The 115,343-nt window shown below is 36.4% G+C and carries 109 protein-coding genes (2 of these 109 running past the window's edge); 2 read left to right on the top strand and 107 right to left on the bottom strand.

Annotation, left to right across the window (positions count from 1 at the left end):
- The 87 genes from rimP to FSZ17_RS09650 all read right to left on the bottom strand — a co-directional run.
- Positions 1 to 180 carry the 5' end (the start) of a ribosome maturation factor RimP gene (gene rimP / locus FSZ17_RS10080; protein WP_185150716.1) on the bottom strand. The gene continues 294 nt to the left of window position 1, outside the view, so 180 of the gene's 474 nt are visible here — the first part of the coding sequence; it begins with the start codon at positions 178 to 180; its stop codon lies beyond the left edge, outside the window.
- 224 nt (positions 181 to 404) lie between these two features.
- Positions 405 to 4,727 (bottom strand): PolC-type DNA polymerase III, encoded by a 4,323-nt coding sequence (locus FSZ17_RS10075; RefSeq protein ID WP_057769902.1) that lies wholly within the window; start codon positions 4,725 to 4,727, stop codon positions 405 to 407.
- A 181-nt stretch (positions 4,728 to 4,908) separates the two neighbouring features.
- On the bottom strand, positions 4,909 to 6,612 hold the full coding sequence (locus FSZ17_RS10070) for a proline--tRNA ligase (RefSeq protein ID WP_057769901.1): 1,704 nt from the start codon (positions 6,610 to 6,612) through the stop codon (positions 4,909 to 4,911).
- 318 nt (positions 6,613 to 6,930) lie between these two features.
- Positions 6,931 to 8,193 (bottom strand): RIP metalloprotease RseP, encoded by a 1,263-nt coding sequence (gene rseP / locus FSZ17_RS10065; protein WP_057769899.1) that lies wholly within the window; start codon positions 8,191 to 8,193, stop codon positions 6,931 to 6,933.
- A 139-nt stretch (positions 8,194 to 8,332) separates the two neighbouring features.
- Positions 8,333 to 9,475, bottom strand: coding sequence for a 1-deoxy-D-xylulose-5-phosphate reductoisomerase (locus FSZ17_RS10060; protein ID WP_057769898.1), 1,143 nt, complete (start codon positions 9,473 to 9,475; stop codon positions 8,333 to 8,335).
- A 66-nt stretch (positions 9,476 to 9,541) separates the two neighbouring features.
- Positions 9,542 to 10,330: a phosphatidate cytidylyltransferase gene (locus FSZ17_RS10055; protein WP_057769897.1), complete on the bottom strand. Its 789-nt coding sequence runs from the start codon at positions 10,328 to 10,330 to the stop codon at positions 9,542 to 9,544.
- Positions 10,331 to 10,351: 21 nt separating this feature from the next.
- On the bottom strand, positions 10,352 to 11,128 hold the full coding sequence (locus FSZ17_RS10050) for an undecaprenyl pyrophosphate synthase (RefSeq protein WP_057769896.1): 777 nt from the start codon (positions 11,126 to 11,128) through the stop codon (positions 10,352 to 10,354).
- Positions 11,129 to 11,474: 346 nt separating this feature from the next.
- Positions 11,475 to 12,032 (bottom strand): ribosome recycling factor, encoded by a 558-nt coding sequence (gene frr, locus FSZ17_RS10045; RefSeq protein ID WP_057769895.1) that lies wholly within the window; start codon positions 12,030 to 12,032, stop codon positions 11,475 to 11,477.
- Entirely contained in the window at positions 12,032 to 12,757 is a 726-nt protein-coding gene (gene pyrH, locus FSZ17_RS10040) for a UMP kinase (RefSeq protein WP_057769894.1), read from the bottom strand. The genes frr and pyrH overlap by 1 nt, the downstream gene beginning before the upstream one ends.
- A 99-nt stretch (positions 12,758 to 12,856) precedes the next feature.
- Positions 12,857 to 13,738 (bottom strand): translation elongation factor Ts, encoded by an 882-nt coding sequence (gene tsf, locus FSZ17_RS10035; RefSeq protein WP_057769892.1) that lies wholly within the window; start codon positions 13,736 to 13,738, stop codon positions 12,857 to 12,859.
- 311 nt (positions 13,739 to 14,049) lie between these two features.
- Positions 14,050 to 14,751: a 30S ribosomal protein S2 gene (gene rpsB, locus FSZ17_RS10030; RefSeq protein WP_057769891.1), complete on the bottom strand. Its 702-nt coding sequence runs from the start codon at positions 14,749 to 14,751 to the stop codon at positions 14,050 to 14,052.
- A gap of 146 nt (positions 14,752 to 14,897) precedes the next feature.
- Complete coding sequence (locus FSZ17_RS10025; RefSeq protein WP_057769890.1) at positions 14,898 to 15,518, bottom strand: hypothetical protein; 621 nt, start codon at positions 15,516 to 15,518, stop codon at positions 14,898 to 14,900.
- A gap of 9 nt (positions 15,519 to 15,527) precedes the next feature.
- On the bottom strand, positions 15,528 to 15,824 hold the full coding sequence (locus FSZ17_RS10020; protein WP_228460312.1) for a hypothetical protein: 297 nt from the start codon (positions 15,822 to 15,824) through the stop codon (positions 15,528 to 15,530).
- A gap of 57 nt (positions 15,825 to 15,881) precedes the next feature.
- Positions 15,882 to 17,240 (bottom strand): flagellar assembly protein A, encoded by a 1,359-nt coding sequence (locus FSZ17_RS10015; protein WP_057769888.1) that lies wholly within the window; start codon positions 17,238 to 17,240, stop codon positions 15,882 to 15,884.
- A gap of 33 nt (positions 17,241 to 17,273) precedes the next feature.
- Positions 17,274 to 18,035 carry a FliA/WhiG family RNA polymerase sigma factor gene (locus FSZ17_RS10010; protein ID WP_057769887.1) on the bottom strand — a complete coding sequence of 254 codons (762 nt, stop codon included), beginning with the start codon at positions 18,033 to 18,035 and terminating at the stop codon, positions 17,274 to 17,276.
- A gap of 146 nt (positions 18,036 to 18,181) precedes the next feature.
- Complete coding sequence (locus tag FSZ17_RS10005; protein WP_057769885.1) at positions 18,182 to 18,679, bottom strand: chemotaxis protein CheD; 498 nt, start codon at positions 18,677 to 18,679, stop codon at positions 18,182 to 18,184.
- On the bottom strand, positions 18,672 to 19,313 hold the full coding sequence (locus FSZ17_RS10000) for a chemotaxis protein CheC (protein ID WP_057769884.1): 642 nt from the start codon (positions 19,311 to 19,313) through the stop codon (positions 18,672 to 18,674). Before FSZ17_RS10000 ends, FSZ17_RS10005 begins: the two co-directional genes overlap by 8 nt.
- A gap of 4 nt (positions 19,314 to 19,317) precedes the next feature.
- On the bottom strand, positions 19,318 to 19,788 hold the full coding sequence (locus FSZ17_RS09995; RefSeq protein WP_057769883.1) for a chemotaxis protein CheW: 471 nt from the start codon (positions 19,786 to 19,788) through the stop codon (positions 19,318 to 19,320).
- A gap of 42 nt (positions 19,789 to 19,830) precedes the next feature.
- Positions 19,831 to 21,891: a chemotaxis protein CheA gene (locus tag FSZ17_RS09990; RefSeq protein WP_057769881.1), complete on the bottom strand. Its 2,061-nt coding sequence runs from the start codon at positions 21,889 to 21,891 to the stop codon at positions 19,831 to 19,833.
- A 20-nt stretch (positions 21,892 to 21,911) separates the two neighbouring features.
- Positions 21,912 to 23,003: a protein-glutamate methylesterase/protein-glutamine glutaminase gene (locus tag FSZ17_RS09985; RefSeq protein WP_057769879.1), complete on the bottom strand. Its 1,092-nt coding sequence runs from the start codon at positions 23,001 to 23,003 to the stop codon at positions 21,912 to 21,914.
- A gap of 8 nt (positions 23,004 to 23,011) precedes the next feature.
- Positions 23,012 to 23,878, bottom strand: a complete 867-nt coding sequence (locus tag FSZ17_RS09980; RefSeq protein ID WP_057769878.1) for a MinD/ParA family protein — start codon at positions 23,876 to 23,878, stop codon at positions 23,012 to 23,014.
- Position 23,879: 1 nt separating this feature from the next.
- Entirely contained in the window at positions 23,880 to 25,025 is a 1,146-nt protein-coding gene (gene flhF / locus FSZ17_RS09975) for a flagellar biosynthesis GTPase FlhF (protein WP_057769877.1), read from the bottom strand.
- Positions 25,022 to 27,058: a flagellar biosynthesis protein FlhA gene (gene flhA, locus FSZ17_RS09970; RefSeq protein WP_057769876.1), complete on the bottom strand. Its 2,037-nt coding sequence runs from the start codon at positions 27,056 to 27,058 to the stop codon at positions 25,022 to 25,024. The genes flhF and flhA overlap by 4 nt, the downstream gene beginning before the upstream one ends.
- A gap of 270 nt (positions 27,059 to 27,328) precedes the next feature.
- A complete protein-coding gene (gene flhB / locus FSZ17_RS09965; RefSeq protein ID WP_057769874.1) occupies positions 27,329 to 28,414 on the bottom strand; it encodes a flagellar biosynthesis protein FlhB in 1,086 nt (361 codons plus the stop codon).
- A 3-nt stretch (positions 28,415 to 28,417) separates the two neighbouring features.
- Complete coding sequence (gene fliR / locus FSZ17_RS09960) at positions 28,418 to 29,194, bottom strand: flagellar biosynthetic protein FliR (RefSeq protein ID WP_057769873.1); 777 nt, start codon at positions 29,192 to 29,194, stop codon at positions 28,418 to 28,420.
- Positions 29,195 to 29,198: 4 nt separating this feature from the next.
- On the bottom strand, positions 29,199 to 29,468 hold the full coding sequence (gene fliQ, locus FSZ17_RS09955; protein ID WP_057769872.1) for a flagellar biosynthesis protein FliQ: 270 nt from the start codon (positions 29,466 to 29,468) through the stop codon (positions 29,199 to 29,201).
- A 17-nt stretch (positions 29,469 to 29,485) separates the two neighbouring features.
- The gene (gene fliP, locus FSZ17_RS09950; protein ID WP_057769871.1) at positions 29,486 to 30,151 is read right to left on the bottom strand and encodes a flagellar type III secretion system pore protein FliP; all 666 of its coding nucleotides are present in this window, start codon (positions 30,149 to 30,151) and stop codon (positions 29,486 to 29,488) included.
- On the bottom strand, positions 30,148 to 30,816 hold the full coding sequence (locus FSZ17_RS09945; RefSeq protein WP_228460311.1) for a flagellar biosynthetic protein FliO: 669 nt from the start codon (positions 30,814 to 30,816) through the stop codon (positions 30,148 to 30,150). The genes fliP and FSZ17_RS09945 overlap by 4 nt, the downstream gene beginning before the upstream one ends.
- Before the next feature lie 28 nt (positions 30,817 to 30,844).
- Positions 30,845 to 31,207, bottom strand: a complete 363-nt coding sequence (locus FSZ17_RS09940; protein WP_057769868.1) for a response regulator — start codon at positions 31,205 to 31,207, stop codon at positions 30,845 to 30,847.
- A gap of 21 nt (positions 31,208 to 31,228) precedes the next feature.
- The gene (gene fliY, locus FSZ17_RS09935; protein WP_057769867.1) at positions 31,229 to 32,479 is read right to left on the bottom strand and encodes a flagellar motor switch phosphatase FliY; all 1,251 of its coding nucleotides are present in this window, start codon (positions 32,477 to 32,479) and stop codon (positions 31,229 to 31,231) included.
- Positions 32,466 to 33,467, bottom strand: coding sequence for a flagellar motor switch protein FliM (gene fliM / locus FSZ17_RS09930; protein WP_057769866.1), 1,002 nt, complete (start codon positions 33,465 to 33,467; stop codon positions 32,466 to 32,468). The genes fliY and fliM overlap by 14 nt, the downstream gene beginning before the upstream one ends.
- Positions 33,468 to 33,513: 46 nt before the next feature.
- Positions 33,514 to 33,939 carry a flagellar basal body-associated protein FliL gene (gene fliL / locus FSZ17_RS09925; protein WP_057769864.1) on the bottom strand — a complete coding sequence of 142 codons (426 nt, stop codon included), beginning with the start codon at positions 33,937 to 33,939 and terminating at the stop codon, positions 33,514 to 33,516.
- Positions 33,929 to 34,147, bottom strand: coding sequence for a flagellar FlbD family protein (locus FSZ17_RS09920; RefSeq protein ID WP_057770664.1), 219 nt, complete (start codon positions 34,145 to 34,147; stop codon positions 33,929 to 33,931). The genes fliL and FSZ17_RS09920 overlap by 11 nt, the downstream gene beginning before the upstream one ends.
- Before the next feature lie 53 nt (positions 34,148 to 34,200).
- Positions 34,201 to 35,403: a flagellar hook protein FlgE gene (locus FSZ17_RS09915; RefSeq protein ID WP_057769863.1), complete on the bottom strand. Its 1,203-nt coding sequence runs from the start codon at positions 35,401 to 35,403 to the stop codon at positions 34,201 to 34,203.
- A 74-nt stretch (positions 35,404 to 35,477) separates the two neighbouring features.
- Positions 35,478 to 35,867, bottom strand: coding sequence for a TIGR02530 family flagellar biosynthesis protein (locus FSZ17_RS09910; RefSeq protein ID WP_057769862.1), 390 nt, complete (start codon positions 35,865 to 35,867; stop codon positions 35,478 to 35,480).
- 15 nt (positions 35,868 to 35,882) lie between these two features.
- Positions 35,883 to 36,518 (bottom strand): flagellar hook assembly protein FlgD, encoded by a 636-nt coding sequence (gene flgD, locus FSZ17_RS09905; RefSeq protein WP_057769861.1) that lies wholly within the window; start codon positions 36,516 to 36,518, stop codon positions 35,883 to 35,885.
- A 12-nt stretch (positions 36,519 to 36,530) separates the two neighbouring features.
- Positions 36,531 to 37,823 carry a flagellar hook-length control protein FliK gene (locus FSZ17_RS09900; protein ID WP_057769859.1) on the bottom strand — a complete coding sequence of 431 codons (1,293 nt, stop codon included), beginning with the start codon at positions 37,821 to 37,823 and terminating at the stop codon, positions 36,531 to 36,533.
- Positions 37,824 to 37,851: 28 nt separating this feature from the next.
- The gene (locus FSZ17_RS09895; RefSeq protein WP_057769858.1) at positions 37,852 to 38,463 is read right to left on the bottom strand and encodes a MotE family protein; all 612 of its coding nucleotides are present in this window, start codon (positions 38,461 to 38,463) and stop codon (positions 37,852 to 37,854) included.
- 8 nt (positions 38,464 to 38,471) lie between these two features.
- Entirely contained in the window at positions 38,472 to 38,915 is a 444-nt protein-coding gene (fliJ, locus tag FSZ17_RS09890; RefSeq protein ID WP_057769857.1) for a flagellar export protein FliJ, read from the bottom strand.
- A 5-nt stretch (positions 38,916 to 38,920) separates the two neighbouring features.
- Positions 38,921 to 40,240 (bottom strand): flagellar protein export ATPase FliI, encoded by a 1,320-nt coding sequence (gene fliI / locus FSZ17_RS09885; protein ID WP_057769856.1) that lies wholly within the window; start codon positions 40,238 to 40,240, stop codon positions 38,921 to 38,923.
- 2 nt (positions 40,241 to 40,242) lie between these two features.
- A complete protein-coding gene (gene fliH / locus FSZ17_RS09880; protein ID WP_146846434.1) occupies positions 40,243 to 41,025 on the bottom strand; it encodes a flagellar assembly protein FliH in 783 nt (260 codons plus the stop codon).
- Entirely contained in the window at positions 41,009 to 42,025 is a 1,017-nt protein-coding gene (gene fliG, locus FSZ17_RS09875) for a flagellar motor switch protein FliG (protein WP_057769854.1), read from the bottom strand. The genes fliH and fliG overlap by 17 nt, the downstream gene beginning before the upstream one ends.
- A 12-nt stretch (positions 42,026 to 42,037) precedes the next feature.
- Positions 42,038 to 43,630: a flagellar basal-body MS-ring/collar protein FliF gene (gene fliF, locus FSZ17_RS09870; protein WP_057769852.1), complete on the bottom strand. Its 1,593-nt coding sequence runs from the start codon at positions 43,628 to 43,630 to the stop codon at positions 42,038 to 42,040.
- A gap of 316 nt (positions 43,631 to 43,946) precedes the next feature.
- Positions 43,947 to 44,255 carry a flagellar hook-basal body complex protein FliE gene (gene fliE, locus FSZ17_RS09865; RefSeq protein ID WP_057769851.1) on the bottom strand — a complete coding sequence of 103 codons (309 nt, stop codon included), beginning with the start codon at positions 44,253 to 44,255 and terminating at the stop codon, positions 43,947 to 43,949.
- 13 nt (positions 44,256 to 44,268) lie between these two features.
- Positions 44,269 to 44,727: a flagellar basal body rod protein FlgC gene (flgC, locus tag FSZ17_RS09860; RefSeq protein ID WP_057769849.1), complete on the bottom strand. Its 459-nt coding sequence runs from the start codon at positions 44,725 to 44,727 to the stop codon at positions 44,269 to 44,271.
- Positions 44,728 to 44,729: 2 nt separating this feature from the next.
- A complete protein-coding gene (gene flgB, locus FSZ17_RS09855) occupies positions 44,730 to 45,125 on the bottom strand; it encodes a flagellar basal body rod protein FlgB (protein WP_057769848.1) in 396 nt (131 codons plus the stop codon).
- A 401-nt stretch (positions 45,126 to 45,526) separates the two neighbouring features.
- Positions 45,527 to 46,306 (bottom strand): GTP-sensing pleiotropic transcriptional regulator CodY, encoded by a 780-nt coding sequence (gene codY, locus FSZ17_RS09850; RefSeq protein ID WP_057769847.1) that lies wholly within the window; start codon positions 46,304 to 46,306, stop codon positions 45,527 to 45,529.
- A gap of 100 nt (positions 46,307 to 46,406) precedes the next feature.
- A complete protein-coding gene (gene hslU, locus FSZ17_RS09845; protein WP_057769845.1) occupies positions 46,407 to 47,813 on the bottom strand; it encodes an ATP-dependent protease ATPase subunit HslU in 1,407 nt (468 codons plus the stop codon).
- 18 nt (positions 47,814 to 47,831) lie between these two features.
- Positions 47,832 to 48,374, bottom strand: coding sequence for an ATP-dependent protease subunit HslV (gene hslV / locus FSZ17_RS09840; protein ID WP_057769843.1), 543 nt, complete (start codon positions 48,372 to 48,374; stop codon positions 47,832 to 47,834).
- Positions 48,375 to 48,451: 77 nt separating this feature from the next.
- Positions 48,452 to 49,354, bottom strand: a complete 903-nt coding sequence (gene xerC / locus FSZ17_RS09835; RefSeq protein ID WP_057769841.1) for a tyrosine recombinase XerC — start codon at positions 49,352 to 49,354, stop codon at positions 48,452 to 48,454.
- Between the two features lie 55 nt (positions 49,355 to 49,409).
- Positions 49,410 to 50,723, bottom strand: a complete 1,314-nt coding sequence (gene trmFO / locus FSZ17_RS09830) for an FADH(2)-oxidizing methylenetetrahydrofolate--tRNA-(uracil(54)-C(5))-methyltransferase TrmFO (RefSeq protein WP_057769839.1) — start codon at positions 50,721 to 50,723, stop codon at positions 49,410 to 49,412.
- 171 nt (positions 50,724 to 50,894) lie between these two features.
- Positions 50,895 to 52,970: a type I DNA topoisomerase gene (topA, locus tag FSZ17_RS09825; RefSeq protein WP_057769837.1), complete on the bottom strand. Its 2,076-nt coding sequence runs from the start codon at positions 52,968 to 52,970 to the stop codon at positions 50,895 to 50,897.
- Positions 52,971 to 53,630: 660 nt separating this feature from the next.
- Positions 53,631 to 54,500 carry a DNA-processing protein DprA gene (gene dprA, locus FSZ17_RS09820; RefSeq protein ID WP_057769835.1) on the bottom strand — a complete coding sequence of 290 codons (870 nt, stop codon included), beginning with the start codon at positions 54,498 to 54,500 and terminating at the stop codon, positions 53,631 to 53,633.
- A 94-nt stretch (positions 54,501 to 54,594) separates the two neighbouring features.
- A complete protein-coding gene (gene sucD, locus FSZ17_RS09815) occupies positions 54,595 to 55,497 on the bottom strand; it encodes a succinate--CoA ligase subunit alpha (protein WP_057769833.1) in 903 nt (300 codons plus the stop codon).
- Positions 55,498 to 55,520: 23 nt separating this feature from the next.
- Positions 55,521 to 56,681, bottom strand: coding sequence for an ADP-forming succinate--CoA ligase subunit beta (gene sucC / locus FSZ17_RS09810; protein ID WP_057769831.1), 1,161 nt, complete (start codon positions 56,679 to 56,681; stop codon positions 55,521 to 55,523).
- A gap of 183 nt (positions 56,682 to 56,864) precedes the next feature.
- On the bottom strand, positions 56,865 to 57,152 hold the full coding sequence (locus tag FSZ17_RS09805) for an EscU/YscU/HrcU family type III secretion system export apparatus switch protein (RefSeq protein WP_057769828.1): 288 nt from the start codon (positions 57,150 to 57,152) through the stop codon (positions 56,865 to 56,867).
- Positions 57,149 to 58,816 carry a hypothetical protein gene (locus FSZ17_RS09800; RefSeq protein WP_057769826.1) on the bottom strand — a complete coding sequence of 556 codons (1,668 nt, stop codon included), beginning with the start codon at positions 58,814 to 58,816 and terminating at the stop codon, positions 57,149 to 57,151. Before FSZ17_RS09800 ends, FSZ17_RS09805 begins: the two co-directional genes overlap by 4 nt.
- A 12-nt stretch (positions 58,817 to 58,828) precedes the next feature.
- Positions 58,829 to 59,608, bottom strand: a complete 780-nt coding sequence (locus tag FSZ17_RS09795; RefSeq protein WP_057769823.1) for a ribonuclease HII — start codon at positions 59,606 to 59,608, stop codon at positions 58,829 to 58,831.
- A gap of 189 nt (positions 59,609 to 59,797) precedes the next feature.
- Complete coding sequence (gene ylqF / locus FSZ17_RS09790; RefSeq protein WP_057769821.1) at positions 59,798 to 60,673, bottom strand: ribosome biogenesis GTPase YlqF; 876 nt, start codon at positions 60,671 to 60,673, stop codon at positions 59,798 to 59,800.
- Between the two features lie 48 nt (positions 60,674 to 60,721).
- Complete coding sequence (gene lepB, locus FSZ17_RS09785) at positions 60,722 to 61,273, bottom strand: signal peptidase I (protein ID WP_057769819.1); 552 nt, start codon at positions 61,271 to 61,273, stop codon at positions 60,722 to 60,724.
- Between the two features lie 234 nt (positions 61,274 to 61,507).
- Positions 61,508 to 61,852, bottom strand: a complete 345-nt coding sequence (gene rplS, locus FSZ17_RS09780) for a 50S ribosomal protein L19 (RefSeq protein WP_057769817.1) — start codon at positions 61,850 to 61,852, stop codon at positions 61,508 to 61,510.
- A gap of 140 nt (positions 61,853 to 61,992) precedes the next feature.
- Positions 61,993 to 62,733, bottom strand: a complete 741-nt coding sequence (gene trmD, locus FSZ17_RS09775) for a tRNA (guanosine(37)-N1)-methyltransferase TrmD (protein WP_057769815.1) — start codon at positions 62,731 to 62,733, stop codon at positions 61,993 to 61,995.
- Positions 62,730 to 63,248, bottom strand: coding sequence for a ribosome maturation factor RimM (gene rimM, locus FSZ17_RS09770; protein WP_057769814.1), 519 nt, complete (start codon positions 63,246 to 63,248; stop codon positions 62,730 to 62,732). Before rimM ends, trmD begins: the two co-directional genes overlap by 4 nt.
- A gap of 12 nt (positions 63,249 to 63,260) precedes the next feature.
- Positions 63,261 to 63,647: a YlqD family protein gene (locus tag FSZ17_RS09765; RefSeq protein WP_057769811.1), complete on the bottom strand. Its 387-nt coding sequence runs from the start codon at positions 63,645 to 63,647 to the stop codon at positions 63,261 to 63,263.
- A gap of 156 nt (positions 63,648 to 63,803) precedes the next feature.
- Entirely contained in the window at positions 63,804 to 64,034 is a 231-nt protein-coding gene (locus FSZ17_RS09760; protein WP_057769809.1) for a KH domain-containing protein, read from the bottom strand.
- A gap of 11 nt (positions 64,035 to 64,045) precedes the next feature.
- Complete coding sequence (rpsP, locus tag FSZ17_RS09755) at positions 64,046 to 64,318, bottom strand: 30S ribosomal protein S16 (protein ID WP_057769807.1); 273 nt, start codon at positions 64,316 to 64,318, stop codon at positions 64,046 to 64,048.
- 109 nt (positions 64,319 to 64,427) lie between these two features.
- Complete coding sequence (ffh, locus tag FSZ17_RS09750; RefSeq protein ID WP_057769805.1) at positions 64,428 to 65,780, bottom strand: signal recognition particle protein; 1,353 nt, start codon at positions 65,778 to 65,780, stop codon at positions 64,428 to 64,430.
- 11 nt (positions 65,781 to 65,791) lie between these two features.
- Positions 65,792 to 66,124 (bottom strand): putative DNA-binding protein, encoded by a 333-nt coding sequence (locus FSZ17_RS09745; protein ID WP_057769803.1) that lies wholly within the window; start codon positions 66,122 to 66,124, stop codon positions 65,792 to 65,794.
- Between the two features lie 131 nt (positions 66,125 to 66,255).
- Positions 66,256 to 69,042 carry a VWA domain-containing protein gene (locus FSZ17_RS09740; protein ID WP_057769801.1) on the bottom strand — a complete coding sequence of 929 codons (2,787 nt, stop codon included), beginning with the start codon at positions 69,040 to 69,042 and terminating at the stop codon, positions 66,256 to 66,258.
- A complete protein-coding gene (locus FSZ17_RS09735) occupies positions 69,026 to 70,792 on the bottom strand; it encodes a vWA domain-containing protein (RefSeq protein WP_057769799.1) in 1,767 nt (588 codons plus the stop codon). The genes FSZ17_RS09740 and FSZ17_RS09735 overlap by 17 nt, the downstream gene beginning before the upstream one ends.
- 9 nt (positions 70,793 to 70,801) lie before the next feature.
- Entirely contained in the window at positions 70,802 to 71,668 is an 867-nt protein-coding gene (locus FSZ17_RS09730) for a DUF58 domain-containing protein (RefSeq protein ID WP_057769797.1), read from the bottom strand.
- Positions 71,668 to 72,672 carry an AAA family ATPase gene (locus FSZ17_RS09725; RefSeq protein WP_057769795.1) on the bottom strand — a complete coding sequence of 335 codons (1,005 nt, stop codon included), beginning with the start codon at positions 72,670 to 72,672 and terminating at the stop codon, positions 71,668 to 71,670. The genes FSZ17_RS09730 and FSZ17_RS09725 overlap by 1 nt, the downstream gene beginning before the upstream one ends.
- A 5-nt stretch (positions 72,673 to 72,677) precedes the next feature.
- Positions 72,678 to 74,234, bottom strand: coding sequence for a DUF8809 domain-containing protein (locus tag FSZ17_RS09720; RefSeq protein ID WP_057769794.1), 1,557 nt, complete (start codon positions 74,232 to 74,234; stop codon positions 72,678 to 72,680).
- A gap of 4 nt (positions 74,235 to 74,238) precedes the next feature.
- On the bottom strand, positions 74,239 to 75,084 hold the full coding sequence (locus FSZ17_RS09715) for an ABC transporter permease (RefSeq protein WP_057769792.1): 846 nt from the start codon (positions 75,082 to 75,084) through the stop codon (positions 74,239 to 74,241).
- On the bottom strand, positions 75,081 to 76,016 hold the full coding sequence (locus tag FSZ17_RS09710; RefSeq protein WP_057769790.1) for an ABC transporter ATP-binding protein: 936 nt from the start codon (positions 76,014 to 76,016) through the stop codon (positions 75,081 to 75,083). Before FSZ17_RS09710 ends, FSZ17_RS09715 begins: the two co-directional genes overlap by 4 nt.
- Positions 76,013 to 78,400, bottom strand: coding sequence for a DUF8725 domain-containing protein (locus FSZ17_RS09705; RefSeq protein ID WP_057769788.1), 2,388 nt, complete (start codon positions 78,398 to 78,400; stop codon positions 76,013 to 76,015). The genes FSZ17_RS09710 and FSZ17_RS09705 overlap by 4 nt, the downstream gene beginning before the upstream one ends.
- Positions 78,401 to 78,590: 190 nt before the next feature.
- Positions 78,591 to 79,580: a signal recognition particle-docking protein FtsY gene (gene ftsY / locus FSZ17_RS09700; protein WP_057769786.1), complete on the bottom strand. Its 990-nt coding sequence runs from the start codon at positions 79,578 to 79,580 to the stop codon at positions 78,591 to 78,593.
- 118 nt (positions 79,581 to 79,698) lie between these two features.
- The gene (gene smc, locus FSZ17_RS09695) at positions 79,699 to 83,265 is read right to left on the bottom strand and encodes a chromosome segregation protein SMC (protein ID WP_057769783.1); all 3,567 of its coding nucleotides are present in this window, start codon (positions 83,263 to 83,265) and stop codon (positions 79,699 to 79,701) included.
- 53 nt (positions 83,266 to 83,318) lie between these two features.
- On the bottom strand, positions 83,319 to 84,059 hold the full coding sequence (gene rnc / locus FSZ17_RS09690; protein ID WP_057769781.1) for a ribonuclease III: 741 nt from the start codon (positions 84,057 to 84,059) through the stop codon (positions 83,319 to 83,321).
- A gap of 476 nt (positions 84,060 to 84,535) precedes the next feature.
- Positions 84,536 to 84,769: an acyl carrier protein gene (locus tag FSZ17_RS09685; protein ID WP_057769779.1), complete on the bottom strand. Its 234-nt coding sequence runs from the start codon at positions 84,767 to 84,769 to the stop codon at positions 84,536 to 84,538.
- Between the two features lie 158 nt (positions 84,770 to 84,927).
- Positions 84,928 to 85,671 (bottom strand): 3-oxoacyl-[acyl-carrier-protein] reductase, encoded by a 744-nt coding sequence (gene fabG / locus FSZ17_RS09680; RefSeq protein ID WP_057769777.1) that lies wholly within the window; start codon positions 85,669 to 85,671, stop codon positions 84,928 to 84,930.
- Positions 85,668 to 86,615, bottom strand: a complete 948-nt coding sequence (gene fabD, locus FSZ17_RS09675) for an ACP S-malonyltransferase (protein WP_057769775.1) — start codon at positions 86,613 to 86,615, stop codon at positions 85,668 to 85,670. The genes fabG and fabD overlap by 4 nt, the downstream gene beginning before the upstream one ends.
- A 36-nt stretch (positions 86,616 to 86,651) precedes the next feature.
- Positions 86,652 to 87,644 carry a phosphate acyltransferase PlsX gene (plsX, locus tag FSZ17_RS09670; protein WP_057769773.1) on the bottom strand — a complete coding sequence of 331 codons (993 nt, stop codon included), beginning with the start codon at positions 87,642 to 87,644 and terminating at the stop codon, positions 86,652 to 86,654.
- A complete protein-coding gene (fapR, locus tag FSZ17_RS09665) occupies positions 87,628 to 88,230 on the bottom strand; it encodes a transcription factor FapR (RefSeq protein ID WP_057769771.1) in 603 nt (200 codons plus the stop codon). The genes plsX and fapR overlap by 17 nt, the downstream gene beginning before the upstream one ends.
- Positions 88,231 to 88,520: 290 nt before the next feature.
- On the bottom strand, positions 88,521 to 90,581 hold the full coding sequence (gene recG / locus FSZ17_RS09660; RefSeq protein WP_407643428.1) for an ATP-dependent DNA helicase RecG: 2,061 nt from the start codon (positions 90,579 to 90,581) through the stop codon (positions 88,521 to 88,523).
- A 95-nt stretch (positions 90,582 to 90,676) separates the two neighbouring features.
- Positions 90,677 to 92,359: a DAK2 domain-containing protein gene (locus tag FSZ17_RS09655; RefSeq protein ID WP_057769769.1), complete on the bottom strand. Its 1,683-nt coding sequence runs from the start codon at positions 92,357 to 92,359 to the stop codon at positions 90,677 to 90,679.
- A 19-nt stretch (positions 92,360 to 92,378) separates the two neighbouring features.
- Positions 92,379 to 92,741, bottom strand: a complete 363-nt coding sequence (locus FSZ17_RS09650; RefSeq protein ID WP_057769767.1) for an Asp23/Gls24 family envelope stress response protein — start codon at positions 92,739 to 92,741, stop codon at positions 92,379 to 92,381.
- Between the two features lie 299 nt (positions 92,742 to 93,040).
- On the opposite strand from FSZ17_RS09650, the gene rpmB reads away from it, so the two are divergent.
- Positions 93,041 to 93,229: a 50S ribosomal protein L28 gene (gene rpmB, locus FSZ17_RS09645; protein WP_057769765.1), complete on the top strand. Its 189-nt coding sequence runs from the start codon at positions 93,041 to 93,043 to the stop codon at positions 93,227 to 93,229.
- A 96-nt stretch (positions 93,230 to 93,325) separates the two neighbouring features.
- Here rpmB and spoVM read toward each other — a convergent pair whose 3' ends face one another.
- The 17 genes from spoVM to FSZ17_RS09560 all read right to left on the bottom strand — a co-directional run bounded on the left by spoVM (position 93,326) and on the right by FSZ17_RS09560 (position 111,295).
- On the bottom strand, positions 93,326 to 93,406 hold the full coding sequence (spoVM, locus tag FSZ17_RS09640) for a stage V sporulation protein SpoVM (RefSeq protein WP_057769763.1): 81 nt from the start codon (positions 93,404 to 93,406) through the stop codon (positions 93,326 to 93,328).
- Between the two features lie 97 nt (positions 93,407 to 93,503).
- Positions 93,504 to 94,151 (bottom strand): thiamine diphosphokinase, encoded by a 648-nt coding sequence (locus FSZ17_RS09635; protein ID WP_057769761.1) that lies wholly within the window; start codon positions 94,149 to 94,151, stop codon positions 93,504 to 93,506.
- 115 nt (positions 94,152 to 94,266) lie between these two features.
- Positions 94,267 to 94,926, bottom strand: a complete 660-nt coding sequence (gene rpe, locus FSZ17_RS09630; protein WP_057769759.1) for a ribulose-phosphate 3-epimerase — start codon at positions 94,924 to 94,926, stop codon at positions 94,267 to 94,269.
- 2 nt (positions 94,927 to 94,928) lie between these two features.
- The gene (gene rsgA, locus FSZ17_RS09625) at positions 94,929 to 95,810 is read right to left on the bottom strand and encodes a ribosome small subunit-dependent GTPase A (RefSeq protein ID WP_057769757.1); all 882 of its coding nucleotides are present in this window, start codon (positions 95,808 to 95,810) and stop codon (positions 94,929 to 94,931) included.
- 42 nt (positions 95,811 to 95,852) lie between these two features.
- On the bottom strand, positions 95,853 to 97,802 hold the full coding sequence (gene pknB, locus FSZ17_RS09620; RefSeq protein ID WP_057769755.1) for a Stk1 family PASTA domain-containing Ser/Thr kinase: 1,950 nt from the start codon (positions 97,800 to 97,802) through the stop codon (positions 95,853 to 95,855).
- Complete coding sequence (locus FSZ17_RS09615; protein WP_057770659.1) at positions 97,799 to 98,554, bottom strand: Stp1/IreP family PP2C-type Ser/Thr phosphatase; 756 nt, start codon at positions 98,552 to 98,554, stop codon at positions 97,799 to 97,801. Before FSZ17_RS09615 ends, pknB begins: the two co-directional genes overlap by 4 nt.
- Positions 98,555 to 98,558: 4 nt before the next feature.
- Positions 98,559 to 99,644, bottom strand: a complete 1,086-nt coding sequence (gene rlmN, locus FSZ17_RS09610; RefSeq protein ID WP_057769753.1) for a dual-specificity RNA methyltransferase RlmN — start codon at positions 99,642 to 99,644, stop codon at positions 98,559 to 98,561.
- A 3-nt stretch (positions 99,645 to 99,647) separates the two neighbouring features.
- Complete coding sequence (gene rsmB, locus FSZ17_RS09605) at positions 99,648 to 100,994, bottom strand: 16S rRNA (cytosine(967)-C(5))-methyltransferase RsmB (protein WP_185150685.1); 1,347 nt, start codon at positions 100,992 to 100,994, stop codon at positions 99,648 to 99,650.
- 2 nt (positions 100,995 to 100,996) lie between these two features.
- On the bottom strand, positions 100,997 to 101,947 hold the full coding sequence (gene fmt / locus FSZ17_RS09600) for a methionyl-tRNA formyltransferase (RefSeq protein ID WP_057769749.1): 951 nt from the start codon (positions 101,945 to 101,947) through the stop codon (positions 100,997 to 100,999).
- Entirely contained in the window at positions 101,944 to 102,429 is a 486-nt protein-coding gene (gene def, locus FSZ17_RS09595) for a peptide deformylase (RefSeq protein ID WP_057769747.1), read from the bottom strand. The genes fmt and def overlap by 4 nt, the downstream gene beginning before the upstream one ends.
- Before the next feature lie 128 nt (positions 102,430 to 102,557).
- Complete coding sequence (priA, locus tag FSZ17_RS09590) at positions 102,558 to 104,972, bottom strand: primosomal protein N' (RefSeq protein ID WP_057769745.1); 2,415 nt, start codon at positions 104,970 to 104,972, stop codon at positions 102,558 to 102,560.
- Positions 104,969 to 106,177 carry a bifunctional phosphopantothenoylcysteine decarboxylase/phosphopantothenate--cysteine ligase CoaBC gene (coaBC, locus tag FSZ17_RS09585; RefSeq protein WP_057769743.1) on the bottom strand — a complete coding sequence of 403 codons (1,209 nt, stop codon included), beginning with the start codon at positions 106,175 to 106,177 and terminating at the stop codon, positions 104,969 to 104,971. The genes priA and coaBC overlap by 4 nt, the downstream gene beginning before the upstream one ends.
- Before the next feature lie 208 nt (positions 106,178 to 106,385).
- A complete protein-coding gene (gene rpoZ / locus FSZ17_RS09580; protein ID WP_057769741.1) occupies positions 106,386 to 106,607 on the bottom strand; it encodes a DNA-directed RNA polymerase subunit omega in 222 nt (73 codons plus the stop codon).
- A gap of 3 nt (positions 106,608 to 106,610) precedes the next feature.
- Positions 106,611 to 107,225, bottom strand: a complete 615-nt coding sequence (gene gmk / locus FSZ17_RS09575) for a guanylate kinase (RefSeq protein ID WP_057769739.1) — start codon at positions 107,223 to 107,225, stop codon at positions 106,611 to 106,613.
- Positions 107,226 to 107,234: 9 nt separating this feature from the next.
- Positions 107,235 to 107,498, bottom strand: coding sequence for an extracellular matrix/biofilm regulator RemA (gene remA / locus FSZ17_RS09570; RefSeq protein ID WP_057769737.1), 264 nt, complete (start codon positions 107,496 to 107,498; stop codon positions 107,235 to 107,237).
- A gap of 60 nt (positions 107,499 to 107,558) precedes the next feature.
- Positions 107,559 to 108,431, bottom strand: a complete 873-nt coding sequence (locus FSZ17_RS09565; protein ID WP_057769734.1) for a YicC/YloC family endoribonuclease — start codon at positions 108,429 to 108,431, stop codon at positions 107,559 to 107,561.
- A gap of 185 nt (positions 108,432 to 108,616) precedes the next feature.
- On the bottom strand, positions 108,617 to 111,295 hold the full coding sequence (locus FSZ17_RS09560; RefSeq protein WP_057769732.1) for a calcium-translocating P-type ATPase, SERCA-type: 2,679 nt from the start codon (positions 111,293 to 111,295) through the stop codon (positions 108,617 to 108,619).
- A gap of 325 nt (positions 111,296 to 111,620) precedes the next feature.
- Here FSZ17_RS09560 and FSZ17_RS09555 point away from each other — a divergent pair, with 325 nt between their 5' ends.
- Complete coding sequence (locus FSZ17_RS09555; RefSeq protein WP_057769730.1) at positions 111,621 to 113,330, top strand: Rqc2 family fibronectin-binding protein; 1,710 nt, start codon at positions 111,621 to 111,623, stop codon at positions 113,328 to 113,330.
- 109 nt (positions 113,331 to 113,439) lie between these two features.
- Here the strand turns inward: FSZ17_RS09555 and pyrE are convergent, their stop codons facing one another.
- The 3 genes in view from pyrE to FSZ17_RS09540 are tightly spaced (at most 2 nt apart) and all read right to left on the bottom strand, a layout consistent with a single transcriptional unit that may run on beyond the window.
- Entirely contained in the window at positions 113,440 to 114,078 is a 639-nt protein-coding gene (gene pyrE / locus FSZ17_RS09550) for an orotate phosphoribosyltransferase (RefSeq protein WP_057769728.1), read from the bottom strand.
- Complete coding sequence (pyrF, locus tag FSZ17_RS09545; RefSeq protein WP_057769726.1) at positions 114,075 to 114,791, bottom strand: orotidine-5'-phosphate decarboxylase; 717 nt, start codon at positions 114,789 to 114,791, stop codon at positions 114,075 to 114,077. Before pyrF ends, pyrE begins: the two co-directional genes overlap by 4 nt.
- Positions 114,792 to 114,793: 2 nt before the next feature.
- Positions 114,794 to 115,343: the 3' portion of a dihydroorotate dehydrogenase gene (locus FSZ17_RS09540; RefSeq protein ID WP_057769724.1), read on the bottom strand. 362 nt of this gene lie beyond the right edge of the window; 550 of the gene's 912 nt are visible here — the last part of the coding sequence; its start codon lies beyond the right edge, outside the window; its stop codon occupies positions 114,794 to 114,796.

Below are 115,343 nucleotides of genomic sequence, written 5' to 3'. Positions count from 1 at the left end.
TAATTTCTCACTGACTTGCCCACACTCCTCTATATCAACACCTGTTTCCTTATCGATGAATACGCGAAGAAACCAATCTTTTCCTTCCTTTACATATTCAATGTCAACTAATTCTAATTTAAGCTCATCTAAAATTGGAGTGACTAATTTTTCTACTGTTTCAGTCACTTTGCTCATAATATCCCTCCTTTAGCTTCCTACTTAAGTTCGATTAGACGGTAAAATTGTAAACTAATAGTATGACTGAAAATTTAGCGTACACAACACGAAAGAGTGGGTTGCCCCACTCTTCTTTTCGAGAGTTATCGTTAGTATTTCCACTAAAACTATACCATAACCATATTTTTAATGCAAATGGAAAAGCTTCCAATACATGGTTATCAGATTGAATAGAATAGATTAGATTAAAAAAGAGAAAGCTGGTTTTGTTCAGGAAGTGATTCTAAACATCCATGATTATCCAAATACTCAATGATTGTCTTAGATAATCTTCCTCTCTGCTGAAGATCTTCTTTAGACAAGAACTCTCCTTCCTCCCTAGCTTTAACTATGTTAAAAGCAGCGTTCGTTCCAAGACCAGGAATTGAATTAAAAGGAGGAATAAGTGTTTTTCCATCAATGATAAACTCATTGGCGCTTGAGCGATATAAATCTACCTTCTTAAAGCTAAATCCACGTTCTGTCATTTCAAGTGCAAGCTCCATCACGGTTAAAAGATTTTTTTCCTTTGTTGAAGCATCTAAACCCTTTGCATTTATTTCTTCAATCACTGATCGAATGGATTGAGACCCTTTAACCATTGCACCAATATCGAAATCCTCAGCGCGAACAGAGAAATATGCTGCGTAATACAAGAGAGGATGATGAACTTTAAAGTATGCTATCCTCACTGCCATCAACACATATGCAGAAGCATGCGCTTTTGGGAACATATATTTGATTTTTTTACAAGAATCAATATACCATTCAGGAACCTTATTTTTTCTCATTTCTTCTTCCATTTCGTCTGTTAAACCTTTACCTTTACGGACTGATTCCATAATTTTAAAAGCGAATGCAGGTTCAAGCCCTTGGTAGATTAAATAGACCATTATATCATCACGACAACCGATTACTTCACTTAATGTACATATCTTATTGTGAATGAGCTCTTGAGCATTACCAAGCCATACATCTGTACCGTGGGACAAACCTGATATTTGAACGAGTTCTGAAAAGGTTGTAGGCTTTGTATCCTCTAACATTTGCCTTACAAATCTTGTTCCAAACTCTGGAATACCAAGTGTTCCGGTTTTACACATTATCTGCTCTTCTGATACACCAAGAGATTCTGTACCGCTAAATATTTTCATTACTTCCGGATCATCTGTAGGTATTGTTTTTGGATCAATCCCACTTAGATCTTGAAGCATACGTATAACAGTTGGATCATCGTGTCCAAGAATATCGAGCTTTAATAGGTTATCATGGATGGAATGGAAATCAAAATGGGTTGTTTTCCATTCTGAATTTTTATCGTCTGCTGGAAATTGAATTGGTGAGAAATCATAAATATCCATATAATCAGGCACAACGATAATTCCACCAGGATGCTGTCCTGTTGTTCTTTTAACACCAGTACAACCAGAGGCAAGCCGCTCCACTTCGGCACCTCTTAATTGAAGATTATTATCTTGTTGATAGGCTTTCACATAACCGAATGCTGTTTTATCAGCGACAGTACCGATTGTACCTGCACGGTATACATAATCTTCTCCGAATAACACCTTCGTATAATTATGGGCACGCGGCTGATATTCACCAGAAAAGTTTAAGTCAATATCCGGCACTTTATCTCCCTTAAATCCCAAAAATGTCTCAAAGGGAATATCCTGTCCGTCTTTTTTATATTTAGCTCCACATTGAGGACAATCCTTGTCAGGGAGGTCAAAACCCGAGCCCACTGAGCCATCATTAAAGAATTCAGAATGCTTGCAATCTGGACAAACATAATGCGGAGGTAGCGGGTTCACTTCTGTAATTTCCGTCATGGTTGCAACTAAGGACGAACCTACTGAGCCACGAGAACCTACAAGATATCCATCATCTAATGATTTTTTTACGAGTTTATGAGATATAAGATAAATAACGGCAAATCCATGACCGATGATACTTTTAAGTTCTTTTTCCAGACGAGCTTCAACAATTTCTGGCAAGTTATCTCCGTATATATGTCTTGCCATTGAGTAGCTCATATTGCGCATTTCATCATCTGCGCCTTCAATTTTCGGCGTGTAGAGATCGTCTTTAATTGGCTTAATGACATCTATCATGTCAGCAATTTTATTCGTATTCTCTACAACAATTTGTTTTGCCTTTTCTTTTCCTAGGAATGAAAATAATTCGAGCATTTCATTCGTCGTACGGAAATGAACATCTGGAAGCCGGTGGCGATTTAAAGGGTTCGCTCCACCTTGAGAACTTATAAGAATTTGCCGGTAAATTTTATCATTAGGATCTAAATAATGAACATTTCCAGTCGCAGCAACTGGCAGTTCCAGCTTTTCACCAAGTTTTACAATATTACTAATGATATCCTCAAGTGCCTTCTCATTTTTTATTAGTTCAAGTTCAATTAAATGGGCATAAACCTCTTTAGGATGAACCTCTAAATAGTCATAAAATGTTGCAATTTCTTCAACTTCTTCTGGAGACTTTTGCATCATTCCCTCAAAAACTTCCCCTTTATCACAGCTTGAACCAACTAGAATTCCTTCACGGTGCTTCTGAAGCAGTGATCTAGGTATCCGCGGGACTCGATAAAAATAATTGAGATGGGATATGGACACAAGCTTAAAAAGATTTTTTAAGCCGACTTCAGTTTGAGCAAGTAAAGTGCAATGTGATGGCCTTGCCCTTTGATAAGCATTTCCTTCTCCCATATGATCATTGAATTGATCGTGAAATTCAATTTCTTTCTCTGCTGCATCCTTTAGCATTTTTAGTAAAAGATAGCCTGTTGCTTCAGCGTCATATATGGCTCTATGATGCTGTGTAAGTTCAACATCAAATTTCTTCGCTAGTGTATTTAATCGATGATTTTTCATGTCTGGGTATAGAAATCTAGCGAGCTCTAATGTATCAATAACTGGATTTTCTGCCTTCCCTAGGCCGATTTTTTTGTAGCCAACATTTAAGAAACCCATATCAAAAGAAGCGTTATGAGCAACGAGGATTGCATCATTCGTCCAGTTATAAAACTTTTGTAAAACTTCATCTACCTCTGGAGCATTTTCCACAAGATCATCCGTAATTCCGGTCAAGTTTATTGTTGTTGCAGAAAGAGGATGGTGTGGGTTAGCAAATGATTCAAAACGATCAATGATCTCTCCGTTTTGTATTTTTACTGCTGCAAGCTCAATGATCGTATCATAGACAGCAGATAAACCTGTCGTCTCCACGTCAAACACGACATATGTGTCATCTGTTAACTTTCGATGAGAACTGTTGTATGCGATTGGAACACCATCATCTACTAAGTTTACTTCAACACCGAATAATATTTTTATATCATTCTTCTTTCCTGCACTAAATGCTTCAGGAAAGGACTGTACATTTGCGTGGTCAGTAACAGCTATTGCCTTATGTCCCCATTTCTTTGCCTGCCCTATAAGAGTGCTAACAGATGTAACTGCATCCATCTGGCTCATCGGAGTGTGAAGATGAAGTTCTACTCTTTTTTCATCCTCTGGTGCAGTATCTTTTCTTGTGTCTGGTTTAATCTCGTTAATATCATTTCCGATCATAACGAGATCACGGACAAATGTGTCATTTTGAATGCTGCCTCGTACTTTAAGCCACATTCCTTTTTTAACTAGTTGAAACAATGCCGCATCTTCTTTATCACGAGAAAACATTTTGACAAGAATTGAGCTTGTGTAATCCGTTATCTTAAAGGTTAAAAGTGTTCTACCGCTACGAAGCTCTTTTGTTTCAGCTGAGAATACATATCCTTCAATGGCGAGTCGTCGTTCTTCATCAACGATATCAATCAGCTTTCTGTAATCAGCATCATCTTTAATTGTTAATCCGATCATAAGAGGACCTTGAGGAGTTGCAGCATCACCAGAAGTAGCCTCTGCTTCTTTCTTTTGCATGTCTATCAATGCTTGAAGACCGCGTTCTTGATCCTCCTTTTGTTTCGCTTCTAAGAATCTCTTATACTCTTCATTTGATGCTTCTGCAGAAATTTCAGTATCAATCACTAAAGAAGGAAAACCATATGTCTCAAAAACACTCGAAATAATTCCTGCATATTTTCTCTTAATAGACAGACCTTCTGTATCATTTCTTACATTTATAAGAAGCTTGTTTCCTTGTACTGTAGGAAATTGCTCATTTAACAATTTTAAAAGCGGTGGTGCCATTCCTTCCATTTCCTGAATACAATTCTGCCAATACCCTAGAATTAATTGATCATTGAATTGTTGATTCCTCACTTCAATCGTAAAAGCAATTTTTGCTATATGAGAGAATGATTTTTCTAATCTTTTTGTAAATAAAATAAATATATCAAATGGCAAAATATGATCAAAACGGAAAAAGAAATGCCACTTTTTAGCGCGCTTTTCAATCACAACTTTATCGATTTCAGCTTGCTGTAAATGCTGCACGATTGTATCATCCGTAAGCTGCAGCTGTTGGAGCAAGAGTTGGAATCGCTTTTTTTTTGCATGGGCTTCCTCCATAAATCTCTCTCCCATCCATAAATATTATATTTTGTTTCATCTAAACACATACAGACGAAAACTATTATATCATGAACTCTTAATTATAGTTTTTTTACAATGGCTTCGGAAAATAATTTTAACTAGGAAATTTTGGCGTTTTACCAAAATAAAAGGATCCCCTAAAAGGAATCCAAATTATTTAAAGGGATGTTAAAATATTTGATATCGTTTCAACCAATTGCTCTTTATACACTTCCTGCACTTCACCAGTTTTGCGAACTTTTACTTCAACTATACCTTCTGAAGCCTTCTTTCCAACAGTTATGCGAACTGGTAATCCAATGAGATCAGCATCTGCAAATTTTACTCCAGGCCTTTCCTGACGATCATCCATTAATATATCGTAGCCTGCTTCTTTCAATCGTGAATAAAGCTCCTCTGCAAGTACTGACTGATCATCATCTTTCATATTCACTGCAATTAAATGTAGATCAAATGGAGCAATATTCACAGGCCAAACAATACCTTTTTCATCATGAAATTGCTCAACGATTGAGGCCATCGTACGAGAAACTCCGATTCCGTAACACCCCATAATCATTGGCTGGTTTCTTCCATTTTCATCTAAATAAGTTGCTCCCATAGCTTCACTATACCGTGTACCCAATTTAAATACATGCCCCACTTCAATCCCTTTTGCAAAAAGGATTGTTCCATTTCCATCCGGAGATAGATCTCCTTCTTGAATGAAACGCAGGTCCGTATATTGGCTGACATGAAAATCTCGAATTGGGTTTACATTCATATAATGATAATCTACTTCATTTGCACCACATACAGCATTCGTTAAGCTTTCAATAGCAGTGTCTGCTATAATATCGACATTTGAAATTCCTACTGGTCCTAGTGATCCTATTGAACAGCCGAGAATTTCCTTTGTTTCATCTGCACCAGCTAGCTCTGCATTTGCTGCTCCAAATAAATTCTTTAATTTTATGTCATTAACCTCATGATCACCGCGAACTAATACTAAAACATATTTATCATCCACTTTAAATAGCAAAGATTTAATACATTGCTCTGGAGAAACATGAAGGAAGGATGAAACTTCTTCTATTGTTTTTTTATTTTCTGTTTTAACCTTTTCTAATTCCTTTATTTTTTCGCTACTTTTTTCATACTTCGTAATGACTGGAGCCATTTCGATATTTGCAGCATAGTTGGAAGAATCGGAATAAGCTATTGTATCTTCCCCTACTTCTGATAAAACCATAAATTCATGAGTATCTTTGCCACCCATTGCGCCTGAATCAGCTATGACAGCCCTAAAGTTTAAACCACAACGAGTAAAAATATTTGAATATGCTTGGTACATTTTTTCATAAATGTCATCAAGGCTATTTTGAGTAGAATGAAAGGAATAAGCATCTTTCATTATAAATTCACGTCCGCGTAATATCCCAAAGCGTGGGCGCTTCTCATCACGAAACTTTGTTTGGATTTGATAAAGTGTTATAGGTAATTTCTTGTATGTTTTGATTTCATCACGCACTAAGCTTGTAATCACTTCTTCATGAGTAGCTCCTAAAGCAAAATCTCTTGAGTGGCGATCCTTCAATCTCATCAATTCCGGTCCATACGAATACCAGCGTCCTGACTCCTGCCATAGCTCTGCAGCTTGCATAGCTGGCATTAGCAATTCCACACCACCCGCATGATCCATTTCTTCACGTACAATTGCTTCAATTTTACGCAAAACTTTATTTGCAAGTGGAAGATAGCTATATATCCCACTTGCATTTTGTCGGATAAATCCTGCCCTTAATAGTAATTGATGGCTCTTAATTTCTGCGTCTGCAGGATTTTCCTTCATTGTTGGAATTAAGATTTTACTTTGTTTCATTTTGTACACCTCTATATATGATTCATTTACAGAAAAGCAAAATAAAGGGTCATGCTCTTATTAGTTCATAAAGCGAAAAAACGGCGCTTCATATCATAAAAAGAGAAAGTGACCCTTTATATTATTAATTGATATTTTTCTTTTTGGCAATATTAAACTTCTCTGTTGATTTCCGCTGAAGGCACTCGCTTTCCGCGGGCGGTCCGGAAGCCTCCTCGTCGCTATCGCTCCTGCGGGGTCTTCCTATGACTCGCTTTTCCCGCAGGAGTCTCGCGCCTTCCGCTCCAATCAACAACAAAATAGCTTATCGGCCTTTTTTTAAAGGAAAAATCTTTGAATGTCATTCCATGTTACAACAAGCATTAGTAGCATTAGTAATGCAAATCCAATAAAATGAACCATGCCCTCTTTATGACGGTCTATTGGTTTTCCTCGAACTGCTTCAACTGCAAAAAACATGAGTCTGCCACCATCTAATGCTGGTATCGGAAGTAAGTTCATTATTCCTAGGTTTATACTCAATATTCCAGCCCATTTCATTAAATAGAAAATTCCTGATTTTGCAACAGTATCAGTCGACACATAGATACCAACAGGTCCTGATAGGTCATCAATTGAAAATTGACCAGTTACCAACTTGCCAAGCATTGCAAAAATTTCCTTTGTCCAATGATATGTCTCTTTTGCCCCATTAGTAATTGCTTTTAATGGTGATTTCTCAAAAGGCATATAGACACCAACAACCCCTATTTTTTCACCTTCAACTTCTTGAACTTTTGGAGTAACCGGAATTGTCATTTCTTTTCCATCTCTTTCAAGGAAGAAGTTGAGATCTTTATTAGGGTTTTTGCGAATGATTTCTACGACATCAGACCAGCTTGAAGTCTCCGCTCCATTGACGCTATGGATAATATCTCCTTCCTTTAAGCCCGCTTCAATAGCAGCGCCATCAGGAGTTAATTTCCCAAGCTCAGGAGCATTTGACGGAATTCCTTGCAACAATCCAATTAAGACAAATATAACAAAAGCAAGAATAAAATTCATCATGGGTCCGGCAAAAATGGCCATTGCTCTTTGACCTAGTGTTTTTGAAGCAAACTGCCGATCAAATGGTGCAATTAATGTTTCAGTTCCATCTTCAACAAGAACAGCACTTGGATCAATTGAGAAGGACTGAAGTTTCTCATCATCTTCACCTTCAACATATCCTTTGATAATCAAATCATGCTCAATGTCTGCATGTTCTACCTCAATCATTCTCGCATCAGGATATTTATCTTTCTGATTCAAAATGATTTTGTTTACTTGCTCATTCTCATTAAATAATAAACCAACTCTAAAGCCTGGTTTTATTTCTACAACTTCTGGATCCTCACCAGCCATTCGGACAAATCCGCCAATTGGCAAAAGTCTAATCGTATAAACTGTTTCTCCTTTTTTATGCGAAAAAACCTTTGGACCAAATCCGATCGCAAATTCACGGCAAAGAATACCGGCTCTTTTTGCAAATACAAAATGGCCTAATTCATGAAAAAATACAAGTGCCCCAAATATGATTATGAAGGCTATGACTGTGCTCAATATATAACCACCTTTTTTTAAAAGATAAAGATTTATCTTTTTGAGTTAGAAGATACCGCTAGCAATGCGTCGTGGGTTAGAATTATCACCTTAGATAACGATCAGTACTTTGATTGTTCAGAAGGTGATCCCTCTTTTCTTATAGAAGTGAGTTAATATATTTTCTCGTTTCCTTATCAACTTCCTGTATTTCAGTAAATCCAGGATTTTTGATGTTTTTGTGAATACTTAATGCTCTTTCTATAAGATCTTCTATTTGCAGGAAAGTAGCTTTTCCTTCTAAGAAGGCAGCAACAGCTGCTTCATTTGCAGCGTTTAGTACAGTAGGCATTGTCCCACCTTCCTTACCTGCCTCATATGCAAACCGCAAGCAACGGAAGCGGTTCATGTCCATTTTTTGAAAATGGAGATTCCCAATTTCTGATAAGCTTAGACGATTTGCAGTTGGAAGTGGCAATCTGTCTGGATATGTTAATGCATATTGAATAGGGACTCTCATATCCGGTGTACCCAGCTGAGCAATGATGCTGCTGTCATGGAATTCAATCATTGAGTGAATAATACTTTCCTTATGCAATAATACATCAATTTTGTCATAATCCATAGAAAAAAGCCAATGAGCTTCAATAACTTCTAATCCTTTATTCATCATTGTTGCTGAATCAATTGTAATTTTTGCTCCCATAGACCAATTAGGGTGGTTAAGTGCTTCTTTAACCGTTACATTTTCTAACTCTTGACGAGTCCGATCTCGAAAACTCCCGCCTGAGGCAGTCAAAATCAACTTTTCAATATTCTTATGCTGCTCTCCTTGCAATGCCTGAAAAATAGCTGAATGCTCACTATCTACTGGGAGTAATGATACTTCATTCCTCTTCGCTTCTTCCATTACAAGATGACCAGCTGTCACAAGCGTTTCTTTATTCGCAATGGCTATCGTTTTTCTTTCTTTAATTGCTTGCAAAGTTGGAGTAAGCCCCACACTTCCACTTACTGCATTAACAAGAATTTGCGCTTTATGGTAAACTGCTACTTCTATTAACCCTTCTTGTCCGTATGTAAAAGTGATATCCGGAAATTCTGCTTCAAGAGCTTTTGCCGCTGATCTTTCTGAAGTCGATACCAGATCTGGATTGAATTCCTTGATAATTTTCCTTGTTAGATCAATATTTCTGCCAACCGATAAAGCAATAAGACGAAATTCGCCAGGATGTTCCCTTATTATATCTAAAGTCTGGGTTCCAATTGAACCGGTTGCGCCCATTAAACTAATATACTTCATTAAACTCAACTCCTGTTGAAAAAAGCAAGTGCACGAAAACAATAAGCTTTTTGAATGACTTGGAAATTATAATAAATGAATAAAATGTAATAATGGCCATACGAATAATAAACTATCAAAACGATCTAGTATCCCGCCATGACCAGGTAAAATATTTCCTGAATCCTTCACTTCATAATGGCGCTTTAAAGCCGATTCAACTAAGTCCCCAATTTGTCCAAAAATGGACAGAACAATTGTTGCAATGGATAATTGTATGAAGGTTGCATCAATATCCGAAAAAACAACAAATAATATGGCCACAATTATGGCACAAACGACACCGCCTATGAAACCTTCAATTGTTTTATTTGGACTTATTTCTGGCCAAAGCTTCCTTTTCCCGATAGCTCGGCCAATAAAATAAGCTCCAGAATCAGTTGCCCATATAATAAAAAGTGAATAGAAAATATAAACTAGTCCTGATTCACGTGTTTCAATAAAATAATAGAACCCTATTCCGACATATAAAGTTGCAAGTATGGAAAATGCCACATCATCAAAATTGAATTGATTTTTTGTTGCCACTGTATAAGTCAAAAAAAGCAGTACCGCAATAAGAACAAATTCAATTTTCATAATCCCTAAACTCTCAAGTACATCTTGAAATTGTACAGGCAATAGAATAACCCATAATAACAATAATGATATAAGCCCCGGTATAGAAAAGAGGCTGAGTTTTCGCATTTTTAATACTTCATATAGTGCAATAGAACCCAATAAATAAGCGAGAATAATAACCGGCATTCCCCCATAAACAACTGCGGGTATGAAAATTGCACCGAATATAATAGCTGTAATAATTCTTTGCTTCATCTATGATTTCAACACCTTTTTTTACACTCCTCCAAAACGTCTTTGGCGATTTTTGAAAACCTCTATTGCTTCAATAAAGTGATCTTCTCTAAAATCAGGCCATAATACATCTGTAAACCAAAATTCAGTATATGCTAGCTGCCAAAGCATAAAGTTGCTTAACCGAATTTCACCACTTGTTCGGATTAATAAATCTGGATCAGTTAGATCCTTCGTCATTAAATACTTTGAAAAATTTTCTTCATTCAGCTCATTTTCGTTCATTATACCACTATTACAATCTTTTAAGAAACGCTTAACTCCATCGATAATTTCTGCCCTACTACCATAATTTAGAGCAAAGTTCAAAATTAAGCCATTATTATTCTTTGTATCCTCCATTGCTTTTTCAATTGCATTCCTAGTATGAGTAGGAAGCATTTCTTTATACCCAATCATTTGAACCTGGACATTTTCCTCTACCAGTTCAGGGAGGAATGTGCCAAGAAATTCTTCAGGAAGCTTCATTAGAAAATCCACTTCAATCTTGGGCCTTTTCCAATTCTCTGTAGAAAAAGCATAAAGAGTTAAAGTTTTGATACCAAGTTCATTAGCCAATTTAGTTATTTTTCGAACTACCTTCATTCCTTCATGATGCCCAGCTACTCTTGGGAGGGCTCTTTTTTTTGCCCATCTACCATTGCCATCCATAATAATCGCTACATGGGAAGGAACTTGGAGCTCTTTAATTTTCAAAATTCTCTCTTGAAGATCAGATAAGCTATTTTGATTCCTCCATTGTTTCATTTTATTTAACATAAGACAGCTCCTTTAAGATAGGTTAACTTACCTCCGACAAGAAAAGCAATAAAGCTTCAGATAGTTAACATGTATGATAAGATACAACTATTGATAGAAAATATTTTTTTCATTTTCGCATGGTATTATCATACCAAAAAAAATAAAAGTTATCTCTATAAAAAGAGTATGTATGGAAGATGAAATTAAGAATATGCTTTAAAGCCAATTATTAATTCTTAATTAAAATTTAAATAGTATCTAATAAAGATTGAAAAAACCCCCTAATGATAGAGGGTCACATTTATAAATCGTTCATATCAATAGAAGTGCTCGAGTTAATCTAGTTATAACAAATTAAGCTCCATTACACTTCAAGGACTTCTTTTTCTTTATCTTTTGTAATTGAATCGATTTTTGCAATTTGCTCATCAGTTAGTTTTTGAATATCCTCAGAGTATCCACGCAAATCATCTTCTGTGATGTCGCCATTTTTCTCAAGCTTTTTTAAATCATCATTAGCATCACGACGGACGTTACGAACTGCAATTTTTGCTTCTTCTGATTCTTTTTTTACTTGTTTTACAAGTTCTTTACGTCGCTCTTCTGTCAGCTGCGGAATTGAAAGTCTGATAATACTTCCATCATTAGAAGGAGTTAAGCCGATATCTGATTTAAGAATTGCTTTTTCAATATCACCAAGAATTGATTTATCATATGGCTGAATGACAAGAAGACGCGCTTCAGGTACAGATATTCCTGCTAACTGGTTAACAGGTGTTGGTGCACCATAATAGTCTACCGTAATTCTATCAAGTAAAGATGCATTAGCTCTACCCGCACGAATTGAAGCTAGCTCACGTGAATAAGCTGAAATTGCTTTTGTCATTCTTTCCTTTGTATTAGCAATAACTTGTTTTGGCATTATTTTTTCCCCCTCACTATTGTACCAATTTTTTCACCCATAACTGCTCTATTAATGTTTCCTTGTTCCATAATAGAGAAAACAATTAATGGAATATTATTATCCATGCATAGAGATGATGCTGTTGAATCCATAACAGCTAAACCTTCTTTTAATACATCGAGATATGACAGCTCTTCATATTTTTTGGCATTTTTATCGATGCGTGGGTCTGCGGAATAGACTCCATCTACATTGTTTTTCGCCATCAAAATAACTTCAGCTTCAATTTCAGCTGCACGCAAAGCAGCAGTAGTATCAGTTGAAAAATATGGGTTTCCAGTACCAGCAGCAAAAATGACTACTCTTTTTTTCTCTAGATGGCGAATCGCCTTTCTTCGAATATATGGTTCTGCAACTTGTCTCATTTCTATAGATGTTTGCACCCTTGTCTCTATACCTATCTGTTCAAGACTATCTTGAAGAGCTAAAGAGTTCATCACAGTGGCGAGCATCCCCATATAATCTGCATTTGCTCTGTCCATACCCATTTCTTCTCCGATTTTTCCGCGCCAAATATTTCCACCACCAACAACTACAGCAACCTCTACCCCTAATTGAGCTAAATCTTTAACTTGTGATGCTACTGATTTTATAACGGCAGGGTTTATTCCAAAGCCTTGTTCTCCTGCTAAAGCTTCTCCACTCAATTTTAAGACAACGCGTTTGTATTTTGGGTTGCTCATAAGGACCTCCATATGTAATCAATTAAATCCGTTGAAAAACAGGGAACACAAAGTGTTCCCTGGAATTAAAGCTTTTCTCACTGTATCACAAATATGTGATTATTTTTTAACTTGGCTCATTACTTCTTCAGCAAAATTGTCTTCGCGCTTTTCTAAGCCTTCTCCAACTTCAAAGCGTACAAACTCGCGAATTTTTCCACCTTTTGATTCAATAAATTTGCCAACTTTTTGATCTGGATTTTTAACAAATGCTTGATCATTTACACAAACATCTTCAAAATATTTGCTAATACGGCCTTCAACCATTTTCGCAACGATATTTTCAGGCTTGCCTTCATTTAGAGCCTGTTGTGTTAATACTTGGCGCTCACGCTCTACTTCTTCTTGTGAAACTTGGTCACGAGATACATATTTAGGGTTAAGAGCTGCAATATGCATTGATACATCTTTAGCTGCGTCTTCATCAGTTGTACCTTCAAGGACAGTTAATACACTAATGCGGCCGCCCATATGCAAGTATGCACCAAAAGCATCGCTATCATTTTTTGTTTTGATTTCAAAACGGCGAAGTGTTAACTTCTCTCCAATTTTTGCGATTGCTGTATTAATGTGAGTTTCAACAGTTGCACCATTAGCCATTTCTTGTCCATATGCTTCTTCAACAGTAGCAGGTTTTTTTGTAAGAAGATGTTCAGCTAATTCTTTAACAAGAACTTGGAAGCCCTCGTTCTTTGCAACGAAATCTGTCTCTGAGTTCACTTCGAGAATAACAGCTGCATTTCCTTCAACTTTAATAGCTGTAAGTCCTTCAGCTGCAATACGGTCACCTTTTTTAGCAGCCTTAGCGATACCTTTTTCACGAAGGAAGTCGATAGCTTTTTCCATATCACCATCTGTTTCTTGTAGTGCCTTTTTACAATCCATCATTCCAGCGCCAGTTTTTTCACGAAGTTCTTTAACCATTTGAGCAGTAATTGCCATTATGAAATCCTCCTTATTATCCATTATGTATTTATATTTTTGCCTATTAAATATACTTACAAACAAGATACTAGTTTTTTCTAATTACCTATTCTTAAAAAAAGGTGATAAAGGATGCTCCTCTTATCACCTTCTTTATTAAGAAAAATTATTTTAGAAAAGGTCAGCTTAGCGCATCCGCTTTTCTATGTCTAGCTCCAGCGCCTAGGGGCTCGTGGTCATAAGTCAATCTGCCAAGAAGGTTAAAATACAACCTTCTCGACAGCTCGCCTTATGCTTGTCGCCCCTGAGCAAGGGCTTCCGCTTTTCTATTAAGCAGTTGTAACTTCTTCACCTTGTTTTGCTTCAAGGATAGCATCTGCCATTTTAGCTGTTAAAAGTTTAACAGCACGAATAGCATCATCGTTTGCTGGAATTACAACATCAATTTCATCCGGATCACAGTTTGTATCTACAATACCTACGATTGGAATGTTTAATTTATGTGCTTCTGCAACAGCAATACGCTCTTTGCGTGGGTCAATGATAAATAAAGCGTCTGGAATAGACTTCATATCTTTGATTCCGCCTAAGAATTTTTCTAAGCGCTCTTGCTCTTTTTTCAATTGAACAACTTCTTTTTTAGGAAGTACTTCGAAAGTACCGTCTTCAGCCATTCTTTCAATGTCTTTTAGACGTGCAATACGCTTTTGGATTGTTTCGAAGTTTGTTAAAGTACCACCTAACCAGCGTTGGTTCACGTAGTACATACCTGAACGAATTGCTTCTTCCTTAACAGAATCTTGAGCTTGTTTTTTAGTACCAACGAAAAGGATTGTACCGCCGTTACCAGCAAGCTCCTTCACGAAGTTATAAGCTTCTTCAACCTTTTTAACTGTTTTTTGAAGATCGATGATATAGATGCCGTTACGCTCTGTGAAAATATATTTTTTCATTTTAGGGTTCCAACGGCGAGTTTGGTGACCGAAGTGTACACCAGCTTCAAGCAATTGCTTCATTGAGATTACTGACATTGTTTATTCCTCCTAATGGTTTGATTTCCTCCGCTTAAATCATTTCTAATCGGGAACTGATAATTCTCAGCACCATCCGACTAAATCAATAAGCGTGTGTATTAACACCATTTGTTAATATAGCATAATTCTATTGAGCAATCAAGTTATTCCTCATTTTTTTGATTAAATTTCAGTAATAATGCTATTTCAGTTTTACCTTTATTTAATTTTTGTGCAATGGCTTCTTCAGAATATCCTTGTTCTTTTAAATGCAAAACCTGACTTAGTAATGATTGCTCTTGAAAATCATTGCTGCTATTATTGATGATCAAATTTCCTAATTCTTTATTTGTGTTTATTTCATATGAAGGCAGCTCCACAGTTTGATCTGACAAAGGGGGATGTTCATGATCATGTCTTAAAATAGAGGTTTTAGCATTTTGCTTATAAGCATTAGCAGCGCTATAGACAGAAGCTTTTCCAATCCTGGTTTGAAAACTATTATGATCTACATTTTTTTCTTCGTTTTTATCACTATTGTTTTTTTCAGTAAACGATGAATGAGTGGATTGTAAATCAATCTTATTCAATCTTTTAATAAAATCCTCATTGTCTTCCTTCATTTGTACTAAATAGGAAGAGATGACCTCTTCCATTTCTAAAAACATTTTTTCTTGTTTTTTTTCTACTTCTAAAATCCGATTTTGCCGAAGAAATAAAATGATAATAGCAAACAATGCTATTATATTTAGAAAAATACTAAAAAAAATAAAAAATGTAGTCATAAAATCCCTCTATCCGCTGTAGTCAATAACATTACCTTTATAAGGGTGAGTCTCTTTTGTCTTTTTATTTGTCTTGTTTTTATTTTCTTGATGATTGTCGTTTTCTCCGGAATTTTCATTATTTTGTCTATTGTCATTGGAAAGATTTAATTTGGCTTTTTGTTCTTGTTTCGTGACAGTATTTCTATTCTGTATTTCTTCTTTTTGTATGCGCTCAGCTGCTAAATCATTCATGTTTTGTCCCCGTTGCTGCATTTGCTCTTGGATTTTTCCTACTTCCACTGTTCGGGGTAAAGCGACCTGCATTTCAATGGACTTCAGACTCATAACACTCACCTATTTCTTATGAACTCATGGACAAGTTTATCGTATTGGATCTGAAACTATTTCTCCATTTAAAAATGAAAATTTTACGGCTGAATGCTTTTGCTGTATTTGCATTGCATATTTTCCAAAGTGCAACGTAGTATTAGGATGGATTGTTTCATATATATAAATGGTGGATATTATTTTTTCGTTTCTTTCTTCTTTAATTTGCTCAAGTTCATCATTTACTTTAGTAAGCTGCTCATTGATATGGTATTTAGTAGATCTTTGTTTTAATATGATCGTTCTTTGCTCAGTGGAAAGGTTTCCAGTCCTTTTTTCAATTTCTTGTATCCTTTGCTCAATACTGGATAATTTTTCGAAACTCTCAATTAATTTAGACTTTTCCGCCTGGAGCTCACGTTCTCTTTCATCAAATGAAGAATCAATCGTAGCCTGCAAGTCTGTTTTAGTATATAAATGGTTTCCAACTTCCTTTACATGTATATCATTTCTAGCTTTCAAAATCCCACCAATGACAAGGGCACTTTTGCATTGAATTGAATTACCCGCTTGTACATTGCTATGCAATATATAGTTACTAATAATGATATCTTGTCCAGCTTGCAAAAACGATTGATTAATATAGGCTGCCTGTATATTGCCTCCAGCAGTTAAAAAGGCTTTATTTCCTCCAGTCACTCCTCCTGAAACAATAATGTTGCCTTCAGCTTTAATCGTTACTCCTTCAACTAAACCATAAATTGTAACATCGCCACCAGCTTTAATCTCGTATCCGCTTGGAACATTTCCTCGAACGATAACATTCCCTATAAATTCAATATTCCCAGTCTTTAAATCTAAATCTCCATTAACTTCAAAAATTGGATTTACAGATATCATTTTGTTTGTTAAGCTTAACTGCCCCTCTGAGGTTGAATAAAAACTTGTTCCGTTTAAGATAACATTTTTCCCAGGACGGATTTTAATTGGTTTTCCGTTTTTGGAAGCAATCTTATTTCCGAATACATCAGTCCCATCACTTCCCGGCGTAGGTGGGACAATCGTAGCTAGAATTTGACCGCTAGAGACAGAAGGAATTTCTAATACTTTTCGAAAATTAAATTTTTCTCTTCCTTCACTCTTATCATGACGAACTTCATTAAGAAGATATGCATCTATGCCGTCTTTTTGAGCATTACCTTCGGCGATGATGACAGGATAATTTATGGATCGTGGATCCTCCGAGATTTTATTTATCAGGTCTTCATTTATGCCATAAATTATTTTTTCTTTAGATAGAAAATTAATGATTTCATTTCTTTCTATAGTAAAGTCATTTTCTAGTGTGAGAATCAAGTCTAACTTTGCTATTAATCGATCCTTGGAAATAGTAACTCGATAATACTCCTCCATCTTAATTCCCCTTTTCACGTAATAATCAATTTATTAAAAAACCTTTTTTAAAGCATTCCTTAATTTAAAAATGGCCTTTGTATGAATTTGAGAAATTCTAGATGTAGATAGATTCATTACTTGTCCAATCTCCGTTAAGGTTAATTCTTCACTATAAAATAAGCTGATAACGAGCTGCTCTTTTTCATTTAAATATGTAATCGTTTCCACCAATTCTCGGATCATTTCATCCTTTACAATTTTTTCATGAGGAATATCTGCCCGATCATCTTTAATAATATGGGATTGTCCCTCTTTTTCATCCTGGTCATTAAGTTTTTCATCAATTGATAAAATATTAGCGAAGAAGTGTTCATTTATGACCGACTGGACCTCTTCTTCACTCATATTAAGCTCAATTGAAATCTCCTGGATACTGGCATTTCGCATCAGACGCTGCTCAAGCTTTTCAATGGCTGCATCTATTCTTTTTGCCTTCTCTCTCGTATTACGAGGTAGCCAATCCTCTTTTCTTAAACCATCAAGTATAGCGCCACGAATTCGGAAGGAAGCATATGTATCAAATTTCAGATCACGGTTTGGATCAAATTTTTCCAGGGCATCATATAAACCCATCATTCCAAGGCTTCGTAAATCATCACGCGACACATTTTTAGGAAGCCCTACAGAAATGCGCTGAACATGATAACTTACTAGGGGCATATATTTTCTTACTAGAAAATCTCCTGCTTGAGTATCACGTAAGTTAACCCAATTTTGCCAATATGTTTGTTCCTCTGTCGTTTGAAGCGACATATCCACCCTCCTCAAACATTACCTAATCAATAAATGTACTTCATGATCTCGAGAATTTTAATTGATAAACCTAATCATAAATACATTATTTTCCAACACCAAAGATCTAAATGGAAAAACAGCCCTCTCATCTAGAAAGAAGCTGATTAAATTTCCCGTACTCCCTTATTAACAGTACGAATATGCAAAAGGCATGTTTGTGGATCGAATTCAATAGTTCTCCCGCTATTCCCACCGACATCCTCCGCAATAATGCTAATTTTTAATGCTGATAACTCAGTTTTTACCGCTTCTACATTCCTTGGACCAATCCGCATAATATCACTGCCTGAAGAAAAATGAAACATTTGTGCCCCGCCTGCAATTTTAGCTTTCAAGGAATAGGCTCTTGCACCGTTATGTATTAACTTTGATACAAGATCCTTCAAAGCCGTATCAGCATATTTTGCTATATTCAAAGATCCAGCTTTAGCAAGTGAAGAATCAGGAAGCATGATATGAGCAAGTCCTGCTATTTCCTTCGATTGATCAAAAATAACAACTCCAACACATGAACCTAAACCAGAAGTCCGGATTATATCTGGTTTTTTAACGATATTCATATCTGCAATTCCAACTTTAATAATATTTTTACATTCAATCATTTTGTGGAACTCCCAATGATGTAAAAATCGTTTCAAACGATTCTGGATCCGGCAATAAGAAAAAATGTCCCTTTACGGATTCTAAATCTATTCCTTCATCATCATTTAATGCTGTATCAATGACAATTGCATAATCACTAACTTGTGATAATTCTATCAATCCATAACTAATGATTGCACCCGCCATGTCAATACTAAGAGATGGGACAGAAGGATATAATGATAAATTAGTAAAATCAGATAACGAAGACAAATATGAGCCAGATAAAATATTGCCAAGTTCCTGAAATGCTGATATGCCTATTTCGTTATATGGTGGCAATTCAAGATTGAAACTTTCATCCCCAATCATTTCTTGAATAAAATGTGTTGCTTGTTCAATAGGTAGAACAAAGAACATACTTCCGGGTGCATCTCCTTCAATTCTTAGAAATACTCCGGCAACTACATTATCTGCTCCACCCATCATATTCATCATTTCATCAAACGAAACGACACGGACGTCTGGAACTTTCATATCAATTTTTTTATTCAGCAATTTTGAAAGAGCAGTAGCCGCATGACCAGCTCCAATATTACCAATCTCTTTCAAAATATCTAAATGCATGGATGAAATGTTTTTAATAAAACTCATGTTATTATCCTTCAATCCCTTGAATACTTGATCGTTCTTCAATTTTTAATATCTTCTCAAGATCAATTAGGATTAATAATCTTTTTCCGATCTTTGCAACGCCATTAATATATTCTGCTTCTTTTACTCCAACAACCTCTGGAGGAGGCTCGATTGAATTAACAGGAATATCAATAACATCATTTGCCAAATCTACTATAAAGCCAACTTCTAATTCATTAAACCCAACAATAATAACACGAGTGCTGTCAGAATAACTAGATTCATCCAGTTCAAATCTACTGCGAAGATCGATTATTGGTGTAATAACTCCACGAAGATTTAATACCCCTTTCACAAATTTATCAGTATGAGGTACCCTCGTAATATGTTCGACCTTTTCTATAGATCGAACTTGGTTTACAGGAATAGCATATTCTTTCGTATTAAGCTGAAAAACTATTAATTTAATTTCAGAGGCAATGGCTTGAGTCATTCTGATTCACTCCTACATACATTCTCATTAAATGATTAAGGTTTATTTAATTAAGGCATTACAATCAACGATTAATGCTACTTGGCCATCACCAAGTATAGTTGCACCTGAAATAGCAAATACATTCGTTAAATAATTTCCTAATGATTTTAAAACAACTTCCTGTTGTCCGATAAAAGAGTCAACCACAAGTCCTGCCATTTTGTCACCTTTTCTAACGATTACAACAGAATAGAATTCATCCTCTTCTTCAAAAACAGGTACATCGAAAATCTCTTTTAGGAATAAAAGTGGAACAACTTTCCCTCTAAAATCAATTACTCTTTGATTATGGGCATTTAAAATATCTGATTTTTTAACAATTGCTGTCTCAATAATCGAAGAAAGAGGAATAGCGTATTTTTCTTTTTGTATTTCTGTAAGCATGACAGAAATAATTGATAATGTAAGCGGTAATTGAATAGAAAAAATCGACCCTTTTCCATGAGTTGAATCAATAGTAATGGATCCACCCAATGATTCAATTGTACTCTTAACAACATCAAGCCCTACTCCACGTCCAGATACATCCGAAATCTTATCCGCAGTGGAAAAACCTGAAGCAAGAATTAATTCAAAAACTTGCTTATCACTCATAGATGCAGCAGACTGCTCCGTAACAATTCCCTTTTTAATCGCTTTGGCTAACACTTTTTCTCTATTTATTCCAGCACCATCATCTTCTATTTCAATAAATACATGGTTTCCGCTATGATAAGCCTTTAGTATAACCGTACCTTCTTCGCTTTTTCCGTTTGCCTTTCTAATTTCAGGAGTTTCAACTCCATGATCCAATGCATTTCTGATTAAATGTACTAATGGATCTCCGATTTCATCTATTACTGTCCTGTCAAGTTCTGTTTCTGCTCCAATAATTTCAAGGTTTATCTGCTTATTTAAATCACGTGCTAATTGTCGTACCATACGCGGGAATCGATTAAATACTGTTTCAACAGGTACCATTCTCATATTTAAAATAATATTTTGTAAATCACCTGAAATTCTTGTCATGCGTTCCACAGTTTCGTGAAGCACTTGATTATTTAAATCACGTGAAATTTGCTCAAGACGGCCTCGGTCTATAACTAATTCTTCGAATAAATTCATTAAAATATCAAGTCTTTCAATATTTACCCTAATAGTCTTGCTGCTTTGTTTCGAAGAGGATGAGGATGTTGCTGCCTTTTTCTCCTCCTGCTTCTTAGACTCACTATTATCCTGAATTTCCTTTTCAGTATCATTAACACTATTAGGTAGCTCAGCCTCGATAGGTTCTTTTTCAGATGACCGAAGATCTTCCATCGTTAGTAGATTTACCTCTACGCTATCCACCTCAGAAACCTTCATTACCTTCTTTTGAATGTCTTCCTTAATATCCTTTGAGACAATGGTAACAGTAAATTCACGATCAAATTGCTCCTCCTCCAACTGCTCTACGGAAGGGGTTGATTTAATGACTTCTCCAATTTTTTCCATAATTTCAAAAACCATAAATACTCTTGCTGCTTTTAATAAGCAATCTTCTCGTAATGAAACGGTTATTTCGAATGTTTCGAAACCTTGTTCTTTTGACTGTTGGAGGACTGTTAGTTCAAATTCGTCATATACACTTTTGATATTCTTCTGAACTGGATCCGCAATGGTAGCTGCTACTTCTGATTTGGCAGCTGTTTGGCTAGGGCTCTCCCCTTTTTCAATTAATAATAGTTTTGCGACGACGTCTGATACATCTCTTTTCCCATCGCCACCTTCTGCAATAGACTGAACCATAGCTTCTAAATCATCAACAGCTAGGAAAACAACATCAAGAATTTCAGGATTAAATTTAATTTTGTGATTACGAATTGCATCAAGGACATTTTCCATTTGATGAGTAAGCTTAGCGAGATCTTCATAACCCATTGTTGCTGACATTCCTTTTAACGTATGGGCTGAACGAAAAATTTCATTTACAATGGTAATATCCTCTGGATTTTTCTCCAACTCTAAAAGTTGCTCATTACATGCTTGTAAATGTTCTTTGCTTTCTTCAATAAATACTTCTAAATATTGGTTCATATCCATTAGCCCTGCACCCCTCGGCATTATACATATTTCAAAATAGATTCAGCGATTTTATCAACATCTTGAACTTCATCAATTAATCTTGTTGCAATAGCAGCTTTTGGCATCCCGAAAATGATCGATGTCTCTTGTGATTCAGCAATTGCTCTTACTGTCCCATTATTTTTTAAAGCAATTAGCCCCTGTGTTCCATCTGATCCCATGCCAGTCATTATCACTGCTACTTTCATATACTCTTTAATTTCACTTACAGATTCGAATAGTACATCTACAGATGGTCTGTGACCGTTACGCGACTCAGATTTGTCTAGCTTTATTAAGAGATTCAAGCCAGATTCTACAACTTTTAAATGTAGACCTCCAGGAGCAATATAAGCAGTCCCCTTTTGTACAATTTCACCATCGACAGCTTCTTTCACAGAAATATTGCTGATTGAATTTAATCTTATTGCTAAAGATTTGGTAAATCCAGCTGGCATATGTTGAACAATAAGAATTCCAGCATCAATATCCGCAGGCAGATTCGTAAGGACATTCTGTAGTGCCCTAGGTCCCCCGGTAGAAGTTCCAATACAAACTATTTTTTTTGTATTGGAATTGCTTCTATTAAATGCCTTATTAACAATGTCATTAGGTTTTCTTAGTTCTATTCTACTATAACTATCTTCACATTTAGTAGTCTTTGGTAATATATTTATCAAATTTTTACGGCTAACTTTACTAGCTGAGATGACCTTAAGTATTAGTTCTTCCTTGATTTTATGAAGATCGAGAGAAATTGCACCAGACGGTTTTGCAATAAAATCGATTGCACCATTTTGGATTGCGGTTAATGTATTCTCTGCCCCTTCCTTTGTTGTACTTGACAGCATTATGACTGGAGTAGGTTGTTCGAGCATAATCTGCTTTACCGCATCTAATCCGTTCAATATTGGCATCTCTACATCCATCGTTACAACATCTGGTTTTAATTCTTTTACTTTTTTCAGTCCTTCTTTACCATTTCTTGCAGTTCCAATTACTTCAATTTTAGAATCTTCAGCTAGGAATTCAGAAATAAGCTTTCTCATAAAGGCTGAATCATCAACTATAAGCACTCTTATTTTCTCCATGCAGATTCCTACCTTTCAAAGAGGAGCTTCTTTAATTTTGATATAAACGGAAAGGCATTTGATTCTGTCGTTCCACTAAAATGCTTTTTCATATAGCGTTCTGTCATTTCTGATAAAGATTTTGATGCAGGAGATTTATTATTATTAAGAATAAAAGGAATTTGCCGCCTAACTGCTTGTTGAATAGATCGATCATCAGGAACAACACCAAGAAAATAAGAATCCCTACCAAGAAAGCTATTTAATACCTTGGAAATTCGACTGAATGTCTGAATTCCTTCCTTTTCACTTTGGACTCGATTGATGACAACATAAAAAGGAATGGTTGAATCCATCAAATGGATATGCTTCAATATCGAATAAGCATCTGTAATTGCTGTAGGTTCTGGAGTTGTAATCGCAATAATTTCATGAACTGAAAGTATAAATTTAATCGATTCATTTGTAACGCCTGCACCCATATCGAAAATTACATAATCGTAATCCTGAATTAATTGTGATAACTCTATTGTAAATTTATCAATCATTTCTTCTTCTAGCTTCACTAATTGAGAAAGCCCGGAACCACCTGCAATATATTTAATGCCTTCAGGTCCATTCATAATTGTATCTTTTAAGGTTACAGTGCCTTTAAAAAAGTCAACAATTGAATATACAGATGTTTTTCCCATTAATATATCGAGGTTACCCATTCCTACATCCATGTCAAAAAGCAACACGGAAAATCCTTTTTGGGAGAGTGAAATAGAAAAGTTTAAAGAAATATTAGACTTTCCTACTCCTCCCTTTCCACTTACAACTGCTAACGTCTTCGGATGTTTCTTATTTGCTAGCCTTTTCAATTTTATTCGTAAATCTTCTGCTTGGTCTTTCATATTATTCGACCCCAATAATTGTTTTTGCTATAATACTCGGTTGTGCTGCAATCATATCATCGGGAACATTTTGACCATTTGTCATGTATGCAACACCCTTGTTGTATTTATTGATCAAATTATACATGGCACCATAACTCGATGTTTCATCAGCTTTAGTAAAAATAAATTTATCAATCTCAATAATTGAAAACTGGTCAAAAATGTCTTCCATATCCCTTTGTTTTGCCGTAAGGGAGAGAACAAGGAATGTTTCACATTCGTTATCAAAATCGATTACCTGTTTTAAATCTTCAACATACTGCTTATTTCTAAAATTCCTTCCAGCTGTATCAATAAGTACAAGGTCGAATTCATTAAAAGAATTTGCAGCTTTATAAAAATCTTCAATCGTATAACAAACTTCCATTGGAATATTTAATATTTTGGCATATGTTTTTAATTGATCAATTGCGGCAATTCTGTATGTATCTGTCGTAATAAAAGCTACTTTTTTCTTATGATTAATAACTGCTTCAGCAGCTATTTTTGCTAGAGTTGTCGTCTTCCCAACACCTGTTGGACCTACAACATTAATATACTTTTTCTTAAAGGAGACTCCTCCAAATGGGATATCAGAAATTCTATCAACTAAATCTTTTTCCAGCCATGAATATACGACATCAATTGAAGCATTCGCTCCCTCGACATACCATTTTTCTAATAGAGAACTTAAGATCGATTCTTGGATTGTAGAATCAATTTCTTGTTTCATTAATAAAGTGTGCAACAGTTTAATAGGATCAGGATAGGACGGTCCAAAACCTCCAGATGGCACAGATATTTGTGAAATGATCTTTTTTAGTTCATTCATTTCATTTATTAAATCTTCATTAGGCTTATCATCATTTGGTTTACTAACCTTTTCCAGTTCAGGTTTCAAAACTGACTTATTACTAATCTTTTGTTTTGTAATAGGTACAGGCTGTTGTTTCATTTGTTGATCAATAGCTGCTATTACTTCGATATTACGTTTTTTAAAAAGCCCTAGAAAACCGCCAGTTTGTACTTCCCTTGAATTCAATATTACTGCATCACTTCCAAGTTCAGCACGAATCTTCTTCATGGCTTCTGCCATGGAGGAAGCAATATATTTTTTCACCTTCAATCAATATTCACCACCCCAACGCTCTGTACTTCAACATTTGCTTCAAGTTCGTTATAAGATAAAATTGGTATTTGCGGAAAATACCTTTCTGTTAATTGTCTAACATACATTCTTACAGCAGGTGAACATAAAACAATTGGTGTTTGTTCAATTAGAGATAATTGCTCAACTTGTGAAGCTATTGATTCTAAAATTCCTTGAGACATGCCTGGATCAATGGATAAATAATTTCCGTGTTCCGTTTGTTGTATTCCGTCTGCAATTAGTTTCTCTATTTTTCCAGAAAGAGTTACAACTTTTAACGAATCATTAGCTTGCGAAAATTGATTGGTAATTTGACGAGCTAGGGCTTGGCGTACATATTCCGTTAGCAAGTCTGTATCACTTGTAACCTTACCAAAATCAGCAAGTGTTTCAAAAATGATTGGTAAATTACGAATAGAGACGTTTTCCTTTAATAGCTTAGCCAATACTTTTTGCACTTCTCCAACTGAAAGAGGATTTGGAGTAACCTCTTCAACAAGAATTGGATAGCTTTCATTTAGGTGATCAATTAATTGTTTTGTTTCTTGTCGTCCTATTAATTCATGAGCATTTCCTTTTATGACTTCTGTAATATGTGTTGAAACAACAGATGGTGGATCAACGACTGTATATCCAAATATTTCTGCTTGCTCTTTCATTTCTTCCGTTATCCATTTCGCCGGAAGACCAAAGGAAGGTTCAATTGTATCAATTCCTTCTATTGAATCATCATCAATTCCAGGACTCATCGCAAGATAATGATCAAGCAGCAGTTCTCCCCGAGCCATTTCATTTCCTTTTATCTTGAGACGATATTCATTTGGCTGCAATTGAATATTATCTCGTATCCTAACGACCGGAATAACTAAACCAAGCTCAATGGCGAGTTGTCTCCGTATCATAACAATACGATCGAGCAGATCTCCGCCTTGGTTAGCATCAGCTAATGGAATGAGTCCGTATCCAAATTCAAATTCAATTGGATCTACATTCAATAAACTTACGACACTTTCAGGACTTTTCATTTCACCTGTTTCAAGCTCTTCCTCTGTTTCCTGCAATAATTCTTTACTAGTTTCTGGGGTTCTGGAAATCATATATCCTCCAAAACAAAGAAGTAATGCAATTGGAATCGTAAGTAAATTGCTGATTGGTGTAAATAAGCCTAATAAGAAAATAGTTCCTCCAGTAACATAGAGCATTTTCGGGTAGGCAAATAATTGAGTTGTAATATCCTTACCAAGATTTCCATCTGATGCAGCACGTGTAACAACAATCCCTGTTGCAGTTGAAATAAGAAGTGCAGGAATTTGGCTTACGAGTCCATCCCCTACAGTTAAAAGAGAAAATTTTGCCGCAGAATCAGCTACCGATAAGTCAAGCTGCATGACGCCTATTACTATTCCAAAGATTAAGTTGATCAGAACAATGATAATCCCTGCAATTGCGTCCCCTTTAACAAATTTACTCGCACCGTCCATTGAACCATAAAAATCAGCTTCTCTACTTACCTTTTCACGGCGCTCACGGGCTTCGTGTTCAGAAATAATCCCAGCGTTTAAATCTGCATCGATACTCATTTGCTTCCCAGGCATTGCATCGAGTGTAAATCTTGCAGCTACTTCTGAGACACGCTCTGCTCCTTTTGTAATTACGATAAATTGAATAATGATCAAAATTAAAAACACTACAAGCCCAACAACAATATTTCCACCGACAACGAAGGTACCAAATGTATGTACAACCCCACCCGCTTCACCAGTAGATAAAATCGAGCGTGTTGTCGAAACATTTAAACCTAATCGGAAAAGTGTTAATAATAACAATAATGAAGGAAAAATTGAAAATTGAAGTGGCTCACTCATGTTCATTGTCGTCAATAGGACAAGAAGGGCCAATGTAATATTAATTAGAATGAGTATACTTAGAAGCCATGGTGGAAAAGGGATAATAAGCATAGCCACAATTAAGATTACAGCTAATAAAACAGATAAGTCTTTCCCAGACATAAAATTCCTCTCCTATTAGAAAGCGCAAGAGCCTTCGGAACAATCAAAGGATAAATTGTTCCTACGATGACTTTTCACAGAAGCTTTCCTTTGTGATCACCCTCAGGCATTGCACAAGACGAGTCACACGAAAAAGGTGTTTTTTTCCTTTCTAGAGATTCGACTGTGTCCTTGAAGGGGTATGTGCTTGTCGACTATGTCCTGTGGCATGGTCGACACTAGTACGTCCTGTAATTCGGAGCTAGACAGTTAACTCACTCGAACAAAAAATCAAATTTTATTTTTTGTTCGGTATACATAGGCAAGAATTTCTGCGACCGCCTTAAAAAACTCTTCTGGGATCGCGTCGCCAATTTCTGACTGACTATATAAAGCTCTCGCAAGAGGCCTATTTTCAACAGTTATTATTTCTTGTTCTTTCGCAATCATTTTTATCTTTTGAGCGACAAAGTCAACACCTTTTGCAACAACATAAGGTGCATCTAATTTCGACTCGTCATATTTCAATGCTACTGCATAATGCGTGGGATTTGTAATGACTACATCTGCATTAGGTACTTCTTGCATCATCCTTCGCATCGCCATTTCCCTTTGTCTCTGTTTAATTTTTGATTTTATTAGGGGGTCCCCTTCAATATTTTTATACTCATCTTTAATATCCTGTTTAGACATTCGGATGTTTTTTTCAAAATCATATTTTTGATAAAAATAATCCAATAATGATAAGAACAGCAGAGCACCAGAAGCAAACAATCCCATTTGCACTGTTAAGCTTCCGATTGTAACCATCGCGGTACCTACTGATTTCTGTGATAGGATAAGGATTTCATCAATTCTGTTCCATAAAACCATAAAAGTAACAAGTCCAACAAAACTGATTTTTAAGATTGATTTTAAAAGCTCGACAATAGCCCGAACAGAAAAAATTCGTTTAAATCCCTTTATAGGGTCAAGTTTTTCTAATTTGGGTTGGATCGCTTCAGTCGAAAATAAAAAGCCGACCTGCATATAATTTGCAATAATTCCCCCGACCATCGCTACAAGCATGATGGGTCCAAGAAGCAAAACGAGCTCTTTTAAGATCGCTAGAAATAACATTTGAATATTTGCTTCAGTCAATTCCATCAGCATATACTCTTGTAAAGTATGACTCATAATATTTATTACAATATCTTTTAAATATGAGCCACCGAATAATAGGAACAAAAAGACTCCTAATAGAACAATAGCTGTGTTCACATCTTGACTTTTCGCTACTTGTCCTTTTTTCCTAGCATCTTGCCTTTTCTTTGGAGTAGCCTTTTCAGTCTTTTCTCCTGCGAAATATTGTAAATCTAAAGTGACTAATCGTTTCATTCTCTATGTTCCCCCAATAATTTCCATAAGGCCACGCATCGTATTTAGCATCGTTTCAAATAACTGAGATACAACAAATAGCATAATACTCATCACAGCTATAAGGACAATGAAACTTACTCCAATTTTCAATGGAAGTCCTACTACAAAAACATTAAGCTGGGGAACGGTCCGTGCAACAATTCCTAATGCAATATCGACTAAAAATAAACTGCCAACCACTGGAATGGACATTTGGAACGCTATCACAAACATTGAATTAAATGCTTTAATAATATATTCGGCCATATCTTCGTTGCCAAATGGAATCCATGGCTGATCTAATGGGATAAACTGATAGCTGTAAAAGATCCCATCTAACATAAGATGATGACCATTAACAGTTAGTAAAAAGAATAGAGCAATTGTATATAAATATTGACCCATAAGTGGGCTTTGCGCACCCGTTTGCGGATCAATTACGTTTGCAATCGCAAATCCCATTTGAAAGTCAATAAAGCCACCTGCTATTTGAATAGCTGACAAAATTAGATAGGCAATAAAGCCAATAAGCAGCCCGATCAGTGCTTCTTTTATAACTAATAACAAATAATGACTATCAATTGAAATCTCTGGAATATCAACTGTAAAAATCATAATCATAGCCATGAAAAAGCCTAAGCCAATTTTTGCAGATGTCGGGATAGACCGATATGAAAAAAGGGGCATCATCAGGAAAAAAGATGTTACCCTCACAAAAATAAGTAAAAAAGCTGGAAACTGGATGCTTAAATCTATCATATAATCATCCTACAAACCTCGTTAAATTTGAAAAAATTTCACCTGCATATGAGAGCATATGACTAAGCATCCAAGGGCCAAAAAATACAATCCCAACTAACACAGCGACGATTTTCGGAATGAATGCTAGAGTCTGTTCTTGAATTTGTGTTGTTGCTTGAAAAATACTTACAATCAAACCTACAACAAGAGCAAGGAGCAATAAAGGCCCACATATCATTAAAACAGTTAAAATGCCTTGTTCAGCGATTGTTATTACTGTTTCGGGAGTCATACTATACATTCACCTGCTTAGAAACTTTGTAAAAGAGATTTAACAACGAGATACCAACCATCAACTAGAACAAATAATAATATTTTAAATGGCAGTGAAATCATAACAGGCGGTAACATCATCATCCCCATTGACATGAGTACACTCGCAACAACCATATCGATGACAAGAAAAGGGATAAAGATCATAAATCCAATTTGGAACGCGGTCTTAATTTCACTAATTGCAAATGCAGGCACAAGTGCAGTTAAAGGTATATCTTCAATTGATTCAGGAGGATCTGCTTTAGAATATTCAAGAAATAGCGCTAAATCCTGCTGCCTTGTTTGGGCACTCATAAACTCTTTAAATGGAATCGATGCCTTTTCATAAGCCTCTTCTAAATTAATTTCTTCATTAAATAACGGTGTTAATGCCTCCTCATTCACTTGTTGAAATGTAGGCGCCATGATAAAAAAAGTTAGAAATAATGCCAAGCCAATAATTACTTGGTTAGGTGGCATTTGCTGCGTAGCAAGCGCAGTTCTGACAAAGGAGAGAACTATTACTATTCTTGTAAAACAAGTCATCAAGATAAGAATACTAGGAGCAAGCGACAAAACTGTCAGCAATAATAATAGTTTGACTGACGTCGAAACATTTTCGGGCGAACTGTTGTTAAAAAACTCCATAAATTCATTCATCGTTCGTCCGACCCTTTCTTCTCCATCTCTTCGTACATTTTTTTTCTGTCTTTTGAAATATTATCTAGCTGTTGTTTAAGTAATGATTGAAAATGGTTCCCTTTTCTATCATCCTGCTGAGTATTTTTTCTTCTTTGAAGTACCTTTGTCACAATATCGCTTGGTTGTATAAGTTGTTCCATTTTTTGATTATACTCTTTGATTAATTGGCCATACTCTTCTTTATCTTCAATTTCTTTCAACAATTGTATATTTTCACCCACACCAACGACCAAGATACGATTTCCGACTTTGATCAATTGGACAGATCTATTAGTACCGAGTGAAGTACCGCCTAAATTTTCAACAAGCTGAGAACTTTTATAAGTTTTGCTTTTTTTATTTATTAATTTAAGCATAAAGTAAAGGAGAGCTACTACAAAGATTGTCGCAAAGATCATTTTTATAAAATCCCATGTATTCAGCCCTACCTTAGAAGGTTCATTCTTTTGTATTTCCTTTTCCTTTTCCTGTTCCTTTGAAGGCTGATCTTGATCACATGTATCAGGATGTTCAATACAATCTTTCACACTATTCATTTGCTCTGCATAGGCTGGTGCATTCAAGCCCAGCAGAGCAATACCTATTAATAGAAGAGAAAGAATTGTTCGTTTTACAAATTGCAATATCCTGCACCCTCTAAATTAAAATTTATTATCCTAAAGTTTTGGAAATCGCTTCAATAACACGGTCAGCTTGGAATGGCTTAACAATAAAATCCTTGGCACCTGCTTGGATAGCATCAATAACCATTGCTTGCTGTCCCATTGCTGAACACATAATCACTTTCGCATTAGGATTGATCTTTTTAATTTCCTTTAAAGCTGTAATCCCATCCATTTCAGGCATTGTAATATCCATTGTTACTAAATCAGGCTGTGATTCTTTATACTTCTCTACTGCCTGCGCTCCATCAGCTGCTTCTCCAACAACTTCATATCCATTTTTTGTAAGGATATCTTTAATCATCATTCTCATAAATGCTGCATCATCTACAATTAAAATTTTTTGTGCCATTATTCTGTTAACCCCCGTGCGTTATTTAAGTTTCTTAATTCGGTCACTCTGACTAATAATATCTGTTACACGTACTCCAAAGTTCTCATCAATTACCACTACCTCTCCTTGGGCAATTAGACGATTATTGACGAGAATATCAACTGGTTCCCCTGCAAGCTTATCAAGTTCTATTATTGACCCCGCGGACAATTCAAGAATTTCTTTAACAGACCGTTTTGTCCTTCCAAGTTCCACCGTTACTTGTAGAGGTATATCCAGTAGCATATTTAAATTTTTTGATTCAGTCTCCTGAAGCGGATATGGTTCAAAATTTGAAAATACTGCAGGCTGAACATTAGGTGCGACTCCTCCAGGAAATGCAGAACCAAAATGCTGAGGCCCATTATGTAAATTTGTTTGCAGTACAGGCTGGTTAAAAGCTTGTTGTGCTTGTGGTGCTTGCTGCCATCCTCCCTGCGGAGCAACCGCTTCTCTTTCTGGAAGTGGCGATTGCGTTTCAATTGTATATTCTGAATGTCCTGAGAATGACGGTACTGAATTTTGATCTTTTTCTATATTACCTGAATTTGATCCAGACATTTCACTCGGATTTAACAATTCCTTGACTAAACTTTTCGCAAACTGCAAAGGTAGGAGCTGCATAATATTTGAATCTATTAAATCTCCTATTTTTAACCGGAAGGATATTTTTGCTAGAATATCATCACTAGGAATTTTGTCAGTACCTTCACCTAGCGAAACATCTAATAAATCTATTGACGGTGGAGAGATATCCACTTTCTTGCTAAATATTGTTGACATGGATGTTGCTGCAGAACCCATCATTTGATTCATCGCTTCTTGAACAGCACTTAACTGAATTTCTCCCATTATGTCAGAAGGATTCCTTCCATCCCCACCGAGCATTAAATCTGCTATAATCGCAGCATCAGATTGTTTAATCACTAATAAATTACTTCCTGAAAATCCTTCTGTGTAACTAACATGAATCGCTACATATGGATGAGGAAATTCCTCAGGTAATTTACTTTTTTGTATGATTAAAACAGTTGGTGTTGTTATTTCTACTTTTTGACTCAGTAATGTGGACAATGCCGTTGCAGAACTTCCAAACGAAATATTTCCAATTTCCCCTAGTGCATCTTGTTCCATTGGAGAAAGATAATCTTCTACGTTTAAGTTTTCTTCCGAAGGTTCAAACTCCTCATCATCCCCTCCACGTAAAAGCGCATCGATTTCATCTTGTGAAAGCATATCATCGCTCATCATCGTCGTCTCCCCCTTTCACATTATCTAATACTTGTATAGCAATTTTTTTGTTCACTTTCCCTGGTTGTCCAATAAATTTAGGGATATCGCCAACTTTTAAAACGAGAGGTTCGTCAATTTGTTTATTTAACTCGATAACATCCCCGATATCTAACATTAGAAAATCTTGAATACTAATTTCCGATGTTCCAAGTTCACCCACTATCGGAACATCAGCTCGCTGAATATGCATTTCTAGTCGGCCGATTTCTTCTGGCTTTCTTTCCTTCTTTTCTGACTGCATCCAATAATGAACTGATAATTTAGGAATAATTGGCTCGAGAACAACATGAGGAATACAAATATTCATCATTCCACTTGTTTCTCCAATGGTTGTATTTAATGAAATAACAACAACAGTCTCATTAGGTGTAACCATTTGTAAGAATTGCGGGTTCACTTCAAAATCCATTAGCTGTGGTTCAATTTCGACAATATTATTCCATGCTTCCATATAATTTTCAAATGCACGCTCAAACGTGTTTGACATTATTTTTGTTTCAATCTCAGTAAGATTATCTATTTTATTAATACTCGATCCTCTGCCGCCCATCATCCTGTCCATCAATGCATAAGCAATATTAGGATTGACCTCTAACAGAATTCTTCCATCCAATGGCGGTACCTCAAACACATTTAGAATCGTCATTTTCGGTATCGACCGAATAAACTCCTCATATGGAATTTGATCCGCTGATGCAACAGTAATTTGTACATATGTTCTTAGTTGGGCTGAGAAAAATGTTGTAAGTAACCGAGCAAAATTTTCATGGATTCGCGTTAAGCTTCTAATTTGATCTTTAGAAAAGCGCAAAGCTCTTTTAAAATCATAGACCTTAACTTTTTTCTCTAATTGTTCTTTCTTTAATTCATCTGCATCCATTTCACCTGTTGACAATGCAGACAATAAAGCATCTATTTCATTCTGTGATAATACTTCTCCCGACATGAAATCTCACCTCCATTTATTTAGCAAATTAATATGTTATGTAATATCATTGGAGGAGATTTTCAGTAATATAAACCTGTTCTATTTTACCTTCTTGCATAATCTCATTTAATTCTTCTTTTAATTCTTCTTTTAGCTTATTTTGCCCCTCTTTACCCTGGATATCTTCAGCTTTCATTTCAGATAATTCTTGAATGATAATATCCTTTACTTGAAAATCTCTTTTCTCTAATTCCTTTTTCGCATTCTTGCTATCTGTTTGAATTTTAAAAGAAATACGAACGAAATCATTGCTAGCTAAGTTTGTTGTTATTTGCGGAATATCAACGGATGATTCTAGTACTTCATCGATCGTTGGCTCTTGTGTTCCAGAGCTATTTAGCTCTTTTACAACTATTACCGCAACTGCTCCTACTAGGGTTATGGCAACAAGCATTATTATCATTATCATTAGCAGCTTATTATTCTTCACTTTCATTTTCCCCCAATTGTTGCCCTAGAAGGCTGACAGATTGATAGAATTCTCTTACAAGCATATAAACAGTATCTTCCGACTCCCTTACAACATATTTACGTCCATTCGTTAACGTAATTGTAGTATCAGGAAAAGATTCAATTGTTTCGATATACACAGCATTTATCATAAATGCTTTCCCATTAAGTCTCGTAACCTTAATCAATGTTATTTTCAGGGTTAAAAGCATTAAGCTTTCAACCCTGTCCCTCCCTTAACTTATCGTTTTAAGTTAACTAATTCTTGTAAAATTTCATCTGATGTAGTGATAATCCGAGTGTTAGCTTGGAAACCACGCTGGGCTGTGATCATTTCCGTGAATTCCTCAGAAAGGTCAACGTTAGACATTTCAAGAGCACCTGCTGCAATTCCTCCGCGTCCACTACCAGGAACATTAATATTTGCAGTACCTGAATTGATTGTTTCTTGGAATAAGTTGCCCCCAGCCTTCAGAAGTCCAGAGGTATTACTGAATTTTGCTAATGCAATCGTTCCAAGACCTCTAATTTGACCATTTGAATATACTCCATTTACTTCACCAGTTGGACCGATATTAAAGCTTTCTAGCTTCCCCGATAAATTCCCATTTGGATTTGCTTGTGCAGTAATGGAATCTCCTTCTTGTTTTAGTTTGTCTACATTAAATTTAACAGTTCCTCCATCTGTTAACTCAAGAGTTGTTAAATCTAAGTCAGCAGGTGCAGTATATTTTTTAGTTGTTGAATCATAGGCTAACGGTAATGTAGTACTTGGTTTTGGATCAGTTGTAGAATTTTGGTTTGTAAACTTAATTTCCCATCCAGTTCCAGCAGCATCTACTACGTATTGATAGTCTAAAGTATGTTCAACACCTTTTGAATCAACAATTTTCATCTGTTGAACTTCACTGCCTGCTCCAGGTGATAATGTAGCTGGATCAGGCAAACTACCTTCTAATTTCATTTCATCAGTTGCCAGTGCAGGTAATGTTGCATTCACATTCACTGTAATATCTTCAAGGACTCCATTTTTATATGCCTGTACTTTAAGTCCATCTGCCGTTACAAGAGTACCGTTATCATCAACATAAAAATTACCTGCTCTAGTATAAAAAGTTTGATTACCATCTTTAACTACGAAGTATCCATCTCCATCAATTCCTAAATCAAGAGCTCGACCTGTTGTTTGTAAACTAGAGCCAGTATGAATCGTATCGATTGATGCTAATGAAGAACCAAGACCGACTTGCATAGGGTTTGTTCCTCCACGAGTTTCGGTTGCCGCACTTGCACCGGAAACCATTTGGTTCATTGTATCTTTAAAAGTAACACGACCTTTTTTAAAGCCAAAAGTGTTGACGTTAGCGATGTTGTTACCAATTACATCTAATTTTGTTTGGAAGTTTTTCATTCCGCTAATTCCAGAGTACATTGAACGTAGCATTAATATTTGCTCCTTTCTTTATGGCTGCTTCAATCAATCCGCAAGCCTCGGCTTCCTTTTCAGGTCCAGCCTTATTATTGGTCCAAAATGATGGTGCCATTGATATTTGTAAATATTTGTGTACGGGCTTCTTCCCGATCCATTGCCGTTATTACTGTATTGTTCTTTGCACTGACAATTAATGCTGCATCTTTAAGTAATACGAGCGATTCCTTTACACCCTTGTTTTTTGCTTCTTGAACTTTTTCCTCAATCTGATTCCATTGCGCATCATTGATATGTATTCCTCTTTGTAGTAGGCGCTCTTTGGCATGCTTACTGACCGTTAATTTACTGTCAGACTGTAGTGCATTCTGGAAATGTACAGAGAAGCTATTGTTGGGTTGAAGTTCTCGATTGGCCGATTTTGTTTTTGTGCTGATGACGGCCTTTGAATGAATCGGATGAAACATCATTTTATCCATCCAATCACCTTCTATTTATTCAATTTTTATAATTTGTGATGAAGTGATTGATGTCTTATCATCATCTAGCTGAAAATAAATTTTCCCGTCTTTAAATGAAACTGATTTTATTTTTGCTACCTTCTCAGCCTTGTCTTCTAAATAGGTAATTGTCTTTCCAATCATCATGCTAGCTTGAACCATCGCATTATCTTTCGAAGTTTCATTGACTTGCGAGATATTCCCTGGTTCTAATTTCGTACCATCTTCCAAAATAAACAAAACTGAATTATCCTTAAATTGAATAGACGCTACTTTCCCTGTTCCTTCTTCTATTACAGGCTCTCCTCCAGGCTTTGTAGCCGCAGATACTTTATGCCAAGTTATATCCTTACCAACAAACTGATTGTAGGCAATTAATTGACTTTGCTCCTGTACCTTAACAAATTTCTCCATTGTATTACTCATATTGGTTATTTGCTCTAGAGTAGAAAACGTCGCCATTTGAGCAATAAAGTCTTTATCCTCCAAGGGATTCATAGGATCCTGGTTTTGCAGCTGAACCATTAATATTTTTAGAAAATCATCTTTACCTAATATATCTGATCCAGTTTTCCGCTGATCTTTTTGATATTTTGATAGCATTAATGATGAATCAATTGTATTTGTCATTCATTTTCACACCTATGCTTCAGTATTAAGGAGTGCCTCTTCAAATGAGCTAGTAAAATCTCCGTTTGTTTGCTGTTCATGCTGATCTTCCCTATGCTGCTCTTGTCTTTCTTGTCCATTCTGTTGCTCTCGATTAAAGCTCCGATCTTGCTGTGTAAACTGCTGAGAGATTTCAACTCTTTCCACCTGAATATTTTGAGAATGAAATGCTTGCTTTAATCCGTTTAATTGGGATTCCATCATTTCCTTCGCTGTTGAAGTAGACGTAAGAATACGAGCAATGATCGCTGAATCCTTTTGAATCAGTTCAACTCTAAGTGCTCCCAAATGTTCAGGGTTTAACTTAATGAAAAGTTTTTGCGTTCCGCCATTTTTCAGGAATTGACTTCTTGAAAGTATTGATTGAAATTGTTCCATCAATTGTTCAGCAGATACAGGTCTATTCGCTGGTTGAGAGAATAAAGTCAGCTGCTCGGGTTTAGATAATTGTTGAAAATGGATAAACCCATGCTGATGAACCTGTTCTGTTTTAGCTAGAACTTTCGCCACATTGTCGCCAACAGTTTCACTTTTTACACTGCTTTTACCATTTAATTCATTTACTAGATTTGTAAAGGTTTTCTGTAAAAGCTCATCTCTATTTGAACGAACGGAGTCATTTAATAGAACTTCTAACTTTTCGTTCATGCTTTTCATAAATTCTCGCATTTTTATTTGGTTACTGTGAGAATCCTGATGTGCAGATAAAAGTTCAAATAGTTTTAAAACCTTCATTGTTTGTCCAAACTCTTTGTCAGGTGTCAATTGCTTATCTTGCATTTGAATAGATGCAATTGACTGAATAAGGGACAAAATGGTATCTATTTGGTTTTCGTCCGTTTTATCCTGTTGAGTATCATTTGGCTCAATAGGGCTTAACCCCTTCTCTCCATTATTGTTAGTAAGTAATTTATTATAGAAACTACTTAATAACTGCACAAGCTCTTCAGAAGACAAATTCAACTCTTCTTCAATTATATTAATGATGTCTGAATTACTTTGAAATGCGACCTTTCCAAGAAGCTCCATCCCATTTTCAAGCTCGAGAATATCATTTGTTTGTAATAATTGAAGCAGCCCTGACAGTTCCTCATTTGAAAAATCACCAGTATTCTCATCTGTAGCTTTCAAGTTTAGTGTATTAGCTGGTTTCGGTAACATATTTGCAAAAAGAGAAGAAAATCCGGATTCACCTTTTCCTGAAGATCCCGTTTTTATATCCTGAGAGATTAATGTATTGATTGCTCCTAAAATACCGATTTCCACTTTTTCACCTCCTTTCGTTGCTTCAAAATTATTGGATTTCTGAATGGCTATCTCCTTCAGCAGTTAATAACTCTGTATACTTTGCTGCTAATTCAGGTTCCATTTTTTCCATAATGCCGGCAAGTGTATCGGCTTTAACATTAGAAAGGATTTTTAATGCTTCTTCCTCACTCATATTAGAAATGATTGGAGCTGCTTTTTTTGGAGATATCGTTTCATATGTTTTGACGATATCCTTAAACGCACGTTTATTTTCTTCCTTCATGGCTGTCAATTCTGCAATCTCATCTTCAAGACGTTCTTTTTCCATTTGTACTTTAGAAATCTCTTCATCTTTACTTTCTAATTGTGTCTCCAGCTGTGAAATCTTTGCTTCACGATCTTTGATTTCAGCTTCAAGCTCAATACCCTTTGTTTCAAGATTTTCAAGTGACTTTGAATTTTCCTCTTCGAATACAGAAGAAACAAAAGGAATTTTCTGTCCATATTCCTTTGCTAGTTCAAAGACGTTATGTCCAAGAATTGTCATAACAATTAGGGCAATTGTTATAGCAAATAACAGCGGAATTAAGACTAAATAAATAAAGCCTTGGAATCTTGAGGATTTCTTCGATTCTTTTTCTTCTAATAACTTGTCCACTTTACCACCTAATTTCCCCGATTCATAAAATGCTGGATCGAGATATCATCCATTTGCTTGCCCTCAAGCTGCTTTACACTTTCAGCATAATTAGTTAAGCCTTTTTCTTTCATTATTTCAAATTTCTTCACTTCAATATTTTTCTCTTTAAGCTTTTCTTGCTGGAAGTTCATATGGTTTCTTGCATTCATCACAATTTGCTGATAATGTTCAATCGTTTTCTCTAAATTATGTATAAAATGCTGATGATGTCTAATTTCCTGTACTGGTATACCATTTACAAGCCTTGAGGATTGATAAACTTCTAAATCCTCTTTTTTCTTAAGTAGTTCATATAATTTTTCAGCAGCTTTCTCAAATCTTTTCACTGCCTGATTATAAACATTTAGTGCTTCATCCTTTTCTATCTCTTTTATCGTAAGGATTTTTTCGAACCTAAATTGGTATTGCATGGAAACTATTCTCCCTTCCCTACGAGGTCAAATAATTGCTGAACTGCTTCATCAAATGTTACTTTTTCATGTGTTCCTTGCTTTAAGAAAGATATGATATTAGGATATAGCCTGATTGCTTCATCGATATCAATTGAAGAGCCTCTTTTATAGGCACCAATGTTTATTAAATCTTCAGAATTTATATATGTACTTAATGTTTCTCTTAATTTCTCTGAAGCATTAACATGATCAGGTTGAACAATATTATTCATCACCCGGCTAATGCTTTTTAAAACATTAACAGCTGGGTATTGGCCCTTATTAGCTAAAGCACGATCGAGAACAAAGTGTCCGTCCAAAATTCCTCTGACGGTATCAGCAATTGGTTCGTTCATATCATCGCCATCAACTAACACTGTATAAAATGCAGTAATTGATCCTTGTTCATTTGTACCCGTTCGTTCAAGGAGCTTAGGTAGGAGCGCAAATACCGAAGGGGTATATCCTTTGGTTGTTGGCGGTTCTCCAATTGCCAAACCAACCTCCCTTTGAGCCATCGCTACCCTTGTAACCGAGTCCATCATCATCATGACATTTAAACCTTTATCACGAAAATATTCAGCTATTGCTGTTGCGGTAAAAGCACCTTTTATTCTCATCAGGGCAGGCTGGTCAGATGTTGCTACAATGACGATGGATCGACTTAAGCCCTCAGGCCCTAAGTCCCTCTCGATAAATTCCCGAACCTCTCTACCACGCTCACCAATAAGTGCAATTACATTCAAATCTGCTGTTGTATTTCTCGCAATCATTCCTAGTAAAGTACTTTTCCCGACCCCACTACCTGCAAAAATCCCGACCCGCTGGCCATTTCCTACTGTTAATAAGCTATCAATCATGCGAACACCAACTTCAATTGCTGAAGAAATTGGGGGTCTTTTCAAGGGATTAGGCGGTTCTTGATCTGTCGGAACAGATGTCAATCCTTTTGGCAAAGGAGTCCCATCAAGCGGCTGACCAAGAGAGTCGATAACCGAGCCAACTAACTGAGAACCGACTCTAATCTCTAGAGGCTTCGAGGTTGCCTCAACTAAACTGCCAGGTGAAATATCATTGGTAGATGTATAAGGCATTAATATGACTTCTTCATTTTTGAACCCAACAACCTCGGCCTGTATCGTTCTTTTTCGCTTAGTTCCTACATGTATATAACAAACGTCTCCAATTGAGCTTTCTGGAGGGCCTTGCGATTCTATCATTAGTCCTACTACTCTTTTAACTCGACCATATCGTTTAAAAGAATCTAATTGATCAATCTGATCAATTAATTCGGAAAGGTTCATTCCTATTCACCTTCTAGCATTTCAATAAGCTTACGTTTTACCTCTTCAAGCTGACTATCAATACTGGCGTCTATCCTTCCATTAACAGATTCGATAATACAGCTTGATTCTGCCAAATCATCGTCTGGATAAATGAACAAATCGACTTCCCTAGGGAAAAGCATTTTTAATTCCTCTTTATTCAAGAGTAGGAATTCATAATGGATAGGATGGACATGAAGCTGAATTTCTTGGTTTTCTCTTGCTTCTCTTAATGCGCGTTTCACAAAAGATAAAAATTCTTCTTCATTATCATCAATAGTTTTCCCTAAGATTTTCTGTGCGACCTTTAACCCGATTTCTAGAATTGCTTTTTCAGATGATTCTACATGCGTAAGATAATCCTTTTTTGCTGAATCAATAACCGATTTTGCCGTCTGAATTAGTTGACTGTATTCGAAATATCCTTCTTTACGTCCTTCTTCTAGTCCTGAAGCAAATCCAGATGCCTTAGCTTGTTCTGTTAATGAAACCATTTCTAATTCAAACGACTGCCGTTTCTCATCTAGTTGTTGTCGAAGCTCATCAGCCTCAAGCCTAGCTTTATTTAAAATGGCCTCAGCGTCATGTTGAGCTTGTTCTAAAATATTTTTTGTGTGCTCTTCTAGAATGAATGGAACAGTAGTTTCTTCATCAGTTTCTTGCTTAAATTGCTCTAATATTTTTATCGAGATTACTCTTTTTTCGACTTGAACTTGTTGGGATGTATTAGGTGTCCATTTAATTAACCTAGACAATAATATCATCTCCCCCGCCACGGGCAACGACGATTTCTCCTGCTTCCTCTAAACGACGAATAATTGCAACAATTCTTGATTGAGCCTCTTCTACATCACGAAGTCTGACTGGACCCATGTATTCCATTTCGTCTCTAAAGGTTTCAACCATACGTTTTGACATATTTTTGAATATAATTTCTTTTACTTCTTCACTTGAAACTTTTAGTGAGAGCATTAAATCCTGACTCTCACAATCACGAATAACACGTTGTATTGCACGGCTATCAAGTGTAACAATATCTTCGAATACGAACATTCTTTTCTTGATTTCTTCAGCAAGCTCAGGGTCTTGAATTTCTAATGCATCCAAAATAGTACGCTCAGTAGATCGATCAACCCCATTTAATACATCAACAACCGCTTCAATTCCACCTGTTTGTGTATAATCCTGAGTAACAGTTGCTGAAAGCTTTCTTTCAAGAATTTGTTCCACTTCATTAATGATTTCAGGAGCAGTGCTATCCATTACAGCAATTCTCCTTGCAATATCTGCTTGCATTTCTTGAGGAAGCTCTGAAAGAATTTGTCCCGCTTGCGCTGCATCAAGATAAGATAATATTAATGAAATGGTTTGTGGATGCTCATTTTGAATAAAGTTTAATATTTGAGCCGGGTCAGCTTTTCTTGCGAAATCAAATGGTCTAACTTGTAAGGAAGAAGTAAGCCTGTTAATGATAACGGCAGCTTGTTCATTTCCAAGAGCCTTTTCCAGGACTGTTTTCGCATAGCCAATTCCACCTTGTGAAATATAATCCTGTGCTAAGGCAATATTGTGAAATTCTTCAAGGATTTCTTCTTTTGCATGTGAGTCTACTTTCTTCACACCTGAAATTTCTAATGTTAATTTCTCAATTTCTTCCTCACTTAAATGTTTATATACAGAAGATGCCACATCTGGACCAAGAGATATAAGAAGTATGGCTGCCTTTTGTTTACCTGATAATCCCTTTTGTTCTTTTTTCGACATAATCCATACCCCCTAATCTTCAGCTATCCAAGTGCGTAATAATTTTGCGAAGTCTTCTGGTTTTTCTTTTGCCATTTTCTCAAGCTGTTTCTTACGCATTGAACTCTCTGTTTCTTGTGTCTCATTAACGTCAGGGACATAAATTGGCTCTTGGAATTCCTCGAATTCTCCTTCTTCCATATGTTTTCTTTTTGCTCTTATAAATAGGAAAATTAAGACTGCGATAATCGCAAGAAGGATTCCACCTACAATATAAACCCAAAGAGGTATGTCTGATTTTACATCATCAGGGAACTCAACCTTTCCATTAAATGGTTGAACTGAAACGACGATTTTATCATTGATAGCCTCATCAGTTAATTCCTCTCCACCAGCATTCTTATCAATGGTTGTACGGACAATCGTTGATAGAATTTTCGTAATGTCATCGACTCTTTCTTGCGGGAGAGAGCTTGGATCATCTGGTTCAGGCGGCTCAACCATTACTTGAATTCCTAGATCCCTAACCTTGTAAGGACTTTCCACGATTTCTTTACGAATTTTATTTACTTCATTATTAATTGTTTCTTCAATTTTCTCGTAATCTCCATTTGACCCATTTCCTTCTAAGTATGATGAACCGGGTACATCCGCAGGGTCACCAGGAGCAGTTAAACCACCTGCTTGATCCCCATTACCCGAGAAGGTTTCAGTGATTTTTTGGGCGCTAATAGCGATTCCTTCCATATTTTCCTCATCAACAGGGGTTACAAGGTTTTCTTCCCGATTTTCTTGGGTGAAATCAACATCTGCCGTTACAGATACAACAACCTTATCCTGACCCATCAAAGTACCAAGCATGCCTTGCACTTGACGCTGTACATCTCTTTCAATTTGCTTTTTGATTTCATGCTGTTCAGCAAAAGACGATCCCGGTGAGGAATTTTGATTTTTCTTCAAATCAAAGTACTCAAAATTTTGGTTCATAATGACGATATTATCAGTAGGTAAGTTTGGAACACTTTTAGATACTAAATGATATAATGCTTGAATTTGAGATTCCTCAAACTGGTAGCCCGGCTTTGTATTTAGAACGATGGATGCAGATGCTTCTTCCGATGAATCACTAACAAAAATCCCTTTTTCCGGAAGATTTATCATTACCTTTGCATCATTTACGCCCTCAATACCTTTCATTAAATCGGCTATTTCCGTTTGCATAGCATCAAGTTTTATCATATTGAATTCATTCTCTGTTGTACCTATTCCGGCATTTTGGCTAAAAAATGAATAGTCGATATTTCCGGATTTAGGAATGCCTTCAGCAGCAAGCTCCACCTTAAGTGTGTCTACTACTTCTTCCGGCACTTTTATCGTTGTTCCACCATCTGCTATCTCAGATTGAATTCCTCTTCCATCTAAGCTTTCTTTTATCGTTCCAGTTTCTGATGGAGATAAATTGCTATATAAAGGTACTAGGGTTGTTCTAGTAGTTAATAAAGATACAGCAGTTATTACAATAATGAATAAAAGCGCGGAACCAAATAGCAAAACCTTTTGTTTTTTGGTTCGGCTTTTCCAAAATTCTTGAATTTTATCGATATATTTTTGAAACGATTCCTTCATTTTTTATCCCCCGGTTATTCTGTCTCATTCTTTGGCAGCTAATAACCGCAAATGATTAGTTTTTAGCCTTAAATTAATATAAATGAGTTATGCTTTTAAGATTTGAGAACTGTTTAGTTCCAGTGCGTATAGGCTCACTTGCTAATAACACAACGTCCTCCCAAAAGATGGCTTTTAGGAGGGCGATATTTGGCTAACGAAGCTTGCCTTGTCCTTTTGCAGCGTCAGTACTAGTACGTCCTAAAGTTTGAGATCATAAGTCAATTTATTTCAACTTTTGCTTCTCGCCCCTTAATAATTCTTTTCCGATTTTCTTTTAAACTTGCATTCTCATTATTTCTTGATAAGCCTCAATTACTTTATTACGAATTTCTAACGTCGCTTGTAAGGAAATGCTAGCTTTTTGTGATGCGATCATTACTTGATGCAAATCTACATTTTCACCTCTTACAAGTTTTTCAGTCATATTATCGGAGTTTACTTGAAGTTCATTTACATTATTAATTGATTCCTTCAAAACGGACGCAAAACTCTTATGTGCTTCGTATGGTGTATATGTATGAGTCTTTTGATTTTCTTGAGGCTTAAGTACATGGCTAACGGATGGCAGTCCAACAGTATTCATTTTTTACTCCCCTTTATCTCCCAATTTCTAATGCTTTCATCATCATGCTTTTAGAAGCGTTAAAAACTGTAACATTGGCTTCATACGATCTCGTTGCACTCATTAAATCGACCATCTCTTTCAACGGATCAACATTAGGAAGTTCAACATACCCTTCATCATTTGCGTCAGGATGCTCTGGATTATAAACAAGCTTAAATGGAGTCTGATCCTCAACAATTCTTGTCACCTTTACACCATTTCCAACCGTTTGCGAATCTGACCGATTCATTGCCTTATTTAGGTAGTTAGAAAACTGTGCTTCCTTCGGCTCAAGTACTACCGCTTTACGTCTGTACGGCTGCCATTCGCCATTTTCAATTTTTGATCGTGTTGAATCAATATTTGCCATATTTGAAGAAATAACGTCCATTCTTAGCCTCTGGGCTGACAAGGCTGAGGCAGTGTTATTCATACTATGAAATATTGACATAACTATTTACCTCCTCTTATCACATTTTGTAAGCTAGAAAATTTCCCGTTCATTCTTTCAATCAAAGCATTGTAATAAATTTGGTTACTAGCTAAGTCTGTCATCTCATTATCGATATCAACGCTATTTCCATTATGATTGTATGACACATTTTTCCGATTAATAATCCCCGAGGCCGTAGGTGAGGTCCCCTTGAAATCAAAATGCCTATCGTCAGTTCGATTTGCACCTAATGATTGATTCACTGCTGTTTGTAATGTGTCTTTAAAGCTTACATCCTTTGCTTTATAGCCTGGAGTTGATTCATTTGCAATATTTTGTGAGATTACTTTTTGTTTTAGAGATGAATAATTTAAACCATTTTCAATGGTGTCAATCGTACTTGAAAACAACTTCATTAAACGCACCTCGTTTTTTTCTTTCCGGATAAATTCTACTAGTTATGTAGAAATTTGCTGATAAAGGAAATATAATGTCGTCTAAAATATATTGTAATGAATATGAAATAATATGTCTATGTAAGTATGGTTACTTTTAACATGACCTTATACCCATTTTTAATTATAAAATGTAAAACTTTGTGAAGAAACATTAAACCCTTGTAAATATTTACAAATTTTCGAACAATATACGATTACTTCTAGGTTTCTATTAGTAAAAAAGACCCATTAAGAACAGTCTATTATAGTAAAATCAATAATTGCAAACATTATAGTAATATTTTTTTTGTAACAAACAAGAAATAAAAAAAACACTCTTCTTTCGACAAGAAGAGTGTTTTTTTTTAATAAGCATATTCTTAGTTTGATTTGAGTTTATCCAATTCAAATAAAAACTTGTCATTCAATACCTTAATATATGTTCCCTTCATCCCTAGAGATCTAGATTCAATGACACCAGCACTTTCTAATTTCCTTAAAGCATTTACGATTACTGATCTTGTAATTCCAACGCGATCGGCAATTTTTGAAGCTACTAGCAAGCCTTCATTTCCATTTAATTCCTCGAAAATATGTTCAATTGCTTCAAGTTCACTATAAGAAAGAGAACTGATTGCCATTTGAACGACAGCTTTACTTCTAGCTTCCTCTTCAATTTCTTCGGATTTTTCACGTAGGATTTCCATCCCTACTACTGTTGCTCCATATTCAGCAAGAATTAAGTCGTCATCATGGAACTGTTCATTTAATCTCGCAAGGATAAGTGTGCCTAGACGCTCTCCTCCACCAATAATTGGAACGATTGTTGTTAATCCTGTGCTGAAAAGCTCTTTATTTTCAACAGGGAATGCAGAATAATCACTTTCCACTCCTAAGTTAGGCGAAGTTTCTTTTATATTAAAGAGATTATTTGTATATTCTTCTGGGAATTGACGATCTGCAATCATTTGTTTCATACGGTCATTTTCAATTTGTTGATTAACTGCGAATCCTAATAATTTCCCACGACGGCTAACAACAAAAGTATTGGCAGTAATTACATCACTTAATGTTTCTGACATTTCTTTAAAGTTTACTGGTTTCCCAGCTGCTCTTTGAAGCATTGCATTAATTTTTCTTGTTCTTGTTAATAAATCCATTGATTTTTCCTCCAATTTGCTTAACATAATAGCTGTTTATTTTATCTTGATTCCCGGAGTCTAGTTTGTCTATCCATTCACAAATAATTTAACACAAATTTTACAAAATAAATTGGCTCAAATCTTTGTTACGAGATATAGCTCCTAATTTTTCCTCAACATATTGAGGAGTAATCATAATTTTCTCCATTGTAACCTCTGGAGCTTCAAAAGATAAGTCTTCCAATAATTTTTCCATAATCGTGTGTAAACGACGTGCTCCGATATTATCTGTATTTTGATTTACATCAAATGCAAATTCAGCAATCCTACGTATAGCATCGTCAGAAAATTCAATTTCTATACCTTCAGTTTCCAATAATGCTTGATATTGTTTAATTAAAGCATTATCTGGCTCAACTAAAATACTAAAAAAGTCTTCTACAGTAAGCTTTGTCAATTCTACACGGATTGGAAAACGCCCTTGTAATTCAGGAATTAAATCTGATGGCTTTGCCATATGAAATGCACCTGCAGCCATAAACAGAACATGATCTGTTTTTACGGTACCGTATTTAGTTACGACAGTAGAGCCCTCCACTACTGGGAGTATGTCTCTCTGCACACCCTCACGTGATACATCAGCAGATGATCCACCATTATTTTTGCTTGCAATTTTATCGATTTCATCAATAAAGATGATACCAGATTGCTCTGCACGAAAAACAGCTTCTTGGGTCACTTCATCCATATCAATAAGTTTTTGTGCCTCTTCATTGGTTAATACCTTTCTTGCTTCACTAACAGTTAGTTTTCTTTTCTTCCTGCGTTTAGGAATTAACCCGCCGAGCGCATCTTGCATATTCATTCCCATTTGTTCCATACCAGAACCTTGAAGCATATCAAACATTGAAGGCTGCTGTTCTTCAAGCTCTACTGTAATAAATTCATTTTCAAGCTCACCAAGTGCTAGTTTCTCCTTCACAACTTTGCGTTTAGCTTGAATTCCCATGTCATCCGACTCAGTTGTTTCTTGATCTGAGTGATTATTATTGCCACCAAAAAGCATTTCAAGAGGATTTTTATAGTTTGCAGTCTTCTTATTAGATGGTACTAATAATTCTACTATAATGCGATTCGCACTTTCTTCAGCACGTTCTTTTACGCTTGTCATTTTCTCTTCTTTTACCAAGCGTACTGATGTTTCAACAAGGTCTCTAACCATTGATTCAACATCTCTTCCAACATACCCTACCTCTGTAAACTTTGTAGCCTCAACCTTTATAAATGGAGCCCCTACTAGCTTTGCCATTCGACGTGCAATTTCTGTTTTCCCGACACCAGTAGGACCAATCATCAATATATTTTTGGGACTGATTTCATCACGAAGCCTTTCATCAAGCAGTCCTCGTCGATATCTATTTCTTAGTGCAACTGCAACTGCTTTTTTGGCATTTTTTTGACCAATAATGAATTGATCTAGCTTTTCAACGATTTGACGGGGTGTTAAATTCGTACCTTTAACCATCGATCAGCACACCTTCCCTTAAAGTTCTTCCACAATAATATTGTGATTTGTATAAACACATATTTCAGCTGCCATTTCTAATGAAGCCTTGGCAATCTCTTTTGCAGATAAGTGATCTCCAGCATATCGTTTTAACGACCTGCCAGCAGCCAACGCATAATTTCCCCCAGAGCCAATTGCTAAAACTCCATCATCCGGTTCAATAACCTCACCTGTTCCGGAAATAAGTAGCAAGCTTTCGCTATTCATAACAATTAACATAGCTTCTAATTTACGCAAAACCTTATCGCTTCTCCACTGCTTAGCTAGCTCAACTGCTGCTCTTTGCAAATTACCATTGTATTCTTCAAGTTTTCCCTCAAACATTTCAAATAAAGTGAAAGCATCGGCAACTGAACCTGCAAAACCAGCAAGCACTTTTCCATTAAAAAGCTTTCGGACTTTACGTGCTGTATGCTTCATTACCACTGCATTTCCAAATGTAACTTGACCGTCTCCAGCCATAGCACAATTTCCTTTATGGTTGACCGCAAAAATAGTTGTTGCATGGAATTGAGACATAATATACTCCTCCTTTGCAGTTAATACAATACACCAACCTTGTTCGTTCAATGGAATGTATCAAGCCAACTTTACAGCTATGCTCTTGGATGGTGTGCCATGTATGATTTTCTTAAATACTCACTTGTTACATGTGTGTATACTTGTGTCGATGACAAAAAGGCATGACCTAACAACTCTTGAACCGTTCTCATATCCGCTCCATTTGCTAATAAGTGCGTAGCAAAGGAGTGCCTAAGCATATGAGGATGTATACGACCATTCAATGCAGATTGCTCAATTAGCTTATTGAGAATATGCCTAATACCTCGAGGTGTTAATGGACCTCCACGATAATTTAAAAACAAGTACTCGTTTGGCGAATTCTTTGCAAGCAAGCTTTTTCGACCATTTTGTATGTATACGAATAATGCGTCGTGTGCAAAGCTTCCAAACGGAATATACCTTTGCTTGTTGCCCTTCCCATGAACCAATACAGTTGATAGTTGCATATCAATGTCCTTCATTCGAATTTGACTGCATTCGCTCACACGGATACCAGTAGCATATAAAAGCTCCAATAATGCTTTATCTCTTTGCCCTAATAGAGTTTCCGATTCACATGCATTAAATAACTCTTTCATTTCCTCTTCATAAAAAAATTCCGGAAGCTTTTTTTCAGCCTTAGGAATTGATGCAAGAGCAAAGGGATTTTCACTAACAATTTTCTCTCTGACGAGGAACTTAAAAAAACTTCTTAAGCAAGAGATTTTTCGGGCAACAGTTTTTCTAGCAAATTTTTCTTCATAAAGCCTTGTTAAATAAAGACGGACATCAATATACTTGACATCTTCTAAATTTTTTATTGCTTGTTCAAATGTGAACATAAAGAATTCTTGAATATCATGTTGATAATGCTCAATGGTATATTGTGAATAATTTTTTTCAATTTGTAAATATTCAATAAACAATTTTAACGAATTGTTCACATTTTGGTCCATCATTATCACCTCACAAGGGCTTCTAAATAGTAACACATTTTAGAAGCCCTTGCAATTAAATACCCTTATTTTTCGCAAAGTTCTGAATTGTTTCCAGCGCTCTGTTAGCATGTTGTTCATTTCGTTCTTTCTTCCCTTTAATTTTTTCAGGAAGATCTGGCAGTAAGCCGAAATTAGCATTCATTGGCTGAAAGCTTTTTTGATTTGCGGAAGTTATATAACGCGCCATACTTCCAAGGGTTGATTCATGAGGAAACTCGAGTAATTCTTCCCCTTTAACAAGTCGAGCTGCGTTTATTCCAGCCACCAATCCACTTGCTGCTGATTCTACATATCCTTCAACACCCGTCATTTGCCCTGCAAAAAATAAATTTTCACGGTTGCGGAATTGATAGGTTGGTTTCAACACCTTTGGAGAGTTAATGAATGTATTGCGGTGCATAACACCATATCGAACAATTTCTGCATTTTCTAAACCCGGAATCAATTGTATAACTTCTTTTTGCGGGCCCCATTTTAAATGAGTCTGGAATCCAACGATATTATATAAGGTCCCTGCAGCATCATCTTGCCGCAGCTGAACAACTGCATATGGTCTTTTACCAGTCTTAGGATCCTCTAAACCGACAGGCTTCATAGGGCCGAACAGCATCGTTTTCTTACCTCTGTTAGCCATGACCTCAATCGGCATACAACCTTCAAAAAAGATTTCTTTTTCAAATTCTTTTAATGGTACTGTTTCAGCATCTACTAATGCTTCATAAAATATATTGAATTCTTCCTCTGTCATTGGACAATTTAAATATGCAGCTTCACCTTTATCATATCGTGATTTTAAATAAACCTTATCCATATTGATGGATTCCTTTTCAATTATGGGTGCTGCTGCATCATAAAAATATAAATATTCTTCACCTGATAATTCTTTTAATTTTGAAGAAAGTGCCTCACTCGTTAAAGGCCCAGTAGCAACGATTGTCGGTCCTTCTGGAATCTCAGTTACCTCTTCATGAATAACCGTTACATTCGGATGATTTTTTACCTTTTCAGTAACAAGTGCTGCAAACTCGTGACGATCAACAGCTAAAGCCCCTCCTGCTGGAACCGAGCAAGCATCTGCCGAATTAATAATAACTGAATTTAACATTCTCATTTCTTCTTTAAGAACACCTACAGCATTCGTAAGCGTATTGGCACGTAAGGAGTTACTACATACCAGCTCAGCGAATTTATCGGTATGATGAGCAGGCGTTTGTTTAACTGGTCTCATCTCATACAGCCGTACAGAAATGCCCCGATTAGCGATTTGCCACGCTGCTTCACTTCCAGCTAGGCCGGCTCCAATGACATTTACAACGATATCTTTCATTTATTAAACCTCCAAATATGCATCTTATTATGATCAAAACTTTCGATCATAATAAAATAATGCTCTATTACTTTACCTTTATCATGCTCAATTTGCAATCAATACAAATTTAATTAACATAATTTTTACTTTACCACTAGAAAAGAGTGAGCCAAATAAGCCCACCCTTTTTTAACTTTGCTTCTCTTCCTTGTAATCACATTCAATACATTGAACCTGGACGCCTTTTTTCAGCTTCTTTTCAATCAAAAGGTTATCACATTTTGGACAACTGCGCGGTAAAGGCTTATCCCAAGAAATAAAGTCACATTCAGGGAACCGATCACATCCGTAAAAAATCCTTCGTTTCTTACTTTTTCTTTCAATTATATTACCTTCTTGACACTTCGAACATTTTACTCCAATATCTTTAACAATCGGTTTCGTATTTCGGCAATCTGGGAAGTTGCTGCAGGCCATAAACTTTCCATAACGTCCCATTTTAAAGACCATAGGATTCCCACATTGCTCACAATCCTCACCAGCTGGTTCATCCTTGATTTCCACTTCTTGCATTTCCTTTTCTGCCTTTTCAAGATGCTTCTCAAAATCACCATAAAAATCATCAATGATTTGAACCCAATTTACTTTTCCTTCTTCAATATAGTCCAAATCTTTTTCCATCTTGGCGGTAAATTCAACGTCAAGAATATCTGGGAAAAATTCAAGAATCAACTCTAAGACGATTTCTCCCAATTCAGTTGGTATAAACCTTTTATTATCCAAAGCTACATAACCACGTTTTTGAATGGTGTCTAAAGTTGGTGCAAATGTTGATGGACGTCCAATACCTAGCTCTTCTAATGTTTTAACAAGTCGAGCTTCAGTATATCTTGGAGGAGGCTGTGTAAAATGCTGTTTTGGATCAATATCTTTTTTTAGAACTTCGTCACCTTCTTTAAGATCCGGAAGCATTCTATCCTTTTCCTCAGCTTGATCGTCCGATCCCTCTACATAGACCTTCATAAAACCTGGGAATTTTACTTTTGAACCAGTTGCTCTAAAAATAACATCCCCATTTTTTAAATCAACACTCATTGTATCCATGATAGCAGAAGCCATTTGACTTGCTACGAAGCGTTCCCAAATGAGCCTATATAAACGCAGTTGATCTCTAGATAGAAATTCTTTAAGGCTTGACGGCTCTCTCATAACACTTGTAGGACGAATAGCTTCATGAGCGTCCTGTGTGTTTGATTTTTTCTTTTCTTTTTTCTTTTCAACTTGCAAAAATTCTTGCCCGTATGTTTTATTAATAAATTGTGTTGCTTCTTCTTGGGCTATTTCCGAAATCCTTGTAGAATCCGTTCTCATATAAGTTATTAATCCGACAGTTCCTTCTTTTCCAAGATCAATTCCTTCATAAAGCTGCTGTGCAAGCATCATCGTTTTTTTGGCTCGGAAATTTAACTTTCTTGCAGCTTCCTGTTGAAGTGATGAAGTTGTAAAAGGAGCAGCTGGATTTCTTTTCCGTTCTTTTTTTGTGACAGTGGAAACCTTAAATTTGTTCCCCTTCATCTTGCTTAATATATCTTGCACTTCTTGATTGGACTTTAATTCCACCTTTTCATTCCCTATTCCATAAAAGGATGCCTCGAAGCTGTCTTTTCCTTTTAAAAAGTCACCTTCAATGGACCAGTACTCTTCAGGAACGAAGGCTTTGATTTCTTTTTCTCGATCTATGATTAGGCGAACAGCTACAGACTGTACCCTTCCTGCACTCAAGCCCTTTTTTACTTTTTTCCATAATAAAGGACTGATATTATACCCTACTAATCGATCGAGAAGTCTCCTTGCTTGTTGAGCATCAACGAGATCCATATTAATTGGTCTTGGATGTTTAAATGATTCCTTGATTGCTTCCTTCGTAATTTCATTAAAAACAACACGGCAATCAGAGGTTATATCCATATTTAGGCTATGAGCCAAATGCCAAGCAATCGCTTCACCTTCACGATCCGGGTCAGCTGCGAGATAAATCTTTTTTGCCTTTTTAGCCGCGGTCTTTAATTCCTTTAGAACAGGACCTTTACCACGAATCGTTATATACTTAGGCTCAAAATGATTTTCAACATCAACACCCATTTGGCTTTTCGGTAAATCTCTGACATGCCCCATAGATGCTTTAACTTTATATTTTTTTCCAAGATAACGCTCAATCGTTTTTGCCTTTGCAGGAGACTCAACGATTACTAAAAACTCTGACATCAATAGTCCTCCTTGAGAGGGGATTTTAAATGTTAAACTTCCCTGTTGATTTCGCCCAATCTACAACAAATTAGCTTTATCAACACTGAGTTTTAACATAGACTTCTTTTAAATAGACTTCTTCTATATTAAATCGCTTAGTGAAGAAAACGTCCGTTTTTGATAAATATTTTACATGAAATTATTTATTATATAAAAATAACCCCGTAAATAAAAATTGCCACGGATTAAATTATAATTGAAAACTTTAATGATTTTTTCATTTTCATGAAATATCCATATTATTGTACAACTCTTTCACCTTTGTCAAACATTATCATGTTATTTAAATGGGTATATTTCAAATTAATCCCATAAAATGAAATGACTCATTCATTTTTCGAACACACGTTGCCCAATATATAACAGTTTTGCAATAATTTCAACCCTTTGAACAATATTATTAGAAAAACTTTGCGTTCGCAATGTCTTTTTTAGCTTTGCCTAGTTTTTCTTATGCGATATTCTTAGAAGACCATTTCTAAGTGGATAAGTTCACTTTAGAGATTATTAACTTTATTTCATTATCTCATTTCATCTTCTTGAATTTTTCACCTTATTCCGAATTTTTGTGTTTTTTAAGAATTATACATCAAATCATTAAGAAAAATACATATATGATCAAAATATTAATTCTTGTAGTATATCTTCAGGAGTTATGATGAGCTTTGCACCCTGTTGTATTAGTTCATTTGTACCGATTGAGTAAGAACTAAAAATATTGCCCGGGAGAGCAAATACTTCCCTTCCTTCTTGAACAGCATAATTAGCAGTAATTAGAGAGCCGCTTTTACTTTTTGCCTGAATTATTAAAATCCCTTTACAAATACCGCTGATTATACGATTTCTCATTGGAAATTGCCATCTTGTAGGACGAATATTAGGAGGATATTCTGAGATAATTAACTGGTTTTTCATCATTTCTGAGGCAAGTTGCTGATTAGTTTGAGGGTAAATATGGAAGAGGCCACCTGCTATTACAGCAATTGTTTTCCCGCCATTCTTAATTGCAGAATGGTGAGCGATTGTATCAATCCCTGAAGCTAGTCCACTTACTATAACAATTCCTTGTTCAATCAATTTTGGTAATAAATAATTTATGGCATTTTCTCCATACTCTGTATGCTGCCTTGCACCTACAACTGCTAGATGAATATCTTTTTTTAGTAAGGTTATATCGCCTTTAGCATATAAAATCCAAGGTGGTTGGTAAGTTTCTTTTAATAATGTTGGATATTCATCATCAAAAATTGTGATAACATTTATTCCATTTATTTTATATTGACGGATTTGATCATGAATTAATCCTGATTGAAGATCATGGAGAATGGAAGAGGATGAGGGGTTATGGATTTGAGTAAAAAAGTCATTATGGGAAAGTTGATAGAGATTTTTAAGCTCGGGGTCACCTTTTAATATTTGAAAAATTGTTTTCCATCCAACTCCTCTACAGTGATGGAGATGTGTAAGTCTTCGTTTAAATTCGTCCATTTATATCCTCCTATTTTTTATTCTAGTCTGTTTAAATAAGATAATGCAGAAATAGCCCCCCTAAAAAGGGGGACTCACTATTCAACTTTATCAATTAATGAGTTTTACATTGTTCGTAAAGGCCTTTTTCTTTAAGAACCTTAATTAGAGTTTCACCCATTACAGAAGGTGTATCTGCTACTTCAATTCCACAAGCATTCATAACGCGGATCTTTTCATCAGCTGTTCCTTTTCCGCCTGAAATGATCGCTCCAGCATGTCCCATACGTTTTCCTGGAGGTGCAGTACGTCCACCAATAAAGCCGACTACAGGCTTCGTCATATTGGTTTTCACCCATTCAGCAGCTTCTTCTTCTGCTGTTCCTCCGATTTCTCCAATCATAATAACTGCATATGTTTCAGGGTCTTCGTTGAATGCCTTTAATACATCGATGAAGTTTGTACCATTAACAGGGTCTCCACCAATTCCTACTGCAGTTGTTTGACCAATTCCAGCTTGAGTTAATTGATGAACTGCCTCGTAAGTTAATGTTCCTGAGCGAGATACAACTCCAACATGCCCCTTCTTGTGGATGTATCCAGGCATAATACCTATCTTACACTCATCAGCAGTAATTACTCCAGGACAGTTAGGACCTACTAGACGAGTCTTCTTGCCTTCCATATAGCGTTTTACTTTAACCATATCTAATACTGGGATATGCTCAGTAATACAGATAGCTAAATCCAATTCAGCATCCACTGCCTCAATAATTGAATCTGCAGCAAATGGTGCTGGAACATAAATAACAGATGCATTGGCACCAGTTGCTTCAACAGCTTCCTTAACTGTATTGAATACTGGTACACCTTCAACTTCTTGACCGCCCTTACCAGGAGAGGTACCGCCAACAATATTAGTACCGTATTCAAGCATTTGTTTTGTATGGAAACGGGCTGTTCCACCTGTTATCCCTTGCACAATAACCTTCGTATCTTTATTAATAAAAACGCTCACGTTAATTCCCCTTTCTCTAGATCCTATTTCACTAATGAAACAATTTTTTGTGCGCCGTCAGCCATGGATTCAGCAGCTGTAATATTAAGGCCAGACTCGGATAGGATTTTCTTACCTAAATCCACGTTTGTTCCTTCCAAACGAACGACAAGAGGAATACTAAGTCCAACTTGTTTCGCTGCTTCAACTACACCCTCTGCAATAACATCACACTTCATGATTCCACCAAAGATATTAACAAAAATACCTTTTACATTTGGATCTGAAAGGATAATTTTAAATGCTTCTGTAACTTTTTCTGCAGTCGCGCCGCCCCCAACATCAAGGAAGTTGGCAGGTTCTCCGCCATAATGTTTAACGATATCCATTGTTGCCATGGCAAGACCTGCACCATTAACCATACAACCAATGTTTCCATCTAAAGCTATATAGCTTAAATCATATTTTGAAGCCTCAATTTCTTTTGAATCTTCTTCTTCAAGATCACGATATTCTAAAATATCTTTTTGACGATAAAGTGCATTAGAATCAAAATTTAATTTTGCATCCAATGCCATGACTTTCCCATCACCAGTAACAACTAATGGATTAATTTCAGCAATAGAGCAATCCTTTTCAATATAAGCGTTGTATAAACCAGTCATAAACTTCACAGCTTGATTCACTAATTCTTTTGGAATATTGATATTGAATGCAAGACGTCGTGCTTGGTATGGCATTAAACCAAGAACTGGATCAATTTGTTCTTTAAAAATCTTTTCTGGCGTCTTTTCAGCTACCTCTTCAATTTCAGTACCGCCTTCTTCAGATCCCATTAGTACAACATGGGAAGTAGCACGATCTAATACTAAACCAATATAGTATTCCTTTTTTATGTCACAGCCTTCTTCGATTAAAAGGCGCTTAACCTCTTTTCCTTCAGGTCCTGTTTGATGAGTAACAAGCGTTTTTCCTAAAATTTCATTTGCATATGTACGGACTTCATCTAAATTCTTTGCTACCTTTACACCGCCAGCTTTCCCGCGACCCCCAGCATGAATTTGTGCCTTAACAACACAAACATCAGTGCCTAGTTCTTTTGCAGCTTCAACTGCTTCCTCAACTGTAAAAGCCACTTTGCCATTTGGAACTGCTACCCCATATTTTCTGAGGACCTCTTTACCTTGGTACTCATGTATATTCATTTCCATCCTCCTATCAAACTCTTCAAAAAGTAGACTGCGATTTCATTTTATTAGATGACACTAACCTTGTCCACCTTTATTAGGGAAATATTATTTTTCTTTTAATATTTCTAAATTCATTAGGTAAAATCAGCTAAAAAATAGCTCATTAATTTCATTTTTAATAAAATAATTACCTTCTTGTTATTTTTTCCCTCCTGCCAATTGGTCAGTTTTGTATACAAATGCGAAAACCTCTGCTACTGCTTGATAAAGCTCTTCAGGAATCTGCTCATTTATATTCAGTTTTCCTAACAGCTCTATTAATGATGGATCTTCTTGTATAGGAATATTATGTTCTTTTGCTCGTTCAAGTATGTTTTCAGCAATAAAACCTTGCCCTTTAGCTGAAATGTATGGGGCATCTTTTCCGTTTCTATCATAGGTTAAGGCTATCGCCTCTTTTCTCATTTTATATTCCTTCGGATTCATATTCGAAAATCCACCCCATTGTATTTATTTGGCACAATAATAGTAGACGGATTGGTAAATTGGTCACTCAACTTTCCATTTATCGCCTTTTTGCTCTCAGTGGTTCTGTTATACGTGACGGAAGACAGATGATAATTTAGTTGGGCCAAGCTCTCTTTTAATTGAGCCACAAACGGTGTAGCAATTACCTTTAAATCCTTTCGATCATTCGTTATAAATATATTTATGACTCTGTTTTGGACTTGTAAATCTACAATCGTTTCTTTTAAATGATCAAGATTTAAATAAAAAAGTACTCGGCAATAATTAGGGTCTATCTTTCCGTATTTAGATTTCCTACCACTCCACTGCATCGTCATATCCAATTTTTTATCCCAAAATGTAATTGGAAGCTGGAAAACATATTGTTGAACAGGCCCCACTTCCTGCGAGAGAACCTGATACCCAGTTATTTTTAACAAAAGCTTTTCGGCGGCGTCTTTAAATGGGGCAGAGGGTTCATCTTTTAAAAATTGCATAAGAAGGGGCTTTAGCATCTCAATTTTATTGTTCTCTTCTTGATTTTGATTATTTATTAACTTTGCAGCTTCATTTTCATAAGAAAAGCCAATTTTTTGAATTAAATTTTTCAATTGATCTTTTACCACATGTGCATCTACAGGCTTTATACTATCGAGAACTTCTCTCTTAATGCTTGTTAGCAACTCCTGCTCCTTGGAAGAAAGCTTTGTTTCTGCACCAGAACCTTCCAACGAAAGAAGCTGAGTAAATTTGACTAAAGCATCATCACGATTTTTACTTAGGGTAGACAATAAGGATTGGACTTCAGTTTGTATTTTTTTATTTGCAATAAGGATATTATTGCTATTTTTAGGCTGCTCTGTACTAAATTCCAGCCCCTCTTTTGCGGTTGTTTCCTTTAAAAAAAATCCAAGGTCCTGTAAAAGTTTCATTGCTGTTTCGGATTTTACTGGATCTTGTATTCCTTGTGCCTCTTTAATAAGAGTTGAGAGAGCCAAATTAATTGTTCGTTCTTTTTCAGTCATACTCATTTCATTAATCATAGATAACAGTCTTGTACTAGTAATAGTAGTAGTATGATTTTTTAATAGCGTTTGAAGGTTTTCTAACAATGTTAAAAACGAGTCATCTTTGATTATTGACGTGATAGATTGGAAAACACTTTCAGTAAATGGCAATTGTTTGGAATAAAGTGCACTTATTGCTTGGAGGCTATCTTGAATGGACTGACTGCTTTTTATCCATTCAGCAGCAGTTCTGATTGTTTCTTTCGTTATTGGAAGCTGCTCTTTTACAAAATGTTGCAAAAGAGCAATATTCTCCTTTGTTTCTGGAAGAGAAAATTGTTTTAGTAAATCTCCAACCAATAGCTGCTTTTCGTTTGTTCCCTGTGTATCTAAAACCTTTAAGTGAACCTTTCCTTCAGCTGATTCAACTTGAAACCATTGGTTTTCATTTACTGTTAAGGGGATTTCTAATTGCGCAAGCACCTTATGAGAACCGACTTGCACTTCAGCGATTTGATTTGGGTAAAGCTTTAATACCTTCCCACTAAAAATCTGTCCGGTTCTAAAGGTCAAAGCTTTATTATCACTTAAATAATTCTGTTTAAGTAGAGAATGTATAATGTTCGATGTTTGCACAAAATCACCTTCTTACTTTACTTCTATTACGAAATCCTTTATGGGAGCAAAGCTTCTACGATGGTGGGGGGTTATTCCAAACTTTTTAATAGCGTTTAGATGTTCCTTCGTTCCATACCCCATGTTTTGAGAGAATCCGTATTGGGGAAATTCCATTCCTAATTTAATCATCATCCGATCGCGTGTTACTTTTGCTACAATTGAAGCAGCGGCAATCGAAATACTTTTTCCGTCACCTTTAATAATTGCTTCCTGTGGATAAGGAGCCATGAGTTTTACTGCATCAATTAGGAGGAAATCCGGCTTGGTTTTAAGCCCGGCTATTGCGGTAAGCATGGCTTTTTTCGATGCTTCCAAAATATTAATATGATCAATTTCCTCTACATTAATGATACCTATACTTATTGACACTGCCTCTCGATTAATAATCTCAAAAAATGCATTTCTTTTTTGTTCAGATAGCTTTTTGGAATCATCTAATCCAGGCAAATAAAAAGTGGGTGGTAAGATAACAGTTGCTGCAACAACAGGTCCTGCGAGTGGTCCTCTTCCAACCTCATCTATTCCAGCAATGTTTTCGAAGCCCTGACTTCTGTAATTATTCTCATACTTTGTCATTTCCAAATATTTTTCATATGCTTTCTGCTCTGATTCTTGTTGAGAATACCATTTTTTTAAAAGCTGCTGGACGCCTTTTCTTTCGTCTTTTTCTATATGTCTAATAAAATCGCTAGTTCGGTCTTTTACTAAAGAAAGATTTTGTTCAATCTCTCGAATTGTTAGTTTTTCCACGAGGCTTCTCCTTCAATTCCATAGTCTATGTATCGGCTTATTTAAATAAATATTTAGAGGATGACTCTGGTTAGCTTTGGCCCTTCTCTACATATACTGTGTATTTTGGATATTGATTAAATCCAATTTACGATATATAGCTTTGGGTTAATGCTCCATTTGAGTCATCCTCTATGGATTTTGATTTATTTACTTTTCTAATTCAGTAATTGTGATCAAATCTTCAGGTTTTTCTAATGTTATTGGTCCTAATTTTTCCGTTCGAAAATCCCTAATAATGAGTTCGGTTACTTTATCGTAATCTATTTCTCCTCTTCCCATTAAACAGCCACGAAGTTTTCCAATCTCATCAAATAATTCTACAATATCCTCTGGAATAACTTCTAGACTATAACGTTCCTTCATTCGTTCAGGGTAGTTTTTTTCAAGGAATCGAAGAGCATATACAGCTATATCTTGTAAATTTAATATTGTATCTTTAATCGCACCCGTAAGTGCAAGCTTTAAACCAACCTCTTGATCTTCAAACTTTGGCCAAAGAATTCCTGGCGTATCGAGAAGTTCCAATTCTTTTCCTACCTTAATCCATTGCTGTGCTTTTGTGACTCCAGGTGTATTTCCTGTTTTTGCCAAATTCCTTTTCGCTAGCCTATTAATGAGCGTTGACTTTCCAGCATTCGGAATACCTACTATCATTGCACGAATAGCCCTAGGTTTTACCCCTTTTGCCTTCATTCGATCAAATTTTTCCTTTAAAATTTCTTGGGATGCGGCAACAATTTCTTTCATTCCTTGTCCCGCCTGTGAATTAATAGCTATAGCTTTTAATCCTTGTTCGTTAAAATAATTTACCCATTGCCTTGTCTTTTCCTTATCAGCCATATCAGCCTTATTTAAAAGAATGATTCGTGGTTTATGCTGAATGATTTCATCAATCATCGGATTGCGAGAAGAATAGGGAATTCTAGCATCCACCAGTTCATAGATAATATCCACTAGCTTTAGTTTTTCCGTAACTTGCCTTCTGGCCTTTGCCATGTGCCCGGGAAACCATTGAATAGTCATAGCTGTCACCTCCCAATGCGACATAATTATTATTAAGTAAAAAAATCTTTATTTTATAATTTGAATATCTTCAATTGGCCAATAAATAATGCCTGTATTACCTAGTACTTTATCCATAGGAACAGTGCCAATATGACGGCTATCCTTACTGAATCTCCTGTTATCTCCCATAACAAAAAGATGGCCCTCCGGTACCGTTTCCTGCCCAATCTTTTCCTCAAGAGTAAATGGTTCAGTTAATGGACCGTCTATGACTTCTTTTTTATATTCATCTAAATATGGCTCATCATACGCCTTGCCATTAACATATAGGGTGTCATCTTTATATTCAATGCGATCTCCTGGCAAACCAATTACCCTTTTTATGTAATCCTTATTTTCAGGTGCATGAAAAACGATAATATCGAACCTTTCTGGCTTTCCAATTTTATAGCCTAACTTATTTACGATCATCCGATCCTGATCATGCAAAGTTGGCATCATTGAAAGCCCATCAACTACAATCGGCGCGAATAAAAAGTAACGAATAATAGCTGCTAATAATACTGCAATAATAAGGGCTTTTGACCATTCCCATAATTCATTTTTCTTTTTTGTCATTTATTCCTCCACCAATCTTCCGTAAAATAATTGCTTTCAGCTAAAGGATTAGTATTATCAAGCTTGTTAATACAGTCTTTCAAATACATATGTATACTCTTGCTATATTAATTGTACAAAAATCAATCAAAACAGTCATGGTTGGAGCCTTATGTATTTATTATTTAACAATTATGTAATATTATTAGCTAAGAAAAAGGAGCTTGTAGAACAAGCTCCTTTCTTTTTTTCATATTATCGAATTTCTTTAATACGAGCTTTTTTACCACGTAGGTTACGTAGGTAGTAAAGTTTCGCACGGCGCACTTTACCGCGGCGAAGTACTTCAAGCTTCGCAATCTTTGGTGTGTTAACAGGGAATGTACGCTCAACGCCTACACCATAAGAAATCTTACGAACTGTAAAAGTTTCGCTGATACCACCACCACGACGCTTGATCACAACTCCTTCGTATACCTGGATACGCTCACGAGTTCCCTCAACAATACTCACGTGTACACGTACAGTATCACCAGGACGGAACGCAGGCATATCAGTACGAAGTTGTTCTTTTGTGATCTCTTCGATTAATTTATGCATCGTTTTCAACTCCTTCCAACAGATGCTCATGCACACACTTTCCTCTAATTGCAGCGGAACATCTTAATAAGACAAAATCTGAAAAAGTTCAGCCTAAGTCACAAAAAGTATTTTATCATATTGAGGATATAACTTCAATGCTATTTCTGTTCATTTTTAATCTCTTCCAACCATTTTTTTTGAACATCGGATAATTCAACATGTTCGAATAAATCTGGCCTGCGAAAAAAAGTCCTTCTCAATGATTCTTTTGTTCGCCACTCTTCAATTAAGCGATGGTTACCCGACAAAAGAACATCAGGGACTTTCATTCCCCTGAAATCGGCAGGACGAGTATAATGTGGGTGTTCAAGGAGGCCTGTGCTAAAAGAGTCTTTACGATGTGATTCCTCATTGCCAAGAACACCCGGCAGAAGACGAACAACACTATCTATCACAACCATTGCCCCAAGCTCTCCCCCTGTTAAAACAAAATCACCAATCGAAATTTCGTCAGTCACTATATGCTTACGAATTCTTTCATCGTAACCTTCATAATGTCCACAAACAAAAATAAGATGATCTGATTTTGCTAGCTCCTCTGCTTTCCTCTGGTTATATCTTTCACCTTGAGGGCATAAAAGTATGACTCTTGGTGAAGATACTCCTTTTTCGCGCAAATCAGCTACTGCATCAAAAATCGGCTGTGGCTTTAACACCATTCCCGCCCCACCACCGTATGGATAGTCATCAACGGTATGATGTTTATTGTCAGCATAATCTCTAAAATTCACGACATTGTATTCAACAGCCCTATTGTCTGCGGCTTTTTTTAAAATTGAATGGCCAAATACCCCAGCAAACATTTCAGGAAAAAGTGTAAGGACATCAATTTTCATCATGAAAGAAGACCTTCAATCGGATCAATGATAACAGATTTTTCTTTAATGTTTACTTCTTTTACTACATCTTCAATATAAGGGATTAAGATCTCCTTGCCACCCTTCCCTTTTATTACCCAAACATCATTAGCTCCCGGTGAAAGAATTTCACGGATTTTCCCTAACTCATCACCATCCAAAGTCGTGACTGTACAGCCAATAATTTCATGGTAGTAATACTCATCTTGATTCAATTCACCAAGCTGACTCTCAGATACCTTAAGGATTCCACCCTTCAGCTTTTCGATTTGATTTATATTATCGTAGCCTTCGAAAGTGAGTAAATCAAAATTCTTATGAGTACGATGTGATTTCACAGTTAATTCAAGTGGCAAATTTGAATCAGGCATAAATAAAAACAGTTTATTCCCAGACTTATATCTTTCGGCTGCAAAATCAGTCTTTGAGATTATTCTTGCCTCTCCTCGAATGCCATGAGTATTTACGATTTTTCCAACATTAAACCATTTTTCCAATAGCTCTCACCTCTAGCGAATTTCCTTAACAATCCCGTCCTGAATGATAATCGTTCTGCCACTTTGAACATCTTCCCAGCGATCACCTTCTTCAATCTCAATAATCGCCTTTACTTCTTTTTCTTTTAGTTCGCTGCCTATTGGTAGCATATGTAATTGTTCAATTTGAAAATCGATAAGCTTGATTTTTTCTTGCCTTATTTGAATTTCTTTTTCATAATGCTTATTTAAACTAATCTGCTGAAACTTTTTTGTTTTTTCAAGTTTCTTCAATTCAAATCTCAACTGATCACATTCCTTTTGCAGTTGCTGCTTATTCGACCTATATTTATCTAATAGTTCACTTTTACTATTCTCTGTTAGAACTTGTTTTACCACGACAGATTGAAGTATTTTCATCTATTTATGCCTCCTAAGGCTATAATCGTGCCAGTTCTTAAAATATAATATGATAATTTGAAAAAAGGAGGGGACAATGCCCCTCCTTTTCGATGACAAGCATGGCTCAAAAGAGTCATTGCTTTCATATGTTTCAGCTCAGCACTTTTAAAATGCTTATTCACTGATTTCTAAAAAGATTTTTTTCTGCTGTGATGATCCTGCTGCATAAACAACAGTTCGAATTGCTTTCGCAACGCGCCCTTGCTTCCCAATTACTTTCCCCATGTCATTCTTGTTGACAGAAAGCTGATAGGTTACGCGGTTTTCTTCTTCAAGTACTTTCACAAGTACTTCCTCCGGAAAATCAACAAGGGGTTTAACAATCGTTTCGATAAGCTCTTTCATAGTATGAAAAATTACTTACCGTATTTAGTGTTATGGAATTTTTCCATAATGCCTTGTTTAGAGAAAAGATTACGAACTGTATCAGATGGCTTCGCACCAGTTTGAAGCCATTTAAGAGCTAATTCCTCATTAATATCAACGATAGCTGGCTCAGCAACCGGATTGTAAGTTCCAACTATTTCAATGTAACGTCCATCACGAGGAGAACGAGAATCAGCTACAACGATACGATAGAAAGGAGATTTTTTTGCTCCCATACGTTTTAAACGAATTTTTACTGCCATAATTTAAAGCACCTCCGAATAGTTTCACACAAGATAGTATATTATCAGATATCTCATATGTTTGTAAAGGTTTTTTTCTTTACAGTCTAAAAAAACTTTTTAAATTAGGTTAAAAAGGGTTAAACGGAAACTTAAATCCACCTTTTTTCTTTCCTTTTGGCGACATTCCTGTCATTTGTTTCATCATTTTCTTCATATCTTCAAATTGTTTAAGTAAGCGATTTACTTCTGGAACCGATGTACCGCTCCCCTTTGCAATCCTTCTGCGTCTGCTTGCATTTATCAATTCAGGATGAATTTTTTCTTCCTTTGTCATAGATTGAATGATGGCTTCAACATGAGTGATTTGCTTCTCATCAATTTGAAGATTGTTCAGCCCTTTAATTTTGTTCGCACCAGGCATCATTTTTAAAATGTCCTCAAGTGGTCCCATTTTACGAACTTGACCGAGTTGATCTAAAAAGTCGTCAAATGTAAAATTTGCCGTTCGGATCTTCTGCTGAAGTTCTTTAGCCTTCTCTTCATCCACATTTGCTTGTGCTTTTTCAATAAGGGTTAAAACATCCCCCATCCCTAAAATTCTTGAGGCCATTCTTTCAGGGTGAAAAGGTTCCAGGGCATCCATTTTCTCACCAAGACCCACAAACTTAATTGGTGTATTTGTAACAGAGCGAATGGATAGGGCTGCTCCCCCACGGGTATCACCATCAAGCTTAGTCAGCACGACACCCGTTAATCCTAACTGCTCATTAAAGCTCTCCGCAACATTAACTGCGTCTTGACCTGTCATCGCATCAACTACAAGGAAGATTTCATCTGGATTAGATAGCTCTTTAATCTGTTTTAGCTCATCCATCAATGCTTCATCAACATGTAATCGACCAGCTGTATCAATTAAGACGTAATCATTATGATCTTCTTTAGCTTTTGCGATTGCCTGTTTGGCAATTTCAACAGGGCTGACTTGATCACCTAGTGAAAATACTGGCATACTTAGTTGTTTTCCAAGGGTTTCAAGCTGCTTTATTGCCGCAGGACGATAAATATCAGCAGCAACAAGCAATGGACTTCGGTTGTATTTCTTTCTCAGCAAGTTGGCAAGCTTTCCAGTTGTCGTTGTTTTACCAGCACCTTGTAACCCAACCATCATAATGACTGTTGGCGGGCGGTTCGAAACAGCAATCTTACTTTGCTCTCCACCCATCAAGTCGGTTAATTCTTCTTTAACAACCTTTACAACCTGCTGTCCAGGTGTTAAGCTCTTTAACACTTCCTGTCCAACAGCTCGTTCACTAACCTTCTTGACAAATTCTCTAACGACCTTAAAGTTAACGTCTGCTTCAAGTAATGCAAGTTTTACATCTCGCATCATTTCTTTTACATCCGCTTCATTTACCTTCCCCTTGCCGCGGATCTTCTGGATTGTATTCTGCAGTCGGTCGGCTAATCCTTCAAATGCCATGTTGCCGCCTCCTAATCTAATTTCTCAAGCTCGGCTAAAGCTGAAAATATTTCCATGTTTTTTTCAGAATTTTCATTAAGAATTTCCTTCAAGCTTGAAATAAGCTTGCTTCGCTTTTGAAATTTTTGAAATAATAACAGCTTTTCTTCGTACTCTTCAAGCATAGCTTCTGTACGTTTAATATTGTCGTAAACTGCTTGACGACTAACATCGTATTCATCTGCAATCTCTCCAAGCGAAAAATCATCCAGGTAATAAAGGGACATATAGCTTCGTTGCTTTGGAGTCAACAACGATTGATAAAAATCATATAGATAATTCATTCTCGTTGTCTTTTCTAACATCCCTACTCCCCCTTGTTAAGTGAAAAGCCTTTACAAAACCTAGTTTACATATGACATAAAAATATGTCAAGAAATTATCTTTACATTCTGGATATAGAAGGTAATTGTAAGACTAGAGTTAGCCGATTTGATTAATTCTTTCGATTTTTTGCGTCAAGAAGTCTTTTCATTCTTTCCGCACGTACCTCTGGTGTCACTTGTATTTCCTGTTTCTTTGCTGCTTTTTTCTTTCCAATCTGCTTCTTTTCCTCTTTTGGTGCAGGCTTTTCATTATTCGTATCAATGGTTTGTGTTTCTTTAGAAGGCGATTTTTTAACACTTCTCTTCTGCAACTGCTCTATACTTTGTGCCTTCATCCCCAAATCCATATTTTTTTTGCTTTTTTTCTTGAATGTATGCCCAATTAAAGCCATTAATCCAAAACGTCGGATAGCAATTTCTATAAAGAAAAGCAAAAATGCAGCTAAAATTAACCATTGGCTTATCGGCTGTTCATTATACGTTTTATTTTTTAGAGAACGAAATGATTCCTTTTCGGAAACAAGTGATTTTCCTTCTGTTTTTTTCGCTAGTTCCTTAAGTAGTTCTTCATTGGGGCCATCTAATAAGTACTCATCAGAATACGGAATTGTAAACCCTGTTTGATAAGTATGGATAGCTCCATTTTGATCTGTTTGCTTCACACTTAGAAAATACATTCCTGAATGATTCGGCAGTTTAAGCTCGTATTTTCCTGGTGCAACAAGTTTTGGAGTTGCTTTTATCTCCTCACCACTCTCAGATACAAGAGAAGCTTCAATGGGAAGTGACTGATTTCTTGTCGACTCTAATGTTAAAAGAGGAATACCGACTTCCTTTGTTAAAGTCATGTTGTAAGGTTCACTCTCATACTGAGGAAGGGATTTCGTAATAAGATGATTGATGAATGTTGGCCACATATCCCAACGCGCCCAGTCACCTGACCATTTTCCTGAGAAGTCTGAAGTAAAGGCAATCGTATGACCCAAGCCATATTGCCATTCTGAAAGGATCGGATCTTCTTTTTCACTTAGAATGGGTGACTGTGCCCGTGCCTTTGGAGTTGTAGCAATATAAGCATTCATCTTTGGCACTCCTGCCTGGAACAGTTTTACCCAATCGGGATAAGGCTGAATAACCGGATAGAAAGGATTATCTTCTATATATGTTCTGGTGGCCATTACTGTCTCACGTGAAAGTATACTCGGGATTACAGATGAATCCGTGACATCATAAAACCGTCCTGATCCCATATTCGCTAAGTCTTCTAGAAGACCGCGATCTGCATCGCTCCCCAATGCTAACGTCGACAAAGTAATGTTTTTTTCCTTTCCCTCCTCAATTAATCCTTCATAGTCACCTCCAGGAGCTTGACCATCAGTAAGTAGAATTATATGTTTTCTCTGCAGCTTTAGGTCCTCTAACTCCTGATATGCTAGTTCTAACGATGAATATATTTCAGTTCCACCACCAGGTGATACCGATCGAATTTTATCAGCCGCTTCTTTTTTATCCTTTAACGGTGCTGTTTCCACAATGACCCAAGGACGATCATCAAATGCAATGAATCCAAGCGTGTCCTCTTCACGCAATAGCTCGACTGATCTGGCGGCAGCTTCTTTAGCGAGCTCAAGCTTAGAACCAGACATACTTCCAGATCTATCCATAACAATTACAAGGCCAAGAGAAGGCATCTCTTTTTTCCCTTTTATGTCCATATCTACTGGCAAAAGCTTTTCGATTGGGGTTTTAAAATATCCGCCAAGCCCAAAGCTTTCTTCTCCACCTGCCATAATAAAGCCCGTTCCAAATTCTTTTACTGCCTTTTCAATCATATTCATTTGGTTTTCGCTGATAACAGTTGCAGGAACATTATTAAAAATTATCGATTGATATTGAATAAAGCTAGATAGCTCTGTCGGAAGCTTTTCCGGTGGGATCGTTTCCACTTCAACCCCAGAATCTTCAATTATAGGTTCAATATTCCCTCCATCTTTCCCTTGAACAATTAGGATCTTCGGAGTTCCTTTTACATTGGCAACTGAATGCAATGTATTATTTTCTATATAGGTATCATTTTCAGAGGAAATTTCACCTTTAAAAACAGCAAGACCTGAAACATCTGCTGTATGGTTAAAGGTGTAGATATTCTTACCTTCCTTTACTTGTACAATCTCCTTTAATACTTCTTGATTATTTACTGATAGCCGAATGACCGCATCTTTATTTACATTGCTATTAATAGTAAATGAGATAGGAGCCTTCTCTCCTTTATAAAGGGAAGGAGGAACATTCAGTTCGGACAAAGACATATCTTCTCCAACTCTATTTTCTAATAGAACATAATCAAGCTCTATATCTCGGTTTTTAAGAAGATTTGCTGCGTCAAGACTATTTCCTACCGTTTCATTTCCATCAGAAAGCAATACGATTCGACCACTTGAATTTCTTGGTATTAAAGTGGAAGCAAATTGTAATCCTTGTTCTAAATTTGTTTCAGCATCGTTAATCTTACTGCTAAATTGATTTATCGCATTCTTTTGAAGCCCTATGTTCTGTTCCAACGAAACATTTTCTCCAAAAGTGACAACTGCGAATGAATCCTCTTTCTGTTTTTGCTCCACACTATTTTCAATCCAGTCTAGAATTTGATTTTCCGCAGCATTCACACTTGCTGAACGGTCGGCCAGAAAAATAACCGTTTCACCTTTCATAGGAAGCAATATTTGTGGGATCGTTAATGCAGCAATCAAAAGGAAAAATACAGTAAATCTTATTCCTGCAATCCAATAAACTTCGATGGAATTCATTTGTTTTTTCTGTCTAATAAAAAGATAAATCATAAATGCTGCTGGTATTAATAACAAAAATAGAATGGGAAACTTAAACTCTATGCCCACGCCTATATACCTCCCATTCCAAAGCTATACATGCTAAAGCGAAGACAGCGAACCAGATCCACAGCTTGTCATTGGAACTTTTCTTATCCCCTTTTTCATGCATTTGAAACTCATTCCATGTAAATGCTGTCTCGACTTTAGCTTGCTTTTCCCGATCATCAAGAAGCACAGAAAAATAATAAATTTTCTCACCAGAAACCGCCTGATATGTCCCAGGAATTGTAGGTGCTCTAAAGCTTTCTTTTGTTAAATCGAAGGAATATAAGTTCTCATCTGTTTGATTGAAAACCTCCCATTTTTGTTTACCCTCATTTATATTTATCCACTTCTCCTCTCCCGGACTAAAATAGCCGAGAAAACCAGTTTGCTGTGAAAGCCATTGATAAGAGTTATATAGAAAAATCGGAAATCCTGGCTGAAGTGGCCAGTCAGAATCAGATAGTGAAAAGTTTACTATTATAATAGGCTCTCCATTTACTTGTCCTTTTTGGACTAACCGATAGTTTCCGCTTCTTAATATTGTTTCCCAATCACCGTCTATCGCCTTCACAGCAGAATCAATATATATCTTTTCATAATCAACATATTGAAGCAGTTGATCTTCCTTAGCAGTTAACTTCTCTTTCAGTTTAACTTTTTCCTTATTGTTATTAAAAAAAATGATGGGCTGTCTAGGTAAATCATTTAAGTCGCTGCCTTCAACAACTAGAATCCCTTTTGCATCCAAGTCTTTTCCATTATTAATTTGAAGTAATTCTGTCCCAATCGTTTGAAATCCTTTCACTGCAAAGGAGTTTACTTCACCCATTGTGTAAACCTTTGGATTTGTTTCAGTGAAAATAGAGGTTGCCTGATTATCAGCTGCATAACCATCCTCATTTAAAATGAAAGCTTCATAATAAGGCTTTTTAGGAAGTGAAGGGATCTGTATTACTTGCTGCTGCCCTCCAGCAATGGAAACTTGTTTTTCAAAGAGCTTTTCTTCCTCAGCTTTCACTACAAAATTAATTTCCTTTTCATTAGAAGCTTGATTCTCTATGACAGCAACACCTGTAATTTGATTTTCAAAAGGGGCTACACCAAAGGAAATCAATGATAGATTACCAGAATCTTTACCGACATTATGTACCTCGACATAATGCTCCTTCATATTTTTACTAACCATTTCTTTTGTTACTCCGTCTGAATAAATATGGATAGCAGTATCCTTATTAGAAGCAAGTGAAACAGCTAAATTCATTGCTTTTTCCATCTGTTCATGTTCATAAGATAGCTGTAAGTTATTTATTTGCTTTCGTATAGCGATTAAGTCATTTTCCTGATTTAAAAGGATCTCAGGCTTTTCACCCGCTTTAATCAAAGTTACTTCTTGCTCACCTAGTCGATCAACCAGACTAAGCATTTCCTTTTTTGCTGTTTCAAAGCGGCTGCTATTTTCAAATTCTGCAGACATTGTGGCTGAAGGATCAATAATCAAGATTATATGCTCTCCCTTTACGGCATTCTCGAACCAAAACGGACGTACAAGAGAAAACATTAAAAGCAGCAACGCCAAAAGCTGGAGCCAAAATAACAGGTTTTGCTGCAACTTCTTTAACCAAGGAGATGCTTGCCATTCATTTAAAACTTGTTCCCATAGAAAGTTTGAGGAAATCGTTTTCTCCACGTACTGCTTCCGGAAAAAGTAAAACAAAATAACGGCAGCTATCATTATACTTAATAGAAAAAACCACGGATTTAAAAAATACATAGCCTCACCTCAATTGATTAACCCTTTTCCTGAAAAATCATGAAATAATATTGATTGAACATCTCGATTGTCACATGCAAACAAGTAATGTCCGCCAAATCGCCTGCAAATCATTTCTAATTTTCGATTATGCTCATGAATACGTTTCTCGTATTCTGCTATAATTTTCGGGCTCATACTAACATTCACAATAGCTTCTGTCTCACTATCTACTAATTTCATATCCCCTGAAAAATGGGGAGATAATTCTTCTGAACTTAACACTTGAATAAACCAAATCTCTTGCTTAAACGCAGCCAATTTTTTGAGAAGATTTTCAATTTCGTCTATCTGCTCCAATCCATCCGTAATAATAATGGAAAGCTGCTGTTTTTTAATAATTGTTCTATTTAAATGTTTTATAAAATCTCCAGCCCTCTCTGCTTCATCCATTTGCAAAATTTCTAAAAAGGTTTTCCTGCTATAGATCGAACCTTTCCTTTTTACAGGTTGTACACCAGCTGAAGAAACGGCTGAAAAAAACAATCGATCTTCACTGTTTAATATGATGTAGCTAAGAGCAGCTGCTATTTGTTTTGCTAATTTCCACTTTGATTCAATTTTTCTCATAGATGAGGTAGCATCAAGGTATATGGCGATGGATAATTCCTGCTCATCTAAAAACCTTTTAATATAATGCTTTTGAGTTCTTCCATATACATTCCAATCAATTTGCCGTACATCGTCTCCAGGTTGATACGTTCTAAAATCCGAGAATTCTAGTGAGGAGCCAAACCTATTCGACTGCCTAGATCCTTTATGAAATCCTCTCTTTTTTGTTTTAACCATCAGTCTTTTTTTCTGTAATTTACCTATTAAAGCCTGCTGGCTGTTCATCACCCTTTTGCTCCTCGTTCAGGTTCATTTAAGAGATGATCAATAATAGTATCAGCGGTTATCCCATTTGCCTCCCCCTCGAAGTTTATAATGAGACGATGCCTTAAAACAGGTTTAGCAACATGTTTGATATCACCAATCGAAATATGGTATCTCCCTACTGAAAGAGCTCTTGACTTAGCCATTCCGATTAAGCTTTGAAGACCACGAGGTCCGCTTCCATATTGAACGTACTGCTTTACAATATCTGGTACTTCCTCAGAATCCGGGTGTGTAGCTGAAATAAGACTCACTGCAAAATCAATAATATCATCAGAAACCAAGATTTCTTTTGCTAGCCTTTGCAGTGCAATAACATCCTGAAGGGAAGCCATTTTTTCCAATTGTACAGATTGTGGACCAGTAGTTCTAATCACAATTTCTCTTAATTCCTCTTTTGTTGGATAATGAACATGAACCTTACAAATAAATCGATCTGTTTGCGCCTCCGGAAGTGGATAGGTTCCTTCCATGTCAATTGGGTTTTGGGTAGCTAATACAAAAAATGGGTTTTCCATTGGTTTGGTTTCACCCATAATTGTTACTGTCTTTTCACCCATTGCCTCCAGAAGAGCACTCTGTGTTTTTGGAGTCGCCCTGTTTATTTCATCTGCTAATATAATATTTGCAAACAATGGGCCTTTGTGAAAAACAAAATTTTGTCTTCCAGCTTCATCTGGTTGTAATAGCATTGTTCCAGTAATATCTGAAGGCATAATATCTGGTGTAAACTGGATTCGTGAAAATTTCAAATCGAGACATTCAGAAATCGTTTTTATTAACATCGTTTTTCCTAGGCCAGGCAAACCTTCCAGTAGCACATGCCCTCCAGCTAAAATGCTCCATAATACTTGATCAATGACTTCATGCTGGCCGACGATAAAAGACTGAATTTCGTTTTTAACCCTTGAAATCGTGTCAGAAGCATTAATAAATTGCTGTTCCTTTTCTGTTGTTGCTGACATATATGTCACTCCTTGTTAGGATCAATATTTGTAAAATAATTTTTTACGATCTCTTCTAAATCTGAAGGCAGCTTGTAGCGCTCAGTACTTTGTCTATATGCTTTTTCGTAAGTTCCAAAAACCTCACTATATGGCCTAATCGTTCCTTTCAGAACTGGTCCTGTTCCCTCTGTTTGCTCGGCTGCATTTCCTTCTCCTAGAAGCCCTTGATCAGTTTCTATATTTGTTAGGCCTTCTAAATGATTAGGAATGGTTAATAGTTCACGTGAACCTTGACCCTTACCTGCTCCAGTACCTCCTAATCCTTGGCCATTACCTGAACCTGATCCGCTACCGCTTCCAGCTCCTGCACCATTTCCATTCCCATTACCTGAGCCGTTTCCATTACCATTATTTGAATTTTGATTATTTTGACCTTGCTGCTGTCCATTGCTATTACTTGCACCTTGCTGCCCATTTGCACCTGTCCCTTGTTGACTAGATTGTCCGGAGGGAGTAAAGGCAAGCTGACCAGGTGGTAATCCGTTTGCAGCCATCTGATTTTGCATGGCCAATCCAACATTTTGCAGTGCTTGCTGAGCTGCTGCAAGCTGGGCTAGGAATTCTTCAGATTCAAGGGCATTTTCAATCTGTTCCATTAATTTTGCAAGTTCTTCCTCCGTTAATTGTCCTTCATTTTCCGCCAATTGATTGAATGCATTCTTTTGTTCTTCATTTAGCTCATTCCATTTTTCATTTAATTTAGCAAGCTCTTTTTCAATAGCAGCCAAGTTTTTTTGATTCAGCATTTTTTCTAGATCGGTTAGGCCGTTATTTTTCAAATCTTGCTTCCAATTTTCTAAAGCCAATTGTTTTTCTTTTTCCTTTAAAGCCTTTAATTCCAGCTCTTTTTTCTGTTTCGCTAACTCTTTTAGAGCTTCTTCAACCGACTTCTGTTCTGCAACTTTTTCCAGCGCTTCCTTTAATGCTTTTTTTACATTTGGATCTTTTTCTTTTTTTATTTCCTCTTTAAGTTTTTTTTCAGTTTCCGCAACGAGCTTTATTTCCTTTTCTTGCTGTTTTGCTGAATTTATTTTTTCATTTGGTGAAAAAAATAGCAGCACCGCTAAGGATGTGAGGACAAAAGAAATAAGCAGCCATTTAGGATATAAATAATTTTTCTTTCTTTTTCGAACGATATCTTGTGATTTTTTCATATTTTTTACAGCATCAGCGAGCTGCAATTCAGCCATAATACTATCTGTTTTGAGGAAATTAAAAGCTGTAACAACTCTGTCATCTGGTACAAACTGATTGTAAATAGAAACTGCCTTCTGCATATTCGGATGGTTTTTCCAAATACGAATGATAAAAATAGAAAACAAAACAATAAACATCAGTATGAAATAATATTTAAGAAAAGGAATGACCAGTATTCGAGCGATTAATAGTAATAAAAAGGAAGTTGCTCCTGCAAAAATAAGCAAGAGCTGCACCTCCTTAATAATCAGCTGAAAAAGAAGCTGTCTCTGAATGGGTTTTATCAGCTTTTCAAATTGGTGGCGATCCTCCATTTGTTTCATTCCCTTACCCTTTTTTCATGTTCGGTCTTAGCTTTTTAATGCTGAGTAGAATTGCTGCAATAAAAATGACTGTGTAGGAAATTATATATGAAATCCATAACGGAAATTTTATTCCCGTATTCGTTGTTAATTCCCTAGTAAAATCCGGCTCAAAAGTACTCAATAGGATGATAGCCGGATTAAGCATAGCTGTAAAATACGCAAGCGGGTTTGTTGAAGGGGTAGCTGAATATCCGTATCGATTTGCAAACTGCATAAAAATAATGGTTAAAAAAGCTGTACCCCCCGCTAAAAACAATGTCACCCCATATGTCGTTACCATCGATACAATCGTTTTCCTAATAAGTGTTGAGAAAAGCACTCCTAAGCTTCCAAAAACAAGCATTGTAAACATATAAAAAGAAATCGTTACCAATACTTGGCCAGGGGAAATCCCACCAAATAAAAAGACAAAGCTATAAAGCGGTAAACTCGCAACAATCAATAATAGTAAGTAGGATAAAGATGAAATTAACTTGCTTAGAACAATGCTTGCTGAGCTTTGTGTTGTTGTCAGCAGGATATTCAATGTCTGCCTTTCACGCTCACTGCTAATGACACCAGCTGTTAGTCCCGGTGTAATAAATAAGATTAATGCGAGCTGGAGAAAGGAAAGCATAATAAATATCGTTCGACTTTGGTCTGGCTTAAAAAATCCTGTTGTGTTTGATAATGACTCAATAAAAACGAAACCGACTATAATGAGCCCCAGAGCAAGCAAATAAAATAGAATGCCGAGGAAGCTTTTAAAAGAACGAAAGCGAAGCTTAAATTCTTTATTTAAAACAGGATTGACGACAAAATTTTTCATGAAAGCTCTACCTCCTTTGTAATTTCCATAAAGACATCTTCCAGATCGGTCTCAATTTCAGAAAAGCTTGTTATCGCAATGTCATTAATAATAGCCTTTTTTAGTAATAGTGATTGTTCTTGATCTGAGCCCTTATAAACAAATTTTAGGGTTTGTTCTTCATCTCCAATTTTTAATTTTGATATATTCGGATCATCTTCAAAGAAGGAAACAGCCTTTTCGATTTCTCTATACGTTTTAACAATTATTAGCCTTTCACCTTTTAACTGTGCTTGGATATCTGATACTGATCCTTCAGCAACGAGCTTACCTTGATCAATAATGCCAATTGTGTCACACATTTCTGCAAGCTCTGGCAAAATATGTGACGAAATCAAAATGGTTTTCCCCATATTTTTTAATTCCTTTAATATTTCCCTCATCTCTACACGAGCTCTTGGGTCCAAGCCTGAAGCAGGTTCATCAAGGATTAAAACTTCTGGATCATGTATTAAGCTTCTTGCAAGGCATAAGCGCTGCTTCATTCCTCTCGAAAGTAAATCCACATAAGAATCCTTTTTATGTGCCAAATTGACGAGATCCAGTAATTGTGGAATAAGTTTTTCCCTTTCTGCCAAAGGGATTCCGTAACTCGCACCATAAAAATGTAAATATTCAATTGCCTTTAACTGATCATAAACACCGAAGAAATCAGGCATATAGCCAAGCTGGCGTCTAACCATTTTCGGCTCCTTTTGGATATTATAACCATTTATATAAGCTGTCCCAGAAGTTGGTGCCAGCAAGGTAGACAAAATTGAAAAGGTTGTGGATTTTCCTGCACCGTTTTGACCAACAAATCCAAATACACATCCTTTTTCAATTTGCAGATTTAATGAATTGAGCGCTGTAAAATTTCCGTATCGTTTTGTTAAATCAATAATTTCAATCACGGTGTCACTTCCCCCTTTATTGTGATATTCGGTAATTGAACATAAGGATCACCCTTTGCATTTTTTACTAGCTTAATCTTAATTTCTCCTTCTTTTGTTACAAATTGTTGAATATGATTTGTTTCATTTATTGTTAAACTACGTTTATCCGTATCAAAAGGAAGCCATTCTCCAGTCTCTCTGTTAAAAACTGAGTATTCAATGAATTGATTATTCGTCTTAATCGTCATTTCTTTTAATTTCGTCGGTTTTTCTACTAATTGTTTTGGCAACTGGACAATATATTCATATTCTCCATCTTCAATCATCATTTCTCTATTGGATCCATTGATCATATTTTCAAGAATACGTCCATTTATCACATTCATATGTGTACTAAGCATTTCATTTTTAAGAGTAAATTCACCAGAAAATTCTTGCTCTGCATTAAATGATTCGAGAATTAGATTTGTATTATCCTGTTTTTCCTTTTTTCCTAACATTTTTACGTCGATAATTTCATCTTTAGTAAAGCCCGCAATTATTGGCTCATTTTCCTTATTGCTGCTAAAAATAATATTTGAAGCAACATACTCTAAACGTTCACGCTTCATTTTGTCAATATCTGTATTTTGATAAGAAAAGTTCGGTCCTCCATTAGTATAAGGCTTAGTAAGAAGTGAGAGATTTACTTTTTTGTCAACCTGAATTTTCTCGCCTTTCTTCAATTTTCCGAGCTCTATTTTTTCTTTGCCTGACCAAATAAACACTTCCTCAAAATCATAGTCAAAGCCATTCTGGATCGTTCCAGTTAATTGGTTATTCTTTAGTTTTAGATCTGAAACAAACCCTCCATTCACTTTCTGATGAGCCTTCCCGTAAATAGTTTTAGACGACCAGTATCCGACTTCTGGGAATACGATGTCAGTGTTTTTTCGTTTTTCCTCATAAATTGCTCCGCTCATTTGATCAAAGCTGCTCATATTCTGTGTACTAGTTACGGCATTAAATTGACCTTTTGGAATTGAAAGTGTATAATGACCACTTTTATTAGATAATAGTGTTGATGCTTGCAGCCCCGTTAAGTGATGATCTTCAGCCATATAGACACCTAATTGATTGAGCTGGGGCTTCGCAATCCGATCTTTTGCTCCGATACCAAACACAATTGCAGCCATAATAATCGATAAAGAAGGGATAATCCACCAAGAATGCTCCCGCTTATCCAGTTTCCTTAGGACTAGATATAGCACAGGAACTATTATGATAATGTATCCGCCTAATAAACCTATGAGCTGTCCGATTGAAAAGTTACTCGCAGGAAAAAATTCATTTGCCTCGACAAACTCCCAATACAGAGAACCATAAAAATCAGGACCATACTTCATGCTATTTAGCTTCGTTACTTCTGCCTCGTTAAGGAAATTAGCAAACCATGTGCTATAGCCCTTCCATGATGAGAGTGGCTCATCACCAAGGGAAAAACTGGTTTGTAAAATGGTGCCTTTCCCGAAGTTTTTCTTTACTGTTGTTGGAATATCGCCAATTTTATCAACTATAATCGCATCTTCAGTCAATGGACCAGTAAATATTTTTAATTCACTGAACTCAGGTTTCTTCTCAGTATCCTTTGTTTGCAGAAAATCCGAATTAACTGAAACCTCTTTCTCCATTTTCATTGGCAGCAAAGAGTATAATTGCCCATATGATTGACTCCCATTAGGCGAGGCACCTGCAACTAGAACTCCCCCTGCTTCAATCCATTCCTTTATTGCCATTTGCTGCTCTTCGTCTAATTGAGATATTGCATATTCATCAATTAGCAAATAATCTAGCATTTCGAGACCTAATGATTGCTTCGGAAGTTCTTCTTTTTTCAGCTCAATCATTTGTACCTGTGTAAAAGGAAGAATCCTTAGTTCTTTCAAGCGGTCAAAGTTTTCGCTTAAGACACCAATAACATTTTCATTCATATCAATGTATTTAGGTTTTATCTTATCTTCGCCATTAAATTTAACCGTTTTCCCTTTTCTCCAATCCCCTTTATAAAGCTGAATAGTTGAAATATTATGATATGAAGAAGGGTGATCCTCCGTTAATCCCGGCATTGAGATCTGATAAGTTTTTGAATTATTGGCAGGCAGGTCAACTTTTATTGAAATAGCACCACCAGTGTTCCATGAAGGATTAAAATTGATTAATAGATTCCCGCTAAATGCCTCTCCGCTGTTATCAAGCTTTATCGTCAGAGGGAACCCTTTTCCCATTTTAATCTTTCCATTAAAACCTTCCTCAAGTGTGATATTAATGTTCTCCCCATCAGCTTTAGCAATAGGCAGGAACAAGTTTATTGATAAGAAAAAACTTAAAATTAGAATGAAGACGAACCTACTAATTTTATGCATCTAAATCTCCCCCCGGATAATAATTTCCATGTTAATAGACGAAATGAAATCGAAAAAGTTTTGGAATTTATTTAATTTTTATTTTAATAGATATTAATTGTCATATATATAGACGTTCTAGCTAATAAGAAACCCTTCAACAAATAAAAAAACTGCCGAAAATAATTTTCAGCAGTTTTTTTATTTTTACTTAATCTTCTTCTATTTCAACTAAATCCGCAAAGAGACCATAGACGTATTGCTCTGCATCAAACTCCTGCAAATCATCCATTTTTTCTCCAAGCCCAACAAATTTAACAGGAATATCCAATTCATTCCTAATGGCCAGCACTATGCCTCCCTTTGCTGTTCCATCAAGCTTTGTTAATACAATGCCACTAACATCTGTAGCTTCCTTAAAGGTTTTTGCTTGAATCATCGCATTTTGACCAGTTGTTGCATCAAGCACAAGCAGGACTTCATGTGGAGCTCCTGGTACTTCACGTTCAATAACCCGCTTTACCTTTTCAAGCTCCTTCATTAGATTGACTTTATTTTGCAAGCGTCCAGCTGTATCGCATATTAAAATATCAGCTTTTCTGGATTTTGCTGCTTGAATCGCGTCGAACATAACAGCGGCAGGGTCTGACCCAGCACCTTGTTTTATAACATCCACTCCGACTCTTTCTCCCCAAACCTCAAGCTGTTCAATCGCTCCAGCTCGAAACGTATCTCCCGCAGCCATTAGCACATTCTTGCCTTCGCTTTTGAATTTATGGGCAAGCTTTCCGATCGTTGTCGTTTTTCCTACTCCATTAACGCCCACAAACAGAATAACCGTCAAAGAATCAGATTGTATATTCAGTTCAGAAGATGAATTTCCGCCAGCTTCATAGATTTCTACAAGCTTTTCGGAGATCACGCTTTGCACTTCATGTGGATCTTGGATATTTTTCCTTTTTACCTCAAGCTTTAACTCTTCCACTAGCTTCATTACTGTATCAAAACCAACATCCGCTTGAATTAAGATTTCCTCCAACTCTTCGAAGAAATCCTCATCCACTTTACGATATCTTGCAACTAAATCATTTACTTTATTAGAAAAATTGTCTCTCGTCTTTGCTAAGCCATCTTTAAATTTTTCAGTTACACTATCGGTTTGTTTCGTAATTTTTTCTTTTAATTTTTTAAAAAAACTCATCTTTTCACTTCCTACATATTCAATCTTTATGTACAGGAAACTAACAGTGAAACACCTAGCTCCCTATATTTTTAAAAAATTTGATCAAGAATACATGTTGCTTTTATAAATGCCTAGGTTATTGAGTTACAAGCTCCTTTGTTTCCTCTAAGCGCACTGACACCAATTTAGAAACACCAGATTCTTGCATTGTCACCCCATACAACACATCGGCTTCCTCCATCGTTCCTTTTCTATGGGTAATAACGATAAATTGGGTTTCTGAACTATATCTCTTCAAATATTGGCTAAAACGAGATACATTCGCTTCATCAAGAGCCGCTTCAACCTCATCTAGAATACAAAAAGGCACAGGACGTACTTTTAAAATGGAAAAAAGTAGAGCAATGGCTGTCAAAGCCCTCTCACCACCTGATAAAAGTCCTAAATTTTGAAGCTTCTTCCCTGGAGGCTGCGCAACAATGTCTACACCGGTATTTAATAAATCTTCGGGATCGGTTAACTTTAAATCCGCTCTCCCTCCACCAAATAGTGATTGAAAAACAGACTCAAAGTGAAAGCGAATTCCTTCAAAAGTATGCTGAAATCTTTTCTTCATTTCGGTATCCATTTCATCAATAACCTGAAATAGCGTATCCTTTGCTTCTTGTAAATCATTTTTTTGCTCAAGCAGGAATTCATATCTTTCTGATACACGTTCATATTCCTCAATAGCACCAAGATTTACTGTACCAAGCTCTTCAATGGCAAGTTTAATGAGTTTTACTTTTTTCCTTGCTTCATCTACATGGATCATTAATGGATATTCTTCTTTTGCAGCTTCATAGGAAAGCAAATACACTTCTCTCAAATGATTTAACCGATTTTCTAGCTCAACATCAAGTCGATTTAGTTTAACTTCTTCATCCTTTAAAGCCTCAATCATTCCTTTGTGCTGACGCCTAAGCTCTTTTGCTTCAACCTCTAAATCCTCTAATGATGTTTGAAGCTTCATTCGCTCCTCTCTTCTTGAAGAGATTAAGCTTAAGGTTACTGTTTTATCTTGAAGCTTTTTATTCGCCGCTTCCTCTAACATCTGCTCACCAGAAAAATTATTTGTCATTTCAGATGATAGAAGCTCTAAGTCCTCTTCTATTAGAGTTAACTTTTCATTAATACTTGTCAATTCTACAACAATTTCGTCGTACTTATCTTTAGCATGATTAAACTGCTCACTTTTCGAAGCAAAAATAACTTTAAGCTCATTGATTGCTAATAAAAGGCTTTCTTTTGAAGTTTGTTGAATGTTTTTTTGATCCGTTAGCATCGCAATATTTTTATCAAATTCATTGATTTGAAGCTGATAGTCCGAAAGTAAAGCTGATAGCTCTGATTTTCTTAATAATAGTTTTTCTCTATCTTCCGAAAATTGAGCTTTATCCATATCATACAGGGATAAACGCTCATTCATACTTTTTTCTTCAAATTCCACTTCGCGAAGATCGCCTTTTACCGCCTGTTCCTTTAACCTTAGCTCTTCACCTTTTTTTCTATGCTCATCAATTCCATCTTCTAACGTCTTAATATCTGCCTTGAGCATTTTAACTTGGTTCTCCAAGCTAGAGGTTTTTGTTTCCATATCCACAATTCTTACTTTTAATTCTTCAAGCTCACCTTTTCTGCTTAATATGGAAGAATTCTTTTGTTTTAGAGCTCCTCCTGTCATTGAACCTCCAGGATTCACAACATCTCCTTCAATAGTAACTAGTCGTACACGATATTGCAGGAGCTTAGCTAATTCATTTGCACCCTTTAAATCCTTTGCAATGATGACATTACCTAGCAAGTTTTCCATTGATTCCTTATACTTAGAACCATATTGGATTAATTTTGCAGCTTCACCGACAAAAGAAGGATGCTGCTGAATTGATTGGAGCTGACTAGCACTTAGACTCTTTCCTTTTATTACATTCAAAGGAAGGAATGTAGCCCGTCCGTATGAGTTCGTTTTTAAATATTGAATGGCATTTCGCGCGTCTTGTTCCGTTCCAACAATTATATGCTGCATGGCACCGCCTAACGCTGTTTCAATTGCTGTTTCAAATTCCTTTGGAACTTGAATTAATTCAGCAACTGCACCTTCAATTCCTTGAAGCTTATCTCCCCGAGCCTTTAAAACTTCTTTAACTCCTTGAAAAAATCCTGAAAAGTCATCTTCCATTTCCTCAAGCATTTCTTGTCTAGATTTTGCCTTTTGCAAGAATTGATAAGCCTGGTATAATGTCTTTTCTTGCTTTTGATAGTTTTCCTTGGCTGATTCTAACCTTCTCTGATCATCTCGAAATAATTTAACTTGATCATCTAACTCTTTCTGAGCGGATAAAAGAAGAGATTCTATCTTTTTCTTCCGTTCAATGATACTATTCCGATTACGAATAAAATTATCATTTTCTTGCTCGAGCTTGCCGCTTCTTATTTCTAACTGATTAAGCTGTTGATCAATATTTTGAAGTTCATTTTTAGAGGCAGCTTGTTTATTTAATACTTCAATATAATCACTTTTAAGAGATTCAATCTTTTCTTCTGTATTTACATTAAAAAGATTAAGTTGATCCTGATTTTCCTTTAGCTCGTTTTTAAGCTTATTTGCCTCTTCTTCTAACTGCTTTTGAATCGAATATTGGTGATCCTTTTGAGCATTTAATTCAAGATTTTTCTCTTTGTATTCTTCTAAACTTTTTAAAAGCTGCCCCTTATTTTGTGCAGCGTTTTTCTTTCTTTCCTTTAAGACTTCTTTTCTACCTTCTAGCTTTTCAAGCTCTTCACTTGCATGAAGCAATACATTTTGTAAATCATTAATTGATTCATCAATTGCTGCTGCTTGGTCTCTTAATTCTTCAATTTTTGCTTCCTTATTTTGAAGGCTAGTTGAAAGCTTTATTTCTTTTTCTTTATGATTTTCAAGGTCTTGTGATAACTGCTCCCATTTTATATGCAAATCCTCAATTTCATATACAGTGACAGCTACTTCGATTTTTTCAAGTTCTTCCTTTTGCTCTAAATAATCCTTTGCAATTGAAGCTTGAATTTTTAAAGGCTCGACCTGACTTTCTAGTTCAAATACAATATCATTCACTCGATTTAAATTTTCTTGCGTTTCTGTCAGCTTACTTTCTGCCTTTTTCTTCCTTGTCTTATATTTAAGAACACCTGCTGCTTCTTCAAAGATCGTTCTCCGTTCTTCTGCTTTACTATTAAGAATCTCTTCAACTCTTCCTTGACTTATGATTGAAAAGGCTTCTCTGCCTAAACCAGAATCCATAAATAAATCTACTATATCTTTAAGTCTGCAGGATTGTTTATTTATTAAAAATTCACTTTCACCTGATCGATATACACGTCGCGTTACGCTAACCTCGTTATAATCAATGGGCAAACCTTGATCCTCATTATCTAAAGTGAGCGTTACCTCTGCATAGTTCAATGACTTTCGCGAGTCACTTCCAGAAAAAATAATATCTTCCATTTTTGCGCCTCGTAAAGATTTAGCTGATTGCTCTCCTAACACCCAGCGGATGGCATCTGTAATATTGCTCTTTCCACTTCCATTTGGACCCACAACAGCAGTAACACCAGGCACAAAATCAACCATTATTCTTTCGGCAAACGATTTAAATCCAACTACATCCAACCGTTTTAAAAACAACCGCTGCTCCCCCTAATCTAAGAGTGTTTTATTTCTTTACAACATCATTTCACTTACATATGGCTTTTTAAAATCTCGAGAGCCATTTGAGCCGCATGCTGCTCTGCTTCCTTTTTTGATCGTCCTGTTCCTGTCCCCAGCTCTTTGCCATTCATAGACACTCTTGAAACAAATTCCCGATTATGGGCAGGTCCCTTTTCCTGCAGAATTTTATATTCAATTACCCCAGCTCCGTCACGTTGGACTAATTCCTGAAGTTGGCTTTTAAAATCCATGACATGTGAAAAAGCTCCTGAATCAATTTTAGGAAAAACGATCTTTTCAAGAAATTCAATAACTGTATCGAGCCCTTTATCTAAGTAAAGAGCCCCGATAAACGATTCAAAAACATCTGCAAGCAAGGCAGGCCTTTCCCTTCCACCTGTCATCTCTTCTCCCTTTCCAAGCAAAACTAGATTACCGAACGATAATTCATGGGCAAAAGAAACTAAAGAAGGCTCACAGACAACTGCAGCTCTTAATTTTGTTAATTCTCCTTCACTCATCATTGGGTATTTTATGAAAAGAAATTTTGAAACAGTTAATTCGAGAACGGCATCTCCTAAGAATTCAAGTCTTTCATTATCTTCATTTGGTTTTCTGCGATGCTCATTCACATAAGATGAGTGAGTAAATGCTTGTTTTAATAGTTTTTCATTTATAAATTCAATGCCGATCTTTTTCTGAAAGTCCTTAAATTGCTTATCGATTGAACGCAATATCTTCTTATCCTTGTCTTTACTTATACTGTGCATTTTCCTCACCTTTTAAAAGTAATAGTACTAAACCAAAAATATGTGTGTTACTCGATTAAAGTTTACTTATAAAAAATTAAATATGCAATAAAGTGAAACTTCCATCAGTGGGGGGGCTTTCATCCCCCACTGATGGTTAGTTGCGGCCCACAGGAAGTGGGTCACGCAGACGTTGCCACACGATGATGTAGCGCTTTTAGTCTGTGTTCATTTTATGGGCCTTTACTGGCAGTTGATCCCCACTTAGGTTTCTTTGATTCTCTCGCAAACTTGAAGTGGGGGTCTTACTGCCCGTTAATCTGCAATAAAGCAGAAGAAAGCCCCGTCTTTAAACGGAGCTTAAATTTAATCCGTATTTACTGTCCGTAACCACCTAATTCCTATCAAGTAATAACGGACAAGAAATACGTTAACAATCATATACAGTGAGGGTATAACCCTCACTGAAAAAGTTTGGTTTAATAGTAACTGATGGATTATTGCTTCGCTTGTATGTAAGTAACAGCGTCACCGACTGTAGCAATCTTTTCAGCGTCATCATCAGAAATTTCCATATCAAACTCATCTTCTAATTCCATAACTAATTCTACTACATCAAGGGAATCAGCGCCAAGATCATCTTTGAATGATGCTTCTAGAGTAACCTCAGACTCTTCAACACCAAGACGGTCAACGATAATCTTTGTTACGCGTTCTAATACTTCTGCCATTCTTGTTCACCTCCCCTCAAGATATTATAGTTTATTTTTGATCATTAATAAATGTTCTTATTAATATTTTTATTATACTATTTTAAAACCTGATCTTAATTAGGTAATTAAATGAAAATAATAGAATCGGTAACTCGCCGAATTCTCTTCTTTATACCTTACATAACCATGCCACCATCTACATGAAGTGTTTGTCCTGTCATATATCGGCTATCATCAGATGCTAGAAACACAACGACATTCGCAATATCAGCTGGCTCACCAAAGCGTGCCAATGGAATTTGCTTCAACATCTGCTCCTTTACTTCCTCATTAAGCTTATCGGTCATATCTGTTGTAATAAATCCCGGTGCAACAGCATTAACAGTTATTCCCCGTGATGAAAGTTCCTTTGCAGATGTTTTCGTCAACCCAATGACTCCAGACTTAGCTGCAACATAATTAGCTTGTCCTGGATTTCCGCTTACACCGACAATCGATGAAATATTAATAATACGTCCACTTCTTTGCTTCATCATTTGTCTAGTTACTGCTTTTGTACATAGAAAAACACCTTTAAGATTAATATTTATGACATCATCCCATTCATCTTCCTTCATTCTCATAAGAAGATTATCTTTCGTTATCCCTGCATTATTTACAAGAATATCGAGCTTACCAAATGTATCGATCGTTTCCTTTACCATATTGGCTACAGAGTCACTATTGGAAACATCACATTGCACAGCGATAGCTTTTCGTCCCATTTCCTTAATTTCAGCAACTACATGATTTGCTCGTTCTTCACTTCCGGAATAATTGACTACAACGTCAGCACCTTGTCTTGCTAATTCAAGTGCAATTTCCCTTCCAATGCCTCGAGAAGCACCTGTAACAAGAGCTATTTTCCCCTCAAGCTTCATTGTATTTCCTCCTTTAAGGACTCCATTACGGCCATACATGTCTCGTAATCTGAAACAGAATATGTTCGTACTGATTTATCAATCTTCTTAACTAGACCTGTTAAAACCTTACCTGGTCCTATTTCTATGAACGTATCTACCCCTAAGGAAATCATCTTTTGTACAGAATCTTCCCATAAGACAGGTGAGTATAGCTGGGCGATTAATTTTTCCTTAATATCATTAGCAGAAGTCATTTCATCCGCCGAAACATTAGCAATAACTGGTATTTCCGCATTGTTAATTTCCATTCCATTAAGTACGTTTTTAAATTTTTCTGCAGCTGGTTTCATTAGCTCAGAATGGAAAGGACCACTTACCACAAGGGGCATAACTCGCTTAGCACCAGCTTCCTTTGCTTTAACTGAAGCGTTTTCTACTCCTAATCTTGATCCAGATATAACAATTTGGCCAGGGCAATTTAAATTTGCTAATTGGACTGGATTTCCTTCTCTTGTGACCTCATCTGTAACAGCCTGAAGCTCTTCGCGTCCCAATCCTAGGACCGCAGCCATAGTCCCTTCTCCATTTGGAACTGCTTCTTCCATAAATTCGCCTCTTTTTCTAACAGCGTTAACACCATCTTCAAAAGAAAAGGCACCAGCGGCCACAAGTGCTGTATATTCTCCAAGGCTATGTCCTGCTACATAATCTGGTTTTATATTAGATTGCTTAAAAAATTCCAAAATAGCAATACTAGTCGTTAGTAATGCAGGCTGTGCATTCGTCGTTAATGTCAATTCTTCCTGAGGCCCTTCAAAAATTAACTTTGAAAGTGAGAAATTTAGTTTCTCATCTGCCTTTTCAAAAAAGGATTTTACATCTTTATTAGCTTCTGCCAGCGTTTTCCCCATCCCAACAATTTGAGAGCCTTGACCTGGAAATAAAAAAGCAATTTTACCCATTTGCACTCCTCCTTTTTCTTTCGAAAAATCAATTATCTAGTTTACACTAGCATTTTCTACAGCCTCTTTTATCGTTTGTGAAACATTATGTTCAATCATATTACGTGTCTGCCTTACTGCACTATATAAAGCATTTGCATCCGAAGAACCGTGCGCCTTAATAACTGGAGCTTTTAATCCAAATAATCCTGCTCCACCATATTCTGAGTAATCCATTTTCGATTTTAACTGTACTAAATCAGGCTTAAGTACAGCTGCAGCTACTTTACTTTTAAAGCTGCTTGTTAAAGCGGATTTTAACATTTTAAAAACAGACATCGCTGTTCCTTCAATAGTTTTTAATACCATATTTCCTGTAAAACCATCAGTCACAACCACATCAGCAGCACCTTCAAGCAAATCACGTGCCTCTACATTGCCTATAAAGTTTAAATTAGCCTTTTGCAGTAATTCGAACGTATTTTTAGCAAGCTCATTTCCCTTTTTCTCTTCAGTTCCAATATTAAGAAGACCTACTCTTGGGTTTTCGATGCCTCGTACTTTTTCAGAATAAATCGAGCCCATAATAGCATATTGCAATAAATGATCAGGCTTAGCATCTACGTTTGCACCAACATCAAGCAGTAAAAAACCTTCGCCGCCAATTGTTGGCAATGTCGGGGATAATGCAGGACGCTCTATACCTTCAATTCGCCCTACTACAAATAGACCTGTTGCCATTAAGGCTCCTGTATTTCCAGCTGAAATACATGCATCCGCTTGACCATCCGTAACAAGTTGTGCGGCAAGAACCATAGAAGAATTCTTTTTCCTACGTACAGCCCTTACTGGCTCATCCGTCGGCAATATAACTTCTTCTGTATGTACAATATTAATTCGATCATCATTAGTTAAATACTCTTTAATTTTAGCTTCATCACCAACAAGGGTAATTTGAATATCCTTAAATTCTGCAACAGCTTTCATCGCTCCTAATACGATTTCCTTAGGAGCATGGTCGCCTCCCATTGCATCAATTGCTATCTTCATGCTGATTTTCATCCTTTATTGAATTATTGTGAGATCGATACATATCGAATTCACCTTTAAAAACTAATTCATTGTTTACAAAGCTAGAAACTTCAACGATTGTTCTACCACTATCAGAATCGATACTTACAACTTTCGCTTTTGCGATTACACGTTCATTTCTCTTTACCGATCGAGTAAATTGAATATTTGCTTTCGCCGTTAATGCGAGTTCATCATTTATTAATGCTACTGCAAGCGAATTCGCTTGTGCAAATAAGTGATGACCTCTGGCAATATTGTTTCGCTTAAATACATGCTCTTCTTTAATATCTAAAATTGAAATCGCTGTTCTATCAAGTTCAATATCAATGATCTCACCAATTACTTCATCAATTGGCAAGGAACGCACTTCATCCTCAAACCGTTTTTCAGCTACATGCTTGATACGTTCACGTAATTCAGGAATGGATAATTCTAGTCTGTCCAACCGAATGGTTTGCACACTAACTGAAAACTTCTCTGCAAGCTCTTCATCCGTAATAAAAGGATTTTCCTTTATTGTTGATGTTAATAATGCTTGCCTTTCCTTTTTATTTATTCTCATAGATCACACCGTCCGAGATATTAAGACTAGGTACTAATAGTAGTATATAATCAAAAAAAATAGATTGCAAGCAGAAAAGTGGAGGCGCCTTGTTCAGAGGCGACAAGCATAAGACGAGACGGCAGGAAGGTCGCATTTTACCTTCATGACGGATTGGCTTATGACCTCGAGCCCCTAGGCGCCGGAACTAGACAAGGAAAAGTGGAGGCGCCTTGTTTAGGGGCTTGATTAAGAAAAGCTCTATCGCTTTGAAAAAGCGTTAGAGCTAAACAATTTTTCCCCTTAAAGTTCTAATCAAGTTTTTCTCCTTTTAATACACCTGATTCCTTTAAATAGTTTCTTAAATTCATGTATTCAGGCGCGCTCCAAAATTCATTTTTTTGAATAAGTTGGGCTGCATCATTTCTTGCGGTCTCCAATGCCCGATAATCATGAACCATGTCCGCAACCTTGAATTCTGGCAAACCGCTTTGTTTTTTTCCAAAGAAATCACCAGGTCCCCTTAGCTCAAGATCCTTTTCACTAAGAAGAAATCCGTCGTTAGTCTCAGTCATAATTTTCATTCTTTCTTTTCCTACTTCAGACTTCGGATCAGCGAGAAGAATACAATATGATTGATCACTTCCACGTCCAACTCTCCCCCTTAGCTGGTGAAGTTGGGCAAGTCCAAATCGCTCAGCATCATAGATGACCATCATTGTAGCATTTGGAACATTTACCCCCACTTCTACAACTGTTGTAGAAACAAGGACTTGAATTTCATTTCTACTAAATGCTTTCATGACGGATTCTTTTTCATCCGGATGCAATCTGCCATGCATTAAACCAATTTGATAGCGATCAAAAAAATAGTGAGTTAATTGACTGTGTACATCAATCGCGTTCTGAACATCTAATTTATCAGATTCCTCAATAAGCGGACAAATGACATAGGCTTGATGTCCGGCTCTTAGTTCCTTTTCAATAAAACCAAGAACACGATCTAGCATATTGGGTTTCGCCCAATATGTTTCTATTAATTTTCTTCCTGCAGGCATTTCATCAATAATCGAAACATCCATTTCACCAAACACAGTAATTGCTAATGTTCGAGGAATAGGCGTTGCAGTCATAAATAAAACATCAGGACTTTCTCCTTTTTCTCTAAGGACCCTCCGTTGTTCAACTCCGAAACGATGCTGTTCATCAGTAATAACCAGTCCCAAATGATGAAACTCTACCTCATCCTGTATTAATGCATGTGTCCCAATTAATATATCAATATCTCCAGCCTTAAGCAGCTGTAAAATTTCTCGTCTGCTTTTTCCCTTTACCGAGCTTGTTAAAAGCTCACATTTTATCTGAAATGGTTCTAGCATTAATTTCAATGATTCAGCATGCTGTTCAGCTAATATTTCTGTCGGCACCATTAATGCTCCTTGAAAGCCTGCTGTACAGCTTGCATAAAGGGCAATCGCAGCAACGGCTGTTTTTCCTGATCCGACATCCCCCTGTAAAAGACGGTTCATCCTAAATGGAGATTTCATATCGGCGAGAATTTCATTTACAACTCGTTTTTGTGCATTTGTTAATGAAAAAGGCAAGGATTGAAGGAATGTTTTTATATTCTCAAGTTGATATGCCTGAGCGATGCCTTTTGAATGCTCTCTCTCAATCTTTCTTAAAGCTTGCATTTTTAATTGAAAATAAAAGAACTCTTCATACACAAATCTTCTTCTTGCTTGCTTAAGTTCATTTTGGTCTGTAGGAAAATGCATAATACGAAGTGCTGTAAGCCGGTTCATTAGTTTATATTTCACTAAAAAATGTTCTGGCAAGTTTTCTTCAATATTTGACCCGAATTGTGAAAATGCAAGATTAATAAACCGCCTTATTCCTTTTACTGTTATTTTTCCTTTCACAGCATAGACTGGTTCAAAATCTTTACTAATAGAATCGGTGCCCACATGTACTTCATTTGCTGTAATCGTCTGGCGATGCTGATCCCATTTACCTGTAACAGATACTGTATCATTAATAGAGATTTTACTTTTCAAATATGGCTGGTTAAACAGCACGACTTGAATAAGATATCTTCCTACAAGCACTCTTAATGTTAATCTCGAACGCTTCTTCCCATAATAGATTAGTGACGGTTCACTGTGGACCTTTCCCTCAACAGTCACCCTCTCCTCATGCTTTACCTCTGCTAAATCCTTCAAACGATAATCTTCGTAGCGATATGGGAAATATTCCAGTAAATCTTTAACTGTTAAAATATTCATTTCTGCTAGAGCTTCTGCAGTTTCAGCACCTATTCCTTTAATTGAAGTGATAGGCTCAATGCAATATTGATTTTTTTGGATTGACAAAGTTCTTCACATCCTATAAGCCAAAAAAGAAGGGTTTCCCCTTCTAATTTTACACATTGTATGACTTGAGTGTAATGGCACTTAAGTTTAACTTATTATTCAATTGCAAAAATGAATGCGTATAATGGCTGCTCTCCATTATGCAGTTCAATTTCTACCTCATCATACTCTTCCTCAATAAAGCGAACAAGGTTTTCGACATCTTCCTCAGAAGCATCTTCACCTTTTAAAATTGTTAAAATTTCAGTATCAGCATCAATCATTTTTGCTAATAAATCTTTAGCTAATTGAACTTTATCTTTGTTTTTAACAATTATTTTTCCTTCAGCAATTCCCATGAAGTCATCTTTTTCTATTTCAAGTCCATCTATGCTTGTATCTCTTACAGCAAAGGTAACTTGTCCTGTTTTAACCTGCTGAAGTGCTGCAGACATATTTTCTTTATTCTGTTCTAAATTTGCACTAGGGTTGAAAGCAAGCAATGCAGACATCCCTTGTGGAACTGTTTTAGAAGGAATTACAATGACTTCCTGATCGGAAACTTCTGCCGCTTGCTGGGCCGCCATTATAATGTTCTTATTATTTGGAAGTATAATCACTTTTTTAGCATTAACTTCCTGAATGGCCTTTACAATGTCTTCCGTACTTGGGTTCATTGTTTGGCCGCCTTCAATCACTTCATGTGCACCAATACTGCGGAATAAGTCAGCAATACCGCTTCCCATTGAGACAGTAACAATACCATATTCCGTTAATTGTTTCGGTTTAGATTCATTTTCGGAAACGAGTTTCGTTTCGATCCCATCAACTAAGTTTGAATGCTGCTGACGCATGTTTTCAATCTTCATATTGATTAAGCTTCCATATTGTTGTCCATATGATAAGCATTCTCCAGGCTGCTCGGAATGAATATGTACTTTAACAAGCTCTTCATCAGCAATAACTAATAATGAATCGCCATATTTGCTTAAATCTTGTCGGAAGCCTTCTTCAGAAAATGGATTTTTTAAGAGCTTTTCACTTTCAAATCTCACCATAAACTCTGTACAATAACCAAATTCAATATCCTCGGTATTCATAAAGCTATGAACATTTTTATGATGCTCAGCACTAACTAGATCCTCCATTTTCGGAAATGATGTTGGAGAATCTGGAAGCGCTTCACCTTTTAATTCTGAAAGAAAACCTTCATATACGAAAACAAGCCCTTGCCCACCGCTATCCACTACACCTACTTCCTTGAGAACAGGTAGTAAATCAGGGGTACGGTTAAGGGATGCTTTCGCTTCCTTCAGTACTTCTTCCATTAAAGCGATTAAATTGTCTTCGTTTTTAGCTACTTGAACAGCTCTTCTAGCTGAATCTTTAGCTACAGTTAAAATAGTTCCTTCAACAGGCTTCATTACCGCTTTATAGGCCGTTTCAACTCCACTTTGTAGTGCTGCAGCAAATTCTTTGCTATTAATCTCAGCTTTCTGCTCAATCGCTTTTGAAAATCCGCGGAATAGCTGTGATAAAATGACTCCAGAGTTCCCGCGCGCACCCATAAGTAAACCTTTCGAAAGTGCTAAACCAACCTTCCCGATATGTTCTTGCACATTATTCTTAACTTCCTTTGCACCAGAAGTCATGGATAAATTCATATTCGTTCCTGTATCACCATCAGGAACAGGGAAAACATTCAATGAATCAACAAATTTGGCATTGGAGGATAAATGGTTAGCCCCCTTCATGACCATTTCTGCAAATTGTTTCCCATCTAAAACATTTATTGACACAAGTCTTTCCTCCTCATCACTACGGATTCGTGACACGAACCCCTTGAACGTAAATATTTACCGATTCAACGGCAAGTCCAACAGTTTTATCTAAGGTGTATTTTACTTTCGATTGCACGTTATGAGCAATCTCGGAAATTTTCGTTCCATAACCAACAATTATATACATATCAATATGTACTTCTTCGTTTTCTTGTCTAACAATAACACCTTTAGTGAAGTTTTCTTTACGTAAAATATCAGTTAGACCATCCTTTAATTGATTCTTTGAGGCCATACCTACAATTCCATAGCAGTCAACAGCTGCACCGCCTGCAATTGTTGCAATAACATCATTCGAGATATCAATTTGTCCGAATTTTGTTTTAAGTTCAATGGACATTATTATTCCCCCTCCTGAAAATGCTTATTGGCTAAAAAACATTTTACTATAAGCTCAAACATTTTGAAAGTTATACTTCCCCTCTTTATTATAGCTTATCAAGCTATAGTGTATGTCAAGGAATTTTTCTTGAAACACAGCTATTGCAATATAAAGGGTTGTATGATAAATTATTAAAGTATCTTTTAATGTCTAAACAACAACTTTTTGTTTTGGCATTAATTCAAAATGGTCATCTAACATGGCAAATGAAAGCATGAAAAATAGCTTCAGCTTATGTGTTAAGGAGGGAAATCAATATGCCACGTAAATGTGTTGTAACTGGTAGAAAAACAACTACAGGTAATGCACGTTCCCATGCAATGAATGCTAACAAGCGTACATGGGGTGCTAACCTTCAAAAAGTACGTATTCTTGTAGACGGTAAACCAAAACGTGTTTGGGTATCAACAAGAGCACTTCGTTCTGGTAAAGTTGAACGTGTATAATAATGTGTAAGGACATCCAAATTCGGATGTCCTTTTATTATGAAAAAATAAATAAAGCACCTATTTACAGGTGCTCACTACCTAGATTGTATTCTATTAGCTTTTTTTGAAAGCACCTAGCATCGCGCGTACGATTCCACCTAAAAACCTAGGCAGTTTAATTGTATAAAATCTCATATCTCGTGTCCCTCCTCACGATCTAACACATCCAACTTATCCTTCGCCATTATCATCTTATTCAATAAAATGAGATAAGTACTTATAATTTTGAAACTTAATCATTACTTCTTACTACCATTATTATGCCTTTGGAAAATGAAAAATTCCCATAATCATTAATAAGTTCATTACTAATACATAGTGTTGACCCTAATGAAATATTCCTATCATTTAGAGGATATTTAAAACCTAATAATGTAAGGTTATCTACTTCAATTGTTATTGGGATAAAAGAAATATATTTAAGTTGAGGGTTTTTATTGATTGAGTACTCACCAGGCCCTTTTACATACACCGTATTTTTTTGATCAATTACTTCAATTTGGATCATTTTTCTCGCCAGTATTGGTTTTATTAGCAAGTGAATATTAGCAAAAAAATGGTCGAGTCTTCCTCCGGTTGCGCCAAAAATACGAATTAAATCAACTTCCTGTTCTAATGCCCAGTTCAAAGCTAATTCCATGTCTGTTTCATCTTTTTCAGGAATAAACTTCTTTAATTCCTTAATATTTTCTTTGATTATTTCCATTTCATCTTTAGTGACTGAATCAAAATCTCCAAATGCGAGGGCAGGCTGTATATTAAGGGAGAGAAGTGTGAGAACACCCTTATCAACTCCTACCCAAATGTCATCAATTGATTGGTAATTTGTAAGATTAGGCAGCAAGTCTGTTGGGCCGCCAGCTAGAATATTTATATTCATAAAAACCTCCTTATTAGCAAATATTTAATGAAATCACACTTACTATAGTACATGAATAATCTTAAACTTTCCTAAAAGCTAAAGAAAGTCAGCAGGGAACCCCGCTGACTTTTTGTTATTTAACTATAGTATTTCCTCTTATAGCAGCGATGGCTTTTGCTCGATCTTGTTGATTATATACAGCAGAGCCAGCAACAAGCACATTAGCACCAGCTTCAATGCATTGCTTAGCCGTTTCTTCATTCACACCGCCATCTACTTCAATTTCAATATCTAACCCTTTTGCATATGCCATTTCTTTCACTGCTGTTATTTTTGGCAGAACAGACGATATAAATTTTTGACCGCCAAAGCCTGGATTGACAGTCATGAGTAACACCATATCAATATCATCCATGACATGCTCAATTGTACTTACAGGAGTTGCAGGATTTAAGACCACACCAGCCTTCACACCAAAGGACTTAATATGATGAATTGTTCTGTGTAAATGGCGGCAGGCTTCAACGTGCACAGTAATATAATCTGCTCCAACTTTAGCAAATGCTTCAATATATTGATCAGGATTTTCGATCATTAGATGGACATCTAACGGAAGCTTCGTTACAGGTCGAATGGCTTCAACAATAAGAGGACCAATCGTAATATTCGGAACAAAATGGCCATCCATTACATCCACATGAATATAATCTGCTCCTCCTTTTTCCACATCTTTTATTTCCTCACCAAGCTTGGAAAAATCAGCAGATAAAATCGATGGTGCAATCTTCACCATATTTAGTACCTCGGCTTTCTATCTTTAATTTCTTGTAAAAATGATTTATAGTGCTCATATCTATAGTTAGGTATTTCTTGATTCTGTATTGCGTCCTTTACCGCACATTTTGGCTCCGCTATGTGTAGACAGCCCCTAAATTTGCATTCCTCGCTTTTTCTTTGAATATCTGGAAAGCAAAAATTTAAATCTTCCATTTCAATATCGATAAATTCGAGGGAGCTAAAACCAGGAGTATCTGCTACATGACCGTTTCCAACTTTTATTAGTTCAACATGCCTTGTCGTATGTTTTCCTCGACCTAAATGAGAAGAAATATCGTTTGTTCGTAAGCCCAAATCAGGTCTTAACGCATTAAGTAAAGAAGACTTTCCAACTCCAGATTGTCCTGCAAAAACTGAAATTTCCCCTTCCAAAAAGGGATATAAATCTTTAATTCCCTCTTCTGTTTCAGAAGAAGTTAATAGTACTTCATAGCCTGCCTTTCGGTAATCCTCAGCATAAGATTGAATTTCTTTATATTGATCATCATTTGTTAAATCCATTTTCGTGATACAGATAATAGGCTTAATATGATTAAATTCTACCAATACAAGAAACCGATCAAGAAGTGCTGTACTAAAATCTGGTTCAACTGCAGAAAAAACAAGTATTGCCTGGTCCACATTTGCAATAGGAGGACGAACAAGTTCATTTTTTCGGTCTTTCACTTCTAAAATATAGCCTTCTTTATCATTTTCCGCTTGATATACTACCTCGTCACCGACAAGAGGGGTCACTTTATTTTTCCGAAAAACCCCTCGTCCACGGCACTGGACAGTATCCTTCCCACTTAATACATAATAAAAACCGCTTAAAGCTTTTATAATTTTGCCCTCAGGCATAGCAACACTCCTTTTTTTGTTGATCTTAGTCGTAGTAAACATTTATTCCACTTCTTGTTGCTCAATTACAGTATTGTCTCTTCTTACTTGATAAACAGCTTTTTGTCCGTGTGCAATCCGTAATTCAATTCTAAACGTCTTATTTTCGGTAATATACTCAGTCAGAAAAGGGACATTCATATTTCTTTCCATGTCATCAATATATATTTGTACTTCCTGTGGTTGTCCTTCTTCAGTAGGTTCATACGGAACAAATATATCCTTAGGAACAGTTTTAGGCGGTATTTCCTTTTTACCTTTAGAGAGAACAACCCTTACTTTATCTCCTTTAACTAATTGGGCTCCAGCAGAAGGAGTTTGGGTGATCACAAGACCTTCTGGTACTTCATCAGAGTATTCCTCTGATATTTCAATGACTAAACCAGTTGATTCTTCATATACCTCCAAGCCTCTCTTATTATTTCCCTTTAAATCTTTCAATGTAATCGGTGTTGGCCCTTTACTTACCGTAAACACAATTTCCGTTTCCTCAGGAATAACAGATTCTCCTGCTAAGAGGCTTTGCTTGATTATCGTTCCAGATGCTACCGTATCGTTATTTACTTCCTCCTTACGAACATCCTTGAAATCATCTTTTAATAATCCGTAGACTACATCGTATGGTTGTCCCACATAATTTGAAAGCTCAAACTCTTCCTTACCTAAGCTCTCATATAAATCGATAGTGGAGCCTTCTTTCACAGTCTTACCTGCTTTAGGATCCGTCTTAATGACTGATCCTTTTTCCACTTCCTTATCAGTCACTCGTATCGTTTCATCGACCTTAAAACCTTCAGCTTCTAATTCCGCAATCGCTTTATCGATTTCTTTACCCGCCACATCTGGTACTAAAACATCTTTTGGCCCAAATATATCTGGAAGAACGGTAATAACAAGTATCCCCAATAGAATTAATCCAAAAAAAGTAGATACTAAGATGGTCGGCCATTTTTTTCTTTTTTTCTTTTCTTTTTGTTGGTTAAGTTCAATATTATTGTTTTCTTGTTTTCCTTCTTTACCGTGGACCACTGTTTCATCTAAATTTTGAAACTTGTGCTCATTCGTAATAATCGGAATAGCTTTCGTCGCTTCATTGTCGACAGGAATCAAAAATCTTTCTTCATTTATTCGATCAGGTTCTAATGCTGTGCATAAATCTTCTTCCATTTCCTCGGCAGTGTTATATCGATGAAATGGATCCTTGGCTGTTGCTTTGAACACAATATTTTCAACACTTTGTGGAATGGATGGATTCCATCTTCTCAAAGAAGGTGTTTCCGACTGTAAATGCTTCAAAGCAATCGAAACAGCTGATTCTCCAGAAAAGGGCAGTCTGCCAGTAAGAAGCTCAAACATGACAATCCCTAATGAATAAATATCAGACTTTCGATTAGCCATTCCCCCTCTTGCTTGTTCTGGTGACAAATAATGCACAGAACCTAATACGGAATTTGTTTGTGTAATACTCGTTGCGCTCATAGCCATTGCAATACCAAAATCCGTTATTTTTACATTACCATGCCGATCTATTAATATATTATGGGGCTTAATATCCCGATGAATAATATGATTTTGGTGTGCATGTCCGATCGCTGATGTCAACTGCTTCATAATTTCGATAACATTTTCTACTCTAACAGGGCTTTCTTGTTGTATGTATTGTTTTAATGTCTGTCCTTCTACATATTCCATTACAATGTAATAGATAGAATCTTCTTCGCCAACATCGTAAATACTTACTATATTCGGGTGAGCAAGACTAGTAGCCGATTGGGCCTCACGGTGAAAGCGTCGAATAAATTCTTCATCATTTGCAAAATCAAGTCGAAGCATCTTAAGCGCTACATCACGATCAAGAATCATATCATGGGCTAAATATACATTAGCCATGCCTCCGCCGCCGATGGTTTCAAGAATTTTATATCTGCCGCTAATTCTTTTTCCTATCATCATACGCAATCACCATTATCACTATTTAAGTACTCGACGATGATAATTGTGATGTTATCTTCACCGCCATTATTATTCGCAAGTTCTATGAGTGTTGATGCTTTTTCTTCCAAGCTTTGATTACTTTTAAGAATTTCTATCATTTCTATTTCCTGAACTTTATTGGAAAGACCATCAGAGCATAGTAATAATAAATCTTCGTCTTCAAAAATAATCGTTTTTACATCCATATTTACTGTCATTTCTGTCCCTAATGCTCGTAAAACAACATTTTTCATTGGATGATGTTCAGCATCTTCCTTTGATATCTGCCCTGAACGAATTAATTCATTAACAAGAGAATGATCCTCCGTCAATTGCTGAAAGCCATTTTCATTTAGTATATAACAGCGACTATCCCCAATATTTGCAATGCTTACAAAATGATTCGTACAAATGGCAGCTACAAGTGTTGTGCCCATACCTTCACATTCAGTTGTAGATTTTGCATGTTCATAGAGAGCTGTATTTCCTTTTTCTACATTGATTTTTAGCCATTCTTCTGCTTCATCAGCTGTTTTAATCTCTTCTGTTTCTATCCATAGCTTTTGTAGATTTGATAATGCCATTTCACTTGCAACATCACCTGCACGGTGGCCACCCATGCCATCTGCAACAATGGCAAGGCGTTGACCGCTGCGGTTTAGAAAAATTCCACCGTTATCTTCATTATGTTGACGAATTCTGCCCCGATCTGTTTTAAAAACAGCTTTCATCATGTCACCTCGTCTCCTCTTTTCGCTCCTTCGCCCGAAGTTGTCCACATGCTGCATCAATATCATGACCTTGTTCTCTGCGAATCGTTACATTTACACCATATTTTTTAAGTGTTTTTTCAAATTTAAAGATCTGTTCTTTTGGTGTCCTTACATAGTCTCTTTCTGGTACATAATTTACAGGAATTAAATTGATATGGCATTTAATTCCTTTCACCAACTTCGCTAATTCTTCGGCATGCTCAACCTGATCATTTACCCCGCCAAATAGACCATATTCAAAGCTGACACGTCTACCCGTTTTGTTCACATAGTACCTAATTGCCTCCATTAAATCTGGCAGCTTATATGCTCTATTAATAGGCATGAGACGGCCTCTTAGCTCTGAATTTGGTGCATGAAGAGATAAAGCAAAATTAATTTGTAAGTTCTCATCAGCAAATTGATAAATTTTTGGAATTATACCACTTGTGGAAACTGTAATATGTCGTGCCCCAATATTCAAGCCTTTATCATGGTTTACAATTTTCAAAAATGAAAGCATTTGATCATAATTATCAAATGGTTCACCAATTCCCATGATTACGATAGAACTTACACGCTCACTTGTTTCGTCGAGCGCCTGTTGTACTTTTACGACCTGAGCAACAATTTCTCCTGCTTCTAAGTTTCTCTTTAAGCCACCTAAAGTCGAGGCACAAAAAGTACAGCCAATTCTACAGCCTACCTGTGTCGTAACACAAACAGAGTTCCCATATTCATGTCTCATTAGAACGGTTTCAATTGAGTAGCCATCGTGAAGTTCAAATAAAAATTTAATCGTTCCATCTGAGGATTGCTGTTGAATTAGTGTTTTCATAGTTGTTAATGAATAAGTTGTTTCTAGGAGATCTCTTAACCCCTTAGAAAGATTCGTCATTTCATTAAAGGATGAAATCCTTTTCGTATACAACCAGTCAAAAATTTGCTCTGCTCGAAACGCCTTTTCATTCATTTCTACTAGCCAGTCTTTTAACTCATGCAGCTGTAAAGAATAAATGGACGGTTTTTGTTCTGTGTTAGTTATTTTCTTAGTCGTTGTTTGTTCCATTCATTACACCTTCTTTCTTAGACAGGCTATATAAAAGCCATCCGATCCAAAATCCTGTGGCAATATTTGAAGATCAAAGTTATTAATTAACGGCCGAATTGCATTAGGCATTCTTTCTTTTAAGGAAGAATCTCCTTCAAATTCTCCATTCTCACTAAGAAACGCTTTAATAATATCCTGATTTTCTTCCCTATCTACAGTACAAGTACTATAAACTAGAATACCACCTTTTTTCAATAAAGGGGAAACTGCAATTAATAAGTTCTTCTGAACCTTTGCAAGCTGAGTTATATCTTCTTCTTTTTTTGTATATTTCATATCAGGTTTTCTTCGCATTACGCCAAGCCCTGAGCATGGAGCATCTAATAATATACGGTCAAATGATTCTTTTTCAAAATGCTCTTGTACCTTTCTACTGTCAAGTGCAGAAGCTTGAATATTAGTTAAGCCTAATCTTGATGCAGTTTCATTAATTAGCTTTACTTTGTGTTCGTGTAAATCAAGAGAAATGACTTGACCAGTATTAAGAAGTTTCTCAGCGATATGTGTTGATTTCCCGCCTGGCGCCGCACAAGCATCTAATACCCTTTCATTTTCAGTAACACCTAATGCATATGAAGCAAGCATTGAGCTTTCATCCTGAATGGTAATTAGTCCTTCCTTAAAGGCATTTGAATGGGCAAGATTTCCACGATAGCATTTAATTGCTTCAGGAATCACTTGGCTTTGCTCAACTTGAAAACCTTCCTCTTCTAAGATCTTTAAGCAATTTGCTACAGTACACTTAGCTTCATTCACTCTAGCAGACTGCAAAGGTGCCGTTAAATTAAGCTCGCACATTTGCTTCGTACTTTCAAACCCGAGCTGATCTACCCATCTATTTACGAGCCATAATGGATGACTCGTTGCGATTGCAAGGCTTTCATTCTGATCTTTAATGTCTTCTATTGAGGGGAGACCCTGTCTCTGGATATTCCGAAGAATACCATTGACCATTCCAGAAATCCCTTTATGGCCACGGCTTTTTGCAATTTCAACTGCCTCATATATTGCCGCCCGATCAGGGATTTTATCTAAATAGATCATTTGATATAAAGTGAGACGTAATAATTGAATAACCCAGCTTTCGATTTTTTTATTATCTCGTAAAAAAGGCTTTAAGAAGTAGTCAAGGCTCATCCTTCTCTGTAATGTTCCATACGTTAGCTCTGTCAGTAATCCGATATCCTTCTGATTAATATTGTTTTTATTAATAGCATTATTTAGTAGAAGATTACTGTATGACTGATTTTTTTCAATTGATTCTAATAAGTCCATTGCTGTTTCACGGACGTTTTTCTTCTTCTCCATTTTCATTGCTCTTCACCAAATCGTTCCCCAATGGATACTTGAGATCCTGCGCCACGTAAAAATTGCTCAGCTGTCATTTTTTTCTTTCCGGATGGCTGAAGCTCGATTATTTTTATCGCTGTGTCATTGCCTGTAGAAACAATAAGAGCCTGATCATCTAATCGTATAATCGTTCCTGGAGGCTCTTGTGAGTCATTATTTACTTTTTCAGTCCACCACACCTTAATTACTGTCCCGTTCAAACTTGTATAAGCTACCGGCCAAGGGTTTAAGCCACGAACATGGTTATAGATTTCTTCACCTGATTTAGTCCAGTCAATTTTTTCTTGCTCTCTTTTAATATTTGAAGCGAAGGTTGCATCTTCGTCATTTTGAGGAATTGATTTCAATTCACCATTCAGCAGCTTAGGCAAAGTTTCTGATAAGAGTTTGGAACCTGCCTCACTTAACTTATCGTGAAGAGTACCAACTGTATCTGTTTCTGCTATAGGCACTTCTACTTGAGTTAATATATCTCCTGCATCTAGCTTCTCTGCCATATACATGATAGTAATACCCGTCTTTTCTTTTCCTTGAATGATCGAATAATGAATTGGTGCTCCTCCTCTAAGCTCTGGAAGCAAGGAGGCATGAACATTAATGCATCCATATTTAGGAGCCTCTAACAGCACTTTCGGTAAAATTTGCCCAAATGCTGCAGTTACAATTAAATCTGCGTTTAAAGCAAGAATCTTGTCAAGATCTTCTTTTACCCGTATTTTTTCCGGCTGAAAAACAGGAATTCCATGTTTTTCCGCTTCTACTTTAACAGGAGGAGGCGTTAACACCTTTTTCCTTCCCACTGGTCGATCTGGTTGAGTTACTACTGCAATTACTTCATAGCCATCTTTCAGAATTTGCTGAAGGACAGGGACAGAAAAATCCGGTGTTCCCATAAAAATAATTTTTGTCATTCGATCTCCTCCCCTTCCATTTCTGATTCCTCTAAATATCTGCTTACTTTCGATGTAAATAAAATTCCATGAAGATGATCAATTTCATGTAAAATAGCCCTTGCTAAAAAATCTTCTGCTTCAAAGATATAGAATTTTCCTTTTCGATCTTGCGCTTTAATTTTTACATAATAAGGTCTATTTACTTCCCCATACAATCCTGGAAAGCTCAAGCAGCCTTCAGGTCCAATTTGCTCACCACTTGTTTCAAGTATTTCAGGATTAATCATTTCGATTGTTCCATGTTCATCATCAATATCAACGATAGCTACTTGCTGATCGAGGCCAATCTGTGGAGCAGCAAGACCGACTCCATCAAATTCAATCATCGTATCATACATATCGTTTAAAATTTTTGTAAGTTTTTTATCAAATATTTTAACAGGTTTACACTCTATCTCTAAAATGTCTGCAGGATAGGTGACGATTTTTCTAACTGACAATCTATTTCCTCCAATGACTTCTTTATTTATCGCATATTAACGGACTTTAGGACCCCAACTGATTAAAGTTTCACTTTTCCTATTTTCAACCAATTTCTATTTCTTCATAACAATACATTTAGTTTTCCCTACATAAGAATAAAGGGATTCACATCTACAGAAATTTGAAGTCCGCCCGAAATTATTTCTTGCTGATAGTTATCAAGCATTTTCTTTAATGACTTGTTAAGATCAGGTTCTCGTTTGTATTTTATCAAACACTGATATCTATATCTATTATTTATCTTAGGAATTGGCGAAGCAACAGGCCCTAAACAAATCGCATCCTTTGAAAGCTTGGATTGTATATAGGCAGTTATCTTTTCCGTGACGGATACGGCTTTTAACAATTCTTCGTGGCTGACTGTGATTAAAGAAATATAATAAAAAGGCGGATACTTATGGATTTTTCTTACGGTCATTTCTTGTGCATAAAACTTCCGGTAATCTTGCTCTCCAGCTAGCTCAACACTATAATGTTCGGGAGTATAGGTTTGGATAACTACTTCTCCTTCAAGCTCGTGTCTCCCTGCACGGCCACTGACTTGTGTTAGTAATTGAAAGGTTTTCTCTGAAGAACGAAAGTCAGGCAGATGAAGCATAGTGTCCGCAGAAAGTACTCCAACTAATGTAATGTTTGGAAAATCAAGACCTTTTGCAATCATTTGTGTTCCTAAAAGGATATCAGCCTGTCCTTCCTGAAATTGATCTAAAAGTTTTTCATGGGAACCTTTTCGACTTGTCGTATCAACATCCATCCGAATCACTTTTGCTTCTGGCAAAATTTTCGAAAGCTCTTCTTCTACCTTTTGTGTTCCTGTTCCAAAATATCGAATATGCTCACTATTACATTCAGGGCAATGTTTCGGTGCGACAGACTCGTAGCCGCAATAATGACATTTCATATGCTGATTAAATCGATGATAGGTTAAGGAGATATCGCAATTATGACAATTTACAACATAGCCGCAGTCTCTGCACATGACGAAAGATGAATGACCTCTTTTGTTTAAAAATAGGACGATTTGTTCCTTTTTTTCTAATCTATCCTTTATTTTTTCAAGAAGTGTCCGAGAAAACATGGAGCGGTTTCCATCTCTCAATTCCTCTCTCATATCAATGATATCCACAGAAGGAAGAGACTGGTTATTCATCCTTTTTGGCATTGATAACAGCTTGTACACGCCTTTTTGTGCTCTTGCATAGGATTCAAGTGATGGAGTTGCACTCCCGAGAACTACTGGACAATTATGCTTTAAGGACCTTTGAATCGCGACATCGCGCGCATGATATTTTGGATTTTCTTCTTGTTTATAGCTGGTTTCATGCTCTTCATCGATAATAATGATGCCAAGGTTTTGAAAAGGAGCAAAAATGGCCGATCTTGCTCCAACCACTACTTTAACTTCCTGTCTTTGAATTTTTCTCCATTCATCATATTTTTCTCCAACTGAAAGTCCACTATGAAGTACCGCAACTTGATCACCAAATCTCCCTTTAAATCTTTTGACCATTTGCGGAGTCAAGGAAATTTCAGGAACAAGGACAATCGCTTCCTTCCCTTTCTGAAGAACCTTTTGTATAGATTGCAAATAGACCTCAGTTTTGCCGCTCCCAGTTACACCGTAAAGTAAAAAGGTTTCTTTCTTATTTTCCTCAATAGAAGCTAAAATAGGCCTTATCGAATCTTCTTGATCCTCTGTAAGCGGCAGTGGCTCTGTTCTAGTAAAATTTCTGTCTTCATAAGGATCTCTGTAAACTTCTATATCCATTTCTGCTAATATTTTTTTCTGAATTAATCCTTTAATAACAGAAGAGGTGACCCCTAAAGCAGATAGAAGTTCACGCATTTCTACGGGTTCATCCGAATGAAGAAAGAAGTCTATGACTTTTTTTTGTTTTACGACATGTGCTGGCAAATTTTCTTTTTCAATAGATAATTGATCTTTGCTTAACTTAGTATAAATAGCTTTTAGCTTCTTTTTCTTCACTCTATCTTTCACTATATATTGGATTTCAACATTTCCTTCTGCTGCTTCCTTTTGGAGAAGTGACAAGCTGCTTAGCTTCACCGCTTCCTCCCAAGTAACAGTATCTTGATTATTGAAAATCGCTTGTATATCAAATGGCAATTCTTCAAGATTTGCCTTACTCGATAATTTAAGCTTTTTTTCATATTTTGCTTTTAGAGCGGGTGGAATCATGACTTGATAGGCAGAAATCTTATAGCAAAGAGTCGTTTCAGTGAGCCAGTCTCCTAATGCTAATAATTCCTTATTCAGCACAGGTGTTAAATCCATTGGTTCAATTAGTGCTTTTAATTGTTCGTAATCAGATGTTTCCTTTAATCCCGTTACAAATCCTTGTATTTTTCTTGGACCAAAAGGCACGATCACTCTCATACCAGGTTGGATCATCCCAATTAAATGATCTGGTATTAGGTAATCAAAAGGTTTGTCAATTTGTCTCGCTGGAACATCGACAACAATACTTGCAATGTTCATTGGAACTCATTCCTTAATAAATTAGATGCCTCTTCAAGTATTTTTACTGCTACTTCCTTCTTCGACATTAAAGGAAGCTCAATTGATACACCATCACGTTTATAAAACGTAACTATATTTGTATCTGTTCCAAAACCTGCTCCTTCAGATTTCACATTATTCGCCACGATCATATCGGCATTTTTTTTCATTAATTTTGTTTGTGCATACTCGGCAACATTTTCTGTTTCAGCTGCAAAGCCAATTAGAATTTGATTTTTCTTCTCTTTTCCAAGTTCATAAAGAATATCCTTAGTCCTCTCAAGTTCTAATGCCTGTTCTCCAGGCTGTTTCTTCACTTTATGTTCATGGATTATTTTTGGACGGTAATCAGCGACAGCAGCTGTTTTTATCACGACATGAGCGTTCGAATATTCCTCTATTACCTCATAAAACATCTCTTCTGCACTTTCCACATTAATTAGCCTTACACCTTTTGGTGCTTGTAATGATACAGGACCTGAAATTAGCACAACCTCAGCTCCAGTTCGGACTGCTTCCTCAGCAATGGCATAACCCATTTTTCCTGTGGAATGATTTGTTATATATCTTACAGGGTCTATTTTTTCTCTTGTAGGGCCAGCTGTAATGACTATTTTTTTGCCAGATAAATTTATCTCACTAGTTTGAAAAAAATTTATTATATTTTCCGTGATTTTCTCTGGCTCTTCTAATCTACCTTTTCCAACATAGCCGCATGCAAGATAGCCCTCACCTGGTTCAATAAACTGGTAACCGAAGCTATACAAAGTCGAAATATTTTTCTGAACAGCAGGATGACTGTACATATGAACGTTCATTGCGGGTGCTATCCACACAGGTGCAGCGGCCGCTAATAATGTAGTTGTGATCATATTATCAGCAATGCCGTTTGCCAGCTTTCCGATCACATTCGCAGTAGCCGGAGCCACTAAAATTAAATCAGCCCAATCTGCGAGATCAATATGAGCAATCACCTTTGAATCTTTTTCATCAAATGTATCTGTAAAGACATCATTTCTAGATAATGCCTGAAATGTTAACGGTGCAACAAACTTCTCAGCAGATTCACTTAATATAACTTTTACATCCGCACCAGCCTGAGTAAGCTTACTAGTTAAAGCAGCTGCTTTATAAACAGCAATGCCTCCAGTCACACATAATAGAATTTTTTTTCCGTGAAGCATTTCTGTACCTCCATCTACCTACAAATTCTATCTTTATTATGCAAGAAGAACCATTTTTTTTCATCATTAAAGAAAAATTTAGTTGTAAAACTTCCTTGTTGATTTCCGCTGCAATCAACAACAAAATAGCATTATCAACACTGAGCATTAACACAACCTAAATAAAAGAAAAATAACAACCCGATATGAAGGTTGTTATTTTTGCAGGTTATTCGTATGCTTCATCCTTTTGCTTAGTTGCAAGACGGTAATGAAGCTGGTCAGCATGAATCTCCTCTAAAGCTTTACCAACATTTTTATGGGAAACATACTTTTCAAGCTGTGGCTTAGCATTAACTTGTAGCTTGCGTGCACGTTTTGCAGCAACGGATACAAGAGAGTATTTGGAATCAATTTTTGTCATTAATGAATCAATAGAAGGATAAAGCATCTTTTATTCTACCTCCAGCATTTTAATATATCTTGGTTCTACTCGTTCTCTGCGGCAATGTTCAGCAACAACTATGGCTTTAATTCTTTCACACGCCAAATCAATTTGATCATTTTCCACAACATAATCGTATAAGTTCATCATTTCAATTTCTTCTTTTGCTACTGACATACGATTATTTATCACATCTTCTGTTTCAGTGCCTCTAGTTATAATTCTGTTTTTTAATTCAGACAAACTCGGTGGAACAAGAAAAATAAATAAGCCGTCAGGGAACTTCTTCCTGACTTGCCTAGCACCCTGGACTTCAATTTCAAGGAAAACATCTTTTCCTTTTTCGAGTGTTTCTTTCACATAGTCTACTGGTGTACCATAATAATTTCCAACAAATTCTGCATACTCAAGTAGCTTTTCTTGCTCGATTAAAGCTTCGAATTCTTCACGAGATTTGAAAAAATAGTCTACACCATTTACTTCGCCTTCTCGTGGTGCTCTTGTTGTCATCGATATCGAATACTCAAAAGAAGTATCCGGCTGTGAAAAAATTTCCTTTCTTACTGTTCCCTTCCCAACACCAGAAGGTCCGGATAAAACAATTAATAAACCTTTTTCCTTCATCAAACAATCCTACCCTTCATCAATAGTATCATCCCGGTCGTTTAAGCGGTGGGCAACTGTTTCTGGCTGTACGGCAGAAAGGATAACATGATCACTATCCATCACAATAACAGCTCTCGTTCGCCTTCCAAATGTTGCGTCAATTAAAGATCCGCGATCACGAGCATCTTGAATAATTCTTTTAATTGGTGCTGATTCGGGGCTAACAATAGAAATAATTCGATTTGCCGATACTATATTACCAAAGCCAATATTAATTAATTTGATCGCCATTTGCTTCCTCCAAGCATCAGTTATATATTTTGACCCCATGAGCCTAATTCTAAACAAAACCTATTCAACATTCTGAACTTGTTCTTTCATTTTTTCCAATAGGCTCTTCATTTCTACTACTTCAGAAGCAATCTTATAATCATTTGCTTTTGATCCTATTGTATTGGTCTCCCTGTTCATTTCCTGAAGAATAAAGTCAAGTTTCCTTCCTATCGGCTCGCTCGCTAATAAGGTTTGTGTAAATTGTTTTATATGACTATTAAGGCGTGTCAATTCTTCGTTAATATCTACCTTATCCGCAAAGATAGCAACTTCGGTAAGGATTCTTCCTTCATCAAATTGGCCACTCACTAAATCGTTCATCCGTTTTGCCAATTTTTCCTGATATTGCTGTACAACATTTGGGGCATAATCCTTTAAAAGGATTACGTGTTCTTTTAACTGATTTAATTGATGGCTTAAATCTTTTTCAAGTACTGCACCCTCCATTGTCCGCATTTGGCGCAATTGGATACAAGCCTCACCAACTGCTGAGAGCACAATTTTTTCCAGAGTTTCACTATTAGCTTCCTTTTCTTCTATATTAATGAGCTCTTCCCTCGTTAAATCCTGGATGGTTATTTCCTTATCAATGGCATATCTGTCCTTTATTTTCCTTATGTATTGATAATACTCATCTAATAGTGCCCAATCGATATGCACATTTCGGCTTAATATTCCCTGTCCTTCAATCGTAATAAAGACTTCCGTTCTGCCTCTTTGAATATATGCATTTAGCTGTTTCTTTATCTTATCCTCTAAATAAAGAAACTGTCTAGGCATTCTAATTTGGTATTCAGCAAAACGATGGTTTACCGTTTTTATTTCAACTAATGCAGAAAAAGAACCTTCATTCTTATTGCTTCTACCAAAGCCGGTCATACTAACAACCATTTTAAACACGTCCTGCCTATAAAGGTTGACTAAACTAATTAATATTAACTAAAAGCAATTAGTTCGTATTTTATCATAATTGGTGGGAAATGTATTAAAAAAATTAATCACTAAGCTTTAATATTGAAAAGCATTAGAAAAGGTAATAGAGATCCTCTCTATTACCTTTTGGATTATAACATACTTTACTTTCTTTTTCTTGCCAAAAATGATCCAGCTAGTAAAAAAGTTGGCACTGCTGCTAGTCCAGAAATCATAAACCAGTCTTTTAATTCTACTGGTACTGTATGGAAGATCGGTTGAAGAGGCGGATAATAAATAACAATGAATAATAACAGCAGTGATGAAATAACAGCCCAAACTAAATACTTATTCCCAAATGGATTTCTGGCAAAAACGGATTTCTCACTTCGGCAGTCAAATACATGAATAAGCTGTGCCAGAACTAAAGTTGAAAAAGCAATCGTTTGTGCATACTCAAGTTTATCTGGATTTGCTTTATAGACAATAATGAATGCGATTAAAGTAACAATACCGATTAAAAAACCACGTGACACTACCTTCCATCCAAGCCCCCTTGCAAAAACGCCTTCTCTTGGATTTCTTGGTTTACGTTTCATTACATCATCTTCAGGCTGATCTAGCCCTAATGCCATAGCAGGCAATCCATCGGTCACTAAATTCACCCATAGAATTTGAATTGGGATTAATGGAAGTGGATAACCAAGCAGCATGGCAAATAACATCACAAGTATTTCACCCACATTGGAAGCGAGCAAATATCTAATAAATTTCCTAATATTCTCATAAATATTTCTTCCTTCTTTAATCGCTGCTTTAATGGTTGCAAAATTATCGTCAAGAAGAACAAGTGCCGATGCTTCCTTCGCTACATCTGTCCCCGTAATCCCCATCGCGACACCAATATCTGCTGCTTTAATGGCTGGTGCATCATTTACACCATCCCCAGTCATCGCAACAATATGACCATTGTTTTGCAAAGCTTTGACAATTTTTAATTTGTGTTCTGGAGATACTCGAGCAAATACCGACACATCATCCACCACATTTTCAAGCTCATCAATTGTCATTTCAGAAAGTGCCTTGCCATCCAATACTTTTGAAGTATTCGTTAATATCCCCAACTGCTTTGCAATCGCTTTTGCAGTAATAACATGATCACCAGTAATCATAATTGTTTTTATTCCTGCTTCCTTACACTCCTTCACGGCGTCCTTCACTTCAGGACGAGGAGGGTCAATCATCCCTTGTAGACCAATAAAGGTAAGGTCCTTTTCAGCTTCTTTTTCATGTAAAATGACTATGTTTGCAGGTATTTCTTTAAATCCAATGGCAATTGTCCTTAAAGCCTGAGAGGCTAATCCTTCAATTGCTGATTGAATTTTACTAGTAATTTCACGAGACATATACTGACGCTTCTCGTCCCAAAGTATGCTACCGCAAACTTCAGCCAATACATCAGGTGCCCCTTTTGTAACGACAAATTGTTTCCCATGCTTGTCTTTTACTACGATACTCATCATTTTTCTAATAGAATCAAAAGGGAATTCCTTAATAATTTGATACTGGTTTAATAGAGTACTACGGTTGTATCCTGCTTTCATCGCAGCAACTAGTAATGCACCTTCGGTAGGATCTCCATCAATGAAATATTCATTATCTTTCTGTTTGATCTCTGAATGATTGCAGAGCATTCCAAACATCAATAATTGCTGAAGAGGCTTTTCATTTTTTAATTCAACTTGATGCTCATTTCGAAAAAAACTCCCACGGGGTTCATAGCCCACTCCATCAACACGCCACTCTTTACCACCACTCCAGAGATGTGTAACTGTCATTTTATTTTGCGTCATTGTTCCAGTTTTATCAGAGCAAATGACGGAAGCACAACCTAGTGTTTCAACAGCTGGCAGCTTCCTTACAATCGCCCTCTGCTTGATCATTCTTTGCACTCCGAGTGATAATGCTACTGTAACGATCGCAGGCAATCCTTCAGGTATAGCTGCAACAGCTAAAGAAACTCCAGCAAGAAACATCGTATAAAGATCATGCCCTTGCAATACACCAACGGCTACTACTAATACAGTTAAAAGTAATGCAACTGTAATAAGGATTTTTCCAAGCTGTTCAAGCCTTCTCTGTAACGGAGTTGTCATTGTTTCCGCTTTTTGCAGTAAATCAGCAATTTGTCCCATCGCTGTCTTCATACCTATAGCGACAACAACCCCTACCCCGCTTCCTCTTGTGACCAATGTACCCATAAAAGCCATATTTTCCATATCGCCAATCCCAGTATTAGCTGACCTTAGCAAATCAGTTGTTTTTGAAACCGGCAATGATTCACCTGTAAGAGCAGATTCTTCAACTTCTAGACTATTTGATTCTATTATTCTTACATCTGCTCCTATCCTGTCCCCACTAGTAAACTTTATTATATCCCCAACAACCACTTCTTTAGAAGGGATTTTAATCCATTCCCTATCCCTTAATACATGAACTTGAGGTGATGATAATTCCTTTAATGCCGCTAAGGATTTCTCCGCCTTCCTCTCTTGAAAAAATCCTAATAATCCATTAATAATGACGATTGCTATTATGGCAATAGCATCGATATATTCTCCTAGTAAACCTGAAATGAGAGTTGCAGCTAATAATACAAGGACCATGAAATCCTTAAATTGACTAAAAAACAAAAGCAAGGCGGATTGCTTCTCACCCTCTTCGAGTTCATTATAGCCATATTGTTTTCTTCGTTTGTTTACCTCATCTGTTGTTAAACCGGCCTTTGAATCTGTATGAAGGACCTGCTCAACCTCTGTTTCATTCATTTCATGAAATTTCATCCAAACATCACACTTCCTCCTTAGTGTCCAGCTGCGGCTTCTAACTAACTGCATCACTATTTATCTAAAGAAAGCTTATTCATCCTTGTCCAAAAAAATGCTATTATTATAAGAAAAGTGGAATCGGCTTGACAGAGGTACTTCGACTAAAAATCGCCACGTCCTGTGGCAAACGTCGAAGTCAGCACATCCTGTGGGCCGCAAGCATGAGACAAGCGGGCTGGAAGGTAGCTATTTACCTTCTTGAACGATTATCTTAGACCAGAGAGCCGATGGCACTCGTAGCTGAATAATAGAAAAGCAAACAGAAAAGGATGTTTCCCTTATGTCATTCGATGGTTTATTTTCAAGGGCAATGACAAAAGAGCTTGCCCAAGAATTAAAAGGTGGGAGAATTAATAAAATCCATCAGCCTTTTAAAAACGAGATCATATTAATTGTAAGAGCAAACGGAAAGAATCATAAACTTCTACTTTCGGCACACCCTAGCTATGCAAGAGTGCAGCTAACCAACGAATCTCACGATAACCCTTCAGAACCGCCAATGTTTTGCATGTTATTAAGAAAACATTTGGAAGGATTTTTCCTTGAAGACATTCATCAAGTTGATTTAGACAGAATTATTATTTTCGAGGTAAAAGGAAGAAATGAAATTGGCGATACTTCGTACAAACAATTAATTGTAGAAATTATGGGCCGCCACAGCAATATTACTTTAGTGGATAAATCGAGAAATATGATTCTTGATAGTATTAAACATGTTTCATTCGCAGTTAATAGCCACCGAGCCCTTTTACCTGGACAGGAATATATTTTGCCACCTAAGCAGGACAAATTTAATCCGTTTGAAGCAAATGAATCAGAAGTATTAAGACGAATTGATTTTAATAGTGGAAAGATTGATAAACAGCTAGTCACTGCATTTGCGGGAATATCACCACTTTTTGCAAAAGAAGTGCTTTTTCATGCAGGTTTGGCTAATCGGTCCACTATTCCTAAAACCTTCTTATCTTTAATCCAAGAAGTGGATCATCAAATTAGGCCGGCTATTACTACGAATGGTGTGAAAGAAAGTTTTTATCTTTTCCCATTAGAGCATTTGCAAGGGGAGTCTAGGGAATTCCAATCCCTTAGTGATTTGCTGGACCGTTTTTATTTTGGTAAAGCTGAACGGGATCGTGTTAAGCAGCAAGCAAATGATCTCGAACGATTTATTATTAATGAAAAAGAGAAAAATGAAAAGAAAATTAACAAACTCTATACCACTTTGAAGGAAGCTGAGAATGCAGACATCCATCAGCTTTATGGAGAGCTTATTACTGCAAACATCTATGCTATTCAAAAAGGGATGAAAGAAATAGAAGTTATCAATTATTATGATGAAAATGGGGCGACAATTACCATCTCATTGGAGCCACAAAAAACACCATCTGAGAATGCTCAAAAATATTTCATAAAATATCAAAAAGCTAAAAACGCAATTAATATTGTGAAAGAACAAATAGAATTAGCTAAGGAAGAACTTTCCTATTTCGAAACCTTGCTTCAACAGGTTGAAACGGCTTCACCAAAAGATATTGAAGAAATTCGCGAGGAACTAATCGAAGGTGGATATCTTAGAGAAAAACAAAAGCGCAAAAATAAAAAGACTCAAAACACGAAGCCTTCTCTTGATCATTTTACTTCTTCAGAAGGGGTCGAAATTTTTGTCGGTAAAAATAATAAACAAAATGATTACTTAACGAATAAGCTTGCTGGCAAAGATGAAATATGGCTACATACAAAGGATATTCCAGGATCCCATGTCGTCATTCGCAGCAAGAATCCATCTGAAGAAACGATTTTAGAAGCTGCGTCTCTTGCTGCTTATTTCAGCAAAGCTCGTAATTCAAGCTCTGTACCTGTCGACTTTACGCAAATCAGGCATGTGAAGAAACCTAGCGGTGCAAAGCCAGGCTACGTTATTTATGATAATCAGCAAACAGTTTATGTGACACCTGATGAAGAAATCGTTCTAGCATTGAAAAATTCATAAAGAAAAGGCAAGCGATCAGCTTGCCTTTCTTTTTACACGTTTATTTTCCAATTAGTGTAATTCTGCTAATGATAATATTTGTGCATTTTTCCACTAATATCGTTCATAATTACAATTTATCAGCGACTTTTCCCCACTCTATCGGATCTTTTCTCCATTCAGCAAGCTTTTTCATGTCTTCTTCTTGAATATATCCTTTTTCTTTTGCTATTTCTGATAAAGTTTCAAAATCAGTCAATGTATAGGCTGTAATATTAGCGTTCTCCAGTAATTCCTTCCCTTTTTCAAGCTGATAGGAAAAAATAGCTACAACTCCTAATACCTCACATCCCACTTGCCTTAAGGCTTCAACTGCAGTAATAACGCTCCCGCCTGTTGAAATTAAATCCTCTACGACAACAACCTTTTGTCCTTGCTCTGCTTTACCTTCAATTTGATTTCCTTGGCCATGGCCTTTCGGCTTTGAACGAACATAGCACATTGGAAGATCAATTAAGTCACTTACCCATGCAGCATGAGGGATACCTGCTGTAGCTGTACCAGCAATAAGTTCTGCACCGGGGAATTTCGCTAAAATCGTTTCTTTTAGCCCGTTTGCGATTTCTTTACGAACGGAAGGGTATGATAATGTAAGTCGATTATCACAATAAATTGGAGCAAGCAGACCTGATGACCAAGTAAAAGGATCGTTTGGCTTTAATGCGACTGCTTTAATATCTAATAAACTTTCTACTATTTTGCGATTCATGAAAGAACACCCTCCCAACAATGTTTAAACAATAAATATTTTTCAAGCGGTTGATCAGATTGTGTGATTGAACGTCCCACAACAATGGCTGAAACACCTTCAGATTTGGCATATTCAGGAGTTGCTACACGCTTTTGATCCTGAGCATTATCCGTTTCCAAACGGATTCCAGGAGCTACGGTAAGAAAGGAAGAACCAAGTGATTGATGAATAGATCTAGCTTCAAAGGTAGAACATACAACACCGTCCAATTTTGCTTTACTAGCCAATGCTGCATAGTGAAGAACTGATTCTTCTAATGGAACTTGAATGAGCTGTTCATTTTTCATTTGCTCTTCTGAAGTACTTGTTAATTGTGTAACAGCTATACAAGCTGGTCTCTTATTGCCAGCTAGGGTACCCGCTTCTAACCCTTCTAATGCTGATTCCATCATTTCAAATCCGCCAGCAGCATGAACATTTACAAGGTCACAATTAAGCCGGGCAAGGCCTTTCATTGCACTTTTTACAGTGTTTGGAATATCATGAAGCTTTAGATCAAGAAAAATCTTATGTCCTTGTTCTTTTAAATCATGGATAATACTAGGTCCTTCCTGGTAAAAAAGCTCCATACCTACTTTTAGAAAAAGCTTTTCGTTTTCAAAAGCTTTTAGGAAATTCGAGACTTCATTCTTATTTGCAAAATCAAGCGCGATTATGAGTGAATTTTTCAACGTTATTTCCAGCTCCTTCCCGTACATTCAGATATATGCTCAAAGCCAAGGCTTCTTATTAGCTCTGGTAATTCTTCAATGATCGTTGGGCATACAAACGGATCTACAAAGTTAGCAGTCCCTACAGCGACCGCACTGGCGCCAGCATAATAATATTCAATGACATCCTCTGCAGTTTGAACACCACCCATACCAATAATCGGCAAATGAACGTGCTGACTTACTTCATGAATCATTCGAATCGCAACAGGTTTAATGGCTGGTCCTGAAAGTCCGCCCGTCTTGTTAGCCAAAATAGGGTTGCCAGTTTTGATATCGATTCTCATGCCAATAAGTGTATTGATCATTGTTAAACCATCAGCACCGCCGTCTTCAACTGCTTTTGCCATTTCAACTATATTCGTAACATTAGGTGAAAGCTTTACATAAACAGGAACTTCAGATACTTCCTTTACTTTTTTCGTTAAGTTTTTTGCTACTTCAGGAATTGTACCGAAAGCAATTCCCCCTGTTTTTACATTTGGACAGGAAATATTTAATTCAAGTGCATGT

The organism is Cytobacillus dafuensis (assembly GCF_007995155.1).
Taxonomy (GTDB): Bacteria; Bacillota; Bacilli; order Bacillales; family Cytobacillaceae; genus Cytobacillus; species Cytobacillus dafuensis.
Note: the sequence above shows the minus strand (reverse complement) of the source record. Positions and strands in the feature narration are given on the sequence as shown.

Coding starts and splice junctions, on each gene's coding strand:
- FSZ17_RS10075 (WP_057769902.1), bottom strand. CDS start 4,727: ATGGAGGAAGCCCATGCAAAAAAAAAGCGATTCCAACTCTTGCTCCAA.
- FSZ17_RS10070 (WP_057769901.1), bottom strand. CDS start 6,612: ATGAAACAAAGTAAAATCTTAATTCCAACAATGAAGGAAAATCCTGCA.
- FSZ17_RS10060 (WP_057769898.1), bottom strand. CDS start 9,475: ATGAAGTATATTAGTTTAATGGGCGCAACCGGTTCAATTGGAACCCAG.
- FSZ17_RS10055 (WP_057769897.1), bottom strand. CDS start 10,330: ATGAAGCAAAGAATTATTACAGCTATTATATTCGGTGCAATTTTCATA.
- FSZ17_RS10050 (WP_057769896.1), bottom strand. CDS start 11,128: ATGTTAAATAAAATGAAACAATGGAGGAATCAAAATAGCTTATCTGAT.
- frr (WP_057769895.1), bottom strand. CDS start 12,032: ATGCCAAAACAAGTTATTGCTAATACAAAGGAAAGAATGACAAAAGCA.
- pyrH (WP_057769894.1), bottom strand. CDS start 12,757: ATGAGCAACCCAAAATACAAACGCGTTGTCTTAAAATTGAGTGGAGAA.
- tsf (WP_057769892.1), bottom strand. CDS start 13,738: ATGGCAATTACTGCTCAAATGGTTAAAGAACTTCGTGAAAAAACTGGC.
- rpsB (WP_057769891.1), bottom strand. CDS start 14,751: ATGTCAGTAATCTCAATGAAGCAATTGCTTGAAGCTGGTGTACACTTC.
- FSZ17_RS10025 (WP_057769890.1), bottom strand. CDS start 15,518: ATGACTACATTTTTTATTTTTTTTAGTATTTTTCTAAATATAATAGCA.
- FSZ17_RS10020 (WP_228460312.1), bottom strand. CDS start 15,824: ATGCAGGTCGCTTTACCCCGAACAGTGGAAGTAGGAAAAATCCAAGAG.
- FSZ17_RS10015 (WP_057769888.1), bottom strand. CDS start 17,240: ATGGAGGAGTATTATCGAGTTACTATTTCCAAGGATCGATTAATAGCA.
- FSZ17_RS10010 (WP_057769887.1), bottom strand. CDS start 18,035: ATGTCGCTTCAAACGACAGAGGAACAAACATATTGGCAAAATTGGGTT.
- FSZ17_RS10005 (WP_057769885.1), bottom strand. CDS start 18,679: ATGATTGAATGTAAAAATATTATTAAAGTTGGAATTGCAGATATGAAT.
- FSZ17_RS10000 (WP_057769884.1), bottom strand. CDS start 19,313: ATGAGTTTTATTAAAAACATTTCATCCATGCATTTAGATATTTTGAAA.
- FSZ17_RS09995 (WP_057769883.1), bottom strand. CDS start 19,788: ATGACTCAAGCCATTGCCTCTGAAATTAAATTAATAGTTTTTCAGCTT.
- FSZ17_RS09990 (WP_057769881.1), bottom strand. CDS start 21,891: ATGGATATGAACCAATATTTAGAAGTATTTATTGAAGAAAGCAAAGAA.
- FSZ17_RS09985 (WP_057769879.1), bottom strand. CDS start 23,003: ATGGAGAAAATAAGAGTGCTTATAGTTGATGATTCAGCCTTTATGAGA.
- FSZ17_RS09980 (WP_057769878.1), bottom strand. CDS start 23,878: ATGAAAGACCAAGCAGAAGATTTACGAATAAAATTGAAAAGGCTAGCA.
- flhA (WP_057769876.1), bottom strand. CDS start 27,058: ATGTCTGGGAAAGACTTATCTGTTTTATTAGCTGTAATCTTAATTGTG.
- flhB (WP_057769874.1), bottom strand. CDS start 28,414: ATGAAACGATTAGTCACTTTAGATTTACAATATTTCGCAGGAGAAAAG.
- fliR (WP_057769873.1), bottom strand. CDS start 29,194: ATGATAGATTTAAGCATCCAGTTTCCAGCTTTTTTACTTATTTTTGTG.
- fliQ (WP_057769872.1), bottom strand. CDS start 29,468: ATGACTCCCGAAACAGTAATAACAATCGCTGAACAAGGCATTTTAACT.
- fliP (WP_057769871.1), bottom strand. CDS start 30,151: ATGAATGAATTTATGGAGTTTTTTAACAACAGTTCGCCCGAAAATGTT.
- FSZ17_RS09940 (WP_057769868.1), bottom strand. CDS start 31,207: ATGGCACAAAAAATTTTAATTGTAGATGATGCAGCATTTATGAGAATG.
- fliY (WP_057769867.1), bottom strand. CDS start 32,479: ATGATGAGCGATGATATGCTTTCACAAGATGAAATCGATGCGCTTTTA.
- fliM (WP_057769866.1), bottom strand. CDS start 33,467: ATGTCGGGAGAAGTATTATCACAGAATGAAATAGATGCTTTATTGTCT.
- FSZ17_RS09915 (WP_057769863.1), bottom strand. CDS start 35,403: ATGCTACGTTCAATGTACTCTGGAATTAGCGGAATGAAAAACTTCCAA.
- FSZ17_RS09910 (WP_057769862.1), bottom strand. CDS start 35,867: ATGGATAAAATGATGTTTCATCCGATTCATTCAAAGGCCGTCATCAGC.
- flgD (WP_057769861.1), bottom strand. CDS start 36,518: ATGACAAATACAATTGATTCATCATTAATGCTATCAAAATATCAAAAA.
- fliJ (WP_057769857.1), bottom strand. CDS start 38,915: ATGCAATACCAATTTAGGTTCGAAAAAATCCTTACGATAAAAGAGATA.
- fliI (WP_057769856.1), bottom strand. CDS start 40,240: ATGAACCTTTCCGAATTAATTGATCAGATTGATCAATTAGATTCTTTT.
- fliH (WP_146846434.1), bottom strand. CDS start 41,025: ATGATATTATTGTCTAGGTTAATTAAATGGACACCTAATACATCCCAA.
- fliG (WP_057769854.1), bottom strand. CDS start 42,025: ATGTCGAAAAAAGAACAAAAGGGATTATCAGGTAAACAAAAGGCAGCC.
- fliF (WP_057769852.1), bottom strand. CDS start 43,630: ATGAAGGAATCGTTTCAAAAATATATCGATAAAATTCAAGAATTTTGG.
- fliE (WP_057769851.1), bottom strand. CDS start 44,255: ATGAATACTGTTGGACTGCCATCCGTTAGCCATGTACTTAAGCCTCAA.
- flgC (WP_057769849.1), bottom strand. CDS start 44,727: ATGTCAATATTTCATAGTATGAATAACACTGCCTCAGCCTTGTCAGCC.
- flgB (WP_057769848.1), bottom strand. CDS start 45,125: ATGAAGTTGTTTTCAAGTACGATTGACACCATTGAAAATGGTTTAAAT.
- codY (WP_057769847.1), bottom strand. CDS start 46,306: ATGGATTTATTAACAAGAACAAGAAAAATTAATGCAATGCTTCAAAGA.
- hslU (WP_057769845.1), bottom strand. CDS start 47,813: ATGGTTAAAGGTACGAATTTAACACCCCGTCAAATCGTTGAAAAGCTA.
- hslV (WP_057769843.1), bottom strand. CDS start 48,374: ATGTCTCAATTCCATGCAACAACTATTTTTGCGGTCAACCATAAAGGA.
- xerC (WP_057769841.1), bottom strand. CDS start 49,354: ATGGACCAAAATGTGAACAATTCGTTAAAATTGTTTATTGAATATTTA.
- trmFO (WP_057769839.1), bottom strand. CDS start 50,723: ATGAAAGATATCGTTGTAAATGTCATTGGAGCCGGCCTAGCTGGAAGT.
- topA (WP_057769837.1), bottom strand. CDS start 52,970: ATGTCAGAGTTTTTAGTAATCGTTGAGTCTCCTGCAAAGGCAAAAACG.
- dprA (WP_057769835.1), bottom strand. CDS start 54,500: ATGGACGAATTTAAACGAAGACTTACACATCTCCATCACTGTAGAGGA.
- sucC (WP_057769831.1), bottom strand. CDS start 56,681: ATGAATATACATGAGTACCAAGGTAAAGAGGTCCTCAGAAAATATGGG.
- FSZ17_RS09805 (WP_057769828.1), bottom strand. CDS start 57,152: ATGAATCCGAAGGAATATAAAATGAGAAAAGAGGCGATAGCCTTAACC.
- ylqF (WP_057769821.1), bottom strand. CDS start 60,673: ATGACTATTCAATGGTTTCCCGGGCACATGGCAAAGGCCAGAAGGCAA.
- lepB (WP_057769819.1), bottom strand. CDS start 61,273: ATGACAAAAAAGAAAAATGAATTATGGGAATGGTCAAAAGCCCTTATT.
- rplS (WP_057769817.1), bottom strand. CDS start 61,852: ATGCATAAATTAATCGAAGAGATCACAAAAGAACAACTTCGTACTGAT.
- trmD (WP_057769815.1), bottom strand. CDS start 62,733: ATGATGAAAATTGATGTCCTTACACTTTTTCCTGAAATGTTTGCTGGG.
- FSZ17_RS09765 (WP_057769811.1), bottom strand. CDS start 63,647: ATGAAAATACTTCAATCTGTCGTGGTAAAACAAGTTCTAACAGAGAAT.
- FSZ17_RS09760 (WP_057769809.1), bottom strand. CDS start 64,034: ATGAAAGAGCTTATCGAAACGATTGTTAAACCCCTTGTTGATTTTCCG.
- rpsP (WP_057769807.1), bottom strand. CDS start 64,318: ATGGCAGTAAAAATTCGTTTAAAACGTATGGGAGCAAAAAAATCTCCT.
- ffh (WP_057769805.1), bottom strand. CDS start 65,780: ATGGCATTTGAAGGATTAGCCGACCGACTGCAGAATACAATCCAGAAG.
- FSZ17_RS09745 (WP_057769803.1), bottom strand. CDS start 66,124: ATGTTAGAAAAGACAACGAGAATGAATTATCTATATGATTTTTATCAA.
- FSZ17_RS09735 (WP_057769799.1), bottom strand. CDS start 70,792: ATGTATTTTTTAAATCCGTGGTTTTTTCTATTAAGTATAATGATAGCT.
- FSZ17_RS09730 (WP_057769797.1), bottom strand. CDS start 71,668: ATGAACAGCCAGCAGGCTTTAATAGGTAAATTACAGAAAAAAAGACTG.
- FSZ17_RS09725 (WP_057769795.1), bottom strand. CDS start 72,672: ATGTCAGCAACAACAGAAAAGGAACAGCAATTTATTAATGCTTCTGAC.
- FSZ17_RS09720 (WP_057769794.1), bottom strand. CDS start 74,234: ATGAAACAAATGGAGGATCGCCACCAATTTGAAAAGCTGATAAAACCC.
- FSZ17_RS09715 (WP_057769792.1), bottom strand. CDS start 75,084: ATGAAAAATTTTGTCGTCAATCCTGTTTTAAATAAAGAATTTAAGCTT.
- FSZ17_RS09705 (WP_057769788.1), bottom strand. CDS start 78,400: ATGCATAAAATTAGTAGGTTCGTCTTCATTCTAATTTTAAGTTTTTTC.
- ftsY (WP_057769786.1), bottom strand. CDS start 79,580: ATGAGTTTTTTTAAAAAATTAAAAGAAAAAATTACGAAACAAACCGAT.
- rnc (WP_057769781.1), bottom strand. CDS start 84,059: ATGCACAGTATAAGTAAAGACAAGGATAAGAAGATATTGCGTTCAATC.
- FSZ17_RS09685 (WP_057769779.1), bottom strand. CDS start 84,769: ATGGCAGAAGTATTAGAACGCGTAACAAAGATTATCGTTGACCGTCTT.
- fabG (WP_057769777.1), bottom strand. CDS start 85,671: ATGAAGCTTGAGGGGAAAATAGCTCTTGTTACAGGTGCTTCTCGAGGC.
- fabD (WP_057769775.1), bottom strand. CDS start 86,615: ATGGGTAAAATTGCTTTTTTATTTCCAGGTCAAGGCTCTCAAATTGTT.
- plsX (WP_057769773.1), bottom strand. CDS start 87,644: ATGAAGATAGCAATTGATGCAATGGGAGGCGACCATGCTCCTAAGGAA.
- fapR (WP_057769771.1), bottom strand. CDS start 88,230: ATGAGAATAAATAAAAAGGAAAGGCAAGCATTATTAACATCAACAATA.
- FSZ17_RS09650 (WP_057769767.1), bottom strand. CDS start 92,741: ATGTCCATTGAACTTAAAACAAAATTCGGACAAATTGATATCTCGAAT.
- rpmB (WP_057769765.1), top strand. CDS start 93,041: ATGCCACGTAAATGTGTTGTAACTGGTAGAAAAACAACTACAGGTAAT.
- spoVM (WP_057769763.1), bottom strand. CDS start 93,406: ATGAGATTTTATACAATTAAACTGCCTAGGTTTTTAGGTGGAATCGTA.
- FSZ17_RS09635 (WP_057769761.1), bottom strand. CDS start 94,151: ATGAATATAAATATTCTAGCTGGCGGCCCAACAGACTTGCTGCCTAAT.
- rpe (WP_057769759.1), bottom strand. CDS start 94,926: ATGGTGAAGATTGCACCATCGATTTTATCTGCTGATTTTTCCAAGCTT.
- rsgA (WP_057769757.1), bottom strand. CDS start 95,810: ATGCCTGAGGGCAAAATTATAAAAGCTTTAAGCGGTTTTTATTATGTA.
- pknB (WP_057769755.1), bottom strand. CDS start 97,802: ATGATGATAGGAAAAAGAATTAGCGGCAGATATAAAATTCTTGAAACC.
- FSZ17_RS09615 (WP_057770659.1), bottom strand. CDS start 98,554: ATGAAAGCTGTTTTTAAAACAGATCGGGGCAGAATTCGTCAACATAAT.
- rlmN (WP_057769753.1), bottom strand. CDS start 99,644: ATGGAACAAACAACGACTAAGAAAATAACTAACACAGAACAAAAACCG.
- rsmB (WP_185150685.1), bottom strand. CDS start 100,994: ATGGAGAAGAAGAAAAACGTCCGTGAAACAGCAATGGACTTATTAGAA.
- fmt (WP_057769749.1), bottom strand. CDS start 101,947: ATGACAAAAATTATTTTTATGGGAACACCGGATTTTTCTGTCCCTGTC.
- priA (WP_057769745.1), bottom strand. CDS start 104,972: ATGAACATTGCAAGTATTGTTGTCGATGTTCCAGCGAGACAAATTGAC.
- coaBC (WP_057769743.1), bottom strand. CDS start 106,177: ATGCTTCACGGAAAAAAAATTCTATTATGTGTGACTGGAGGCATTGCT.
- rpoZ (WP_057769741.1), bottom strand. CDS start 106,607: ATGCTTTATCCTTCTATTGATTCATTAATGACAAAAATTGATTCCAAA.
- gmk (WP_057769739.1), bottom strand. CDS start 107,225: ATGAAGGAAAAAGGTTTATTAATTGTTTTATCCGGACCTTCTGGTGTT.
- remA (WP_057769737.1), bottom strand. CDS start 107,498: ATGGCGATCAAATTAATTAATATTGGCTTTGGTAATATAGTATCGGCA.
- FSZ17_RS09565 (WP_057769734.1), bottom strand. CDS start 108,431: ATGGTTGTTAGTATGACCGGCTTTGGTAGAAGCAATAAGAATGAAGGT.
- FSZ17_RS09560 (WP_057769732.1), bottom strand. CDS start 111,295: ATGAAATTTCATGAAATGAATGAAACAGAGGTTGAGCAGGTCCTTCAT.
- FSZ17_RS09555 (WP_057769730.1), top strand. CDS start 111,621: ATGTCATTCGATGGTTTATTTTCAAGGGCAATGACAAAAGAGCTTGCC.
- pyrE (WP_057769728.1), bottom strand. CDS start 114,078: ATGAATCGCAAAATAGTAGAAAGTTTATTAGATATTAAAGCAGTCGCA.